An 86152-nucleotide genomic window follows, 5' to 3' on the forward strand; every position below is an offset into this window, starting at 1 on the left:
GGAAGAGAGTGGGCCGGCGGGGGGGCGCAAAGCGGGATTGACGGCGGGATTCAAAGCGGGATTCGCTCGGGGCGGGTCGCATTAAAACACCGGGCTTTGGGCCAGCCGCAAATGCGGATGGCCCAAAGCCCGGTGCGAAGCCAAAGAATCAGCTGACCCGGTTGCGATTGCGGTACAGGCTCAGTGCCAGCGGCACGAAAGCCACCACGAACGCCACCAGCGACCACGCCGGCAAAGACAGACCGAGAATCGGCGGATACGGCGTTTCGCAAAGCCCGGCAACCTTGAACACACCCGGCAGCCAACGTGCGGGCGGCAAGCTGTCGACCAGCGGCTGCAGCGCGTCGAAGCCGCAGCTGAAGCCCGGATTCGCCTGAACATACACATGCCGCGCGGCCGTCACGATGCCGGCCAGCGCCGACAGGACGGCCATCGCTTCCAGCAGACGCACGCCGCGCCAACTGTTGAAGCGCGCGCCGAGGAACGCAAAAATCGCGATCAGCAGGAAGAAGTAACGCTGGATGATGCACAGCGGACACGGGTCTTCGTGCTTGAAGTACTGCAAATACAGTGCGCCGGCCACCAGCCCGACGCAGATCAGGCCAAGCAGAACCAGCAGGGAGCGCTCGCGGCGCAGCATTACGTTGTCATTGTTCATGGATCGTGTAGCTGTCGATGGACGGAAAAAACGAGAAAGGGCGAGTGCCCGCGATTCTAGCGCGAACCCCCGCCCTGACGCTCATCGCGCCTTCGCGTGCTTGTGCGTGCGTTTGCGTGTTCCCCGTGTCAGCGGATCGCCTTGAGCACCGCTTCGGCGCCGCGCCCGATGGCCAGCAACGCATCGTCGGCGTGCGGCGCGCCTGCCAGCATCAGGCCGACCGGCGCGTCGCCGCGCAGATGGCAGGGCAGCGACAGCGCGCAGGAGTCGAGGAAATTGAAGACGCTCGGGTTGCGCAGAATCAGCGCATTGGTGCGGCCAAAGGCGTCGTCGTCGTGTTCCAGATCGGCCACACGCGGCGGCACGACCGGCACGGTCGGCGCGACGACCGCGTCGAAACGCTGCCATAGCGTACGCGCAGCTTCGTCGAGCAGCGCCTCGCGTTCGGCGAGCAGATCCAGATAGTCGGTGGCGCTGGCCGGCTGGCCCTTCAGGATGCGGACCAGCACGCGCGGATCGTATTGCTCGCGATGCTTCTCCAGCAGCGGACGGTGCCATGCATAAGCTTCGATCGGCGCAAAGCCGAAGCGGTTGATTTCGGGCAGGCGGTCGAGCGGCGCGAAACGCACTTCGGTGACGATCGCGCCGGCCGCTTCCAGATGCTTGAGCGCCGTGTCCAGCGCGGCGGCGACCGCCGGTTCGACGCCGTCCGTCACATAGTTGGTCAACACGCCGAGGCGCACGCCTTCGAGCGGCCGGGCCGCCGGGATGCGCGGCTCGAGGCCGGCCAGCATCCGGTCGACCAGCGCGCAGCACGCCACCGAGACGCCGATCGGCCCGAACGAATCGAGCGTCGGCGAAAGCGGCACGCCGCCCTGTTTCGGGATGCGCCCGGCGGTCGGCTTGAAGCCGGTCAGGCCGCACAACGCAGCCGGAATGCGAATCGAGCCGCCGGTATCCGTGCCGAGCGCGACGGCAGCCATGCCGTCCGCCACCGACACCGCCGCCCCGGACGACGAACCGCCCGCAATCCGCTCGTCGCCTTTCACGCTGCGCTGATAAGGCGACAGCGGGTGGCCGTAATGCGGGTTCAGGCCGAGGCCGGAAAACGCGAACTCGCTCATATTGGTGCGCCCGACGATCACCGCGCCGGCCCGCTTCAAACGCGCGACCGCGACCGCATCCGCGGTGGCGGCGGGCGCGTCGGCCAGCGCGACCGAACCGGCGCGCGTCACCTGGCCCTGGATATCGAACAGGTCCTTGACCGACACCGGAATCCCGGCGAGCGGCGAGAGCACCGTGCCGGCGGCGCGCAGGCGGTCGTGCGCATCGGCGGCGGCGCGGGCGCTGCCGGCATCGACGTGCATGAAGGCGACCGCGCCCTGGCCAGCCGGATCGGCGATCCGGTCGAGCGCGGTTTCGACGAGCGCGCGGCTGGTGGTGCGGCCGGCGGCGAGATCGGCGGCAAGCTGGGCAAGCGGCGGGAAGGGCGTGAATTCAGTGGCCATGATGGTGGTCCAGATCCGATTAGGGTCGATTGGGGTCGATTGGGTCGGTCAGATTCGGTTAAATCCGCTTAAATCCGGTTGAATAGGGTCGCGCGGAACGCTTCGATATGCTTTTGCACCGATTGGCGGGCGCCTTCGGCATCGCGTTCGCGCAGCAGGCGGAACAGTTCGAGATGCTCTTCATGCACATCTTCCAGATGGTGCGGCTCGGACAGCGAAATGAACCAGAAGCGCAGCGACCGTTCATGCAACCCGCGCAGAATGTCGGCCAGCACAGGGTTGCGTGAAGCCGCTGAAATCGCCAGATGAAACTCGCGGTCGATATCCATCATGCCTTCGATATCGTGCGCCGCGACGCAGACCGCCGAGCGGTCCAGCAGCGCCTGCATCGCATCGTAATCGTGCGGCTGCGCGTGGCGCGCGGCCAGCTCGACGCAGTAGCTCTCGTTGACCAGCCGCACGTCGATGATCGCCAGCACGTCGTCGAGCGAGACCGGGCGCACCATGATGCCCTTGCGCGGCATGATGGTCAGCATGCCTTCGTGCACCAGCCGGTGCAATGCCTGATGAACGGGCGTGCGGCCGATGCCGGTCAGCGCCATCAATTCCGCTTCGTTGAGCACCTCGCTCGGCCGCAGGCGCATCGTGATGATTTCGCGCTTGACGAACGCATAGGCCTGTTCGGCGAGGCTCGCGCTGGCGGTCTCGCGGGTGGGCTTCGTAGGGCGGGCAGTCTGCAAAAGCGTCATGTGAAGAGGGAGCGGGCAATGTCGTCCGCATTGTAGAGCAAGGTTTTGCGCGGACGGCGTAAGCGCGAGCGCGCGAGCGGATCACCCGCGCCGTCGTTGCATCACGGCGAGCCGCCGCGTCACGACAGATCAGGCACGGCTCGGCGTGACCGCCACCGCGTGCTGCACCATGACGCGCGGCATCATCAGCGTGACCAGTCCGCCGACGATCAGCGCCCCCGCGATCAGCACCAGCCCGAAAGTCACGCTATGCGTCGCATCCTTGACGACGCCGAGCACATACGGGCTCACGTAGCCGGCGAGGTTCGCGATCGAGTTGATCACCGCGATACCCGCGACCGCCGCCGTGCCTTGCAGGAACGTGGTGGACATCGACCAGAAGATGCCGAAGCCCGCCAGGATGCCGACATACGCGATCGACAAGCCGGTGACGGCGAGTGCAATCGAGTTCGTCACCGAGGCGCTGCCGAGCAGGCCCGCCGCGCCGATGAAGCAGCACACCGCGTAATGCCAGCGGCGCTCGCCCGTGATATCCGACGAGCGGCCGATCAGGATCATGCCGACGCCCGCCGCCAGATAAGGAATCGCGGTCACGAAGCCGTTGCTGACGAGGTTGGTGACGCCGAGGTCCTTGACGATCTGCGGCAGCCAGAACGAGAAGCCCGCGTTGCCGGTGACGAGGCAAAAGTAGATCAGCGTCAGCAGCCAGAAGCGGCCCGAGCGCAACGCAGCCGCGAGGCTATGTTCGGCGCCGGCCGCTGCCGCCGCGGTGTTTTCTCGCGAGATGCGGTTAAGGATCACGCGCTTTTCGTCAGCGGTGAGCCATGCGGCTTCGGCGGGCGTGTTGCGCAGGATGGCCAGGGCCCAGAAGCCGGCGAGGATCGACGGAATGCCTTCGATCAGGAACATCCACTGCCAGCCGCGCAAACCGTGTGCTTCGTGCAGCGCCGACATCAGAAAACCCGACAGCGGTGCGCCGATGATGCCCGCCACGGGAATCGCCGCCATGAACACGGCGACCATCCGCGCGCGCCGGTCGGACGGAAACCAGAAAGTCAGATACAGCACCACGCCCGGCACCAGCCCGGCTTCGGCGACGCCGAGGAAAAAGCGCAGCACGTAGAACATCGTTTCCGAGCGCACGAACATCATCAGACACGACAGCAGGCCCCACAGCATCGTGATGCGGGCGATGGTGGCGCGCGCGCCGAATTTCTTCAGCAGCAGATTGCTCGGCACTTCGAATACGAAATAGCCGAAGAAAAAGATCCCCGCGCCGAGTCCGTACGCCGCGTTCGACAGGCCGAGGTCGCCGGTGAACTGCAGCTTCGCGTAACCGATGTTGACGCGATCCAGGTACGACAGGACGTAGACGAGAAACAGGAACGGCATGATGCGCCAGGTGATCTTGCGCAAGGCGGCGGCTTCGAGCAACGCGTCGGAAGAGGCGTCGGCAGCGGATAGCGAAGGGGAGTTCATGAATGCCTCATTCGACGATAGGAAGCGCTCGCACGCGATACGCGTGGCGCAGCGTGCGGTTCAGGACGGGGTCGTGCAGTTCGAGTTCGAGCGCGTCGCCGTCGGCCATCCCGACGATGCCGCCTTGCACCGTCAGCGTGCCGCAGAACATCGCAGCGCCTTGCGCGAGCGGTGCGCGTTCCAGCAGATCGGCGGCCGGCAGCAGGGAAGCGACGCTGCCTTTCTGGTAGACGCGCCGCGCGCCGTTGGCGACGGCATACGCGCGCAATTCCAGCTGATCCCAGTGGCCGGACACGTCCTCGAAGCGCCATGCATCGCGCGCGACCGGTTTCGGGCAGACCTGCTTGGACACGGTGACGCCGTAGGCCTCGACTTCGCGGTCGGTGTGATCGGAGCCGACGGTGACGAGCAGCCCGGAGTTCGAGCGCACCAGCACGCACTCCGCTTCGCCGCTGGATTTCACGCCGACCACGTCGATCTGTTCGGCCTGCGTGAGCAATTCCGCGCCAAGGCGGTAGAAGCATGGCGTGGTCGAAGGGCGCTTCACGCCGAGTTCCGCCAGTTCGGCGATGTGATGCTCGATGGCGGTCTGGTCGCGCCCGGCCCAACCGGCGATGGTCAGACGATTGACTTCGACGACATCGGCGCTGCCGCCGCCGGAACGCTCCACAACATTGAAGGACACCCGCCGCATCACTCGACTCCGAAGAAAATATTCGACAAATATTATTGTGATATTTCACATGCGTCCAGCGTGTCAAAAACATTCTGGCTGGCGACTCCGGCGATCCCTTAGGTATGACCAACCCGCGGTCCTGTCGGCATTTGCGCGTTTTTGGCGCGTCGCATGCGTGCGTTACACTGCGGTTTTTAACGCATTACTTTTTGTAAGGGACGCATCCATGCATCACGGCGTTGGCTTCATTCAGGATCTGGCGGTCGTGATGGCGCTCGCCGGCGTCGTCACCGTGCTGTTCCATCGCCTGAAACAGCCGGTGGTGCTGGGCTACATCGCCGCGGGCGTGATCATCGGGCCGTACACGCCGCCGTTCCAGCTGATCCACGACGAGCAGACCATCCAGACGCTCGGGGAACTCGGCGTGGTGTTCCTGATGTTTTCGCTCGGACTCGAATTCAGTCTGCGCAAACTCTTCCAGGTCGGCGCGACGGCGATCGTCGCGGCGCTCTCGGAGATCGTGCTGATGCTGTGGATCGGCTACGAGATCGGCAGCGCGTTCGGCTGGAGTTCGATGGATTCGCTGTTTCTCGGCGCGATTCTGGCGATCTCGTCGACCACCATCATCGTCAAGGCGCTCTCGGAGCTGGGCCTGAAGCGCGAGAGCTTCGCGCAACTGGTGTTCGGGATTCTGATCGTCGAGGATATTCTCGCCATCGCAATGCTGGTGCTGCTGTCCGGCATCGCGCAGACGGGGCAGCTGAGTGCGGGTGTGGCGGTGGTCACGCTCGGCAAGCTGCTGCTGTTCATGACGGTGTCGCTGGTGGTCGGCATTCTGCTGGTGCCGCGCGCCTTGAACTACGTGGCGCGTACCAGGAGCGACGAAATGCTGCTGGTGTCGGTGCTCGGTTTCTGCTTCGGCTTCTGTCTGCTGGTGGTGAAGCTCAATTACAGCATCGCACTCGGCGCGTTTCTGATCGGCGCGATCATGGCCGAGTCGCGCCATCTGCATCGGATCGAGCATCTGATCGCGCCGCTGCGCGACGCGTTTTCCGCGATCTTCTTCGTGACGATCGGCCTGATGCTCAACCCGGCCGTGCTGGTCGACTACGCATGGCCGATCGCGGTGATTACGGTGGCGGTGATCGTCGGCAAGATCGTCTCGTGCGGGCTCGGCACTTTTCTGGCCGGCAAGGATGGCCGTACGGCGATGCGGGTCGGCATGACCGTCTCGCAGATCGGCGAGTTCTCGTTCATCATCGCGTCGCTCGGACTGACGCTGAAGGTGACGAGCGCGTTTTTGTATCCGATCGCGGTTGCCGTATCCGCATTGACCACGCTCTTCACGCCGTACCTGATTCGCGCCGCCGATCCGCTGACCCAGCGCCTCGGCCGGGCGATGCCGCGCACGATCGCCAATGTGTTCGGCATGTACGGCCAGTGGCTGCGCAGCTTGAGCACCGGGAGCGGCGAGCCGACGCTGTTCAGCATGACGCGGCGGATCATTCTGCAGATTGCCGTGAATCTCGCGCTGGTCGCGGCGATTTTTCTGATCGTCTCGTATAGCGCGCCTTACACCAGCAACTGGCTCGCGCGCTGGCTGGCCTCCGAGCCGCTGCAGCGTGTCGTGCTGTGGAGCCTCGCGCTATTCGTTTCGATGCCGTTCCTGGTGGCCGTCTATCGTAAGACCAAGTCGCTCGCGTTGCTGCTCGCCGAGGTGAGCGTGCAGCCGGCGATAGCGGGGCGCTTCACGAGCGCGATCCGCTATGCGATTTCCGATCTGGTGCCGGTGGTCTCGATGGTCGGCGTGTTTCTGCTGGTCGCGGTGCTCTCGGGCGGCATCTTGCCGCCAACCGGCTTGCTGACCGCGGTGCTGATCTGCGCTGCGCTGCTGCTGGCGCTGCTATGGCGCTGGTGCGTGAAAATCCATGCGGCGATGCAGATCGCGTTGCGCGAAACCTTCGACGAACAACCGGATCCCTAAGCGATCCCTGGGCGATCACCAGGCCAGTCGGGCTTGAACCGTGGCGCAGAACAATGTGAGCAATTGTGTGCGGGTTTGCGGGGCTTGGCCCGCTGGCGGATAATCCGGGCATATTCATTCGTTCGCGTGGAAGGCGCCTGTCTGACTGTCATGAGCGAAAACAAACCTGAAAATGCCGGCAAGCCCGGCGGTCCCGCGCCGTCATCGGCGCCAACGTCCGGCGCAACCACGGGGGCGGCGAAACCCGACATCACGCTGGGTGAGCCGGCGGTCTCTCTGCCGATCTCCCACGAAGATTCCATCCAATCCCCGATCAAGGACGTAGTGACGCCGGCTGCTTCGTCCGGGTCGGACGAGACTGCGACGAAGGCTGCCACCGCGGCCGCAACGCCGGCTTCCAGCGCATCGCGTTCGACCGCACTGCCGGCTGATTCTTCAGCAAATGCGCCCGCTGCCGAAGAGGCGGCCGTGAGGTCGTCGACCGACGGGCCGGATAGCGCGGCGGTCGTCACGCGCACCGATCCGCAAACGGCGCAGCAACGCGCCGCGGCCGAAGCGCGCAGCTCGGCCGCAGCGTCGACCGCGCGTCAGGAGGCCGCCGTCCATGAGCGCGACGCACGCGATATGCGCTATGCCGCTACGCGTCCCACAACGCTGACGAGCAGCAAGTCGATTGCCGGGCAAGTGACCGTGCCGGCGGATGAGGCGGCAGTGGCGGAAGAGACGCAAGAGGCGGCAGCCTCGTCGGCGCGCCGGACCGGCTCGCCGCCGCCGGGTTTCGGCGCCGCGCCCGACTTCACTGCGTCGAACCCGCCGCCGCCGAATGCTTTGCCGCCGTCGCCGCCGCGTTACCTGAAGCACAACGATTCGGCGTGGACCGTATTCGGCCGCATCATGGCAGCGCGCGCGCGCCAATTGTTCGATCGCGCCGGGCAGCGGATCACGCAGCGCACGCTGCGCATCGGCGTGTCGGCGCGCATTTTCCATCCTGAGCCGGGCGCGAAGGGGCTGCGCGGCAAGACGCTGCAATACCTCGAGGAATCGGTTGCGCACTGGGTGATGTCGCGTGACGTGCTGGTGTTCATGATTCCGACGGTCGGCCATCAGGGCATGCTGCATCCGAGCAACATCCGCTTGCGCGACTATGCGAAGCATCTCGACGGCCTGCTGTTGCAAGGTGGCGCGGACGTCTCGCCGCAATCGTATGCTGAAGCCGCGACCAGCCACGAGTGGCCGGGCGACCGGGTGCGCGACATGTACGAACTCGAACTGCTGCATGAATTCATCGAGTCGGGCAAGCCGGTGCTTGGCGTATGCCGCGGCTGTCAGCTGATCAACGTGGCGTTCGGCGGCACCTTGTACCAGGATATCGCCACCGAGGTGCCGACCGCCGGCGCGCACGTCAACGAAAACTACGACCAGCATCGCCACGGTATTCACTTCCCGGACGGCTCGACGCTGGCGAATATGTTCCCGGGCCGCCGCGACGCGATTGTCAATTCGATCCACCACCAGGCGGTCAAGACGCTGGGCCGCGATCTGAATATCGAGGCGGTGTCGGCGTCGGACGGCATCATCGAGGCCGTGCGCTATCGGCGCGCGCCGTTCGTGATGGGCGTGCAGTGGCACCCGGAGTTTCATCGCGCGGGTGGCGCCGAGTTACTCGATTGCACGCCGTTGCTCGATACGTTCCTGCGAGTGGCGCGCGAGACGCGCTTTTAAAGCCGCGGTTTTAGGTCCGCGTTTTTGAAGCCGATGTGCACGAGGCGCCGCCCTGTCGTTGGGCGCGGCGTCTCGTGCAGCAATTGTCCTTTCGCTTCTTTTCCGCCTATTTTTCAGACCTGTCACCGGCAAGCTTTCGATTTGCCGTTCAATCGCATCCGCTTTAACAAGATAGTCAGGTATACGATATAACGCGCACCTCGGTCTATTCATCTATCTCTATATTGCGGTTCACGATTAGCGCTGGATTGGCGCGAATCCAACACGGATTGCGAGCATCCGCAGGAGTCGGATCGTTGCGTTTTGGGCGTCTGCGAAAGCGTTTATTGCGCGATTGATGGATTCACTTGGTCAAATCATTCGCTATCGATTTATCTCGATTTAAAGTACGGACGCGCGACACTTGAATGCTTCGTTTAATGACTAATCCGGGCGATAATCCACGGCTATTTTGGATTTGCATGGAGCACGCACGTATGAAGTATCCCTTAATTGTATGGCGCACCATGCTGCTCGCAACCTCGTGTGCGCTGTTGCAGCATGGTGGCCTCGTGCTGGCAGCGTCGAATGACGAAGCCGCGCCGCTGGTCGGCACCCGACCGGCCATGAATACGCTCACGCCGCAGCCGGTCGCCGCCGCGCTGCGCAGCGCAAGCTCGGGCGTATCGGCATCGGGCGTATCGGCATCGGGCGTATCGGCGTCGGGCATACCGGCCTCGGGCACGGCGGGCGATGCGCAAGGCCATGTCGCCGAATTGATGCAGATGATTCACGACGCGAAGCTGAGTGAACTGCGTACTACTTATAACGGCAGTTATGGTGCGAGTCTGTTTTTCTATCCGCAGGAAATGACGTACTACGTCGCGCTATTTCAAGACAAACATTTCTGGCGTGTGATCAAGTCGCAAGACATGGCGCGTGCCGAAGCGGTCTACGCCGGCTTTGTCCAGCAAACCGTGCAACTCGCGGATGTCGAGATTCGCCGCGCGCAATTGCAGGCGCAGAAGGCTTTTATCGAGGGCATCATTGCGCTGTCGGAAGATCGCGCGAAGCGGCTGCAGGCCGATCTCGACGTCGCTCGTACGCAGCAGGCCAAGGTCAACGATTATCAGCGGCAAACGCAGGGGGAAGCGGCGGCGCTGCACGCAGAAAAGGAAAGGGCGCAGGCGCAGTTACGTCAGGTGCAAGGCGAAGTGACGCAGTTGCAGCGGCAGACCGAGCTGGGATTGCCGACGCAAAAGTAGGTGGGAGCGCATAAAAAATCCCGGCAATGGCATTGCCGGGATTTTTTTACGCCGCGCGCCAGTTTTATCGATCCAGCCGGTACACATAGCGCAACGCAGTAATATCCACGCCGCCCATATGATCGGGTTCGGCACCGACGAACTGCCAGCCTTGCCGTTCATAGAAGCCGATCGCCGCCGTATTGCCTTCGAGCACATATAGATATAGCTGCGTCTCGCCTTGCGCACGCGCCCAGTCTTCGGCGGCGCGCATCAGTAGTTTGCCCACGCCGATGCCCTGATGCCCCGGCAGCGTGTGCAGGTTGTCGAGCAGCACGCCCCACGCCGACTCCGGTTGCCGTTCGACGCACACGAAGCCGATCGGCTCGCCCGCGAGTTCGGCGATCAGCACGACGCGGCGCTCGCCGCCCGGTGCGCCAAGACGGGCTTCCCAGTAGGCGGCGCGCTCCCCGGTGACTTCGCCGTCAAGGAACGCGTCGGGCAACAGACCGCGGTAAGTGGCCTGCCAACTGATGCTGTGGATCGAAGCGATCAGCGCGGCGTCCGCGAGGGTCGCGGGACGCAGCGAAATAGCGTGGGCAGTGTGCATCGGGATGGCAATCAACGGAAATGTTCAACTGCAAAGTGTACCGCGCGGGCCGCACGGCGGAGTTTGTAATGAAACTGTATGTTTTACGCGACAGCTGCGGGAGCTGTAGCATTGCGTTCTGCGGGCTTCGCACGATTCGCAACGTTTACCCTGATATCGCAGTCATGCGTTTGGCCTGAAAATGCGCGCCCCCGGCGCAGCCTTTCATTCTGCCCGTGGCATCCGCTTGCCGACCGCAGTGGATCGTTTCAACTGCCTGATCGCCGCTGGTCCGTGTGGCGACGGGCTTTTCAGAGAGTGTCATGTCTACCGCGTCACCCGCCAACCCAGCTTTGTCCCGAGAATCCAAGGTCAAGACAGTTTTCCGCGTGGTCAGCGGCAACTTTCTTGAAATGTACGACTTCATGGTCTACGGCTATTACGCATCCGCGATCGCCAAGACCTACTTCCCGAGCGGCAACGAATTCGCCTCGCTGATGCTGTCGCTGTCCGTGTTCGGCGCGGGCTTCCTGATGCGGCCGCTCGGCGCGATCGTGCTCGGCGCGTACATCGACCATCACGGCCGCCGTAAGGGCCTGATCCTCACGCTCGGCCTGATGGCGCTCGGCACGCTCACGGTCGCGTCGATTCCAGGCTATGCGACGATCGGCGTGCTCGCGCCGGTGCTCGTGCTAGGCGGCCGGCTGTTGCAGGGCTTCTCCGCCGGGGTCGAACTGGGCGGCGTCTCGGTGTATCTGTCGGAGATCGCCACCAGGGGCAACAAGGGCTTCTATTGCGCGTGGCAGTCGGGCAGCCAGCAGGTCGCCGTGGTGTTCGCCGCGCTGATCGGCGTGTTGCTCAACAGGTTTTTGCCGGCCGACCAGATGACCGCCTGGGGCTGGCGCGTGCCGTTCCTGATCGGCTGCCTGATCGTGCCGTTCCTGTTCCTGATCCGCCGTTCGTTGCAGGAAACCGAGGAGTTCGCGGCGCGCAAGCATCATCCGGGCATGGGCGAGATCCTGAAGACGATGGCCGCGAACTGGGGCATCGTGCTGGGCGGCATGGGCATGGTAATCATGACCACGGTGTCGTTCTACATGATCACCGCGTACACGCCGACCTTCGGCAAGGAAGTGCTGAAGCTGTCGTCGATCGATACGCTGGTCGTCACTGTCTGTATCGGCCTGTCGAATCTGATCTGGCTGCCGCTCGCGGGCGCGCTGTCGGACCGCATCGGCCGTCGTCCGGTGCTGCTGGCGTTCACGGCCCTGACGATCGTCACCGCCTACCCTGCGCTGCAATGGCTGGTCGCGGAACCGTCGTTCGCGCGGTTGCTGGCGGTCGAATTGTGGCTGTCGTTCCTGTACGGCAGCTATAACGGCGCAATGGTGGTGGCGCTGACCGAAGTGATGCCGGTCGAAGTGCGCACCGCCGGCTTCTCGCTGGCCTACAGTCTCGCGACCACGATTGGCGGCTTCACGCCGGCCATCTCGACGCTGCTGATTCACACCACCAACAACAAGGCTGCCCCTGGCCTGTTCCTCGGCGTCGCGGCGATCTGCGGCTTGATCGCCACGCTGGTGCTGTATCGCACGCCGGAGTCGCGCAATCAGTATCGGGCAGCATAGCGTCTGCTTGCCTTGGGCGCCTTGGCAGCCGCTAGCCGCGGCGCAATTCGTCGGCCGCCGCTTCGACCACGTCGCCCCACGCGCCCGGCTGCGGCTGGCGCAACAGCGTCGCGCCCGGATACCACGGACTGCGCGTTGCGCCGACGAACCAGCGCCAATCCGCCGCGAACGGCAGCATCAGCCATAGCGGCTTTTTCAGCGCGCCGGCGAGGTGAGCGATCGACGTATCGATCGACACCACCGCGTCGAGCCGCTCGATGATCGCCGCGGTGTCCGCAAAGTCGCCGATCCGCGTATCGAATCGATGAATCGACGTGGCCCGCGGATGCGCGTCGAGCGCGGCGTGTTCGTCGTCGCTCAATGCGGGTTGCAGCACGATCCAGTCGATGCCCTCGAGTGCGAAGAGCGGATCGAGCGCGGCGAGCGGCATCGAACGGTTTTCGTTCTGCTGGATGCGTCCCGACCACGCAATGCCGATCTTGCGCTTCGCGTGGCCGCCGAGCGAGCCGCGCCATTTGCGGCGGTAAGTCGGCGGTGCGCTGAGGTAGGGCGTGCGGGCGGGAATCGTGTCGTAGGTCGTGCCGAGCGCGAGCGGCAAGCTCAGCAGCGGACATTGCAGATCCGCGGCGGGACGCGGTGCGCCCTGGGCGATCAGCGTCACGCGCCAGGCTTGCGCGGCAGGCGCAAGCAGCGCCAGCAACTGCGGTTGCACCTCGAGTACGACGCGGGCCGCGCGTTGCGCCGCCAGCGGCACGAAGCGCACGAACTGCAGCGTATCGCCGAAACCCTGTTCCGCGTGCACGAACAGCGTGCGCTCTTCGATCGGTTCGCCGTGCCAGCGCGGCAGCGTCTGCATCACGGGTTGTGCCGTGGTTTGCAGCCGCCATTCGTATTCGGGCAGTCCGCGCGCGAAGTCGCGCAGCGCAAGCCACGCAAGCGCGCGGTTCATATGCGCGGAGGCGAGCTCGGGGCGCAAGCGCAGCGCTTGATCGAACGCGCGCACAGCCGCGGCGTGCCCACCCAGCGCCTGGTGCGCGGTGCCCAGACTCAGCCACGCGAGCGCGAATTGCGGATCGAACCCGACCGCGCGCTCGAAATACGGCAGCGCCTGCGCATGGCGGCCCAATGCCGCGAGCGCGTTGCCGAGGCCGAAGATCGCGGGCGGCAGGTTCGGCTGCAAGGCGAGCGCCGCCTGGAACGAGGCGACGGCTTCCGCGTGGCGGCCGGTGGCGTCGAGCGTATTGGCAAGGTTGAAATGCGCGGCGACGAAGCGCGGCTCGGCGGCCAGCGCCGCGCGAAAGCGCGGGATCGCCTCGTCCGCGCGGCCGAGCGCGTTGAGCGACATGCCCATGTTGTTGAGCGCGCCCGCATGCCCGGGGCGCAATTCGAGCGCGCGCCGGAACGACGCGATCGCCTCCGTCTGGCGCCCGAGCGCATGCAACGCGTTGCCGAGATTGTTATGCGACGACGCGTCCTGCGGCTGCAGACGCAGCGATTTCTCGAACGCGTCGGCTGCGTCTTCGTGGCGGCCTGCCGCCGCGTAGGCGTTGCCGAGGTTGTAGTGCGCCATCGGGAAGGACGGCGCGAGCGTCAGCGCATTGCGAAATTGCTCGATCGCGTCGTCGAGTTTGCCCAGCGCCTTCAGCGCGTTGCCGAGGTTCAGTTGCAGCGCGGCGTCTTCCGGGCGCAGGTTGACCGCGCGCCGCACGAGCTCGGCGGCTTCGGCGTGCTGGCCCTGCTGATGGCGCAGCACGCCCAGCAGGTGCAACGCATCGACGTGCGCGGGATTGCCGTCGAGCGTCGCGCGATAGCCGCGCTCGGCGTCGTCGAGGCGGCCGTCACGATGCGCCGCGAAAGCGCGGTCAAAAACAGGTTGCATGACGGAGGGATGGTATTTCGGGTAAGACGAACGCCGCATTTTCCCACACTCGTCGGCGCCGCTCCGGATTTGACCTGGTGCGTCATCATTTATAACATGTGAATACCTGTTCATATATCTGTCGATGTCTCGCTTGTTATGGCTTCCATCACCCTGCCTGTCAGCTTCGCAGACCGTTCGCCGGACACCATCGCGCCGCTGGCCGATCTGTTCCGCCTGCTGGGAGACCCGACGCGCCTGCGCATCGTGCTCGCATGCGTCGACGAGCGGCGCGCGGTCGGCGCGATTGCCGAGGCGCTGGGTTTGTCGCCTTCGCTGGTGAGCCACCATCTGCGGCTGTTGCGCGCGGCGCGCATCGTGCGCGCGGAGCGGCAGGGCAAGCAGGTGTTCTACCTCGCCGCCGACCGTCACATCAGCGCGATGCTGGCCGGCATGCTCGAGCATGTGGCCGAACCGGCCGCCGAATTTCCTCAGGATGCGTCATGAAGAAAACCACCACCCCGAACCGGGCCGCCGAAGAGCGGGAGGACGAGCACGCGCCGGTGTGGTTCGACGGAGCGCTTGACGGAATCGATGGCGAAGACGCGCGAATCGACGGCGAGGCCGGCGCCGCTGACGATCATGCCGGGCATGGGCATGAGCATGAGCATGAGCATGAGCACGAGCACGAGCACGAGCACGAGCACGAGCACGAGCATGGCGCGGCTCACGCTCATTCGGCCCCCGCGCAGGGCGCGGGCGGTCACGCGGAGCCTGACCACCAGCACAGCCACGGCGACGATCACCACGCGGGCCACGCCGGGCATAACCACAGCCACAGTCACGCCGGCCACCATCACCACGCTCACGCACCGATCGAAGGTCACGGCCGTGCCTTCGCGCTCGCCGTCGCGCTGAACGTCGCGATCGTGGTGATGCAGGGCATCTACGGCGTGATCGCGCATTCCACCGCGCTGCTCGCCGACGCCGGCCACAATCTCTCCGACGTGCTCGGCCTGCTGCTCGCCTGGGGCGCCACCTGGCTCGCCAGGCGTCGCCCGTCGGCGCGTTATACGTTCGGCTACGGCAGCTCGTCGATTCTCGCGTCGCTCATCAATGCGGGGCTGCTGCTGTTCGCGTGCGGCATGATCGTCGCCGAGGCGATCGGTCGCCTGTTGAACCCGGCGCCGGTTGCGGGGCTCGCCGTGTTCGTCGTTGCGACGGTCGGCGTGGTCGTCAATGGTATTTCCGCGTGGCTCTTCATGCGCGGCCAGAAGGAAGACCTGAACATTCGCGGCGCTTTTCTGCATATGGCCGCGGACGCGGGCGTCTCGGCGGCGGTCGCGATCAGCGGTCTGGTGATTTTTTACACGAACTGGACCTGGCTCGACCCGGTGATGAGCCTGCTCGTGGTCGCGGTGGTCGTGTACGGCACCTGGGGCCTGCTGCGCGATTCGGTGCGGCTCGCGCTCGACGCCGTGCCGCCCGGCGTCGATCTGCAACGCATCCGCGACTATCTCGCCGGACAGCCGGGCGTCACCGACGTCCACGACCTGCACGTCTGGGCGTTGTCGACCACCGGAAATGCGCTCAGCGCGCATCTGGTGATGCCGGCGGGCCACCCCGGCGACGAGTCGATCGACGGCATCGTCGTCACGCTGCGCGAACGTTTTTCGATGCAGCATGCGACGCTGCAAGTCGACCTCGGCACCACCGAGCACCGCTGCGCGATGGATCATCCGCCGCACGCGCATTAACGTGCGAATCAGGCCCGCAATAGGCTCGTATAAGGCCCGCATAAGGCCCGAACAGCGCCCGCGCCGGCTCCGTGATTGACGCAGCGCACCGCCGAACGGCGACCGGGCGGCGTACACTAGAGCGCACTGCTGCCTCCGGAGTTCCGCATGGACGCTGCTCCCAACGACGCGTCACCGGTGCTGATCGTCGGCGCGGGTCCGACCGGACTCGCCGCGGCGATGAGTCTAGCGCGTGCCCACGTTCCCGTGCGTCTGATCGACAAAGCGATGCAGCCGAACCCGCACTCGCGGGCGATCGGCATCCAGGCGCGCACGCTCGAACTGCTCGAACAGCATCGGCTGATCGAGCCGTTTCTCGAACTCGGCCATCGCGCGCGCATCGTCAATCTCTTTTCAAATGGGCAGCGCCTTGCGCGGCTCGATTTCGATCCGCTGCACACGCGCTATCCGTATCTGCTGTTTCTCGATCAGGCGATCACTGAACGCCTGTTGACCGAGCATCTGGCGACGTTCGGCGTGACGATCGAACGGGGCGTCGAACTGACGGTGTTCTCGCAAGGCGTGACCGGCATTCAGGCGACGCTGCGCCGCGCCGACGGTCACACCGAGACCCTGCACCCGTCGTACATGATCGCCGCCGACGGCGCGCATAGCTCGATCCGTCACCGGCTCGGTTTGAACTTTGTGGGCAAGACTTTCGAGCAGACTTTCCTGCTCGCCGACCTGCACGCCGAAACCGATTGGCCCGAAGACGAGTTTCACATCTTCGCTTCCGGTGAAGGTCTGGTCGCATTTTTCCCGATGGGCCACGGCCGCCATCGTCTGATCGCCGATCATCCGGCGGAGCCCGCCGCCCGTGTCGCGCCCGCGACGCCCGCGGTGCTCGGCGAGCCGCCGCTGAACATCGTGCCGCCGCCTTCGCTCGACGAATGCCGGGCGCTGGTCGCGCGGCGCGTCAATGAACGGGTCACGGTGTCGGACCTGGCGTGGTCGTCGTATTTCCATCTGAACAGCCGGATGGTGGAGCGGCTGCGCGTCGGGCGTGTCTTCCTTGCCGGCGACGCCGCTCATGTGCACAGCCCGGCCGGCGCGCAAGGGATGAACACGGGCATTCAGGAAGCCTTCAATCTCGGCTGGAAGATCGCGCGGGTGCTCAACGGCGCGGCGCCGGACCGCCTGCTCGATACCTACCATCTGGAGCGGCATCCGATCGAACGTGACGTGCTGCGGCAAACCGGCTTCATCACGCAGATGGCCGAGGCCGATCACGGACCGCTGAAGCTGCTGCGCGAACGTGTGATGCCGGTGCTGGCCGCGCTCGGTCCGCTGCGCGATGCGGCGCGTTTGACGATCAGCGAATTGTCGATCCAGTATCGGCGCAGTCCGCTGACGTTCGAACGTGTACTCGACGGCGGCCCGCGCGCCGGCGAGCGCGCGCCGGACGCGCTGGTACATGTGGTGGACGGGCCGCTCGGCCGTGTGCCCGGCGTCGGCTGCATTTTCGATCTGCACGACCCGGCGTTCTTTTCGCTGTTCCTGCTGGTGCCGCCTGTTCCCGCCGACGAAACGCCGCTCGATCCGGCCGCTAGACACGAGCCGCCGCCGAACGCGGAACTGGAGCGGCTCGCCGCCGAGGTCGACAAGGTGTTGGGGGGCGCGGTGCGCATCTGGCGCGTGACGGATACGAACGGCGAGGGCGGGCCGCCGCTGGTCGAATCGTATGGCCGCACGCGGCCGTCGTTCTACCTGGTGCGGCCCGATGGTTACGTAGCCGCGCGCGGCCGCACCGGCTCGGATTTGCATGGCTTGCTGCGGCACTGCGAGGCGTGGTTCGCCGTCGGCGGGGTGGTGCCGGAGCAGGCGGCGCTTTGAGCCGGCCGCTTTGGCCGCACCGCGGCCACGGAGGCCGCCGAAACCGCTGTGCGCTTACGCGAAAGAAGCAGCAGCCGGCGTCAGCTGATCGCGATGTTTGACGAGCGCCTCTTTGACGATGCCCGACATCGCGATGCCGCTTGCATCTGGTTGGTCGAGCGTTGCCAGCAACGCGCGCCGCATGCGCGGCTCCCAGAAGCGGCGGATATGATCGGCGATGCCGGCGAGCGCTTCTTCGCGGTCCGGCATCGAGTCGAAAAAATCGCCGATCCGGTTCGCCATGTCGATCAGGTTCTGGTCATCCATGGCTTGCCTCACTTACCCGACGTTGCATTGGCCAACTCGCGCTGCTTCAGCAGATCGAGCTGCTCGGTGTTGAAGCGCGAGTAGTCCTGCTGCCACTGCGACGGTTGTTCGACCGGCATCACCTGCACCGCGGTGACCTTGTATTCCGGGCAGTTGGTGGCCCAGTCCGAGCTGTCGGTGGTGATCACGTTCGCGCCGGATTCGGGGAAGTGGAACGTCGTGTAGACGACGCCCGGCTGCATCCGCTCGGTGACCTTCGCGCGCAACACGGTTTGTCCCGCGCGCGATTCGATGCCGACCCAATCGCCCGTCCTGATGCCGCGTTCCTCCGCGTCGTGCGGATGCAGTTCCAGACGGTCTTCGTCGTGCCAGCGCGAGTTCTCGGTGCGGCGCGTCTGCGCGCCGACGTTGTATTGCGACAGAATCCGGCCGGTGGTGAGCAGCAGCGGAAACTTGCGCGTGACTTTCTCCGGCGACGCGATGAACTTCGTAATCACGAACTTGCCCTTGCCGCGTACGAAGGTGTCGATATGCATGGTCGGCGTGCCGTCGGGTGCGTTCTCGTTGCACGGCCACTGGATGCTGCCGAGCTCGTCGAGCTTCCTGTACGAAACACCGTGGAAGGTCGGCGTGAGACGCGCGATCTCGTCCATGATCTGCGACGGATGCGTGTAGTCCATTTCATAGCCGAGCGCGCGCGCGAGCATCACCGTGACTTCCCAGTCGGCGTAACCCGGCACCGGCGGCATCACCTTGCGCACGCGCGAGATGCGGCGCTCCGCGTTGGTGAAGGTGCCGTCCTTTTCGAGGAACGACGAACCCGGCAGCAGCACGTGCGCGTACTTCGCAGTTTCGTTGAGGAAAATGTCCTGCACGACGATGCATTCCATCGACGACAGCGCCGCCGACACATGATGCGTGTTCGGATCCGACTGCACGATGTCTTCGCCCTGGCAGTACAGGCCCTTGAAGGTGCCGTGCACGGCGGCATCGAACATGTTCGGAATGCGCAGGCCGGGTTCCGGTTGCAGCGTGACGTTCCAGGCCTCTTCGAACAGCGTGCGCGTGACCGTGTCGCTGATGTGGCGATAGCCCGGCAGTTCATGTGGGAACGAGCCCATGTCGCACGAACCCTGCACGTTGTTCTGGCCGCGCAGCGGGTTCACGCCCACGCCTTCGCGGCCGATGTTGCCGGTCGCCATCGCGAGGTTGGCGATGCCCATCACCATGGTCGAGCCTTGTGCGTGTTCGGTGACGCCGAGGCCGTAGTAGATCGCGGCATTGCCGCCGGTGGCGTAGATGCGGGCGGCTTCGCGCACGTCCTGGGCCGGCACGCCGGTGATTTCTTCCGTGGCCTCAGGCGCGTTCTCCGGCAGCGCGACAAAGTCGCGCCAATGCTGGAACGCGCGCGTATCGCAGCGCTCGGCGATGAACGCCTCGTTGAGCAGCCCCTCGGTGACGATCACATGCGCGAGCGCATTGACGACCGCCACGTTGGTGCCCGGACGCAGTTGCAAGTGATGCGATGCCTTCACGTGCGGCGTATCGACGATATCGATGCGGCGCGGATCGACGACGATCAGCTTCGCGCCTTCGCGTACGCGGCGCTTCAGACGCGAGCCGAACACCGGGTGGCCGTCGGTCGGATTCGCGCCGATCACCATGATGACGTCGGCTTTATCGACCGACGCGAAGGTTTGCGTGCCAGCCGATTCGCCGAGCGTCGTCTTCAGGCCGTAGCCGGTCGGCGAGTGGCACACGCGCGCGCAGGTGTCGACGTTGTTGTTGCCGAACGCGGCGCGCACGAGCTTCTGCACCAGATACGTTTCTTCGTTCGTGCAGCGCGACGAGGTAATACCGCCGATCGAATCGCGGCCGTGTTTCGCCTGGATGCGACGGAATTCCGACGCGGCGTAATTGAGCGCTTCTTCCCAGCTGACTTCGCGCCACGGATCCGTGATCTTCGCGCGGATCATCGGCCTGGTGATGCGGTCCTTGTGCGTCGCGTAACCCCACGCGAAGCGGCCCTTCACGCAGGCGTGGCCTTCGTTCGCCTGGCCGTTCTTGTGCGGCACCATCCGCACGACCTGGTTGCCCTTCATCTCGGCCTTGAACGAGCAGCCGACGCCGCAATACGCACATGTCGTAACGACCGAATGCTCGGACTGGCCAAGCATGATCACGGACTTTTCCTGCAAGGTCGCGGTCGGGCAGGCCGCGACGCACGCGCCGCACGACACGCACTCCGATTCCATGAACGGCTGGTTTTCGCTCGCCGCCACGCGCGATTCGAAACCGCGCCCGGCGATGGTCAACGCGAACGTGCCTTGCGTTTCTTCGCAGGCGCGCACGCAGCGATTGCAGACGATGCACTTCGACGGGTCGTACGTGAAGTACGGATTCGATTCGTCTTTCCTGTCCTTCAGATGATTCGAGCCGTCGAAGCCGTAGCGCACCTCGCGCAAGCCCGTCACGCCCGCCATGTCCTGCAGTTCGCAGTCGCCGTTGGCGGGACAGGTCAGACAGTCGAGCGGGTGATCGGAGATGTACAGCTCCATCACGTTGCGGCGCAGCGATTGCAGACGGTCGGTCTGCGTGCGCACTTTCATGCCGGCTTCGACCGGCGTCGTGCACGAGGCCGGATAACCGCGCTTGCCTTCGATCTCGACCAGACACAACCGGCAGGAACCGAACGGTTCGAGCGAATCGGTCGCACAGAGCTTCGGCACGTTCACGCCGGCTTCCACGGCGGCGCGCATCACCGACGTGCCGGCCGGCACCGTGACCGGCTGGCCGTCGATTTCGAGCGTGACGTCGACGTCGGCATGGCGCTCGGGCGTGCCGTAGTCGGTGTCGTCGAAGAACGAGCGGGGCGCGCGTTGTTGCGCTTGCAGGGCTTGCGATTTGCACGCGCAATTGGAGCCGCAGCCGCCCCCCAATCCCCCAAGGGGACTTCCTTCGGGGCGGGGGACTTCCTTCGGGGCGCCGGCAGGGGAGTTGAGCATGTCGGACATGTGAGGCTCCTGAATCAGGCCGCAGCCGCTTTGGGCGCGTGATCGTGCACGTGATCGTGCACGTTATCGAGACCGAAGTCTTCGGGGAAATGATCGAGCGCGGACAGCACCGGGAACGGCGTCATGCCGCCCATCGCGCATAGCGATCCGGACACCATCGTGTCGCACAGATCGCGCAGCAACTGCACTTGCCGCGTCGAGGTGTCGCCATTGCGAATCCGGCCGATCACTTCGACGCCGCGCGTCGAGCCGATCCGGCACGGCGTGCATTTGCCGCACGATTCGAGCGCGCAGAAGTGCATCGCGTACTGGGCGAGTTCGGCGAGATTCGAGGTGTCGTCATGCACGACGATGCCGCCGTGGCCGACCACCGCGCCGACCGCCGCGTAGGCCTCATAATCCATCGGAATGTCCCACTGGCTTTCCGGCAGATAGGTGCCGAGCGGGCCGCCCACTTGCACCGCACGCGCCGGCCTGCCGCTTGCCGTGCCGCCGCCGTAGTCGTACATCAGTTCGCGCAGCGTCACGCCGAACGCGAGTTCGACCAGACCGCCTTGCTTCACGTTTCCGGCGAGCTGGAACGGCAGCGTGCCGCGCGAGCGGCCCATGCCGAAGTCTTTATAGAACGCCGCGCCGCGCGCGAAGATGATCGGCACCGTCGCGAGCGTGATGACGTTGTTGATCACGGTCGGCTGGCCGAACAGGCCGACTAGCGCCGGCACCGGCGGCTTCGCCCGCACGATGCCGCGTTTGCCTTCGAGCGATTCGAGCAGCGCGGTTTCCTCGCCGCATACGTAAGCGCCCGCGCCCTCCGCGACGAACAGTTCGAAGCGATGCGCCGCCGAGCCGAGCACGCTGTCGCCGAGCCAGCCGGCGGCGCGCGCTTTGGCGATCGCGGCTTCGAGCGTCGCGATCGAATGCGGATACTCGCTGCGCACATAGATGTAGCCGACCGTCGCGCCGGTCACGACGCCCGCGATGATCATCCCTTCGATCAGCACGAACGGGTCGCTTTCCATGACGAGGCGGTCGGAGAAGGTGCCGGAGTCGCCTTCGTCCGCGTTGCAGACGATGTATTTCTGCGCCGCCCGCGCGCCGCGCACCGTACGCCACTTGATGCCGGCCGGGAACGCCGCGCCGCCGCGGCCGCGCAGGCCCGATTCGATCAATGCTTCGCAGGCGGCGTCGCCGTCGGTTTGCAGCGCGTTGCGCAAGCCTTCGAGGCCGCCGTGCGCGACGTAGTCGTCGATGGACAGCGGGTCGGTGATGCCGATACGTGCGAAGGTCAGGCGCTGCTGCTTCTTCAGGTACGGAATCTCGTCGACCACGCCGACGCGGCGCGCATGCTCGCCGCCTTCGATGAAGCCGGCATCGAACAGCGAGGTGACGTCGGTCTCTTCGACATTCGCGTAGCCGACGCGGCCCTCAGCCGTAGCGACTTCGACAAGCGGTTCGAGCCACAACAGACCGCGTGAACCGTTGCGAACCAGTTCGATTTCGATACCGCGGCGTGTGGCTTCGGCTTCGATCGCTTGCGCCAGCGCGTCGGCGCCGAGCGCCAGCGCCGCCGAATCGCAGGGAACATAGACGCGCGTCATGCCGTTACCTCCACACGTTTGTGGGCGGCGGCAAAGAGCGTGTCGAACTTGTGCGGCGTGACTTTCGCGTGCAGCGTGCCGTTGAGCATCAGCGCCGGCGAGAGTGCGCATTGGCCGAGGCAATACACCGATTCCAGTTCCACCGTCGCGTCACGCTGGTGTTCCGCATCGAAGCGGCAACCGGTGCGCGCCTCGATATGCTGCGCGAGCGCTTCGGTGCCCATGCTGCGGCACGCTTCCGCGCGGCACAGCTGCACCGTGACGGGCGCGGCGGGCTGCGTGCGGAAGTGGTGGTAGTAGGTGATGACGCCGTGGACTTCCGCGCGCGACAGGTTCATGGCGCGCGCGAGCGGCGCAACCGTGTCGGGCGGCACGTAGCCGAGTTCGTCCTGGATCGCGTGCAGTACCGCGAGCAACGACCTGCCCGGTTGGGCGTGGCGTTGCACGAGTTGATCCGGCGCGAAGGCGGGGGAATCGTCCAAGTGGGGGCTCCTCCAAAGTCATATATGCACTTGTCATTCATAATGCGTGCACTTATGCTTCGTTTATCGATATGGGATAGCCGAACAATAGGCGGGTGAAACGGCTCGTGCAATAGGAAAGAGTTAAGCATATATGGTCAGGATCGAGTGTCTGGCGCAGCTGGTTGTGAGGGGGCCGGATGGTCGCGAGGCAAGCCTGTCGGACGTGGTGCCGCTTCTCGCGCTGGTGGACGAGTCCGGCAGCATTGCGCAGGCGGCGGCGCTTAAGGGTTTGTCCTACCGGCACGCATGGGGTTTGCTGCGCAGCATCGAAGAGCGTTTGGGCGGTCCGCTGATTGCGAAGGAGCGTGGCCGCGGCTCGGTGCTGTCCGAATTGGGCCAGGCGGTGCTGCGTGCGCAGCGTCTATGCGGCGAACGGCTCGACGGCACTATGCAGGCGCTCGCCAGCGAGGTCGCGAGCGATCTGAACCGCTGGCTCGCGCCCCCCGCCGCCGATGTGCGGATTCACGCGTCGCACGGCTACGCCGTCGTTGCGCTGGTGACGGCACTGGTCGCGCACGAACTGCCGGTCGATATCAAGTACCGCGACAGCGCGGACGCGGTCAGCGCGCTGGCGCGCGGCGAATGCGATCTGGCCGGCTTCCATTTGCCGCTCGGCGAGTTTCGCGCGGCGTGCGCCGACACGTATCGGCGCTGGCTCGATCCGCAGCGTCACGTGCTGGTCCATCTGACGCGGCGCAAGCAGGGTCTGTTTCTCGGCAAGGGCAATCCGAAGAGCATCGGCGGCCTGAGCGATCTCGCGCGCGACGATATCCGCTTCGTCAATCGCCAGCCCGGTTCCGGCACGCGGATGCTGCTCGATCTCGCGCTAAGGCAAGTCGGCGTCGACCCGGATCGGGTCAACGGTTATGCGTCGACGGAACTGACGCACTCGGCGATCGCCGCGTTCGTGGCGAGCGGCATGGCGGATGTAGGTTTCGGCGTCGAGCCGGCGGCGCATCACTTCGGGCTCGACTTCATCCCGATCGTCGATGAGGACTATTACTTCGCCTGTGACCGCGCGCGGCTGGAGCGCGCGCCGCTCGCGACGGTGATCGGCCTGCTGCGCGGCGACGCGTTTCGCCACAGCGTCGAACAGCTCGAAGGCTACGATCCGCGCGACTGCGGCAAGCTGCTCGATCTCGATGTGGGACTCGGTGAGGCAGCCGCGTAAGCGACGGTAAACAGGATGATGCCGCCGGCGCTGCGTCTAGCGTTCGTTTCGGATACTCTCTAAGCTTCCGCTTCCGCCTTAACCGCGCGCTGTGCCGCGCTGACTCTATATGAACGTTCTTCTTCACGCATGTGTCGCCGCCGCGACGGCCGGTGCGCTTCTCGCTGCTGTTCCGGTTGCCTTCGCTCAGAATGCGCCCGGCGTGCCGGGTGGTATTTTGCAAGAGCAGTTCCGCCTTGCTGAGCATCCGCAAATGCCGTTTGCCGCATCGGCGCCCTCGGACAAATATCAGTCCGGTAAGAAATCAGCCATGCGCAAACAGGGCGATATGGGCGATCCGAACGGCTGCAATCTGCAGTGTCCTAAAGACCAGTGAATGCAGACTGAGTGTCTTCGTGCTCGCGCGCGGGTTCGTCGCGGGTTCGTTTGTGCAGCGCCGGCGTTCTGCCGGCGTTTTTGCCTGTGCTTTCCTTTCCGTTTGCCGGACCGGTTGCTGCTATCGGCTGGCGATCATCAGGGCTTGGCGGTGTGCCACATGTCCTTGAAGCCTTCGCCCTTCATGTCTCCTGCCTGCTTGTCGGCGCCGTAGCGATAGAGCGGATGACCTTTGTACGCCCATTGCTGTTTGCCGTCGGCGGAGGGAATCAGCGTCCAGTCGCCCGACGGCTTGTCCGACGGGCCCGCCACTGCCGCAGGCCAGTAGCTCATGCACCCGCCGGTGCAGGCGCTCACGCCGGGCGTGGTGTCTTTGTCGAAGGTATAGAGCGTCATGCCGTCCGCGGTGACGAAACGCCCATCGACGACTTTCGGCGCCTCGGCGAAAGCCGCTTGTTGCAGCGCGAGCAGTGTGAGCGCGGAGAGGCAGAAAAGAGTCTTGCGCATGATGTCGGCTCCTGATTTTGGTGTTGGTCTCGCGCGGCCCGCGGCGTGCGGGCGCGCGTGCGAATAAACGACCGAACGCGTGCATTTATTCCATTGGCGGCTCGATTCGCCGCCGAACTGCTTGCCAGCAAAAAGGCCTGCTCGATGATTCGTTGAGCGGGCCTTCTGTTTTATAGGCTGTTTCGGTGCACCGTGCTGCGCTCAGTGTGGGTTCAATGCGGGCGAGGAAAATGTTGCCGGGGTTAGTGTGCTGGCTCACCAACATGGGCCAAACTTACTCAACAAACAGCGCCATGATGCTATGCTGAACGCGTTTTTGTGGCCCGCTTTTAGGCCAGAACATCCAGGGAAACAGCGATCGGCGCGGCCGCTTTTCTTCGCATTCCGCGTTTCACGATCCGGTTCTTGTTCAGTGTTTCTCCTGGGCGTGCGATTACCAAGGGCATGACCGCCTGCCGATACGCGGGACCTGACTTGCATTGGGTCCTGAAGCGCAAATCGACGGGTTCCGTTTTTCAGACAATACCTAATTAATCCGGAGTTAGGCATGTTGAGAAAGGTAGTCGACCGCGCAAAACAGATCCGGCGCAGCGAGGGGTTCAAGCATTCCGTGGCGATGCCCAGCCGAATGTCTCTCCATGCCACGCAGCGTTTGAACAAGGGCGTGTTTGCCATCGAGATTCAGGAGAATTCCGGGTTTTTCTCCGTGATGCAGATGGTCCTGTTTATTCTGATGTATTGCGACGAAAAACATCTGACTCCGCGCATCTCGGCCCGCAGGGGAATCTACGGTGATCCCGAAGGAAAAATGGACTGGTTCTCAGCCTTCTTCGAGACCGTGCCGAAGCAGTCGGGCATAACGCCTCCGCAAAATGTGAGAACGTCGACGGTTCGCGATCTCGTTCAGTTGGGCTTTCGTCAGCGGTATGAACACCGGCTTCAACTCAAGAGTGCGAGCGAACTCTTTTTCGCGCATTATCGGCCGGCCGTGCATATCTTCGACGAGGTCAACTCGATCTGCGAAAGGCTCGGGATCGGCCCGTCGACCCTTGGCGCCCATTTCAGAGGCACGGATAAGAACCTGGAAGCCGTGCCGGTTTCCCGGGGTAACTTTTGCCGGCTGGTGGAATCGACGCTCGCGGAAAATCCGCATTTAACCAGTATTTTCGTATCGAGTGATGAGCAGGCGTTTATCGACTTTTTCGTCGCGTGGCCATTCAGCAAGCCAATCAAGGTAGCACCCGCAAAGCTACTCGCAAACGGCAGCACGCCTGTTCATTTCAGCGGCTATCCAGGACTTGAAATCGGCCGTGAAGCGCTGATTTCCAGCTTGCTGCTTTCGAATTGCGGGTTTCTCGTGAAGACGCCGTCGTATTTGTCTGCATGGTCGAAAATATTCAATCCGTCGCTTCCGGTGAGGCTCGCGTCGCCCCCGCGTCCGGATGCGTTCTGGTTCCCCGACAGCCGACTCTGGCTCGAACAGGACGAGGAGAGCAGAGCCTTGTTCGAGGGTTAGTGGTTCTCAAGCACCGCGCGTGCCGGCGGCGCAACCGCTCAGCGCTCCTTGCGTATTTGCCGACTGATCCGACTTCTCGGCGTCTTTTGCAGTTGAGGCTCAACCATACGCTCTCCCGACCTCCCGAAGCACGTCTAGTATTTCCACCCTTAACGCCGGCAGGCAGTTCAGGCTGCGTGGGCTCGAATGCGGGCACGCGTGCGTGGCGAGATCGGGGCTAAACGCCTCGACTTGAGGCCGCGCCTTCTGCGCCTTAACACTCATGAAGACGACGGTGCGCAGCTTGGGCAGCAGATCGATCAGGCGCGGAAGCGGCAGGAGACCGGCCTCAAGATCATAAGACTCAAGGTGTGTCGCCTTGTTGCGGCGAAGAGTTGTCACTTGCGGACGCTGGAGCTTATTCCAGCTCGAATTTAAATACATTGTTTGGCTCGGTGAACCGGGTAGTGAAGTGCCGCCCGGTTGCTTTGTACGTTTTCCCTGTGACCAAAAAGTACTGCACGTCTGCACCGACGGACTCGTCGGAGTTGGGTACGCGTCGATACGAGAATGCAGGGAACTGCAATGCGCCGTCCTGTCGAACCAGGCTGCGACAGGAACTGACCCACAGCGTACGAGTTACTTCACCAACTAGGACTTTTCCGGATCTCGCCGTTCATTTTCCGATCAAACAATATGGATTTTCTGGGTGGTTTATGAGTTTGCATGAATACCACCTTGGGAATTTTCTTTATTAAAGGATGGAAAATTCCGAGATTTATTTTGTATTGCTCAAATAATTCTGATTCAACTGGTTTTCAAGTGATGGTGTGGTTCGCGGTTACCCTGCAAGGGGGCGCAGAAAAGGTTGTTACGCAAGGCTTGTAGCTGTTTCTCGAGAGTGTGCTTCCCGTCTGGATTAAGGTTGGCAAGGGTTAAATGTGCAAACTTTGCAAACACCTCATCACACCGCCGGAAACCGCATTTTTAGGTCATTCCGTAATGGAAGTTTGTCGTGCTAGGATTCGCCTCGCTCGGCAGGGTATATTAATTCAGCTGGGCGAATTTATTGACTTTATTAATAGAGGTTTAAGATGCAAAAAATCGATCGCGCCACGCTCGCTAAATCCGCTGTTGCCGGCGGCTGCTGCAAAATCGTCAACGGCGAACCGCCTTGCGCGAAGCCGGCGCCGGCGCCGGTGAAACCGTGTGCAGGCGTGTAATTGACGCACCGCGGGAGACCGCCTTGAGCGGGTGGTCTCCCGCCTTCCGCATGAATATAGATTTCAGCAGACTATCGATGTGGCGGGCTTCGTTGAGAAATTTCGCCGTGCGCCAGTTTTATCGTGCAAAGGGTGCATTGATCGCGCGGCTGCCTGTAGTCGCTATCGCTCCTCTGGCCGCCGCGGCTTGGCGCGTCCAAACACTCCTTGGCTCCCGCGCTCGCTGGCGCGGCGCCGAGCGTTGTGAATTTGCCCGAAGCATCGTCGGGGGGGCTCCAATCGATACGTGCAGCGTCGCCACGACAGATTTGCGCGAACGACTGATCGATCAACGTATTTACTTTGGCAGACTCCTGCGTGGCGGCGAAGCATGGCCTGATCTGCAGGCCGTCGCGAACGAACTGGCTGCTCAGATCCGGCAATTGCAAGCCGCCAGCCCGGGGCGGCCGATCTTCGTGTCGCCGTTTCATTACGTATCGCAATACGCAAATATTTACGTGATCGACGAGTTGCGGGCGCTGCTTGGCCTCGAGTCGATCGCCGTGGTGTCGGGCGTGCCGCGCAATGTGTACGGTGAAGATCACGCACAGATTCCCGGCGTGCAGCTGCTCTACACCTACGGCGAAGACAATCGCAACGGCCTCGGCCTGCGCCTCGCGCGAGCACTCAGGCGTAGCGGCATAGCCGTGCTGTTCGCCGATGTGCCGCCGTTCGCGCTTTACCGCTTTCCGATGGAGACCGTCGACGTATCGATGTTCGGGCGTGCCGCCCGGATTCACAACGGTGTGTTTCGTCTCGGCACGCAATTCGAAGCGTTGTTGCTCCCGTTCTATCTCAGGTTCGAACGGGGGCGCTTCAGCGGCGAAATACTGGCGCCACTGCAGCTGACTCAGCCAGACGCGCCGCAGCGGCTGGCCCAATACATCGAAAATGCGCTGACCGATAACTGCCGTCACTCGCTCGTTGTGGGGCACCCTTCAATGTACGCGTTTGCGGCAAGCAAATAACGCGTATCGCTGACGTTGCGCGGTGTGCAGCGTGCAGACGATCTCAAAGAAAGTAGCGCCGGCTCGTGCCGGCAAGAACAGATTATGAAGCCCATCAATCTTCCGCAATTCAGGGATGTCTCGTCCCGCTGGATTGCCTATACGGCGTCGGCGATTGTCATTGCGGCGGTTATTTTCTCCTTCGTGCACGAGGTCGAACTCAAGCAGGACGTGCGCGCTGAAATCGTCTCGCCCTCCGACGTCAAGGTTCAGGGATTGAGCGGGCTCGTTGCGGACGTGTATGTGCATAGCACCGATCGCGTGGCGGCTGGTACGCCGCTCTTTCGTCTTGAGCGCGACCTCACGCTGACGAGCGACGGCCAACCGCGCCCGCGGTTCGACGAGCACATGCGCGATGAACAGATTCATTCCGTCGAAGCGCAATACAGCCAACGCAGGGCCGCACTGACCGTGCAACTCGACAATGCCCGGCGAACCGAGCAAAGCCGTAGCGCGGAGCTGGGTGCGATTGACGAGCAGATCGCGCAGAACCGCCACCTCGTGGACGAGTCCGGCCGCAAGCTTGCGCGACTCGAATCTGTCTCGGACTACGTCACCGCAGACCGAATCGAGCAGGCGCGGGCGGACACGCATCAGGCCAGGGTGGTGGTTGCGCAGAGCGCCGCGCGGCGCCAACAGTTGCTCGCAGAACGGGCCACCGCGAAAACCATGCAAATAGAACTCGAAGCGCAGTTGAACGAACTGGACGCACGGCAGGCGCGCGACGTACAGGACATCCGCATCCGCTTCGAGGAGAACCGTCAGAACACGACCATTTCCGCGCCGAAGGCGGGCGTCGTCACATACTCCGACCTGGTGCCGGGCCGCACGCTGACGCCGGCCGATGTCGCGCTCGTGATCACCACAAGCAAAGACGGTGGGCTGCGAGCCGCGCTGCGTATCCCGTCACGACGACGCGGCTTCGTGCATGAAGGACAGATCGTACGCCTCAAGCTCGATGCGTTTCCTTATGCCCGCTTCGGCAGCTACGAAGCCCGCATCGATTCGATTTCGCGCACCACGGTGCGCTCGACTATGTCCGCGGCAGGCGCATCCGAACCGCGTGCTCCGGACGGCGACTATATGGCGTGGGCCACCCTTAACGGCAACCAGTTCGAATTCGGGCGGCAACGTTTCGACATTCTGCCTGGCATGACTGGGACCGCGAGCATCGTCATCGAGCGCCGCACGATCGCCGAGTGGGTGCTGGCGCCGTTTTTCCGCATTCTGCGAGGCTAAGGTGCGCGTAATTTATCAAAACGAAGTGGCCGAGTGCGGTTATGCATGTCTCGCGATGGTGTTGTCGCATTTTGGCCGTGCAACCGAAGTTCGCGAGCTGCAAGCGTATCGGCCGATCTCCGCCAATGGTCTGACCTTAATGGATCTGTACGACGTTGCGGTCGACTTCGGTCTGGCTGTGCAGGCCTATCAGTTCGACGCATCCGACCTGAAGGAGATCAAGAAGGGGGCGATCCTGCACTTTGGCGGCGCCCATTTCGTCGTCTTCGAACGGCGGGGGCGCGGTTATGTGCAAGTGATCGACCCGGCGAGCGGCCGCCGCCGCGTGTCAATGGATACCTTCCTCAGCAACATCTCCGGTTACATGCTTGAATGCGCACCGACACCGGCGATGCCCAGGCTGCGCGAACGGTCCCGCGTGCCGGCGGCGCTTGCGCGTGTGCGAGCGTTGAACCCGCAATTGCGGGCGCGGATCGCGAAGGTGATGTTCGTCGCGCTGGGCAGCCAGAGCGCGATTCTCGCCATGCCCTATCTGGGCAATCTCGTGCTCGACAACGTCGTGGCCGCGGATAACCTGAATCTGCTGAACGTGCTCGTCGTGACCTTCGGCGCGATTTTTTTCATTGGTGCGTTCAGCCAGTACGTTCAGAGTTACCTGGTCGAATTGGCGCACGGACTCGTACAGATGAATGCAACCGAAGGTATGGTGTCTCACCTGTTGCGCAACCCCCTTCCTTACTTCGAAAAGCGGCACGTTGGAGACCTGTTTGCGCGCATCAAGGCACAGGATGAGATCAGCACATTCTGCACGCGCACGCTCATCTCGCTGGGCATCGATATCGCTGTCGGCATCCTGGCCCTTGCATTGATGCTCATACAGAGCCGGCTGCTGACGGGGATCGCGCTCGGGCTCTTTACGCTGTACGCATTGATTTCGCTTCTGCTTTTTTCCCGGATGCGTGACACGCATGCGCTCGTGCTCGAAGAATCGGCGCGCTGCGATGACACGCTCTTTGAGACGATACGAGCTGCTTCGCTCATCAAGCTGTCGCAAGGCGAGGTGCGGCGCACGGCCATGTTCATGGCGAAATACCGCGCTTATATCGCGGCGCTGGTGCACAGCGGCCGGCTGTCCAGCGCACGCGATGCCGTCCTCAAGCTCGTCAACTATGTGGAAATGCTGGCCATTACGTGGTTTGCCGCACGGCTCATGCTGGGCGGCGCGATCTCGGTAGGCGTGTTTTATTCCTTCCTGATTTACAAGTCGTTGTTGTCGGAGCGTTTTGCGCGCTCGATCAACGCGGCGTTCGAGTACTTCATGCTCAGTGTGCCGGTCACGCGCGTCGGCGACATCGTCGACTGCGAACCGGAACGCTATACGCCCGCGAGCGATAGCCACAAAACGGTGGAGGTTCAGACGTTCCACCAGATCGACATGCGCGATGTCACGTTCCGCTATGGCGTATCGGATCAGCCGGTGCTAACGCGCGCGAACATCACGATTCGCAAGGGCGACAAGATCGTGATTACCGGGCCGTCGGGCAGCGGCAAATCCACGCTGTTCAAGCTGCTGGCGGCCGCCGAGCCGCTTCAGGCGGGGGAGATCACGCTGAACGGCATTGCGTGGTCGAACCTCACAGTCGACGAGATTCGTCGGCACGCGGTGCACATGCGTCAGGGCGATCTCATTCTGCATGGCTCGATTGCAGAAAATGTCTCGCTGTTCGCCGGCAACGCCGACGAAGCACGCATCCACGCGCTGCTCGATGAAGTCGGGTTGCTCGCCGACGTGATGCGCTTGCCGATGCGCACGCGTACTGTCGTCAGCGACACGATTGCGAATATTTCAGCAGGTCAGCGGCAGCGTCTGTTGTTGGCGCGCGCGTTGTACCAGCAGCGGGAACTGCTGTTGCTGGACGAACCGACCTCCAACCTGGATCCGGCATCCGTGCAGCGGATTGTCGCGCTGTTGCAGCGGCTCGACCGGACTGTGGTCGTTATCACGCACGACATGTCGCTGGCGTCGGCGTTCGACACTTGCTACCGACTTGTGGATGGCGAACTGCTGCGCGAAGTGCGGCACCGTGGGGCGCATTCCGGCGTGGTGAACCATGAATAAGCAGGCGTTGTTGGCGGCGTATGTTGCTGCCATGGCAGGTTTGTGGGGGCACTCGAATGACGCTTGCGCAGTCGATCTGCTGTCAGTCGTCGAACAAGCTGTCGACCATGACTCGGACCTTGCCGCGTTGCGCGCCGCGTCGAGAGCCGCGCAGCAGGCTGTGCCGAAGGCGCGGGCGGGACTGCTGCCGCAAGTGCAGGGCGGCTGGGGGCGAGCCTATAACAGCACGGCAATCGAAGCATTGCCGCGCACCAGCTACTGGCAGAACGGCTGGATCGTCAGCCTGACGCAGCCAATCGTCGACTGGAGCCGTTGGACTGCCTACCGGCAGGCCGGCTTTGTCGAGGCGCGCGGCGTAGTCGACGTTGCGCGTGCCCAGCAAGCGTCGATTTTGCGTGCCGCGCGCGCCTACTTTGACGAACTGGCGGCGGAGGATGAGTTCGCCAGAGCGATTGACTATAACGCGGCGCTCGACGCGCATATGGACCAGCTTCGGCGCAGGCAGTCTGCCGGAGAGGCGACGGTGATCGACGTGCAGGAAACGCAGTCCGGGAGGGAGCAGGCCCAACTGCAGCTGATGGACGCGCGTAACGACTTGCAGTTGAAGCGTCTCGCCCTCGAGCAACTCACAGGGCAGCCGTTTTCCGCGCTATCGCGTCTGTCGAACACAGCGACCTTGCCGCGTCTGGACCCGGACGACGGGGAAGCGTGGGCTGACCAGGCGGAAGCACACGACTATGTTGTGCAACTTAAGCAGATCGATCGCAAGATCGCCGAGTTCGATGTCGAGAAGGCGCGAGCCGGCCATTATCCGACGGTCAATGTGACCGCGAGTCATGCGCCGGCCGGGGCTGCGGGCGGCTTTACCCGCCCGACCACAACCACGACGGCGATGCTCTCGATCACCATTCCGATTTTCGAAGGCGGCGAGACGGAAGCAAAGCTCGACGAGTCGATGGCGCTCAAGGACAAGGCGCAAAACGACCTGGTGTCGGCCACCCGTCAGGCGGGGGGAGCGGCGCGCGAGAACTGGGCGCGGTTTCGCTCGGGGGCGGCGCGGGCCGAGTCACTGGCTCGGCTGTTGCAGACATCTCGCGCGGCTATCGCGGCAACGCAAGTGGGTTACAAGGTGGGTAGCCGGGCGAGTTCCGACGTGCTGCGAGCCGTGGACGTATTCTATGCAACCCGCCGCGATCTGATCCGCGCCCGCTACGACACCCTGCTGGCACTGCTGCAACTGAAGGCGGCGGCCGCATCGCTGACGATTGACGAGGTGGCGCAGGTGAACTCGCTGTTTATGCCTGGGGATATACCGTCGGCACCGCGAGGCGTGGCTCACTGACCGCGTGGCGAAAGGGACGCCTGGCGAAGCGTTAGCTTGGCGGAGCCCGTTCTTTTCCTTTCTGCTCGCCGCGGTTGCCGTGGCAACCTGTTCCAGCTCATTGCTCTCAGCCGTCAAAAATTGCAGGCTCAGCAATGAGGCATCAGGGAACAACTCCGTGCAGGAATGGGGCTGCTGCCTCAGCGGTCGATTGGAAAAGGTGCGCAACGCGGGAAAAGAAAAACCCCGCAGACCTAACATCTACGGGGTTCTTGGGACATCCTGAGTTGGCTCAGGATCATGTGTTGGTGGAGGCGGCGTCAACCAAAATTACGGCGCTGAGCCAATACAGATGAGGGTATATCGATTAAATATTTCTAATGTACCCCCAGTAATACCCCCTCTAGACAGTGGGTATCGGGGCTTTCTCGAGCTGCCGTTCGGCAGCGATTCCAGTATGATTTATGAGGCGTTTAATCTAAAGAATTGCAAAGAACAATAGCTACCAGGGGTTACCAAATGAAATGCCCGCATTGTCCCATCACCATCCATCCTGATTTCGAAGAGTCTCATATCGGCCCCACCGGGGTAGCGAACGCGGTAATTGGGGGGCTGTACTGGTCGGCGACCCACATGACGTGTCCAGCTTGCAAGCAAGCGATCATCTCCATTGGCGCAAATAAGCCGGACGGGACAATTGGCGTCAAAAGGCACCTCGTCTTTCCTCGTTCGAGCGGAAGAAAGAAGGCAGCGCCGGAGGTTCCGCAGAACCTGGCTGAGGACTATCACGAGGCCTGCTTAGTTCTGTCAGATAGCCCGAAGGCCTCAGCCGCACTCAGCCGTCGCTGTCTTCAGGCTCTGTTGCGCGAGAACGGGTTTGCTCAAAAGGATCTCGCTCCTGCGATCGACGCCGTCTTGGCGTCAAAGCAACTTCCGACAGCAATAGCTGAAAACTTGGACGCCGTGCGAAACATCGGGAATTTTGCCGCTCACCCGATGAAGGACACCAATAGTGGTGAGGTAGTCCCTGTCGAGCCAGAGGAGGCTGAATGGAACCTCGACGTGCTCGATGAGCTTTTCGACTTTTATTACGTTCAGCCGGCGCGCGCGAGGCAAAAAAGGCAGGCGCTCGACGCAAAGTTGGTGTCGGCCGGCAAGCCACCGATGAAACAGTGACGTTGGTTTGGCGACGGTGCCAGCGTCGCCCTACGTGTCAAAGCCGGCGTGGTTCCAATTGGGGACTCCTCTACCTCATGCGGCACTGGGGCCATTGCCTCGCGACGCGTGAATTTGTCGGTCAATCCAGCCCTGCACTTCGGACTCTATCCATCCACTCGAGTAGCCAAGCTTGATAGGCGCAGGGAATTTGCGCTCCTTGACGCGCGCATAGACCACGCTACGGCTTAACCCAACCAGCCGGCATACTTCTGGGAGACGAATAATACGGCGTTGAACGTTCTCGATTGTCATCGCATTTTCCTTTCGATTGCCCGAGTCCTTTCAGGCCTTGTTGTTCTTCGGTTTTTCAAAAATCCAGCACCGCACCGCCTCCGGCCGACGTTCGAGGTGTCTTTCCATGTTGAGCCGTTCGTGTATGGTGCTGCGCACTACGCGCTGATCGACGAATTTGCGTGCGCGGCTCGATTTCAGAACCCGCTTGAGGTCTACGAGTGGGGGAATGCGGAGCTTGTGCTCCTGAGCAACCTGTTCGAAGTGGCGCAGGCTGATGGCGATCAGTTCCGAGTCATGCGAATGATTCAGCCTCGGTGCGTCGCCGGCGTCGAGATAGTCGAACGCTTCCCAAAATTCCTCAACCAGCGGATGGTCAGTGCTGATAGCGCGCTGGCGCTCCATCGCCATGCTTCCCAGCTCATCATGTGTTGCTTGCCGTTGCTCTGCGGTAAGGGGAATCACCAGCTCGAGCGCGTCGACCAGAGCGCGCATTTGCCCGTGAATCATCGCTATCCGGCCAGTCTTTATGTCAGGGCATTCGGATAGCTCGTCACGATATTGCGCGGTGCGCTCGAAAAATTGATCAAGCACTTTCGCCTCGCTTTTCGCCGCGGCGATCGCGAATCCGGACAACTGTTCCATGGGCCACTGTTCGAGCCGGCTGGCGGCCGCGCGTGTCTCGCCCGTATGCGTCGCCCGGTACATCCGAACATGAACAATTCGCTGCATGATTGCTTCGCTGGCGTCGACCTTGGCATTCTGGCTAATGACTATCGACCCGCGAAACGGTGGCTCGTCCGTCTCGTTACCCGACGTCTTTGTGCCACGGGCGCGCACGCTGCGGCCGTTGTACGCGGTTTTCAGCTCGTCCCAATCGAAGCCTTTTGCCTTGTTGCCGTCGTCGCCGCGATCGCCTTCGATCAGGACAACCGGGAGATTTCCAACCTGGGACATATTCCGTGCGCGGCCGGCCAGAGACGACTTGGACGGATCAAAGCCTTCATAGTCCAGGCGGCCTACCAGTTTCCACAGGAATTCGAGCAAGGTCGACTTGCCTGATCCCGGCTCGCCGATCAGTTCGAAAAACGGAAAGCTTTTATGCTGCACGCGAATCTGCTCGGCGAACAGCGTGCCGAACCAGAAGGCGAGCGCTACGATTCCCTTCGCTCCGAAGGCGGTCCAGAGCGAACCGAGCCAATCGGTACTGAACCCGTTCGAATCCACATTCAGGGTAAGCGACACGGAATGGTTGACGCTTTTGATACTCAACGTCCCAACGTCGAAATAGTCTTCGTCGTTCAACGCGTAGGTTTGGCCGTCTTTGATTGCGACGTTCTGAAACACATAGCACTTATGTTCGCTACTGTAGCCAATGAAGTCGATCGTTTTGACGCGTTTCAGACCGATTCCCCAATGATGGACCATCAAGTGATCGAGCTGTGCTGTCGTGCCGGTAAACACCGCGCCAGGTGCGACGGACAATAACCGCTTTTTGAATTCGGCGGCGGATGCGAGCTGCGTGCCCGTGAAGGTGTTTTTAACCACGTCGCCCTTGTCCGGGCCGTCAATGTGAAAGTAATACCAGCTTTCGTCGGTGACCTTTTTTTCCTGAAAGTAGAGCGCGGTCGGCACGCAGTTCGCGAGCGTTGTGACCGTGCTCGCCTGTTGCACCGCGTGCTCGCGCAATTCATCTTCACTGTCAAATTTCGCGGTCTTTTCAACCAGCTCGCGCGCCTTGGCGTACCGCTCCAGATCGAGCTTGAACCAGTACAGCCGCCCGTTGTGGATAAACGAAAACGCGTTGTAGCCGTCATGGTTGTACATGAGTCGGGCCTTTTCGGTCGCCGAGCTGGCGAGTAGCAAATCACCGTGGTACAGATACTCCTTCAGGTCCGTCGGCTTGAGCGCGTTGCGCTGATGCATGTCGTTCCAATCCAGCTTCGCGCGGCCGCGTTGCGGGATTTGCGCTGCGATCGCTTCCCATCCGTCTGCCCGCGAACGCTCGATTGCCTTGCGCGTTGCAGCCTGTCCGGCTTTGTCCGCATCGAAAGACCACACAAGGCGCGGCCGCTTGCCCGACCCTATGGCGGCGCGCAGGGTTTCGAGCGCCTTCGCTGGGTAGTTGGTGCAGCTCAACGCCGAGACAGCGACCACGCCATGATGTAGTAGCGCAATGGCGTCGAAGATGCCTTCAACGATCCAGATTTCGTCGTGAGCCGTCAGGTTGACCGTTGGCGGTTCCCACCAGGTGCCAGCGTAGGAGCCGCCAAAGTTGGCTTTGCGTTTGCCGAACCGTTCCGGCCGGTCGATGATGCGCTCCCAATATCCGCCGGCGGGCAGCGGGAAGCGTACCGTCGCGCTGCCGATTTTCAGTTGACCATTCCAGTAGCTATCCTGGGCATAGCAGCCACGGATACGCTCTATGTCAAAGCCGCGAGCATCGCGCAGATACGCGTCGGCGGCGGCGTTCGGGTTGGTAGGCGTCGGCTTGAAACGATCAGACCAGCTTTCGAACAGATCGCGGTAAAGGTCTTTCACATGAAACTGTTGACCGCAGTTGTTCAGACGGCCGCAGGACAGTACCCATGGTGCATCGGCGTGCGCATGCAGTTCCTTCTTGTCGCACGCCGGGCACCTGCCTTGTTGCAGCCATGGACCGACACGTTTGAAGCCGTAGTCATGGAGCAGACGCTCCGTGATGCTTTGATGCAGCGATGCTCTCACCGGGATTTCTCCGCAGCCGGATTGCCGGTAGTGGCAGGACTGAACACGACCGCTTTCAACGCATCGGCCGAATGAGGGAACGCGAGCGCAAGGCGGTCGCTGAGAGCGGCGACGAACAGGCCGAGCGTGCATTGACGTTCGAAACTGCCCGGCTTGTTGTCGAAGCGCAGGACGCTGGCCGCGTTCGCGATGGCGGACGCGAGCGCGATGTCGTGTGGCGCGGCGGTCGGGTTATGGGTCATGACGCGGTGCTCCCGTTGATGTTTTGCTCGTTCTGTTCGAGTACGCGTGCGGCTTCTTCCCGATGAGCGTGTACCGCTCCGGGGCCTGGCAGGCTTCCTTCGATCAGAGAAGTGGTGGCTTTGATTGAGTTGGACATGTCACCCTCTAACGTCGATGGCGAACACTTCAACCGGGCTCGGGCCAAAGTGCGGATGCGTAATCGTCCGCACGATGTAGCCTTTCCAATCTCGAGTGATTCGTTTCCCTGTCTCGTAGGCCGCCGGATAGCCGCGCGTGAGGATCACGTTGCGGTACTGACGGCCTTCCAAGCGTTTTCGCCAGTACGGTGTGCATAGGCGAAATTCTTCCGTCTTCGCGCCAGCCTCGATCTGGTCGAAGTACTCGCCCTTCAGCGGAAGAATCAGGTCGGGCATGAGCCTGTTCACGCGTCACCGCCTTCGGGGTGGCCCGGTGTGACCCCGGGCGGCTGTAGGCTCTTTGCAAAGCCGTCAGTCGCATCAATCATCACGCGGACTTGGGTCTTCGGGCGTCGCAGGACGGCTTTGGGGAACGTGCGGTCGACGTCGGCCGATTCCACGGCCCAGCCAAGCGAGAGAAAGCCCTCAATGAGCCGGTCGCCGCTATCCTTGAAGATGCCCGCTTCGATGAACAGAGCCCATTTCGAGCGCCCGAGCGTATCGCCGGATGCCTTGCAGTCCACGAGGCGCATGGAGTATTCGCCCACGGCGAACCGCACACCACGCTCAGACAGCACCGTCAGGTCCGGCGCGACGGCACGAATGAGCTTCTCCGCACGCTTCAACTCGGCAAGCCGGCCGGCATGGCGCTGGTGCTCGAATGCAACAATTTCGGCGTAGGTGGTGGGGTGCTTATAGGTCTTCGTACGCTTCATACGGCCTCCCGTACTGGAACGGACCAAGCGAGTGCGGCAATCAGGACGATCAGCGACGTGAAGCCGATAGCCACCGCTGTGAGCGGACCGAAACGATCGGATGTGTGGCGCAGCGTCAGCGCGGCCGTGAAGGTCAGGCCAGTGAGGGAGAACAAGAGCATCAGCAACACGCCGATGCCGAAAACGTAGAGCTTCATGGTGTGGTTCCTTGTGAGTGCGCCGGCGGTCGGCGCGGGTGGATCAGTCGTCGGTGCCGTTTGCCGCGCGCCGCTTCGCGTCAAAGGTGCGGCGCAAGCGAGCCTGTTCACGGTCCTGCATCGCGCGCGCCGCGGATGCCACGACGAGGCGCACGGCGCGGTGGCGCATCGACACGTCGAAGTCGCCGACCATGCGCAGGCGATGCCATGCCGCGCGCAGTTCGAAGTCGGTGAGGGGCGCGTGCATGGGATCAGTGCAGGACGACAGGGCTCAGGACGGGCATGCCGGCGTCGACGTCCCAATGGCAACCGAGCACGTAGCCAAGTCGGCGGGCCGTGCCGACGAATATGAATGGGTCGACATCTGCATTCCAGAGGACGTGCAAATACGCGCGGCGCTTGTCCATCGGCAACGAGGCCGGATCGAACGGCAGGATGAGCGGGGCAGAAGCGAGAGTGGCCATACAGTTCTCCTTTCTTCGGGCAAAAAAAGTCCCTCGCGCCGGATAGGCACGATGCGAGGGGAAACGGGGATCGGGTGGTGCGGCTAGACGTCTAGTTCGAGCTGTTCGATCAGTCGATCACGTACGTGCGGCGAAAGGGGCAGCTTTAACGACAGGTTCGGCATTGCGGATGGAGACAGCGTTCGCGCGAATTCCATGTTCACAACATACGTATGACCGCAACGCGGGTTGTTGCAGGTGAACGTTACTTCGCGCAACGTGAGTGACAGGTCGCGGCTCGTGCGTGCGGTCGCACGAGTCAGGCAATGGGGGCAGCGGTTCAGGATTCTCACGATACGTTCTCCCGGGGCTCAGTGCGGACCGCACTCGCCGTAACCCTGCCTGGCACATTCGCAATGCACCCCGACTTCGCCGAGTGTTGCGACGGCGTCGAGGTACTTTCGCGTCACCAGCACGAAGCCGACGGACGCAACGAGGGTGTCGATCTTGTCGATGACAATTCCCTGACCGCCGCTCAGGAAGCGGCTGACCTGTGAGTCATCCCAGCCGATCGCGCGTTGTACGTCGTGGCGCTGCGGACCGTTCAGCGCCGAGCGGAGTGCCGGTTCGATGCGGGCGAGTGTTCTCATGGCTCAACGGCCCGCACGGAGTTTTGCGTGCTGTTGCGCGGACGTGCGTTTAGCCTTCTCGCCGTAAGGTCCAACGCCTTCGAGAAAAATCTCGCGCATCACGTACGACACGGAGTCGCCGGTGTGCTTCGAAAGATTTTCGAGAGTCAACCTTTCGTCAGGCATGAGCCGGCAGAAGACTGGCTTGCTGGCCAGTACGCCGCGCGGCTGGCGGCGCAAGGCTTTGGGCTTATTCATGGCGGGTATACTTCCCTCTATAGACTTGCGTTACGGTAAGGCAAGTGTAATGCGCACAAACGTGCGCTGTCAATATTATTGAGTACAAATGGACGCATTGGGGAAACGCCTTAAGGAAGAGCGGCTCCGGTTAGGGCTGAGTCAGGACGAGTTTGCTACGGTAGGCGGACTGGCGCGCCGCACTCAAACGCATTACGAGTCCGGCACCAGATCGCCTGACACGGCGTATCTACACGCGTTGGCAGGGATCGGCGTTGATATCGTGTACGTGTTGACCGGAGACCGCGCCGTGGCTTTGGTAAGCGAAGACGAGAGCAACATTCTTGGCGGCTACCGGCAATTAAGCGAAGCGGGTAAAGGCTTCTTTCAGCGGATGCTAGCCAGCTACGTCAACGATGGGTCGTTTACCGCTGATGGTCAGCCGGCGCCGCCAGAGCGACGCGTTAAGCGGCTGTCGGAGAACCGGCTCGCCGCTGTTGATGCGCGCACGGCAGAAAACATCAGGAAGGCGACGGAGGTCGTCGAGCAGGCGCGCGCCCGACGCGCGGCCGCAAAGAAAGATCAAAGCTGATTCAACTCATTCCTGCCCGTCGCTCGACTAGCGGACCCGATCCAGTGTCTCGACAAGTCGCGCAGCGTCCGCAAGCAGACGTTTCGCCTGCATCAATGGATCGGGTTCCTCTACTGCTGTAACGCCATCGTCAGCGGCGTTCAGCAATCTAGTGAGGCCTTCTTCAATCTCAATCGTGAGTGCGAACAGTGCCTGGCCCTTTGGGGTCAGCCGTACTGTTCCGCCTGCCTGTGCACGTTCAATGAGTCTGAAACCGAGGAATCCTTCTAATTCTGCAATTCGTTTTGACACGGCAGGGCGTTTTATGCCTAGTGCATCGGCCGCGTCTGAGAAGGTTGGATATCGGACGAATCCTAAAAAGTCGCGCAGCAGATTCCAATTTAATCCGCTTCGTTTGCTAGAAGTGCCCATTGGGAAAGCCTTCCTGATAGCACATTGGCAAACGCCGACCGTCAATAAAATACTCAGACTTATCCTAAAGTCACGACAAATATTCTGACTGGTAACTCTTTGGTAACGCGCATGGTTACCGGTGGGTTACGTTTTCAAATTAAGCGAACTCTGACTTAATAGCTTCAGATCGCCCTGCAGGGCGCCCACCGGGCAGATCGGTGTGTGCGAGCCGGCTGGCATGGCTAACCGAAGAAGGAGAAATGATGGTTGTTAAAAATCCGCAGGGAACCAATAAGGACTCCGGCAAAAAATATCTCGAAAGTACTGCCGCATGCTGCCGTTGTGGCATGGGTGGCGCGCGGGTAAGCAGTGAAGGCAACCGTGGCGCCGAAGAGGGATTGCAACTTGCGCTGACCGACGCACTGGAGTGTGTTGAGGAGGCGCTGGAATCTACGCTAGAACTCCTCAAGCGACTATCGGTAATCCACGAGAGGGTAAGTGAGCATAACTAGTGAAAACGCAATCTCGGTAGCGAGACTATATTGGTCTGATTAATAGGTGATTCTGGCTATACTCTTCCTTTCTGTTTAGAAAGGAAGAGGAGATTCATGAAAGGTGTGTTTGTCGTACTCATGTCGTTTGTGGTGTTCGTTTGTGTATGGGGATTGGTCTATAAAAGCCTGACGAAAAACTGGAAAAACAAGTTTTTTTGTCACTTGCTCGGCGGAGCAGTGGCTTTCGTTACCTGGCTGGTCTTAATCGTTATTGCGATGCCCCAAGAGCATCCGCCTCAAACCAAGGATTCGGTGTCCGCACCGTCGGCAGAGGAGACAGTCGGAAGCAATCGGAAATCCGAAGCCCGCGCACGCGACGCCTCGCAGGCACTCGTGGGCGACTTGCCAAAGGAGTTCACCGGTCAGCCCTCTGATGAGACCAAATGGCCCTCAGTGGCAGCAATCAGGATTGCGGCATCTGACGATGAGAAGAAATTTCTCGCAGATCGGACTTGCCTTGATGAATCTTCGTGCTACGGCCCAATGCGATTCAAGCGCTACATTCTGAAAAGGTATCCAGATATCGCACACGTAAAGTTCGAGCCGGATGCAAGCGAAGCGGAGGACGAGGACACATTGGCAGAACGTCGCCAGCTGTTCGTGCAAAGTCTGTATTTTGCGAAGCAGGTCCAGTTAGCAAACGGCCAGTCGCTGTTCGATTTTTTGCGCAATTGCAGCAAGCGCGTATCGTGGCTGAATGCAGCGGAAGAAACCGACGACTCCAAGACCCACGCGTCGTATTTCGACCTGCGGTATTTCCCCGTCTTGCGAAGTCGCCAGACCGGACGCGAAGTCGAAATGAACATGCTGTTCGATCGTCGTGGCAACCAGTTGATCGCTACGAGTCCGTTTTTCTCGTCGAACGCGCTGAAAGAGCCAGATTTTCTCGCGCGGCACGAGCTGGAATGCTGGCCGAAGCAGTAGGGCGCTATTTTGAGTCTTTGCGGAAGTGCGAGCGATGCCGGTCGGTCGTCGGGTCGTCTCGCATTTCCATGTCGAGCGAGGTCGAGAATCCGCCATCGGCGTTGATCGCGTGCGTCGCCTTCTTTACAAGCCACGGCGTTTCATCGATCTCCAGTTTGAAGCCTGACACGGTCACAGGCATTTCGGGGAATGCCTCCGGACGCGCAAGCGCCAGCTCATAAGCAAACGTCGCCTGGCTGCGCTGCGTGCGGTCATATTCGGCTTGCGCGGCCGCGCGTGCCTCGGATTCGGTCGCGTAGTCTTCCGGCAGCACCTTCACGTTTTTATTGTTCTCCCCGCCAATCACAACAGACTTGCGCTTGCCCTTCGAATTGGAGTGATAGTGCGCGCGCACGGCCGAGTAACTTTCGCGCTGCGAGACATGGTAACGATGCCGGTCGCCGCTCGCACGCGTAATGTCGAGCACGCCCAACGCCTTGCCGCTCACCGTCTTGCCGGTGCCGATCGGCATGAACAGCAGGCGCAAATCCTTCACGTTCATAACGGCGTCGTAACGCTTCGCGAGGCGCGTGAGAAACGACATATCGCTTTCGTGGGTCTGGTCGATGTGGTCGATCAGGATTTTCGCGAGCGCGTCGCCAATCGCCGGCTTGAGAGAGTGGCGACTTGCGATCGCGCGCACGATCGCGCCGATCGTCTGGCCGTGCCAGCTCTTTTCCCGGCGCTCATGCATTTCGTTTGTCATCGAAGCCGATCGCGCGCGCACGGTGATGCTATCGGGCGTGCCGCTGTGCTCGGCTTCGTTGACGGTGAATGTTCCCTTGTCGACGAGTTGTTTACCGACCCATCCGATCGCCACCTTGATTTCGGCGCCGCGTTTCGGGATAGCAAGGTCGCCTCTCGAATCATCGAGCACGAGGTCGAGCATGTCGGCTTCATCGCCGCGTGACTCCGACAGCGACAGGGATATCAGGCGGGGAGCGATCAGGCGGGACAGGTCGCGGCCGTCGAGCGTAATGCGGTAATCGGCCTGCGGCTCGACGCGATCGACCGGGTCGGCCGTGCGTGCCGTGGCGTTGTTCTGCGCAGCAAACATTATTCGGCCGCCTTCTGGTTTTTCTGTTTCGCCATTGAAAGCATGTCGTCATCCACGCGTTTAAGCGTGAGCGAAAATTCGATTTTTCGCGGGATGCCTTCCGGCGTGTGATACGTCTGCGTTTCGTTCAGGCCGTCAATAATCCAGGCGCCGTACACATTGCCGAGGCCGTCGACGAGCACATAGGCGTCGCCGGCGTCGCCCATTGTCGCCAGCTCCTTGATCGACGCGATCGAGCCGATCGATTCAGGCGCGACGGTTCCGGTAAGCGTGATCGTGTCATCGCCGGCGCCGGTGTACTGGCTTGAATCGCGGGCGCCTACGCGCGAGCTGGTGCGGTGCTTCCAGTTGCGCTGGCGTTGCAGTTCCTTATAGGGCGCGGTGGCCAGACTGAAAACGAACTGGTCAAGGGACATCATCATGGCTTCTTTCTCCGTTCATCAGTCAGACAGGCGCGAGGCGGTGCGGGCCTGCTGCGAGCGCTGCGCGCGCTCCAGCTCGACGCGAACCATCCGGCCGATGGCCGCCTCGTCGGTGCCCGGTGGCGGGTAAATATTGATGGTGATGGGGCCGAACGCCGGCGCCGGCATGCCGGCTGCGTTTCCGGCCGCTGGCGACGCTCCGAGGGGCGGCCGGGTGTCAATGGGTACGGTCGGCCGCACGATCGGCACGGCGGCCGCCTGGGCGAGTGCAGCGCCGTTGGCAAGCACCGGCATGCCGAACGAGGTCGCCGCAACGGTCGCGAGGCCGATCGCCGCTTTCGCTACCCGCCCCCGTTCGCCTTCCATTCCGATCGCCGCGCCTTGGCCGATGAATCCGCCCAGCTCGCCGAATACGCGGCTTGGGCTATGGATGCCGAGCTTTTCCTTGAACCAACCAACCGTCGAGTCGGCGACGCCTGTAATTGCGTCCTTGACCGCGCCTAGCCCGCTGGTGATGCCGCTCACGAGTCCCGAAAGGATGTTCGCGCCGAACTCCAAAAACTTCGCCGGCAGCTCAAACCCGAACCATGACAGCACGCCGGCGAACGCCTGATAGAACAGGCCGAGCGGGGACCAGTTGAGAATCAGTGCAGCAATTCCAAGCAGGCCGCCGTCGACCGCGGTTCGCATGTCGTCGGTCAGGGAGCTGGCAACGTTCCGAGCGGCATCCTTTGCCATCTCAAAGCCACGCATGACGCCGTCGCCGATGCTCGCGGCTTTCCCCTTGATCCAGTCGATTGAGGCAGTCCATTTTGACGCAATCCAGTCGCTGGCGACGCCAGCGGCCGCCGAAATGGCCACCCACAGTTTCGCGAACTTCGGGCCGAGCGTGTCCCAGTGTTGCCAGATATAGACCGCGCCGATCGCGAGCAGGCTGATTACCGCGATCAGCGGGTTAGCCATCGCAAGACGGCCGAGCAACATGAAGGCTTGCGCGACGAGCCGGAAACTACCGACTACCGTACCGCGCAGCAGAGACGCGAGGCCGCCGAACACGCGCGCCAGAAAGCCGCCCTTCATGCCTAGCGTGGTCATGCTGAATTTAAGGACCGCCATCGGGCCGAGAATGCCCGCGAGTACGATCGTCATCGTCCCCAATACCGCCAGCGCGCCAGCGAGAACCGCAAGCGTGGTAATGATCGCGGTGGCCGCCGTGCTGTGCGCCTTCATAAAGCCGTTGATCGTGTCGAGCGCGGCCGAGGTCTTTTGAAGTGCCGCGTTATAGAGCGGCGAGATTTTTTCGCCGATCTCGAGCTTGAGGTCGCGCAGTTTGGCGAGCGCTGCGATTTCGCGGCCGTGCGTCAGTTGCTGGCCTTTCGCGTTCGCTTCGTCGATGCCATCGGCGCCAGCGTTCAACCGCTCGTTTTTGTGGATTTGATCCTTCTGCATGTACATGGTCGTGAACAGATTCGCCGCCGTCCGATTCGTGAAAATCGTGGCGATCATGTCCTTAACCTTGTCCGGGTCCGTGATGCCCTTGGCGGCCAGCTTCGGCAAAAGAACCTTTTCCATCCATTCGAGCGGCGAGGCTTTGAGCATGTCGCCGCCGGCGAGCGCGCCGGGTTTGATTTGCTTGATCATGCCGATCTTGTTGTATTCGACCTTGTTCTTATCGAGCAGATCGAGCGCCATCATTTGCTTGGCCGCTTTCACGGTCGTCTTACCCTGATAGACGTTGCTGTAAGCGGACATAAGCCCGGTGCCGACGGCATGGCCGCCCATTTCCTGAATAAGCGGCTCCATCTGGTAATAGAACGCGTCCTTGCGCATCTGTTTGGCCGCGACGCCGCCCGTCTGGATGAAGTTACGCCACTCGTCGCCGCCCACGCGGCCGCCGGTCGCCGTCAGCACCTTCTGCACCATGTTCGCTTCGTCCTTGAACGTGGCTTCGTCCTTGGTGCCGCCGCGCAGCTCGATCACCTTCAGCATGTTCATGAACTTTTCTTCGTTCGCGTGCGCGTCCTCCGCGCCGAACATCGCTTCGTTGGCGAACTTCATTTTTGACAGCGTCGGCATCACCATCTGCGCATGATGTTCGTCCGCGAAAATCGTCAGCGCGTCGCGCATCATCGTGACGTTGTCGGTTGTGCTGGTGCCATAGACTTTCATCGCGCGGGCGTACTTCGCCGCGTCTTCGGACGCGTGATCGCCGAGACCCAGCGCCCGGATACGCATCACTTCGATTTCGTATTTCTTCGACTCGTCGAGCGATTCGCGCATATCGCCAAGCATGTGCATGCCGGTCGAGCGCGCCGCATAGCCGCCGACCGCCATGCCGGCCGCCACGCCCTGCATGGCCTGCATGCTTTTGCGGGCCGCCGCCAGCTTGCGCTCACGTTGGCTGATTGCGTCGAGCTTGCCCATTTGCTCATTCATCGTCGCCGTGGTGGCCGCGATGTTCGTGCGCAGCTCGCGTTCATGCTGCGCCAGATTGCGCGTCTCGACGCCGGCGCTGGCGAGCCGTCCGCGCATCTCCTGTAAGCCGGCGGTCTGTTTCTTCTGTTCGGCGCCAAGCTGCGAAGCGGCCTGCCTGGCCTTCGCCAGATCGGCCGTCATCTGTTGCGAGGGCGGGCCGAATGCGCGCAGCGAGTCGGCCATCGTCTTGACGCGTTTGCGGGCGGCTTCGAGCCTGGTCGAGGTCTCGGTGAGGCCGGCGTGCATTTCGCGAAACGCGGCGACGCTCTTTTGCGTCTTGCCCATTTCAGCCAGCTCGCGCCGCGTTTCCTTGAGCGAGCTGGCAAGCCCCCTGTTTCCGGCCAGCAGGTTTTTCAGGGGCTTCGTCATGTTGTCGACCATGTCGAACATGACGCGCAGTTTCAGGGCGTTATCCATCGTTATTCGTTCCGCTACGTTGCCGGGCCCGCTCGCGCCATTCCATCAGCTCGGTCAGGCTAAAGGCGTCCATCGTGGCCGGTGTCCATCCGAACACCGTCGCGATATCGGCCATCGGGTCTTCTACGCGTTCAGGGATTCCAGTTTCGATTTCATGGCCTTCGGCATCAAAAAACCGGCAAAGATACCTCCCAATTGCACGAGGTCGGCCGGGTCGATTTTGGCGACGTCCATTTCGGTGAGCGTCGGCGTGCTGATACGCGGCAGCACCTTTTGCAGCGCCGCCACGTCGAGATTGACGAGGTCCGACAGCGACGTGCCGCGCAGCTCGCCGGAATCCGGCTTGCGCAGCGTGATTTCGGTAATGGTTTGCTTGCCGCGCACGAGCGGCGTGTCGAGCGTGTGCGTGTTCGGGTCTTTGACCTTTGCGCCGGCGCCGGCTTCGACGCCGTGGTTGTGGCCGGGGTCGGCAACGCCGAGGCTGTGAGAGTGACCGGGGTCGGTGATGCCGTGGGTGTGGTCGCCGCCGGTGGCGGTGATGGAGTGCGTGTGCGAAGCGGTGTCTTGCGTGTTCATCGTTTATCCGTGCGAGTGATTGCGGTTTGTGTGGCCTGCCCGATCGAGGGGCAGGCCTGCGAGGGTTACAGGCCGATTGCGTTGCGCAGCTGTTGCAGCAGATCCACGCCGTTGATTTTCTCCACCATGTTGACGAAGTCCATTTCAATGAGGTCTTCGCCGTTCATGGACAGCTTGTAATAGCTCGCCACGGTCGTGACCTTGAAATCGGTGTCCTCCTTCGACTTGGCGGTGCCGGAGTCGATTTCCTTGTGCCTGCCCTTGACGACGATTTCGATCGAGTCGTAAGTCGTCTTGTCTTCGGACTGGTAGCCGCCGGCGAAGCGCAGCAATACGCCATCGTGTTTCGTGATGCCGTACTGTTTGATGACTTCCGGCATGAAGCCGCCGCATGTCCATTCCATCTGAATGGCTTCCTGCCCGAAGTCGATCTGAATCGGGCCGCTCATGCCGCCGCCCATGTATTCCTCCATCTTGCGCGAGAGCTTCGGCAGCGTGATTTCTTTCGTCTGGCCGACGAAATTCGCCCCGTTCTGGAACAGGTTGAACCCTTTAAGTTTGCGTGGCATGCCCATTTGTTATGGCTCCTGGTTAGGCCGTGGCTTACGCGGTGACCCGCGAGGCGAAATCGGCGAGATATCGGTCGGTGATGCGTTGGCGAAGCATCAGGTTTTCGAGCGGTGGAACCGGGCAATAGTCGTAATCGATATACGACTTGCCCGATTTGAGAACGTCGGTCGTGTTCGGCTCCGGGTCGAACCACGACGAACCGTCGATCAGATAACCCTGCGATTTCCACTCGCGGAATTTGCCATTGATGCTTTCGATAATGTCGCGGGCCAGCGACGGATTAAGCGGGCCGTCGACGACAGGCATCTGCGCTTCGGCCATCGTGTCGGCCAGCACCTGTGCGGTGCGCGTGTAGTTCTCGAATGCGAACAGCGGATCGTCGGAACAGGTGCGCGAACCCCAGAAACGAAAGCCGTTGCGGTTGACAAGGGTCGTCACGTCCTGTTCGTTCAGATAGCCAGCGTCGGTGGCCGGGTCCTGCAGATCCCAGGAAACCGGCGTGCTGATACCGGTCACGCCGTCGACTGCGACGTTGGAGAGCGTCTTGTGCCAGCCAATTTCTTCGTCGATGCGCGCACGCAAGCCAATGGCGTAGGCCGTGGCCGGTACTTCGACCGTGGCGTTGGCGTTGTCGTCCCATGCCAGAAAATTCGGCCAGATCACCATGACTTCGCGGCCGCTGAATTGCTTGCGGTAGGCGGTCGCTTCTTCCTTCGTCTTGGCGCCGGCGGCGTAGATGTAGGCGAACCCCTTCAGGGCTTTGGCGGTGGCCGCCAGCTCGGTTCCTACAGCCTGCGTATCGAGCAGTGGAGCGCCGATAATGCGCGGTTTGACGCCGAGCGTCGCCTGCGCGGTCCTCAGTGCCTTAAGGCCCGTATACTTGCCTTCGGCCGTGACCTTGCCGATCACGTTCGAGGTCGTCTCGGCTGCATCCTTGCCTTCTGCGACGCGCACGACGACCGTGATCGGCTTCGTCTGCTTGCCGATCGCATTCAGCGTCTTGTAAAGCGTGCCTTTGGTGCCAGCCTTGCCAAGTGCCGAAACGACATTTGTCAGCAGCACGGGCGTATTGAGCGGGAACGTCTTTGCGTCCGCGTCGTCGGCCGTGCAAACGATGCCGACGATCGCCGTCGAGATTGCGCGAATCGGGCGCGTGCCCTGGTTGAATTCTTCGACGCGTACGCCGTGGTGATAGTCCTGCGCCATGTTGTACAGCTCCTATAGTGAGAGAAAGCGGGAGTCGTCCCGGTGTGGTGTTCCGGCCGGGTGAACTGGCACTAAGCCGGGGGTTGCTCTTGCGCCGCTGTGTCGTCGGCCGGCGTGCTGGTTGAGGGCGCATCGGCTTCGGGCGCTTCGGGTTCCGGTGCCGGCGGCACGTAAGGCGCCGGCGTGTCGGGCCATTCGACCGAATCGGGGAATGTGTCGCTTTCGATCGCGCGAACAAGCGCCATCTGATACGCCGCCCACGCCTTGAAGTAATAGATTTCTTCGTCGTTCAGCAGATCGGCCGCCATCGCGTCGGCCTTGCCGGCGTTCTCACTGCGCGCCTTCGACATGCGCAGCTCGAATTCGGCCATCATCGCGGCGCGCTTTTCCTGCGCGATCAGCTCGAGCGCGACAGCCCATTCGCCGTTAATCCACGTATGCCGATCGGACAGCCGGGGCTTATCGGTCAGGTTCAGCTCGGCCGGCGTCTTGCCGGGGGCGGTGATCTCGGTCGGCTCGCCGGTGTCCTGGCGATACAGCATCCGGCCGCGATAGTCAGGCAGCAGCACCCATGCTCCATCGCGGTAAAACGGCCATGAAAGCGGCGTGCGCTCGGGCAGCGTGTCGGACGTGCTGAATGCAGGAACAAGCCAGCGCCCGTCGTTGCGCGGGTCGGCGTCAGCCAGGCAGCTATTCAGATAAGCGCCGGTCGTCGTATCGAATTGGTGAATCAGCATGGTTCGTTCTCTCTAAGTCAGTAAGCGCGGATCATCGCCAGCAAGGCGACAGTGCGAACGCGGGTTTCAGATCCGCCGTCAGCGTTGACGGTGATTGCGTGGCTGTGGGCACCGGCGCCGCTCATGCCGATGTTGTGTCCGTGGTTGCCATCGCCGTTGATGCCGATGCCGGTGCCGGATGGGTAAGTCGGAACCTGTGCGGGCCGCTGGCCCTGGTCGCCCCGGATCAGGACGGCCGAGTCGCGAATGGGGCCAGAGAATCCGGGGTCCTGGCCGTAGGTTTGGTGCGTGTGCCCAGGGTCGGATACCCCGTGACCGTGCCAGCCCTGCGCATCAGTCCAGGCGCCGTGGATGTGGTCGCCAACAGCGCCGGCCGAGGCGCCGTGTGCGTGCCAGCGGTTCTGGCTGTCCTGCCATGAACCGATACCGCGCGAGCCGTCGACGCCGCGTCCGTCATCCCAGCAGCGCAGATGCTCGCCGCGCAGCTCGGGAATGCGGAATGTGGTTGCGCCGTCGCCGCTCGAAAAACAGCCCCAGTTACCGCCGCTCCATGCCGACTCAGCTACGAGCGCACCGCTCGCCTGTGCATAGGCCCACAACACCGGATAGTCGGCGCGGTTCAGCACGGCGCCGTTAGCCTTGAGAAAGCCGGCGCGTGCGGACGTGCGCGGCTCCATGACGATTTGCCCGATCGCGGCCATCGCGATCTTTGACGTAACCCATTCGGTCGTCGCGAGTCGCGTCGACACCTCGCCGGCGGGCGGCGTTGGTCCGGTCACTGGTTGATCGAATACCGTAACGGACGGTGTGAATCGAACAGTTGTGACGCCGTTGCACGTAACCGCGAACGTGCCATCGTTGATGTGATAGAAGCCGGTATCGGCATCGTTAATGAACGTCAGCGACGGATAAGCGGCGCTACCCTCACTCAACCAAAGACGCTTGCCCGTTGCGAACGTCACGTCGTTATTGAGCGTTCCGCCTTTATTCGCATCGAGCGGCGTAAGGTTGCCGGCGTGCCACACCGCGCTGCCGCCGACACACAGATTCCTTAGCGTGAAGTCGAAAAAAAACCATCCTTTTGTCGGCGAATACCATCCGGCCTTGTTGGCGTTGGCGAAAAAGTAGCCGTCACTCGGGCCTAGATAAATCTGCCCTTCGTTGGTTGCCCGGTTGACATCCATGTTTCCGTCGATCCTGGCCGAGCCATTAACCTGCACCGCGTTCGTGCCGTCATCAATCGTTGTGTTGAACAGAAACCGGCCGCCTCGTGACAGCATGGCCTTGCGAACGCCGAGGATCGAAAAATTGATGCCTACATCGCCAGCGGTCGGCGCCGTGTTGTCCGCGTCCGTGGTGGAGTTCAGATTCAACATCTTGGCGTTGTTGACCGTAGAGTAAGAGTCAACAAAGTTGCCGTTGCTCTTCGCGTCAAAGGCAACGGATTGCGAATTCACGCCATAGCGAGAGGAAGTCAGACCATAGCTTTGTACAGGGCCGGTGAAAACAGCGCCAGTCAGCGCCGCATAGCGGGCCGCCGCGGTCTTCGGCGTAACGGCGCGCGTGTCGTCGGCGCCGGCGTTGACTTCGTCTTGCGTCGCCAGCTCGACGACGCCTTGCCGCTCGGTCGTCGCCGGCGGATTCGTGAAATTGGCATTGCCGAAAACGAGCTGCGCCGCGTCGATCGTGGTGAATTGCAGATCAGCCGAGAGCAGCAGCATTGCCGCCGGCGCCTTCTCCATGATTGGACCGTCTTCGGACTTCTGGCAATAGACCCCCGCAAGCACTCCGTTCTCGAGGTACAGGCCGAAACCGTACAGCTTGTATTGATCGGCGGTGTCGTCCCTCAGCGTGACGTGAATCGTATCGAACGCGATATTGTCGCCGCCGAATGTGGTGATGCGCTTCAGCTCGTTCGGCAGCTTTTTAAGCGTGCGATCGGTCGAATCGAACCAGCCCGTACTCAGGCCGATTTCGACGATCTTGTGTGCGTTGGTGCCGGTGTTGCCCGGTGCGACGAGCGCGGCGCGGCCAGCATCGGTGATGCAAATAAGGGCTCCGGCCATGTTCATTTATCCGTGAGTGAAAGGCGGCGATACAGGGCCGGCCGAACGGCCGCTGCAACGCGCTGTGTGCCCTGTATCGAAAAGCCCTGCGTGAAGGTGTAGTGAGCGCGTACCGGCTTGGTGCGATCGATCTCGGCGAGGATGTCGGCGACATAGGCGGCCGTTGCCGGTACGCCATCCCGGCCGCTTACGGTCATCACAATGTCGAACGTGCCAGGCACACCGGGCGGGGTCATCTCAAACCATTCGCGCAGCGCGATATTTGCGCCGAACGTCGCGACGACTTCACGCACCGCCGCAGCGGTGCCGTTCTTGCGGGCGATCGGGATCGCCGCCTTGACGCGGGCGCGCTTGACTTGCTCGGGCCAGTAGTCTTTCCATGCGTCGACGCCCATGTGCCACGCGAGCCACGGCAGCGAGGCGAGCGGTATCGCGTCCGGGTTCATCAGATCGCGTAGCGGCGTTTTAATGTCGCTGATACGAGCGTTGACGGTAGCAATGTTGCGTTCATGCACCGTCGAATTCGGGGGCAGCAGGCTACTCATTGCTGTAAACGCCTCCGTCGCGCAGATCAATCGACGTGCAATAAGGCGCTTCGGTCTTCGACGCCGGAATATCGGCCAGTGGGCTTCGCAGAATCACCTTCTGCACGCCAGCCGACCGCGCTGCGGCATAGATACCATCGAGCGTGATTGCCATGCCGAGCTTGTGCATTGCGGTGGTGTATGCAGCCATGCGTTTGCGGGCTTCGGCAAGCGCTACAGAGCGATCAGGCCCGGCAAAGAAAACCAGATCGGCACTCACTGCATAGCGTTTAATCGTTGCACTACACCCCGTCACCTTGTCGGTGAGCGGCCGCTTGTCATCCGCCTTCAGATTGGCCAGGACAATATCAATGAGATCCTGGGGCGCAGTGCCGTCACCCTCACGCGATAGAACAGTAATCAGCACTTCGCAAGGTGCGGGGCTGGTCGCCGAGGCATCCAGCACCCGGCCATCGGCATTTCGCGCGTGCGATACATAGGCGCCTTCCGGACCCGCGACAGAAAAGCTTTGCGGCGCGAGCTGCACTCGGGCGCGCAAGTCTGTATCGCTTTCCAACACCGCTTCTACGCCGTTCGCCGTGTCGGCCGGCGTCAGCACAAGCCGCTTGATTTCGAAAAACGCCGCGAGCTGGTCGAGGTCGCCGTCCTTCGCATAGGCGAGCATCACCGCGCGTGCGGCGTCGTTGACCCGCTGGCGCAACACGACTTCGCGATAGACGTTTTCTTGCAGAAGGATCATCATCGGCTCCGATTCAAGGTCGAGCGATGCGGCAACATCGGCTTGCGCGTCGGCGGGATACAGGGAAATGAGCCGCGCCTTGCGGGCGGCCAGCAGCGTTTCAAAGTCGATCGTTTCGACGATATCCGGCGACGGCAGTTGCGACAGGTCGATAGGGGTCACGCTCACGTCGCACCCCCACTGCTAACCGCCACGCTGGTTGATACTGCGTCGCCGGTGTCAGTCGTCGTGCCTTCGATATCGATCACCTGCATGCCGGCGCCGGTGTCCGTGGTGTCAGTCGAGAGCTGCACGCGGGTCAGCGTCAGGCGCGGTTCCCAGCGCATGAGTGCGGTCGCGATCGCGGCATACAGGCGCACGCGCGTTTCGCCATTGTTCGGCGCGTCGATCAGGTCGGGCAGCTCCGACCCGAACGGCCGGCGCTTCACGCGCGAGGCGATAGAGGTCGTCAGAATCTTGGCGATCGATTGGTAAAGGTGAGCCAGCCCGGAAATGGCGCGGCCGGTTTTAGCGTCCATGCCTCTCATTTCATCGGCTCGTTGGTTGGGGCGTATTCGCCGTTCGTCGGGTGTTTATGCTTCGACGTGCTCACGCCGGCCGCAATCACGTCCTGCGTGAACTCGGCGCCGCCTTCGATTTTCATCACTGCACCGCCGCGTTCGCCGCCCTTGCCGGTCATCCCCGATTCAAAGGCAAACGCACCTTTAACCAGCATCGAGCCGGTAACGGTCGTATCGGTGACGTCGATCGTCATCGTGTCGGCCTTTACCGTGGCGTCTTTGGTCTGCACCGTGACCGAACCGGGCGCGACGATCAGCACGGTCGCGCCGTCAGGCAACGTGGCCGCCAGCGAGTGCTTTGCGTGGTCGTATTCAACGATCGCGCCATCGGGATATGCGCGGATGTGCGTGTCGGGGCTATTGCTCGGCGCCGGCGCCGCGTCGGAATTGAGGCCGCAGAGAACGAAGCCTTGGGCGGGGTCGCCCATCGGGCAGAACAGCACAACCTGTTCGCCTTTGGTCGGTGGGTTCCATTCGCGGGTCGCGCCGGCGCGCACCGACAGAAACGGCAGCCAGTTTGTTTGCAGGCCTTCGCCGTCCGGATCGGTCGGGTCGCCGACAGACACGCGGCATGTCGGCGGATTGCTGGCGTGATTAACGTCCATGATCGCGCCCTTGCGGATCATGTTGATAATCAGTCGTCGGATTTCGTTAGCGTCCATGCCGGCCATCTTGCCGACCGCACGCGCGCAACGCGAGCAGCGCCGCATGTGTTCGCGCTGGGTACAGTACGCGAGTCGCAAGAAGGCCGCGCGTATGCCTGGACAAGCCAGGCGAAGCTGGAATCCTCCGCAGAAGGCGAAGCGCCCGTGACGCTCCGCCTCGCTTCATGTCAGATGCGATTTCAACCGCGCGAGGCTGTACCCGATACCGGTCGAATCCGGCGAAAGCGTTTCACTCGTCGACACCGCCTGCCTCTACAGTTGATTCAATGGGGGGCATCGGAACAGCGTCGCCGGGTTGGTAGACCGTGTACATCGTGCCATCGCAGACGACTGCAACGGCGTCAGGCGGGATTGACGCGGCCGGGCTCAGAACGCCGTCTGTGTTTGCTACTGCAGGGATGGTTTTCATGGGTTCAGAATCTCCACGGTGTAGCCTTCAAGGGTCACGGTGTCCGCTACGTTCGCTAGCTCTACCGTAAATGTCAGTAGCTGGTCTTTGGCCGTGTCGACCGACAGGGTACAAATCTCCCCGGTGGACGTGGCCAGGCCCGCTGACCACATGCTCTCTGACACCTGAGCGTTATACGAATTTCGATTTCGAATGCTCTTTACGAACGTCAGTGATAGCTGTGTGCTGGCAAGGAGCTTGAAATAAACCTCGCCACCAAAACGCCCCCTAATAGTTTTGACATTGCTGTTGTTCGTGTAGGACCACAGTGCAGTAATGCGCAATGCCCCGTTCTTCCCGAGCGCGCCGGCCGGAACAGTGACTGCAGCCAGCACAGTTTCAGCGGTCGTCCCCGTAACGCTCGCGGGAACCGCCGACTGCGCGAGAATGATCGGCGCGCGGTTGCCCTGAGGATAGCCGCAAAGCGCAAGTAGCCTCTTGAACTCGCCGAGGATCATTGTTTCACCCACATGCTTTCAGCGGTGAGAATTGATCCGGCATACGTGTATGTTTTGAGACGCACGAGGCCCGTAACAGGCTCGGTTGCGGTGTCGATAATCAATGCGCCCCGGTCATCGTAGGTGTATTTATGCGCGCACGATGCCGGGTCGAACGGCATAGCGGCACTGTCCAGCACGACCGTACTCACGTCGGCCGCGCCGCACATGCCTGTTTGCGCACCGCCGGTGCCTTTCCGTCTGTCGAAAATCCAGCTCATTTGAGTAAATCTCCTGCCTTGTGATAAATCGGTGAACTGCCGCGCGTAGGTCATTGCCGGCGCAGGGCATCGGCCAAAGGCATTACCGCGCGCCGGCCATGTTGGCGATTGCACGCGCGCGATGCGACTGCGGGCCTATGTATCTGCGCCGGCTACAAAAAGCCCTTAAAAATAGGGCTATTTCATGATGTGCTTAAGCAATACGTCGCGTATTAACTCGCGATCGTGGGCAGTGAAGCCGAGCAGCGATCGGGCGGGGTATTGGTATTCGACGCCCTTCGGTGAGACGCGATCGCGTAACCCGAACTGGTGGACGCGGGCCACGCGTGAGACCCGGCCGGCGAAGCCAACAGCGAGGCTCAGCGCATCGGATTCGACTTTGAGATAGCGAGCCGTGCGCAGCTTCGCGAACATCGCGGCGCGTTTGATGCGCCCTTTCTTTTCGCGCAGCTTGCCACCCTTCCCTAATCGCGGCTTACGTGCAGCGAACGGGCTTTCGTCGGGGTTGCGCTGTGTGGCGATGCGCGTTTGCTGGCTGCGCCGCAGCTCGCGGGCTACGTCACGGGTAACAGCGCGCCGGCCGGCCGGCGCGAGCTGCGCGAGCAGCCCGCCCGCCCACTTGTCGAGCGCCTGTAAATCGTTGTCCATCATCCAAGCCAGTGATCGGCAGCGTCGTCGACGTGCCTGATAGTGCGCTTGCCGCTCGCATCGATCGATACAACGACGCTTTCAGTGAGCTGCATCTTTATCGACAGATCGACCGTTTGATTGTTGAGAACATCGGCTTCGAAAGTAATACCGGATTCGCGTTGATCGACATTCGTGACAAGGTCCGGCTGATTGGCTCGCGCCCATTCGACGATAGCGATAAAGACGTGATCGGCTTCGCCGGCGAAGTCCAGCACCAGTGCATGCGCGGTGTACCGATACTCGAATGACGGCGTTTGTGTGCCGGTCGCGGCGATATGGCCGGCGTCGATGAAAACGGTAAGGCGATCGGGGTCGGTCGCGAGCGAAGGAATTGCAGCGACGAGCGCCGCGCGTAGGCTGGCCGGTTTAATCATGGGTGGCCGCCGGCGCCGGCTTTCGGTTCTGACAGTCGAACACCATATCGATCTTGGCCGCGCAAGCCGCCCAGGCGGCTTTGACCATGTGCAGCGCGTCGTCGAGGGCGCCGTTAGTGGTCGGTGCCGTCGCCGGCAACGTGCAACGCGTCACCGCCTGGCACTCTTGCAAGATAATCGGCGGCGCCGGTGAGAGCGGGGCTTGCGTGCATGCGGACAACGTCAGCAGGCAAAGCACCAGCAGCCCACGCGCGGAAGTCTGCGCTTTCATTGTTGTATCTCCTGATTTCGTCGCGAATGCCGGCGAGCTTGGCGTCGATGCCGTTGCGATCGGCATCGAGCTTGCGCTGTTGGGCCGCCTTGTCGGCCGCATCGTCTTGCAGACGCCTGATTGTTTCGTCGCGGGTGGCCAGATCATCTTTCGCGCGTTTGGCGACGTCCTGTGCGCCGGCCAGCTCGGCGCGCAGCGCGCGAACGTACAGCACGCCGGCGGCGATCACTAGCAACGCGACGACGCCGGCGACGCACTTCGCGGCGAACGCGTTCATGCCGCCGCCTTGTCGGGGCCGGCGTACTTGAGATACGCCTGTGCGAGCTTCGCGTCGTACAGGTTGCGGGCGTAATCCGCGCCGTTGTAGCCCTTGGCGAACGCCGCCCACTTCTTACCCTTTAGCGCCGAAAGCAAGGCCGTATCGGCCGCAACAAAGCGCACGAACGCGTCGAGCTGGTCGCCTTCGCTCTTCTCCATGCGGGCAACGAAATCATCGATACTCGAGTAACCGAGGCGTTGCCAGTGATAGCCCATCACCTGAAACGCGCCCCAGCTCGCCGACTCATACGCGGCGCCGGCGTCGATCAGCTCGGCGGACGCAAGGCGCGTGTACTCGGCCGCTTTGCCGAGGTAGCCGCCGGCGGTCTGCGAAACGATGTTCGGATATCTCGCCGCGAGCGGCGCCGGATCGATGCCGCGCGCCTGTAGCTGTTTCCAGAATTTGTGGCGTTCAAACAGGATCGCCGGCCGGCCGTCGAGCAGAAAGCCAGATCCACTTGACTCCACCTCATTGACGGCGCGCACGCATGCGAGCGGCACGCCGAGCGTGTCGGCCGCCGCGACGAGGTCGGACAGCGACAGGTGTTTAGGGTCGCGCCGGCCGGTCGCGAGCGCGGCCAGAGTCTTCGGGCCTGCGATGCCGTCATCGATAAGGCCGGTTTTCTTCTGTAGCGCCATCACCGCGGCTTCGGTCGCGGCGTCGTACAGGTGCGTGACTTCGAGCGGATAGCCGGCGCGGATAAGGCGGCGTTGCAATAGGCCAACATCGTCGCCGTGGTCGCCGAAACGGTGCGTTTTCATGGTTCATTGCTCCAGAGCAGGCGCGCGACGTTGCCGCGCACGCCAAACACAAACAGGGCCAGCAGTACCGCCGAGCCAGCTTCGAAAATGCCGACAGACTTCGCGTGTAGTGCCAGCTCGATCGCCGAGCCGCCCATAACGACGACCAGCGCCCATGCGATCCATGACACATTGCGACGGTGGCGGGCACCTCGCCGGCGGTAGGTCAGCACGCGCACGATGGCGGCGACATAGGCGGTGAGTGCGATAACTGCGATCGGAGTGAACACGGCTTACCCTCCGTTCTTGAACAGCTTGAACAGGTCGAGCGTCTTGACGCGCTCGATCAGTTGCAGCGTGACAGTAATCACGAGCGCAGCAGCAAAAAAAGCAGCCACGCCGGTTGACTTGATCGGCGTCACGTTGACGATTTCGGGCGCGGCCAGATAGCCCATCACCAGCGAAATCAGCATGTACGCGACGCGCTTTAATGCGCCGATATCTTTCGACGTGACGACGACGAGCGCGGCGCCTGTAAAGGCGCCAATCAGCGCGTTGCCGTCGATACCCGGCGCGAGGCTCGCGAGGCCGATCGCGGCCGATAGTGCGAGGGTGGTGGTGCTCGGTTCGGCCATGTCGGCTCCTGGCTCAGTGTGGATCAATCAGTCAAACAGTTGGAGTAAGGGCGTCGTCGTGTTGACGCTCGCCAGATCAGGAAGGAAAACGGGCGTGCCGATCGGCAGAAAGACGCCGTAGTCAGCCAGGCCGGCATTCGCTTCGAGCACCGCCTCAACGGTGCCATCAGTGCGGCCGTAGTGGCGCCAGCAAAGGGAATCGACGGTGTCGTTCTGTTGTGCAATAACGCGCATCAGGCGATTTCCTTGCCGTGTTTGTCGAATGTCTGAAGAACACGACTCCTAAGGCGCATGGTTCGCGCGTAGGCGTCGAGGAACAGTTGCGCGTTTTCCCAGCTCGTTGCGCTATCGATTTCGCGCCAGCCGTACCACGTTCGGCACTCGATTCGGAATGGTTCGGGCTGGCGGCCGTTTGGGATGACGGGCCGGCCGGGGCGCGGCGCCGGCGGGCGCACGTAAGGCGAAGGAACGAATCGAATACGGTATCTGGCTTTCATCAAATCAGCTCGATCGTTGAGCGCGGCAAGCCGCGCATGTCGCTCAGTGCCCAGCGAACGTTACGGCGCGCATCGCAGATGGTCGTTTCGAGGTCTTCGGCCTTCTGGCCGCCCGATTTCGTCGAATCGAAATCGCGATACCGCTCGGTGAGGTCCGCGTGTGCGTAGTTGAAAACGGCGCGGCGATAGCGCGCGAGCTGCACGCTTTCGCCGCCGATGTTAGGCGCCGGTACGGCGGCCAGATCGGCATAGCCGGCCGCGACGTGGCCGGCTTGCCATGTGCCCAGCTCCGCATTAACGCTGGCGATCGCATCGATCGTGGCATCGCGCAAGCGCTCATGCGTCGCGGTGCCGTCGAGCCGCATCGAGGCGCGCAAGGCGTTCATGTCGATGTCGGGGAACCAGCCATCGTTTTTGACGATCGCGGCATTGGCCGGCGAGCCAGGTGTCTGGGGCGTGGTCGGTTCGGCGGTCGCGAGAAAGCTACTCATGGGACATGGCTCAGAAAATGATGGCGGTGGGCCGGCGTCGGATCGCGTTTCCGTCAGGTGTTGCGATCGTCAGCCGGCGCCGCCATGCCGGGGGGGCTCTTTACGTGCGGCCGGCTTTGGTGCCGGCCGCATTGCTCGGTTCGGTCTCGAGCCGAGCAATGTCCTGTTTCACGCCGGCGCGTTCGTCGAGCTGCAACGCGCGGCGTAGGTGATCGAGGGCCGCAGTCTTGTCGGACTCCTGTAGCGCTTTGCCAAGCGCCTTATGCAGCTTGGCCCGCACCTGGTCGTGCATGTCGGCCGACTCGGTCAGCATCATCACTTCGGCGAGCTGGCCGGCGTCGAACGTGTCGCCGAGCTTGAACGCCGCCAGTGCCGCCTGTGCGAATTCTTCGGCGATCGCGGTCGCAAGCGGCCGGTCGTACTGGTCGGGCAGCGTCATACGGTGCGCGAGGGCATACCGGGCGATATCGAGCGCGCCGGAGAAATCGCCCGCGTCGACGCGCCAGATCATCACGGTCGTAAGAACATCGTCTTGCGCGCCCCGCCCGCCGCTCAGTGCGCCCGCGACATAGTCGACGTACTCGGGCAGCAGCTCGGCGCGCTTCACGTCGATCTTGCGTTCGATCGATTGGATCGCTTTCAGGCGCCGGCGATCGGTCGCCAGCTTCGCAAGCATCAGCTCGTATGCGCTCGCGCCGGCGAGGGATTCGCCAGGCGCGGCCGAGGCCGCCGCCAGTTCTGCCGTGACGCGTTCGTAATGGCGTTGGGCGGGGCTTTTCATCATGCAGCCTTCGCCATGAATTCGATGTTTTCGGCCATCGCGCCACAGCCGAAATCTTCGACGACATACGCGTCGTTACTCGACTCATAGTTTTCGATGCGATCGCGTTTCGAGTTGTCGACGATGTTGCGCCGGCGGCCACCGTCCTGCGTGTAAATCGACAGGTTGTCGAAACGCGTAATGAGGAGCGCGTTGGCAGGGAAGAAAGGCACGCTAACCGCTGGCAGGTTGCCAATCCGCTTCTGACTGATGATCACGTCAGCCGCGAGGGTTTCGGTCGGCGGCTGCGTCGTGTTGACGATCGGGAAATATTTGTCATGCAGCAAGCCACGGCCGCAGAAAACGAACAGCGCCGTATCGTCCTGGTGCCACGGGTCGATCATGTTCGAAACAATGTCGAAAACCAGTGCGTCGAGATTTTCGTAATCGCCGCCGACACCGAGCTTCACCTTGCCGGCCGTCTTGCCTTCGTGCAGCACGCGGGCCGCCGCCTGGTCGCGGTATTTCTGGAGCCAGCCTTTGTTGACGTCCTGCAACAGCGGGTTTTTCGTACGGTTGGACGTTGCCGCGCGCGAAGTGCCATTGAAGCCGATCGCGATGCGGTCGAGCGCTTGGCGCTTGATGATTGCGTCGCGCAAGCGGGCCTGAAAATCGGCGAACTTCGCCCACGCGTCGAGCTTTGCATACGTGATGTGCGAATCGAAATTCGTCTGCGTGCAGACATAGCCGGTTTCGTCGAGGTCGCTAACGTCAGTCGTTTCGCGATCCTGTTTCGTGGTGTCGGTTGTGCCGGCGATCGGCGAGCCGATGCCGAGGCCGAGCTTTGCGCCCTGTTGTTCGGTCACGCCGATCATGTTGACGCGTTTCAGAAAATCGCTCGATTCCTGAATGCGGGTTTCGAGCTTCTGTTGCACGCTCGGCGCAACAGCGAACTTCACGGCGGCACTTTCGACGCCGCTCAGTTTGGCGATTGCTTCAACGTAGGCGTTAAAGGCAATCCGGGTTTCATTGCGCATCTAAAAATTCTCCGGGAACGTGAGGGGGGACGAATGCGGGCTAGCAGTCGGTGACAACAGCAGCGGGGGCGCCGGTCGCTGGCGGCCGCGGCTGCGTGGTGCTGGTCGTCGAAAGCTGCGTGTGGAGTTCGTCGAATGCCTTGCGGTCGGCGTCGCGCTGGTCGCTCAGTTCCGCGACGGTCTTCGTCAGGGCGGCGACAGTGTCGGCTTGCTCTTTGCCGTGCGTGGCGAGCGCTTCGACGGCTTGGGTCACGTCAGAGAATCGCGAATCGTCGGCCGCCTCTTTCCTCTTCACGCCGGTCAGCAGTTCTTTAACGCGGGACAGCAGCGCCGGGATTGCCGCCGGTTGCTGCGCTTCTTCAAACTCGATCACGGTTTCCTCGGCGGCCGTGAATAGGTTCATCGGCGATACCTTGCGGCCGGTGAATGGCGAGGCCTTCGGGTTTTGAGCTGCGAAAGAAAGAATCTCCGTGCCGAGGCTTGCCGGGCTATCCGTCACGGCCAGGCCGATCAAATACGCCTGTTTGGTGTCGGCGAAAGATGCGTCGATTTCGCACGAGGTATAAATTTTCTGGCTTGCCTTCGTCATCGCGACGAGTTCAGGCGTGGGGGCGATTTGCGCATAGAGGCCGAGCTTTCCGGAGAATTCGCCGTCGAGTTCGCGCACTTCGACCGCGAGCACGTCGCCGTATGCTTTGAACGGGCCATCGGGATAGATACCTCGATAGTGTTCGAGATTCACACGGGCGCCGTATTTGGTGGAGCTGTAGTTCGCGGCAATCTGTTCGAGCCATGCGCGCTCGATCGTGCGGCCGTCCGTGGTCGCACCTTCGACGGCGATGCGGAACATTTTCGATTTCGCGAGCTTCGTCGCATCGGCCGAGGCGGTCGAGCCGATCGCCATAGCGCCCAGGCCAGCAGCCGCGCCCAGGTCGACGCCGTGAGACGCGAGCGTGCCGAGTACATCGGCATGTTTGAGAACGGTGCTCATGGCGAGCGTTGCCGCGTGTGCATCCATCGAGAAAGCAAACGCGATCGCCACGACGACGAACGACATAAGCGACAGCTTGCGGGTGTGCATTTTTAGGTCTCCAACAGGGGCCGGGGGAGTGGTTAAGCGTGAGTCCATATCTTGCGGTTGAGCACGCCGCAGCTCAACGCTTTGCGTTTGTTTTCGCTTTGGATACAAACGCTTACGCGTGATTGCGCGCGCGCGGCGCGGGAAACTTGGGGCCATGCTAGAAACTGCCGACATCGCCCCCGTTCTCGAATCGAATGCCGATCCACGCCGCATTGCGCGCGCGCTCTACTGGCAGGGTTGGCGCGTTACGTCTATCGCGCGTCACCTGGAAATCAAGCGTGCAACGGTCGAGGCATGGAAGCAGCGCGACGAATGGGATAAGGCGACGCCGATCGAGCGCATCGAGTCGTCGTTAGAAACGCGCCTTGCAGTGCTGATTGCCAAACCAGAAAAAGACGGCCGCGACTTCAAAGAGGTCGATTTGCTCATGCGGCAGGTCGAGCGCATGGCGCGTGTCCACAAGTACGGCGAGACAGGCAGGGAGAGCGATCTAAACCCCGCCATCGAGGCGCGCAACACGGCGCCACGCAAGGCTAAGGCAGTACGCAACGAATTCAGCGACGAGCAGCGCGATAGGATCGTCGAGGCCTTCCGCGATTCGCTGTTCGATTATCAAAAGGTCTGGTATCGCCAGCGCGATCAGCGCACGCGCAATATCCTGAAATCGCGGCAGATCGGCGCGACGTGGTATTTCGCCCGTGAGGCATTGGTTGACGCCGTCGAGACGGGCCGAAATCAGATTTTTCTATCGGCCAGCAAGGCACAAGCGCATGTGTTCCGGCAGTACATGTGCCAGTTTGCGCGTGAGGCCGCAGACGTTGATTTGTCCGGTGAGCCGATCCTTTTGCCGAACGAGGCAATGCTTTACTTTCTCGGCACGAACGCCCGCACCGCGCAGAGTTATCACGGCAATTTCTATTTCGATGAGTATTTTTGGGTCGGTGGCTTTCGCAAGCTAAACAAGGTTGCATCGGGTATGGCGATGCATAGCAAGTGGAGAAAAACCTATACCTCCACGCCATCGAGCATGCAGCATGAGGCCTATTCCTTCTGGACTGGCGATCATTTCAACCGGGGCCGCGCCAAGGCCGACCATCTGCACCTTGACGTAACACACAAGGCACTTGCACGCGGCCGGCTTTGTGAGGATCGGCAATGGCGCCAGATCGTGACGGTCGAAGATGCCGTGGCCGCCGGTTGCAATCTGTTCGACCTTGACGAGCTGCGGCTTGAATACAGCCCCGAGGAATATCTAAACCTGTTGATGTGTCACTTCATTGATGACACTGCATCGATTTTCCCGCTCGCCGACTTACAGCGCTGCATGGTGGATTCGTGGGAGCTATGGGAAGACTTTAAGCCACTGGCGCCCCGGCCGTTCGGGCACAGGCCTGTATGGGTCGGGTACGACCCCGCGTTATCCGGCGATTCGGCCGGCTTGATCGTGGTGGCGCCTCCGGTGGTGCCGGGTGGCAAGTTTCGCGTGCTGCACAAGGAGCAATGGCGCGGCATGGACTTCGAAGCCCAGGCCGACGCAATCAGGCGCATCACACGTGATTTCAACGTGGAATACATGGCGATCGATACGACCGGCATCGGCCAGGGCGTGTACCAGCTCGTTCGCCAGTTCTACCCGAACGCGGTTGCGCTCAACTACTCGCCAGAGGTTAAGGGCCGGCTCGTACTCAAAGGCTTGTCGGTGATCGGTAAGGGCCGACTCGAATTCGATGCCGGGTGGACCGATCTCGCGCAATCCTTCATGGCTATCCGAAAGACCATGACTGCGAGCGGAAAGCAAGTCACCTATGAGGCGAGCCGCAGCGAGGAAACCGGACACGCGGACCTTGCATGGGCTTGCCTGCACGCGCTCGGCAATGAACCGCTAGAGGGCGTTACCGCCAACAACACAGGCTTTATGGAGTTCTCAAATTGAGCAAGCGCAGATACAACAAAACGCACGCCGCAGCGCCGGCGCCGGCCGCAGCACCGCCAGCGCGGGCCGAGGCCTTCACGTTTGGCGACCCGATGCCGGTTATGGATCGGGCCGAGATTCTGGATTACGTCGAGAGCTGGTCGGCCGGCGATTGGTTTGAGCCGCCGGTGTCGTTTGCCGGCCTGGCGAAGTCGTTTCGCGCCGGCGTTCATCACAGCTCGGCGATTTACTTCAAGCGCAATGTGCTGTCATCCACGTTTATCCCTCACAAGTTGCTCGCACGCGAGGAGTTCGACAAGTGGGCGCTTGATTTCATGGTGTTCGGCAATGGCTACCTTGAGAAGCAAAAGAGCCGCCTTGGTGGGACGCTCGCGCTGAAACGCGCACCGTCGAAATACCTGCGCCGCGCGACCGATTTGCAGCGCTTCTTTCAGGTCAACGGCATACAGGAAGGGCACGAATTCGCGGGCGATACCATCCATCACTTGATGGAACCGGATATCAATCAGGAAGTGTATGGCCTGCCCGAATATCTCGGCGCGCTGCACGCGGCATGGTTGAACGAGTCAGCGACGCTGTTTCGTCGTCGCTACTATGAGAACGGATCGCATGCCGGGTTCATCCTGTACATGACGGATGCAGCTCAGAGACAGGAGGACGTCGACGCGTTGCGCGAGGCGTTGAAAAACAGCAAGGGGCCGGGTAACTTCCGCAACCTGTTCATGTACGCGCCGCAGGGGAAAAAGGAAGGGATTCAGCTAATCCCGGTGTCCGAGGTCACGGCGAAAGATGAGTTCTTCAACATCAAGAATGTGACGCGCGACGACTTGCTCGCCGCGCATCGTGTCCCGCCGCAGCTTATCGGCGTGGTGCCGAGCAATACGGGCGGATTTGGCGCCGCAGATACAGCGGCCGAAGTATTCGGCGCCAACGAAATCGAACCGCTTCAGCGCCGTTTTACGCAGCTCAATGAGTGGATCGGCGACGAGGTCGTGCGCTTCAATCCCTACACCATCAAGCGGGCCGCCCAGTGATGGCCCGCCGGGCACGTTTTCCGGGCCTGTAGCGGGCCGGCACTGGCTCGACAGGGCGCCCGGGCGACGCCGCGCAGCCGCTGGCCGTATGGGTCGATAGCGGTCACGGTTGCCGTTGAATCGCAGTCCCCCTCCCCGCCTGCCCGCCGCTTGGGTGGCCGCTTTTGATGCAGTCGCCGGCATCCGGCCGAGCCGCGCCGCTGCGAGGGCACGCGGGCGATTTTGGGGCCGAAAGAGTGATGCGTTTTGCTGCACGCAACGACGGTTTCGTGCTCGGCTTCGAACGCGTGCCGTCCAGCTCTCGCCCGCGCGTTCGGCATGCCCACGGCGGGGCTGATTTCGAAATCGACGAAGAAAAAACATAACAACGTAACGTAGCCCGAAAATCGGCCGGAAACCCGCGCGGGTATTGGGTTCGGGGCGTTACAAAAAAACGTAACATCATGCAACGTAGAACGTAACGCTGCACACAACCAATTGATTTTAAAGGAATGTGGGTTTTTTCGATGTTACGTTTTTTCTATGTAATCTCGTTACGGTCTTGTTACCCTGTTGTTACGTTAATGTTACGTTTTTTTGGAAGCCTCAAATCCTTATGGGACAGGGCGCTTCGGGGTTTTGGGCCACGATGTTACGTTTTTTTCGGAGCAACGTGACTTTAAGAGGGCGGGGCTAGTTTCAGGCCATTTGGGGGCATCGAGCGTGGTCGAAGTCGCCGATCGGCGGCCGGCGCCGCCAACACTCTGGCAGGGCTGCCGGTGACCAAATTGGCAGATATCTGCTGAGGCAGATATCTGCATAGCTAAATAAATTCGCAAGAGAAACACATGGCAGATTTCTATTCACTCGCACTTCCGGTCAGTAGCCATAGTTTTCTTGACGGGCCATCCCCAATTCGACTCGATCCCAGCTCGCCGAAGCGGCTTCGCGAAGCGGTCGAGAAGCTTGCTTATTATTTCAAGCGTGAAATGCAGTTCGACCACGTGCAGTTTGAGGCTTCGGAAACGCCCACGTCGCTAGGCTTCGTGCCGTACGAGGCATATCTCTTCTTCGAACCGGCGTACGACCGTATAACTGAAGACCAGCCGGTGCCCAAACGTATCTTTGGGGCATGCTGTTTTCGTTTGCGTGAATGGTCGGATCACGAACCGACGTGGTCGCTCGATTGGGCCTGGATGCACCCCTTCTTTCGTCGGAGAGGGCATCTAAGGACGGCCTGGCAGATGTTTGAGCAGCGGTACGGGGAGGGACTTCATCTCGCGGCGCCTCTGTCACTTGAGATGAAAGCATTCCTTGATGCTACAAAATCGCTAGACACCCCATAAACATAAATCCGTAAGCTGATCAGAAATAGGGGGTTGGCTGTCCCGCCGCCCGCTGTGCAGTGAAATGAGCGGAGGCGATCGCTTGCTCAGGGTTTTGAATCGAAGAGTCGTAAGCTGATTTGAGCAAGTGATGCAGGTAGTTTGACCGGACCACGTGCGTCTGAATTGCGTTGCGTGTTTCGAATAGCGGTAGTCCGAAGCCAATGGCGCGAAACGTCGCCTTGTATCGGATTGTCCGCGTCTGCTTCGCGTAATCTAGGCTTGAATCAGTCAACATGCCGTAGTTGACCGAATTGATGAGTTCGAGCACGCGAGGTTCGTTGATGGCTGTCTGCTGCATCGGAACGATATGCGCATACATGCGGACGAGCGCGACGTCCTCATGTGCAAAGAGGATCAGCGTCCAAGAGCCTTGCCCTTGTCCGAACGCTAGGCTGGTTACCTCCACATGTTGACCCACGTTTTGCGGGTCCGAGAACGGAGGCGTGGCAAACTGCAAACCTTCCGAACTGAGGATCCATCGGACCAGTGCGGAGTTTGTGAGCTGATTCATTTTAGTGTGTGGTGATGGTTGGCGCCTCGTACGGAGACGATGGGATGCTAGTCCACCGGGCGATCCGATCAACATCATTGTGGTTGCCGGACATTGCTGACTTCAGCAGGTCAGGGCTGTTTGCTACGTCCCTGGCCGAAGGTGACACGAGCAGAACAGTAAATGCCTGCGAGTTAATAAACACATGGTACTCGTTGTGGGGTGCCGCTTGGATAGCGGCAGCTTCAGCATCTCGCTCCGATGTTAGTACCCGAAGCGCCGGCTCCCCGAAGAAGTCGACTAGTCTTAACAACTTGTCCATGGCTTGGCTTTGGAGAACCTCGCCAGATTCATACTTGTTAAAAGCTTTCGGACCACCGCCTAAGATTCGTCCTGCGTCTTTTTGCGTCAATTGAAGCTTGTCGCGGATCCGTGCAATGTCCTCGGCGTGGAGAAGTCCCAATTCCTCGCGAACCGCATCGCGCTTCGAAGCGTATGCTTGCCTGAGCGCTGATTCGTTGTGCTGTTCTTGCGCGGAAGTGAACCACTTCTCTCCACAGTTGGAACATTTGGATATTTTCAGTCCTTCGATGTCTAGTGTCAGACCGCGGAACTCCTGCGTGTCGCTGTAGGTGATCTCGGACGCAGCTAGCCCTCCGCATCGCGGGCATGACTCACGTGAATCCGTGCGGCGTAATCTACGCGTGTTCATTTCATTCCAGAAAAGTGAAGCGTTACAAGTCCGGCGAATTCGCCGTTCTCGTCACAGACAAGTGCAAGTTTAAGGGAGAAGGATATGCAGTCCTTGTTCGGCCTGGCTCGCCTGCAGTGATCTTCCTCGTCCCAATGAATCTCATACTGGTCCGCGTCAACATACTCAATGCCGGGGAGATTATGAACAGCACAACTGGGTACAGTTTTCTGCCAATCGTCAGTAGTAAGAGAACAAAGCAACTCTTTCAGTTCGTCGTCACCCCAGTCCAGCTTTTCCAGTGTCTTCCATGCGTGGCCGGGCCACTGCCTTCCGTCACGCTCGTTCAGAAAGTCCCACTGGTCTGCAAGAGTCAATTGTTGCAATAGGGCCAGATCATGGAGGGGCTGTGCCATTTTACTATCTTGTCACCATTATGGTGACTCCGGTGAAAGTTTCAAGACTCAGCCGCCGTTCGGCAGCGAAACATTTTTAAGAGAATTCTTAATTGGCGCGGTTGTTGCCTTGGTTGCTCAGAGGCCGGCGTAGCTTTGAGCTAGGTTCGTCGTGCGACCATCGCTACAAATAATGAAAGTACTGCTGTATCAAAGGGGGACGCGTCCGCAGTCAGCGTGACCTTGAACCTTCCCCAATCGTAAATGATACGAGGGATCAGGGGTAGTGATTGGGGCGCTAGTTCTTTGAGGGATTTTCGCGTGCTACAGATTTGCTATAGCAGCAAGCGGAGGTCTTATCTGGCGGGCCTTGCGCTTGTCATTCCACCCCCTGAACTACGGGGTAGCTCGCAGGATATCAAGGTAATCCGCCCATCGCTGCATAAGATCGCGGCGCTCGGCTAGCCATTGCGTCCGGTTGTAGGCCCTGCCCAGACTGTCGCGAACCTCGTGCGCGAGTTGCATTTCGACGATTTCCGCTGGCACATTCAGAACCTCAACAGCCAAAGTGCGTGCCGTCGCGCGCCACCCGTGCGGCACCGCGGTATCGGCGTCGATACCCATACGTTTGAACGCGGCACTAAGCGCCATGTCACTCATAGGCCGTCTATTGCCGCGTGCGCTCGGAAACACGTACTGTCCCCGGCCGGTGAGTAATTTGATGTCACTCAAGATATCGACCGCCTGCGTGGAAAGCGGGACTAGGTGAGAGACGCCGTTCACCTTGCCATCCTTTCTGCGTTTCATCCGGGCTGGCGGGATTGTCCACATTCCGCTGTCGAGGTCGAACTCTGCCCATTCAGCGTGACGTAGCTCGCCGGGTCGCTGGAAGACCAATGGCGCCAGCTTCAGAGCTGCCGCGACCACGGCCGTGCCGGTGTAGCTATAGCTCGCCCGAAGCAGACCGCCGAGCTGGGAGGGCACCGTCACCGCCGCGTGGTGTTTGGTCGACGCCGGCGGGATCGCTCCGCGTAGATCGGCGGCCACGTCCCTCTGCGCTCGGCCTGTCGCGATCGCATATCGCATGACCTGTCCAACCAGGGACCGGACCCGGTGTGCCGTTTCGATCGTACCTTTGCGTTCTATGCGTTGCAGGGCGTCGAGAATTTCCGGCGGCTCGATCGTTGCGATCGGCTTTCCGCCGACGTGGGGAAACATGTGCATCTCAAGCCGACGAAGGTTACGCGCAGCGTGCGATTCCGAAAGGTCCGCAGAGAATTTCTGGTGCCATTCACGGGCGACAGCTTCGAACGAGTTCGCGGCATTGGTTGCCTGTGAACGTTTCTCGGCCTTTCTCGCTTCTCCCGGGTCGACGCCGTTGGACAACTGTTTCTTCGCTGCTTCGCGCTTCTCCCTGGCTTCCTTGAGGCTGACTGATGGGTACACGCCCAGCGCGAGAAGCTTTTCCTTTCCGCCGTACCTGTATTTGAGGCGCCAGTAACGCGAGCCGTTAGACCGGATCTCTAAATACATGCCGGCGCCGTCGGCGAGTCTGTACGTTGATTCGCGCGGCGCGCTTCTACGGATTTCGGCGTCTGAGAGTGGCATTGCCCGTCAATTCCCGTCTTTGGCAGTGTTGGGGGTACATAGGTTTGGGGGTATCCGATGTACCTCCAAAAGTACCCCCGAATACCCCCGGATTACGCCGGACGATTATAGACGAGTCAGGAAAAGAAAAACCCCGCAGACCTAACATCTACGGGGTTCCTGGGACATCCTGAGTTGGCTCAGGATCATGTGTTGGTGGAGGCGGCGGGAATCGAACCCGCGTCCAGAAGCACTCTACGACCAGTTCTACATGTTTAGTTCTGTCATTTGATTTAACCGTAGTGACGCGGACGAACACGCTGCACTACGGCGATTCACTAGATTTTCGACCCGGATGTCGTGACGCCACCAAGGCTTAACTGACGTATATGACCTCTGGCGGTATTGCTACCGGTCTTGCGACACTAGCCCGTCAGTGAACTAGGCAGAGGACGGCGGCCCTTAGGCTGCCAGTGCGAACGTATCGTCGTTTGCAGTTACGTTTTTCCCATTGATTAACGAGGTGACGGGTCCTCGACATGCCCTAGCCGCTTCGCAACCCCTGTCGAAACCAGGTCGCCCCCGCGGTTCGTTGCCCAAACTTCTGGGCCGAAATAGATTTTACAATAGTTTGACGGCTGCGTCTTTGCTGATTACCTGACCGAATGCGCGTTGCGTTGCAGCGGCGACGCGCCAGACGAGGCTCAGCCGATTTCGCGCAGCAGCTTCTGCAATTCAGCCGGCGATTTCACAACGTGCTGCGCGTGCCATTGCGTCGGCGGGATATCATTGCCACAGTAGCCGTACGCGGCCGCCACCGTCTTCATGCCGGCCGCGAAACCCGCTTGCACATCGCGCAGGTCGTCGCCGACGTAGACAATACGTTCCGGCGCCAGATCCAGTTCGCGGGCGGCGTATAGCAATGGCGCCGGATGCGGCTTCGAATGCGGTGTCGTATCGCCGCTGACCACGCAGCCCGCGCGCGCATCGAGGTCGAGTTGCGCCACCAGCGGGTCGGTCAGCCGCGCCACCTTGTTGGTCACGATGCCCCAGCGCACACCGCGTGCGTCGAGTTCGTCGAGTAATTCGGGGATTCCGGGAAACAGGGTGGTCTCGATGCATAAGTCCGCTTCGTAATTGGCGAGGAACTCCTCGCGCATCGACGTGAACTCATGGTTGTCAGGGCCGATGCCGAAGGCGCCGCCGATCAGTCCGCGCGCACCCGCGGACGCGAGCGGGCGCAGGTCTTCGAGCGGCACCATGTCGAGGCCGCGGTCGTGGCGCATTTTGTTGACGGCGGCGGCGAGATCGGGCGCGGTGTCGGCCAGGGTGCCGTCAAGGTCGAACAGCACAGCCTCACAAAGACTGAGCGCGGTGTCGTCGTCTACGCGTTGGGGCAGGGGCGTGGGATCGCTCATTGATTGGACAGAGGTCGGGGCGGATCAGGCGTCGCGACGGCAGGCGAGCATGTAGTTCACGCTCGTATCGTCGGACAGCGCGAAATGCTTGCTGAGCGGGTTGTACACGATACCTTTGATGTCGGCCGTGCGCAGGTCCGCGACGCGCACGAAGCTCGCCAATTCCGACGGACGGATGAAGCGCGCGTAGTCGTGGGTGCCTTTAGGCAGCATCCGCGCGATGTATTCGGCACCGATCACGGCGAACAGGTACGACTTCACGTTGCGGTTCAGCGTAGAGAAAAACACCCAGCCACCGGGTTTCACCAACGTCTTGCAGGCAGCGACGATGGCGGCCGGTTCAGGCACGTGCTCGAGCATTTCCATGCAGGTTACGACGTCGTACGTGCCGGGTTCGCGGGCGGCGAGTGCTTCCGCCGCGATTTCTTCGTAATTAACAGTTACACCGCTTTCAAGGCTGTGAAGATCCGCCACGCCGAGCGCCTGGCTCGACAGGTCGATTCCCTTCACATGCGCGCCCAGTCCCGCCATTGACTCCGACAGAATGCCGCCGCCGCAGCCGATATCCAGAACACGTTTGCCGGCCAGATGCGCGTGTGCGTCGATCCAGGCAAGGCGGATCGGATTGAGTTCATGCAGCGGCTTGAATTCGGCGTTGGGGTCCCACCAGCGATGCGCGAGATCGCTAAATTTCTGCAGTTCGTGGGGATCAGCGTTGGTCATGGGGAAGCTGCCTCGATGAGAGCGGTGAGTGGGCGCTCGAGGATAAACCCTGAGTATATAGGCCGGCGGACGGGGCCGCAAAATGCCGCGCTGCGCAGCCGGTTAGCGCGTCTGATTCCATTGCGCTGCGCTTTTCGCCGAGTGAAGCAAGCTCGGCTCGTGCAGCGCAAAGAACAGCGGCATAAAAAAAGCCCCGCCGAAGCGGGGCTTTGATACTTCGGTAATTTGTAGCTTACTGCTTCGAAGTACCGACAACTTCGACTTCCACGCGACGATCCGGTGCGAGGCAGGCAACGAGTTGCTTGTGGTTCTTCTGGTTGCAGCCGGTCGTGACCGGGTTGCGCTTGCCCTTGCCTTCCGTGTAGATACGGTTGGCTTCGATGCCCTTGCTCACCAGGTACGACTTCACAGCTTGAGCACGGCGCAGCGACAGACGGTCGTTGTACTTGTCCGAACCGATGCGGTCCGTGTAACCCGTTGCAACGATAACTTCCAGGTTCAGGCCTTGGACCTTCGACGCGAGATCGTTCAGCTTTTCCTTGCCAGCCGGCTTCAGGATAGCCTTGTCGAAGTCGAACAGGGCGTCAGCTTGATACGTGATCTTTTGGCTCGTGATAGCAGCCGGTGCAGGTGCGACCGGAGCCGGCGGCGTCGGAGCCTGGGCAACCAGGGCGCCATCGCACTTAGCGTTGGCCGTTGCCGGCGTCCAGAATGCATCGCGCCAGCAAAGCTCGTTCGTGCCGTTCATCCACACGTATTCGCCGGTACCATTCACCCAGTTGTCGTTCGTAGCTTGTCGCGACGCCGGCACCGATTGCGCCATGGCGGATGCAGCCATAACTGCGGTAGCTGCAATGAACGCGAGCTTTGAAAGTTTATTCATATTTCTCCTCTCGAAATTGAGATTACCGCAGGTTTACTGCGAGCCTGTTGACGAAGACAAGTCATACATTGCTCGAAGTATAACATTGGTGCGGAACAAAAAACGGGCTGTGTAGACTTCGAGCAGTGTCTAACTCTTTGTGCGTTGGCATTTTGCCATATCGTTCCCTTCCAACGATAAAAAAATCTGCCCCCGATCAAATCGCCTTCCAATTGTGGTGCATGCGCAACAGAAGCAATCCCCGGAAGGCACCGCCAGTCATGGCTGAGCGGCGGATTGCCCTATGCACAAATCGAGCCTGCCCGGTTCGATAGCGGGGCGCGCAGGTGCCTTTCGTGCGCGCCTGCTAATAGGTATACGTACCCTCGTCGGGGGCGGATGTGCGGCATGTTAGAATCGCGTGATGCGTTGCGCCCGCAATGGCCTGCAATGCTTACGCGAAGGCGCGGTTTCCCGTCGCCTTGGCACGTAAAAGATACGGATAATGGATCAATTCGCCAAAGAGACTCTGCCAATCTCCCTAGAGGAGGAAATGCGCCGTTCGTATCTCGATTACGCGATGAGCGTGATTGTGGGGCGTGCGCTTCCTGATGTTCGCGATGGCCTGAAGCCGGTGCACCGGCGCGTGCTGTACGCGATGCACGAACTGAACAACGACTGGAACCGGGCTTACAAGAAGTCGGCGCGTATTGTCGGCGACGTCATCGGTAAATATCACCCGCACGGCGACACGGCTGTCTATGACACGATTGTCCGGATGGCGCAGTATTTCTCGCTGCGCTACATGCTGGTGGACGGTCAGGGCAACTTCGGCTCGGTCGACGGCGACAACGCCGCGGCCATGCGGTACACCGAAATCCGCATGGCGAAGATCGGCCACGAACTGCTGGCCGATATCGACAAGGAAACGGTCGACTTCACGCCGAACTACGACGGCAGCGAAAACGAGCCGGCCATTCTGCCGGCGCGCATTCCCAATCTGCTGATCAATGGCTCGTCCGGTATTGCGGTCGGCATGGCGACCAATATCCCACCGCACAATCTCAATGAGGTTGTCGACGCGTGTCAGCATCTGCTGAAAAACCCGGAAGCAACGATCGACGAATTGATCGAGATCGTCCCGGCGCCCGACTTCCCGACCGCCGGCATCATCTACGGCGTGGCCGGCGTGCGCGACGGCTATCGCACCGGCCGTGGCCGCGTGGTGATGCGCGCGCTCACGCATTTCGAGGAAATCGACCGCGGCCAGCGCATGGCGATCATCGTCGACGAACTGCCGTATCAGGTAAACAAACGCTCGCTTCTGGAGCGTATCGCCGAGCTGGTCAACGAGAAGAAGCTCGAAGGCATCTCCGATATCCGCGACGAATCCGACAAGAGCGGCATGCGCGTCGTGATCGAGCTGAAGCGCGGCGAAGTGCCCGAGGTCATCCTCAACAATCTATATAAGGCAACCCAGCTTCAGGACACGTTCGGCATGAACATGGTCGCGCTCGTCGACGGCCAGCCGAAACTGCTGAACCTGAAGGAGATGCTGACCTGCTTCCTGTCGCATCGCCGGGAAGTGCTGACGCGGCGCACTGTATACGAACTGCGCAAGGCGCGTGAACGCGGCCATGTGCTCGAAGGTCTGGCGGTCGCGCTCGCGAACATCGACGAGTTCATCGCGATCATCAAGGCCGCGCCGACTCCGCCGATCGCCAAGCAGGAATTGATGGCGCGTCCGTGGGATTCGTCGCTGGTGCGAGAAATGTTGTCGCGTGCCGAGACGGAAAACGCGTCGGCCGGCGGTCGTGAGGCGTATCGCCCTGACGGATTGAATCCGGCGTTCGGCATGCAATCCGACGGCCTCTACCGCTTGTCCGACACCCAGGCTCAGGAAATCCTGCAGATGCGTCTGCAGCGCCTGACCGGTCTGGAGCAGGACAAGATCATCGGCGAGTACCGCGAAGTGATGGCGCAGATCGCCGACCTGCTGGACATCCTGGCTCGCCCGGAGCGCATTACGGCGATCATCGTCGACGAACTCACGTCGATCAAGGCCGAATTCGGCGACGCGCGCCGCTCGAAGATCGAGTTGAACGCGACCGAACTGAACACTGAAGACCTGATCACGCCGCAAGAAATGGTCGTGACCATGTCGCATGCCGGTTACGTGAAATCGCAGCCGTTATCCGAATATCGCGCGCAAAAGCGCGGCGGTCGCGGCAAACAGGCGACTTCCATGAAGGAAGACGACTGGATCGACACGCTCTTCATCGCGAACACGCACGATCACATTCTGTGCTTCTCAAACCGCGGCCGCGTGTATTGGGTCAAGGTTTATGAAGTGCCGCAAGGTTCGCGGAACTCTCGCGGCCGGCCGATCGTCAATATGTTCCCGTTGCAGGAAGGCGAGAAGATCACGGTCGTGCTGCCGGTCAAGGAATTCTCGGCCGACAAGTTCGTCTTCATGGCAACCGCGTTAGGAACCGTAAAGAAGACGCCGCTGGAAGCCTTCAGCCGGCCGCTGCGCAAGGGTATTATTGCGGTCGGTCTGGATGACGGCGACTACTTGATCGGCGCTGCCATCACCGACGGCGAGCACGACGTGATGCTGTTCTCGGATTCGGGCAAGGCGGTGCGTTTCGACGAGAACGACGTGCGTCCGATGGGCCGTGAGGCGCGTGGTGTGCGCGGCATGCAGCTCGAAGACGGTCAGAACGTGATCGCGCTGCTGGTGGCCGGCGACGAGCAGCAGTCGGTGCTCACCGCAACCGAAAACGGCTTCGGCAAGCGCACCCCGATCATCGAGTACACCCGTCACGGGCGTGGTACGAAGGGGATGATCGCGATCCAGACATCGGAGCGTAACGGCAAAGTGGTCGCCGCCACGCTGGTGGATCCGGAAGCGCAGATCATGCTGATTACCAATACGGGCGTGCTGATTCGCACGCGCGTGTCGGAAATTCGAGAAATGGGGCGTGCAACCCAAGGTGTTACACTCATCAGCCTTGACGAAGGGACCAAGCTTTCAGGTCTGCAACAGGTTGCTGAGGCGGAAGCGGATGTGGATGCGGAAGGTGACGCCGAAGGTCCCGCTGAAGGCGACAGCAGTGGTGAAGGCGGTGGTGCGGCCTGATCCGCGTCGGCGGTTCTCAGTCTCAGTTATTGGGTGAAAGCTGTGTAGGGAGAATGGTGTATCGGGCCGATACGCACCTCGCGCAGCTGGCATTTCAAGTTAATTTCTCTTAGGGAGTAATGATGCAAAAACGATTCAAACAACTGATGTTGCTGGCTGCTATCGTGCCGACCTTTGCTATGGCTCAAGCGCTTCAAAGCCAGGCTCCGGCGGCTCCGGCTGCTGCCGCAGCACCGGTTGATCCGGCCAAGCAGGCTGCTATCAAGGACCTGCTGGACGCAATCGACGCACAGAAGCTCGTCGGCGCCATCGGCAACAGCGCGCAAATGCAAGCCAAGCAACTGGTTCCGGCCATCCTGTCGGACGCCCTGAGCGAAAACAAGACGCTGACGGACAAGCAGAAACAGGCTTCCGTCCCGGCGCTGCAAAAGAATGCAGTGCCGAAGCTGGTTGACGGTGCGGGTCAGGTGTTCGCAACGGACGGTTTCCGTCAAGACGCCATGCAAGCTCAGTACGACGCTTACGCGAAGTACTACAGCACGTCGGAAATCAAGGATCTGACCACGTTCTACAAGAGCCCGACTGGCCGCAAGTTCATCCAGGTCCAGGACCAGGTTGGCCGCGACGTCGTGAACGGCTTGATGCAGAAGTACATGCCGCAATCGATCAAGGCAACGCGCGACCAGGCCGACAAGGAAGTCGCATCGGTCAAGCCGGGTAAGTAAGCTTAGGTCGAAAGGCTGCGCTGACGTCGCGCCAGCCGCCGGTCGGTACGCTTTACGGCGTCCGGGTTTGGCGGGTTGGCGGCGACAATGCGATAATGGCCGTTTGCGCACACGCGCGGACGGCCATTTTCTTTTTGGGCGCGAAATCGCCGTCAAACTTGCGTCGTCAAATTCGCGTTGCCAGCTTTGCGACGTTGGGCTTCGCGGTTGGCAACTTCACAGATTTATACGCGATTTACGTTTTTCGCGCCTGCTTCCGGGGACCCTACGATGCGCGTCTTTAATTTCTCCGCCGGCCCTGCGGCCATGCCAGAAGAAGTGCTGCGCCAGGCGGCCGACGAGATGCTCGATTGGCAAGGCAGCGGCATGAGCGTGATGGAAATGAGCCATCGCGGTAAAGAGTTCATGTCGATCCACGAGGAAGCGCTCGTCGATTTGCGCGAGTTGCTCGCGGTGCCGGCCAGCCACCGCATCCTGTTCCTGCAAGGCGGTGGTCTGGGCGAAAACGCGATCGTCCCGATGAATCTGCTCGGCGCGAAAGCGCGCGCGGACTTCGTCGTGACGGGTTCGTGGTCGCAGAAATCGTTCAAGGAAGCGCAAAAGTACGGCACCGTGCATCTGGCGGCGAGCGGCCAGACGGCGGACGGCTTCACGCGCGCGCCGGCACGCTCCGAATGGCAACTGTCGGACGATCCGGCTTACGTGCATCTGTGTACCAACGAGACGATCCACGGCGTCGAGACTTTCGAAATCCCCGATATGGGCGATATTCCGCTGGTCGCGGACGTGTCGTCGCACATCCTGTCTCGCCCGATGGACATCGCCAAATACGGCGTGCTGTACGGCGGCGCGCAGAAGAACATCGGCATGGCGGGCGTGACGGTCGTGATCGTGCGCGAAGACATGCTGGATCGCGCGCAAGCGATCTGCCCGTCGGCGTTCGAGTGGAAAACCGTCGCCGAGAACAATTCGATGTACAACACGCCGCCCACCTACGCGATCTACATCGCCGGGCTGGTGTTCAAGTGGTTGAAGAGGCAGGGCGGCCTTGCCGCGATGGAAGCGCGCAACCTCGAAAAGTCGAAGCTGTTGTACGACGCGATCGACTCGAGCAGCTTCTATCTGAACAAGGTCGAACGTGGCTCGCGCTCGCGGATGAACGTACCGTTTTTCCTCGCCGACGAATCGCGCAATGAAGATTTCCTGGCCGGCGCGAAAGCGCGGGGAATGGTGCAGCTAAAGGGCCACAAGTCCGTCGGCGGCATGCGGGCATCGCTTTATAACGCCGTCCCGCTCGAAGGCGTCAAAGCGCTTGTCGAATACATGAAGGAATTCGAACAGCGCAGCGCCTGACTGTGTCAGGCATTCAGGCGCGCGCATCCTTTCCCGCAAGTTACCCGGCAGGGCCGTTTTCACGCATGGACGACGAACTCAATACCCGACTCAAACCGCTCCGCGAACGCATCGACGCGCTCGATGCGCAGTTGATCGCGCTGCTCAATCAACGGGCGGCGGTCGCGCTCGAAGTGGGCGAGGTCAAGAAGCATTTCAACGCGCCGGTGTTCCGCCCCGAGCGCGAACAGCAGGTGATCGCGCGCTTGCAGGACATGAGCGAAGGGCCGCTCGCGAGCGAACATATCAGCGCGATCTGGCGCGAGATCATGGCCGCGAGCCGCGCACTGGAAAAGACTATCAAGGCTGCGTATCTCGGCCCGGTCGGCACCTATACCGAACAGGCGATGCACGAGTACTTCGGTCAGTCGATCGAAGGCCTGCCATGCCCGTCGATCGACGAAGTATTTCGCTCGGTCGAGGCGGGCGCCGCTGAATTTGGCGTCGTGCCGGTCGAGAATTCGACCGAAGGCGCGGTGTCGCGCACGCTCGATCTGCTGCTGCAAACGCAGCTCACGATCGGCGGCGAACTGGCTTTGCCGATTCACCACAACCTGTTGACGCTGAACGGCGGCCTCACCGGCGTGACGCGCGTGTGTGCGCATGCGCAGGCGCTCGCCCAATGCCAGCGCTGGCTTTCCATGAACGCGCCGCATCTGGAACGCCAGGCGGTGTCGAGCAACGCGGAGGCGGCACGGATGGCGGCGGACGATCCGACGGTCGCCGCGATCGCCGGCGATCGCGCCGCGACGCACTACGGTTTGCAGGTCGCCTACGCGCTGATCCAGGACGATCCGCACAACCGCACCCGCTTCGTGATGATCGGCAAGGAGCGCACCGGCGCAAGCGGACACGACCAGACGTCGCTGATCGTTTCAGTGGCGAACGAACCCGGCGCGGTATTCAAGCTGCTCGAGCCGCTTGCGCGCCACAGCGTATCGATGACCCGTTTCGAATCGCGTCCGGCGCGCGTCGGCACGTGGGAGTACTACTTCTACATCGACGTCGAAGGTCATCGCGACGATCCGGCGGTTGCCGCCGCGCTCGCCGAACTCGGCCAGAAGGCCGCGTTCCTGAAGATACTCGGCTCGTATCCGCGCGCCCGCTAATGCCTTGCCGATGGCATTCGAGTGCGTCGGCTGCACATTCATTGACTAATAGTCGTTCGGAGATTTCATGACAACGTCCTTCGGCCCTTCCTATGTGCGCGCGATTGCGCCCTATATCGCCGGCAAACCGATTTCGGAAGTGGCCCGCGAGTTCGGCCTCGACGAAGCGACCATCGTGAAGCTGGCGTCGAATGAAAATCCGCTCGGCATGCCGCAGTCGGCGCAGCGCGCCATGGCGCAAGCCGCCAGCGAACTCGGCCGCTATCCGGACGCCAATGCGTTCGAGCTGAAGGCAGCGTTGAGCGCGCGCTACGGCGTGCCGTCCGAGTGGGTCACGCTCGGCAACGGCAGCAACGACATCCTCGAAATTGCGGCGCACGCGTTTGTAGAGAAGGACCAGTCGATCGTCTATTCGCAGTATTCGTTCGCTGTGTACGCACTGGCCACGCAAGGCGTCGGGGCGCGCGCGATCGTTGTGCCGGCCCTCAGGTACGGTCACGATCTCGACGCAATGCTCGCTGCGATCACCGGCGACACGCGCCTCGTTTTCGTCGCGAACCCGAACAACCCGACCGGCACGTTCATCGAAGGCGCGAAGCTCGAAGCGTTTCTGGACAAAGTGCCGCGTAACGTGGTCGTCGTGCTTGACGAGGCGTACACCGAATATCTGCCGGAAGAAAAGCGCTACGACTCGATCGCGTGGGTGCGCCGTTATCCGAATCTGCTGGTGTCGCGCACGTTCTCGAAGGCGTTTGGTCTGGCCGGCTTGCGCGTTGGTTTCGCGATCGCGCAGCCCGAGTTGACCGATCTGCTTAACCGTCTGCGTCAGCCGTTCAACGTCAACACGCTGGCGCAAGCCGCGGCGATCGCGGCGCTAAACGACAAGGCGTTTCTGGAAAAGAGCGCGGCGTTGAACGCGCAGGGCTATCGCCGTCTGACCGAGGCGTTCGACAAGCTCGGTCTCGAGTATGTGCCGTCGGACGGCAACTTCGTGCTGTTGCGCGTCGGCAACGACGACGCAGCCGGCAGCCGCGTGAACCTCGAATTGTTGAAGCAGGGTGTGATTGTGCGTCCGGTCGGCAATTACGGTTTGCCGCAATGGCTGCGTATCACGATCGGCCTGCCGGAAGAAAACGAAGCGTTCCTCGCGGCGCTTGAAAAAACGCTCGCCACCGCGTAAGCGGTAGTTCTTGACCCGCGCGCTTCACTACCTGAAAGGCGCGCTTTTTCTGTGACCGATGTGGCCGCGTTCTCTTTTAACAAACTGGTGATTTTCGGTGTCGGCCTGATCGGCGGATCGCTTGCGCGCGCATTGCGCGAGCGGGGCGAAGCCGAAGGCGTGCGCACGGTAATCGGTGTCGGACGTTCGTCCGCGTCGACGGCGCGCGCTCTGGAGCTGGGCGTGATCGACGGAACCGCGGCGCTGAATGACGCCGCCGCGTTGCGCGAAGCATTGTCCGGCGCGGACTTCGTGATGCTTGCCGCGCCCGTCGCGCAGACTCAGCCTCTGCTCGAACGCATCGCGCCGTTTCTCGACCCTGACACGATCGTCACCGATGCCGGCAGCACCAAGTCCGACGTGGTGGCAGCCGCCCGAGCGGCGCTCGGTGCGCGCATCGGCCAGTTTGTGCCGGGGCATCCGATCGCCGGACGCGAGTCGAGCGGTGTGGATGCCGCCTTGCCCGATCTGTATGTGAACCGCAACGTTGTGCTGTGCGCGCTGCCGGAGAATCCGGCCGAAGCCGTCGCGCGTGTCGCCGCCATGTGGCGCGCCACCGGCGCCGCCGTTCACGAGATGACGCCGGAGCAGCATGACCGCGTGTTCGCGTCGGTCAGCCATCTGCCGCACGTGCTGTCGTTCGCGCTGGTCGAGCAGATTCTCAATTCGCCCGACGCCGCGCTGAAATTCGCCTTTGCTGCCGGCGGTTTCCGCGACTTCACGCGCATTGCCGCGTCGAGTCCGGAAATGTGGCGCGACGTGTGCGTCGCGAATCGCGTCGCGTTGCTCGACGAGCTCGATGCCTACACGGCGGTGCTCGCGCGCTTGCGCACGGCGATCGAGGCCGCCGACGGCGCCGCGCTCGAAGCCGTGTTCGCGCGCTCGCGGGTCGCGCGCACCGAATGGCAGGACCAGCGAGGCGCAGCGGTTGCGCCCAGCGACGCATCGAAATAACCGGAAACTGGACTCAATCATGGAATTTCTCGATCTCGGACCGTTTTCCCGCGCGTCCGGCACGGTTCGTCTGCCAGGCTCGAAGAGCATTTCGAACCGGGTGCTGCTGCTTGCAGCGCTCGCCGAAGGCGAAACGACCATCACGAACCTGCTCGATTCGGACGACACGCGCGTCATGCTCGACGCGCTCGAAAAGCTCGGTGTGCGTCTGAAGCGCGACGGCGACACCTGCGTCGTCACCGGCACGCGCGGCGCGTTTACCGCTCGCACCGCCGATCTGTTCCTCGGCAATGCGGGCACGGCGGTGCGTCCGCTCACGGCGGCGCTCGCGGTCAATGGCGGCGACTATCGCATTCACGGCGTGCCGCGCATGCACGAGCGGCCGATCGGCGATCTGGTCGACGGTTTGCGGCAGATCGGCGCGAGGATCGACTACGAAGCGAATGAAGGTTATCCGCCGCTGCGGATTCGCCCGGGGCAGATTTCCGCCGACGCGCCGATCCGCGTGCGCGGCGACGTGTCGAGCCAGTTCCTCACGTCGCTGCTGATGACACTGCCGCTGTTGCGCACCGAAAGCGGTGTCACGACCGTGCAGGTTGACGGCGAACTGATCTCGAAGCCGTACATCGAGATCACGATCAAGCTGATGGCGCGCTTCGGCATCAAGGTCGAACGCCACGGCTGGCACCAGTTCGTCGTGCCGGCGGGACAGCGCTATCAGTCGCCGGGCACGATCATGGTGGAAGGCGATGCGTCGTCGGCGTCGTACTTTCTCGCGGCGGGTGCGCTCGGCGGCGGACCGCTGCGGGTGGAGGGCGTCGGCCGGGCCAGCATTCAGGGCGATGTCGGCTTTGCCGATGCGTTGATCAGGATGGGCGCGAACCTGCAGATGGGCGACGACTGGATCGAAGTGCGCGGCGTCGGCCACGACCACGGCAAGCTCGAGCCGATCGACATGGACTTCAACCTGATTCCCGACGCGGCGATGACGATCGCCGTCGCCGCGCTGTTCGCCGACGGCACCACCACGCTGCGCAACATCGCCAGCTGGCGAGTGAAGGAAACCGACCGGATCGCGGCGATGGCGACCGAACTGCGCAAGGTCGGCGCCAAAGTGGAGGAGGGCGAGGATTACCTCGTCGTCACGCCGCCGGAAAAACTGATCCCGAACGCCTCGATCGACACCTACGACGATCACCGCATGGCGATGTGCTTCTCGCTGGTGAGCCTCGGCGGCGTGCCGATCCGGATCAACGATCCGAAGTGCGTCGGCAAGACGTTCCCTGACTATTTCGAGCGCTTCACCGCGCTCGCCCAACCCTGATTCGACCCCAAATCGACTGACGTGCGACTTTTTCGATGAAACCGACCCGTCCCTTTCACCAGACGCCCATCATTACGATCGACGGCCCAAGTGCCTCCGGCAAGGGTACGGTGGCCGCGCTGGTTGCCGCGAGCCTCGGCTTTCACTTGCTGGATAGCGGCGCGCTGTACCGGCTCGCCGCGCTAGCGAGCATGCGCTACAACATTGCGCCGGACGATGCCGAGGCGCTTGCAAAACTGATCGACGACCTGCACATCACGTTTCGCGAGGGCCTGGCGCAGCTCGACGGCGTCGATGTATCCGCCGAGATTCGCGCGGAGGAAGTCGGCAGCCGGGCCTCGGCGATCGCCGTGCACGCCCCCGTGCGCGCCGCGCTGGTGGCGCGTCAGCGGGCTTTTCGCAAGGAGCCGGGGCTGGTCGCCGACGGCCGCGACATGGGCACGGTGATCTTCCAGGATGCCGTGCTGAAGGTGTTCTTGACCGCCAGCGTGGAGGCTCGCGCCGCACGCCGGCATAAGCAATTGATCCAAAAAGGATTTTCTGCTAATATAGATGACTTGCTCCGGGATTTGCGTGAGCGCGACGAGCGTGACAGTCAGCGCGCAGCCGCACCGCTCAAGCCCGCAGCGGATGCAAAGCTGCTTGATACCTCGGCATTGTCGGTCGACCAGGCGGTCGAACAGGTGGTGCAATGGTATGAAGCTTTAGTTTCGCGTGCCTGATGAATGTACGAGTTGCGCATCAACATCGGGCGCGGTAGAAGTGGTGTTGTCAGTAGGTGCTCCGCGATTGTCGTGGAGCGTGTATTAACCCTTTAACCCCGCGTGGCATTCGCACTCTTGGCCGATGCTGACCGTCCGGCCAGCCGGGCACCGCGAGAACCATGCAAATTTTGATTTTTATGTCCGACCTGCAAACCTCTACCCCGAATACCGAATCTTTTGCGGCTCTGTTCGAAGAGTCGCTGACCAAGCAAGACATGCGCGCCGGCGAAGTGATCTCCGCCGAAGTCGTGCGTGTTGACCACAACTTCGTGGTCGTCAACGCTGGTCTCAAGTCCGAAGCCTACATCCCGCTCGAAGAGTTCCTGAACGACGCGGGCGAGGTAGAAGTGCAGGCGGGCGACTTCGTTTCCGTCGCGATCGACGCGCTGGAAAACGGCTATGGCGACACGATCCTGTCGCGCGACAAGGCGAAGCGTCTGGCTTCGTGGCTGTCGCTGGAAAAAGCTCTCGACAACAACGAACTCGTGACCGGCACGATCACGGGCAAGGTCAAGGGCGGCATGACCGTCATGGTCAACGGCATCCGCGCATTCCTGCCGGGCTCGCTGGTTGATACGCGTCCGGTCAAGGACACGACCCCGTACGAAGGCAAGACGCTGGAATTCCGCGTCATCAAGCTCGACCGCAAGCGCAACAACGTCGTGCTGTCGCGCCGTGCCGTGATCGAAGCGACCCAGGGCGAAGAGCGCGCAAAGCTGCTCGAAACGCTGAAGGAAGGCGCGATCGTGGAAGGCGTGGTCAAGAACATCACCGACTACGGCGCGTTCGTGGACCTCGGCGGTATCGACGGCCTGCTGCACATCACGGATATCGCATGGCGTCGTGTGCGTCACCCGAGCGAAGTGCTGTCGGTTGGCCAGGAAGTCACCGCGAAGATCCTCAAGTTCGATCAAGAGAAGAACCGCGTTTCGCTGGGTATCAAGCAACTGGGCGACGATCCGTGGGAAGGCATCTCGCGCCGTTACCCGTCGGGCACGCGCCTGTTCGGTAAGGTCACCAACATCACCGACTACGGCGCATTCGTCGAAGTGGAATCGGGCATCGAAGGCCTCGTCCACGTGTCGGAAATGGACTGGACGAACAAGAACGTTGCACCGTCGAAGGTTGTTCAGCTGGGCGACGAAGTCGAAGTCATGGTTCTCGAAATCGACGAAGACCGCCGCCGTATCAGCCTCGGCATGAAGCAATGCAAGCCGAACCCGTGGGACGACTTCAGCCGCAACTTCAAGAAGGGCGACAAGCTGCAAGGCGCAATCAAGTCGATCACCGACTTCGGCGTCTTCATCGGTCTGCCGGGCGGCATCGACGGTCTGGTTCACCTGTCGGACCTGTCGTGGAGCGAAACGGGCGAAGAAGCTGTTCGCAAGTACAAGAAGGGCGACGAAGTGGAAGCGATCGTTCTCGGCATCGACGTCGAGAAGGAACGTATTTCGCTGGGTATCAAGCAGCTCGAAGGCGACCCGTTCAGCAACTTCGTTGCAATGAACGACAAGGGTTCGATCGTCGACGGCGTGATCAAGTCGGTGGACGCGAAGGGTGCAGTGGTTCAGCTGTCGGCTGAAGTCGAAGGCTATCTGCGCGCTTCGGAAATCGCACAAGACCGCGTGGAAGATGCTCGCAACGTGCTGAAGGAAGGCGACAAGGTCAACGCGATGATCATCAACATCGATCGCAAGTCGCGCGGCATCAACCTGTCGATCAAGGCCAAGGACTCGGCCGAACAGCAGGAAGCCATCCGCGGCCTCGCGTCGGACAACAGCTCGGCTGCAACCGGCACGACGAACCTCGGCGCGCTGCTGAAGGCCAAGCTCGACGGCCAGAACCAGTAATTGGGAAGCGCCCCCAAACAACCTGTCGCTTCGCGTCAGGCCCCCCGAGAGGGACAATCCTCCAATCCCCCAAGGGGACTTCCTTCGGGGCGGGGGACTTCCTGCGGGGCGGAAAAC

At 61.7% G+C, this 86152-nt stretch carries 91 protein-coding genes and 1 other RNA gene; 31 read left to right on the forward strand and 61 right to left on the reverse strand.

Annotation, left to right across the window (positions count from 1 at the left end):
• Nucleotides 1-148: 148 nt before the first annotated feature.
• The 5 genes from AC3WLT_RS21500 to AC3WLT_RS21520 form a co-directional block, all read right to left on the reverse strand.
• The gene (locus tag AC3WLT_RS21500) at nucleotides 149-658 is read right to left on the reverse strand and encodes a disulfide bond formation protein B (protein ID WP_492593707.1); all 510 of its coding nucleotides are present in this window, start codon (nucleotides 656-658) and stop codon (nucleotides 149-151) included.
• Between the two features lie 128 nt (nucleotides 659-786).
• Nucleotides 787-2166 carry an amidase gene (locus AC3WLT_RS21505; RefSeq protein ID WP_492593708.1) on the reverse strand — a complete coding sequence of 460 codons (1380 nt, stop codon included), beginning with the start codon at nucleotides 2164-2166 and terminating at the stop codon, nucleotides 787-789.
• 68 nt (nucleotides 2167-2234) lie between these two features.
• Nucleotides 2235-2915: a GntR family transcriptional regulator gene (locus AC3WLT_RS21510; protein ID WP_492593709.1), complete on the reverse strand. Its 681-nt coding sequence runs from the start codon at nucleotides 2913-2915 to the stop codon at nucleotides 2235-2237.
• A 129-nt stretch (nucleotides 2916-3044) separates the two neighbouring features.
• Nucleotides 3045-4394 (reverse strand): MFS transporter, encoded by a 1350-nt coding sequence (locus tag AC3WLT_RS21515; protein WP_492593710.1) that lies wholly within the window; start codon nucleotides 4392-4394, stop codon nucleotides 3045-3047.
• 7 nt (nucleotides 4395-4401) lie between these two features.
• Nucleotides 4402-5088 (reverse strand): DUF2848 domain-containing protein, encoded by a 687-nt coding sequence (locus AC3WLT_RS21520; RefSeq protein ID WP_492593711.1) that lies wholly within the window; start codon nucleotides 5086-5088, stop codon nucleotides 4402-4404.
• A gap of 208 nt (nucleotides 5089-5296) precedes the next feature.
• Here AC3WLT_RS21520 and AC3WLT_RS21525 point away from each other — a divergent pair, with 208 nt between their 5' ends.
• From AC3WLT_RS21525 to AC3WLT_RS21535, 3 genes are all read left to right on the forward strand, one after another.
• Complete coding sequence (locus AC3WLT_RS21525; RefSeq protein WP_492593712.1) at nucleotides 5297-7054, forward strand: cation:proton antiporter; 1758 nt, start codon at nucleotides 5297-5299, stop codon at nucleotides 7052-7054.
• Nucleotides 7055-7204: 150 nt separating this feature from the next.
• Complete coding sequence (locus AC3WLT_RS21530) at nucleotides 7205-8776, forward strand: gamma-glutamyl-gamma-aminobutyrate hydrolase family protein (RefSeq protein WP_492593713.1); 1572 nt, start codon at nucleotides 7205-7207, stop codon at nucleotides 8774-8776.
• 476 nt (nucleotides 8777-9252) lie between these two features.
• On the forward strand, nucleotides 9253-10020 hold the full coding sequence (locus tag AC3WLT_RS21535) for a DUF2968 domain-containing protein (protein WP_492593714.1): 768 nt from the start codon (nucleotides 9253-9255) through the stop codon (nucleotides 10018-10020).
• 64 nt (nucleotides 10021-10084) lie between these two features.
• Here the strand turns inward: AC3WLT_RS21535 and AC3WLT_RS21540 are convergent, their stop codons facing one another.
• A complete protein-coding gene (locus AC3WLT_RS21540; RefSeq protein ID WP_492593715.1) occupies nucleotides 10085-10609 on the reverse strand; it encodes a GNAT family N-acetyltransferase in 525 nt (174 codons plus the stop codon).
• Between the two features lie 302 nt (nucleotides 10610-10911).
• On the opposite strand from AC3WLT_RS21540, the gene AC3WLT_RS21545 reads away from it, so the two are divergent.
• The gene (locus AC3WLT_RS21545) at nucleotides 10912-12216 is read left to right on the forward strand and encodes an MFS transporter (RefSeq protein ID WP_492593716.1); all 1305 of its coding nucleotides are present in this window, start codon (nucleotides 10912-10914) and stop codon (nucleotides 12214-12216) included.
• A gap of 31 nt (nucleotides 12217-12247) precedes the next feature.
• On the opposite strand, the gene AC3WLT_RS21550 is transcribed toward AC3WLT_RS21545, so the two are convergent.
• On the reverse strand, nucleotides 12248-14095 hold the full coding sequence (locus tag AC3WLT_RS21550) for a tetratricopeptide repeat protein (protein WP_492593717.1): 1848 nt from the start codon (nucleotides 14093-14095) through the stop codon (nucleotides 12248-12250).
• Nucleotides 14096-14233: 138 nt separating this feature from the next.
• Here AC3WLT_RS21550 and AC3WLT_RS21555 point away from each other — a divergent pair, with 138 nt between their 5' ends.
• The 3 genes from AC3WLT_RS21555 to AC3WLT_RS21565 all read left to right on the forward strand — a co-directional run bounded on the left by AC3WLT_RS21555 (nucleotide 14234) and on the right by AC3WLT_RS21565 (nucleotide 17703).
• The gene (locus AC3WLT_RS21555) at nucleotides 14234-14581 is read left to right on the forward strand and encodes an ArsR/SmtB family transcription factor (RefSeq protein WP_492593718.1); all 348 of its coding nucleotides are present in this window, start codon (nucleotides 14234-14236) and stop codon (nucleotides 14579-14581) included.
• Nucleotides 14578-15831: a cation diffusion facilitator family transporter gene (locus AC3WLT_RS21560; RefSeq protein ID WP_492593719.1), complete on the forward strand. Its 1254-nt coding sequence runs from the start codon at nucleotides 14578-14580 to the stop codon at nucleotides 15829-15831. Before AC3WLT_RS21555 ends, AC3WLT_RS21560 begins: the two co-directional genes overlap by 4 nt.
• Nucleotides 15832-15978: 147 nt before the next feature.
• On the forward strand, nucleotides 15979-17703 hold the full coding sequence (locus AC3WLT_RS21565; RefSeq protein ID WP_492593720.1) for an FAD-dependent monooxygenase: 1725 nt from the start codon (nucleotides 15979-15981) through the stop codon (nucleotides 17701-17703).
• Between the two features lie 54 nt (nucleotides 17704-17757).
• On the opposite strand, the gene AC3WLT_RS21570 is transcribed toward AC3WLT_RS21565, so the two are convergent.
• Genes AC3WLT_RS21570 through AC3WLT_RS21585 form a run of 4 tightly spaced genes read right to left on the reverse strand, consistent with a single transcriptional unit; the run spans nucleotide 17758 to nucleotide 23103 of the window.
• The gene (locus AC3WLT_RS21570) at nucleotides 17758-18009 is read right to left on the reverse strand and encodes a formate dehydrogenase subunit delta (protein WP_492593721.1); all 252 of its coding nucleotides are present in this window, start codon (nucleotides 18007-18009) and stop codon (nucleotides 17758-17760) included.
• 8 nt (nucleotides 18010-18017) lie between these two features.
• Complete coding sequence (fdhF, locus tag AC3WLT_RS21575; protein ID WP_492593722.1) at nucleotides 18018-21023, reverse strand: formate dehydrogenase subunit alpha; 3006 nt, start codon at nucleotides 21021-21023, stop codon at nucleotides 18018-18020.
• Between the two features lie 14 nt (nucleotides 21024-21037).
• Nucleotides 21038-22621: a formate dehydrogenase beta subunit gene (locus AC3WLT_RS21580; protein ID WP_492593723.1), complete on the reverse strand. Its 1584-nt coding sequence runs from the start codon at nucleotides 22619-22621 to the stop codon at nucleotides 21038-21040.
• A complete protein-coding gene (locus AC3WLT_RS21585; protein WP_492593724.1) occupies nucleotides 22618-23103 on the reverse strand; it encodes an NAD(P)H-dependent oxidoreductase subunit E in 486 nt (161 codons plus the stop codon). The genes AC3WLT_RS21580 and AC3WLT_RS21585 overlap by 4 nt, the downstream gene beginning before the upstream one ends.
• Nucleotides 23104-23236: 133 nt before the next feature.
• Here AC3WLT_RS21585 and AC3WLT_RS21590 point away from each other — a divergent pair, with 133 nt between their 5' ends.
• Both AC3WLT_RS21590 and AC3WLT_RS21595 read left to right on the forward strand, forming a co-directional pair.
• The gene (locus tag AC3WLT_RS21590) at nucleotides 23237-24316 is read left to right on the forward strand and encodes a substrate-binding domain-containing protein (RefSeq protein ID WP_492593725.1); all 1080 of its coding nucleotides are present in this window, start codon (nucleotides 23237-23239) and stop codon (nucleotides 24314-24316) included.
• 109 nt (nucleotides 24317-24425) lie between these two features.
• Nucleotides 24426-24692, forward strand: coding sequence for a hypothetical protein (locus AC3WLT_RS21595; RefSeq protein ID WP_492593726.1), 267 nt, complete (start codon nucleotides 24426-24428; stop codon nucleotides 24690-24692).
• Between the two features lie 137 nt (nucleotides 24693-24829).
• Here AC3WLT_RS21595 and AC3WLT_RS21600 read toward each other — a convergent pair whose 3' ends face one another.
• Nucleotides 24830-25198 carry a COG4315 family predicted lipoprotein gene (locus tag AC3WLT_RS21600; RefSeq protein ID WP_492593727.1) on the reverse strand — a complete coding sequence of 123 codons (369 nt, stop codon included), beginning with the start codon at nucleotides 25196-25198 and terminating at the stop codon, nucleotides 24830-24832.
• Between the two features lie 547 nt (nucleotides 25199-25745).
• Between AC3WLT_RS21600 and AC3WLT_RS21605 the strand changes: the two genes are divergently transcribed.
• Nucleotides 25746-26714: an O-fucosyltransferase family protein gene (locus tag AC3WLT_RS21605; protein WP_492593728.1), complete on the forward strand. Its 969-nt coding sequence runs from the start codon at nucleotides 25746-25748 to the stop codon at nucleotides 26712-26714.
• 99 nt (nucleotides 26715-26813) lie between these two features.
• On the opposite strand, the gene AC3WLT_RS21610 is transcribed toward AC3WLT_RS21605, so the two are convergent.
• A complete protein-coding gene (locus AC3WLT_RS21610) occupies nucleotides 26814-27137 on the reverse strand; it encodes a uracil-DNA glycosylase family protein (RefSeq protein ID WP_492593729.1) in 324 nt (107 codons plus the stop codon).
• A 282-nt stretch (nucleotides 27138-27419) separates the two neighbouring features.
• Between AC3WLT_RS21610 and AC3WLT_RS21615 the strand changes: the two genes are divergently transcribed.
• From AC3WLT_RS21615 to AC3WLT_RS21640, 6 genes are all read left to right on the forward strand, one after another.
• Nucleotides 27420-27581, forward strand: a complete 162-nt coding sequence (locus tag AC3WLT_RS21615; protein WP_492593730.1) for a hypothetical protein — start codon at nucleotides 27420-27422, stop codon at nucleotides 27579-27581.
• A gap of 643 nt (nucleotides 27582-28224) precedes the next feature.
• Complete coding sequence (locus AC3WLT_RS21620) at nucleotides 28225-28923, forward strand: hypothetical protein (protein ID WP_492593731.1); 699 nt, start codon at nucleotides 28225-28227, stop codon at nucleotides 28921-28923.
• A gap of 84 nt (nucleotides 28924-29007) precedes the next feature.
• Nucleotides 29008-30201 (forward strand): HlyD family secretion protein, encoded by a 1194-nt coding sequence (locus AC3WLT_RS21625; protein WP_492593732.1) that lies wholly within the window; start codon nucleotides 29008-29010, stop codon nucleotides 30199-30201.
• Nucleotide 30202: 1 nt separating this feature from the next.
• Nucleotides 30203-32320: a peptidase domain-containing ABC transporter gene (locus AC3WLT_RS21630; RefSeq protein ID WP_492593733.1), complete on the forward strand. Its 2118-nt coding sequence runs from the start codon at nucleotides 30203-30205 to the stop codon at nucleotides 32318-32320.
• Complete coding sequence (locus tag AC3WLT_RS21635) at nucleotides 32313-33662, forward strand: TolC family outer membrane protein (RefSeq protein WP_492593734.1); 1350 nt, start codon at nucleotides 32313-32315, stop codon at nucleotides 33660-33662. The genes AC3WLT_RS21630 and AC3WLT_RS21635 overlap by 8 nt, the downstream gene beginning before the upstream one ends.
• A gap of 498 nt (nucleotides 33663-34160) precedes the next feature.
• Nucleotides 34161-34817, forward strand: a complete 657-nt coding sequence (locus AC3WLT_RS21640; RefSeq protein ID WP_492593735.1) for a DUF4145 domain-containing protein — start codon at nucleotides 34161-34163, stop codon at nucleotides 34815-34817.
• A 75-nt stretch (nucleotides 34818-34892) separates the two neighbouring features.
• Here AC3WLT_RS21640 and AC3WLT_RS21645 read toward each other — a convergent pair whose 3' ends face one another.
• The 11 genes from AC3WLT_RS21645 to AC3WLT_RS21695 form a co-directional block, all read right to left on the reverse strand.
• Entirely contained in the window at nucleotides 34893-35111 is a 219-nt protein-coding gene (locus AC3WLT_RS21645; protein WP_492593736.1) for a helix-turn-helix transcriptional regulator, read from the reverse strand.
• A 30-nt stretch (nucleotides 35112-35141) separates the two neighbouring features.
• Nucleotides 35142-37631: a toprim domain-containing protein gene (locus tag AC3WLT_RS21650; RefSeq protein WP_492593737.1), complete on the reverse strand. Its 2490-nt coding sequence runs from the start codon at nucleotides 37629-37631 to the stop codon at nucleotides 35142-35144.
• Nucleotides 37632-37813: 182 nt separating this feature from the next.
• Entirely contained in the window at nucleotides 37814-38059 is a 246-nt protein-coding gene (locus tag AC3WLT_RS21655) for a hypothetical protein (RefSeq protein WP_492593738.1), read from the reverse strand.
• A gap of 138 nt (nucleotides 38060-38197) precedes the next feature.
• On the reverse strand, nucleotides 38198-38473 hold the full coding sequence (locus tag AC3WLT_RS21660; protein ID WP_492593739.1) for an ASCH domain-containing protein: 276 nt from the start codon (nucleotides 38471-38473) through the stop codon (nucleotides 38198-38200).
• Between the two features lie 8 nt (nucleotides 38474-38481).
• Nucleotides 38482-38952, reverse strand: coding sequence for an ACP synthase (locus AC3WLT_RS21665; protein ID WP_492593740.1), 471 nt, complete (start codon nucleotides 38950-38952; stop codon nucleotides 38482-38484).
• Complete coding sequence (locus AC3WLT_RS21670) at nucleotides 38949-39149, reverse strand: hypothetical protein (RefSeq protein ID WP_492593741.1); 201 nt, start codon at nucleotides 39147-39149, stop codon at nucleotides 38949-38951. Before AC3WLT_RS21670 ends, AC3WLT_RS21665 begins: the two co-directional genes overlap by 4 nt.
• 43 nt (nucleotides 39150-39192) lie before the next feature.
• Nucleotides 39193-39396 carry a hypothetical protein gene (locus AC3WLT_RS21675; RefSeq protein ID WP_492593742.1) on the reverse strand — a complete coding sequence of 68 codons (204 nt, stop codon included), beginning with the start codon at nucleotides 39394-39396 and terminating at the stop codon, nucleotides 39193-39195.
• 4 nt (nucleotides 39397-39400) lie between these two features.
• Entirely contained in the window at nucleotides 39401-39613 is a 213-nt protein-coding gene (locus AC3WLT_RS21680) for a hypothetical protein (RefSeq protein ID WP_492593743.1), read from the reverse strand.
• A gap of 83 nt (nucleotides 39614-39696) precedes the next feature.
• Nucleotides 39697-39945, reverse strand: coding sequence for an Ogr/Delta-like zinc finger protein (locus tag AC3WLT_RS21685; protein WP_492593744.1), 249 nt, complete (start codon nucleotides 39943-39945; stop codon nucleotides 39697-39699).
• Nucleotides 39946-39963: 18 nt separating this feature from the next.
• A complete protein-coding gene (locus tag AC3WLT_RS21690) occupies nucleotides 39964-40242 on the reverse strand; it encodes a DNA-binding protein (RefSeq protein WP_492593745.1) in 279 nt (92 codons plus the stop codon).
• A gap of 3 nt (nucleotides 40243-40245) precedes the next feature.
• On the reverse strand, nucleotides 40246-40479 hold the full coding sequence (locus tag AC3WLT_RS21695) for a hypothetical protein (protein WP_492593746.1): 234 nt from the start codon (nucleotides 40477-40479) through the stop codon (nucleotides 40246-40248).
• A gap of 88 nt (nucleotides 40480-40567) precedes the next feature.
• Between AC3WLT_RS21695 and AC3WLT_RS21700 the strand changes: the two genes are divergently transcribed.
• Nucleotides 40568-41050 (forward strand): helix-turn-helix domain-containing protein, encoded by a 483-nt coding sequence (locus tag AC3WLT_RS21700; RefSeq protein ID WP_492593747.1) that lies wholly within the window; start codon nucleotides 40568-40570, stop codon nucleotides 41048-41050.
• A gap of 27 nt (nucleotides 41051-41077) precedes the next feature.
• Here the strand turns inward: AC3WLT_RS21700 and AC3WLT_RS21705 are convergent, their stop codons facing one another.
• Entirely contained in the window at nucleotides 41078-41461 is a 384-nt protein-coding gene (locus AC3WLT_RS21705; RefSeq protein WP_492593748.1) for a LysR family transcriptional regulator, read from the reverse strand.
• Nucleotides 41462-41703: 242 nt separating this feature from the next.
• On the opposite strand from AC3WLT_RS21705, the gene AC3WLT_RS21710 reads away from it, so the two are divergent.
• Together AC3WLT_RS21710 and AC3WLT_RS21715 are read left to right on the forward strand one after the other, a co-directional pair.
• Nucleotides 41704-41955 (forward strand): hypothetical protein, encoded by a 252-nt coding sequence (locus AC3WLT_RS21710; protein ID WP_492593749.1) that lies wholly within the window; start codon nucleotides 41704-41706, stop codon nucleotides 41953-41955.
• A 96-nt stretch (nucleotides 41956-42051) separates the two neighbouring features.
• Nucleotides 42052-42921 carry a hypothetical protein gene (locus tag AC3WLT_RS21715; RefSeq protein ID WP_492593750.1) on the forward strand — a complete coding sequence of 290 codons (870 nt, stop codon included), beginning with the start codon at nucleotides 42052-42054 and terminating at the stop codon, nucleotides 42919-42921.
• 4 nt (nucleotides 42922-42925) lie between these two features.
• Here the strand turns inward: AC3WLT_RS21715 and AC3WLT_RS21720 are convergent, their stop codons facing one another.
• From AC3WLT_RS21720 to AC3WLT_RS21855, 28 genes are all read right to left on the reverse strand, one after another.
• Nucleotides 42926-44017 carry a phage late control D family protein gene (locus AC3WLT_RS21720; protein WP_492593751.1) on the reverse strand — a complete coding sequence of 364 codons (1092 nt, stop codon included), beginning with the start codon at nucleotides 44015-44017 and terminating at the stop codon, nucleotides 42926-42928.
• Complete coding sequence (locus AC3WLT_RS21725; protein ID WP_492593752.1) at nucleotides 44017-44439, reverse strand: phage tail protein; 423 nt, start codon at nucleotides 44437-44439, stop codon at nucleotides 44017-44019. The genes AC3WLT_RS21720 and AC3WLT_RS21725 overlap by 1 nt, the downstream gene beginning before the upstream one ends.
• Before the next feature lie 18 nt (nucleotides 44440-44457).
• Nucleotides 44458-47331 (reverse strand): phage tail tape measure protein, encoded by a 2874-nt coding sequence (locus AC3WLT_RS21730; RefSeq protein ID WP_492593753.1) that lies wholly within the window; start codon nucleotides 47329-47331, stop codon nucleotides 44458-44460.
• On the reverse strand, nucleotides 47324-47446 hold the full coding sequence (locus AC3WLT_RS21735; protein WP_492593754.1) for a GpE family phage tail protein: 123 nt from the start codon (nucleotides 47444-47446) through the stop codon (nucleotides 47324-47326). Before AC3WLT_RS21735 ends, AC3WLT_RS21730 begins: the two co-directional genes overlap by 8 nt.
• A gap of 8 nt (nucleotides 47447-47454) precedes the next feature.
• Entirely contained in the window at nucleotides 47455-47907 is a 453-nt protein-coding gene (locus tag AC3WLT_RS21740) for a phage tail assembly protein (protein ID WP_492593755.1), read from the reverse strand.
• Between the two features lie 65 nt (nucleotides 47908-47972).
• A complete protein-coding gene (locus AC3WLT_RS21745) occupies nucleotides 47973-48482 on the reverse strand; it encodes a phage major tail tube protein (protein ID WP_492593756.1) in 510 nt (169 codons plus the stop codon).
• Between the two features lie 28 nt (nucleotides 48483-48510).
• Nucleotides 48511-49683, reverse strand: coding sequence for a phage tail sheath protein (locus AC3WLT_RS21750; protein ID WP_492593757.1), 1173 nt, complete (start codon nucleotides 49681-49683; stop codon nucleotides 48511-48513).
• A 71-nt stretch (nucleotides 49684-49754) separates the two neighbouring features.
• On the reverse strand, nucleotides 49755-50420 hold the full coding sequence (locus tag AC3WLT_RS21755; RefSeq protein ID WP_492593758.1) for a tail fiber assembly protein: 666 nt from the start codon (nucleotides 50418-50420) through the stop codon (nucleotides 49755-49757).
• A gap of 17 nt (nucleotides 50421-50437) precedes the next feature.
• The gene (locus AC3WLT_RS21760; protein WP_492593759.1) at nucleotides 50438-52486 is read right to left on the reverse strand and encodes a phage tail protein; all 2049 of its coding nucleotides are present in this window, start codon (nucleotides 52484-52486) and stop codon (nucleotides 50438-50440) included.
• 2 nt (nucleotides 52487-52488) lie between these two features.
• Nucleotides 52489-53031 (reverse strand): phage tail protein I, encoded by a 543-nt coding sequence (locus tag AC3WLT_RS21765; RefSeq protein WP_492593760.1) that lies wholly within the window; start codon nucleotides 53029-53031, stop codon nucleotides 52489-52491.
• Entirely contained in the window at nucleotides 53024-53938 is a 915-nt protein-coding gene (locus AC3WLT_RS21770; protein ID WP_492593761.1) for a baseplate J/gp47 family protein, read from the reverse strand. Before AC3WLT_RS21770 ends, AC3WLT_RS21765 begins: the two co-directional genes overlap by 8 nt.
• On the reverse strand, nucleotides 53935-54297 hold the full coding sequence (locus AC3WLT_RS21775; protein WP_492593762.1) for a GPW/gp25 family protein: 363 nt from the start codon (nucleotides 54295-54297) through the stop codon (nucleotides 53935-53937). Before AC3WLT_RS21775 ends, AC3WLT_RS21770 begins: the two co-directional genes overlap by 4 nt.
• Nucleotides 54294-54992, reverse strand: coding sequence for a phage baseplate assembly protein V (locus tag AC3WLT_RS21780; RefSeq protein WP_492593763.1), 699 nt, complete (start codon nucleotides 54990-54992; stop codon nucleotides 54294-54296). The genes AC3WLT_RS21775 and AC3WLT_RS21780 overlap by 4 nt, the downstream gene beginning before the upstream one ends.
• Before the next feature lie 232 nt (nucleotides 54993-55224).
• Entirely contained in the window at nucleotides 55225-55404 is a 180-nt protein-coding gene (locus AC3WLT_RS21785; protein ID WP_492593764.1) for a hypothetical protein, read from the reverse strand.
• Nucleotides 55401-55901 carry a hypothetical protein gene (locus AC3WLT_RS21790; RefSeq protein WP_492593765.1) on the reverse strand — a complete coding sequence of 167 codons (501 nt, stop codon included), beginning with the start codon at nucleotides 55899-55901 and terminating at the stop codon, nucleotides 55401-55403. The genes AC3WLT_RS21785 and AC3WLT_RS21790 overlap by 4 nt, the downstream gene beginning before the upstream one ends.
• Nucleotides 55898-56161: a hypothetical protein gene (locus AC3WLT_RS21795; RefSeq protein ID WP_492593766.1), complete on the reverse strand. Its 264-nt coding sequence runs from the start codon at nucleotides 56159-56161 to the stop codon at nucleotides 55898-55900. Before AC3WLT_RS21795 ends, AC3WLT_RS21790 begins: the two co-directional genes overlap by 4 nt.
• A gap of 177 nt (nucleotides 56162-56338) precedes the next feature.
• Entirely contained in the window at nucleotides 56339-56809 is a 471-nt protein-coding gene (locus tag AC3WLT_RS21800) for a phage virion morphogenesis protein (protein WP_492593767.1), read from the reverse strand.
• Nucleotides 56809-57225 carry a phage tail protein gene (locus tag AC3WLT_RS21805; protein WP_492593768.1) on the reverse strand — a complete coding sequence of 139 codons (417 nt, stop codon included), beginning with the start codon at nucleotides 57223-57225 and terminating at the stop codon, nucleotides 56809-56811. Before AC3WLT_RS21805 ends, AC3WLT_RS21800 begins: the two co-directional genes overlap by 1 nt.
• Nucleotides 57218-57445 (reverse strand): Rz1-like lysis system protein LysC, encoded by a 228-nt coding sequence (lysC, locus tag AC3WLT_RS21810; protein ID WP_492593769.1) that lies wholly within the window; start codon nucleotides 57443-57445, stop codon nucleotides 57218-57220. The genes AC3WLT_RS21805 and lysC overlap by 8 nt, the downstream gene beginning before the upstream one ends.
• Nucleotides 57339-57773 carry an Rz-like lysis system protein LysB gene (lysB, locus tag AC3WLT_RS21815; protein WP_492593770.1) on the reverse strand — a complete coding sequence of 145 codons (435 nt, stop codon included), beginning with the start codon at nucleotides 57771-57773 and terminating at the stop codon, nucleotides 57339-57341. Before lysB ends, lysC begins: the two co-directional genes overlap by 107 nt.
• On the reverse strand, nucleotides 57770-58576 hold the full coding sequence (locus AC3WLT_RS21820) for an N-acetylmuramidase domain-containing protein (RefSeq protein ID WP_492593771.1): 807 nt from the start codon (nucleotides 58574-58576) through the stop codon (nucleotides 57770-57772). Before AC3WLT_RS21820 ends, lysB begins: the two co-directional genes overlap by 4 nt.
• Nucleotides 58573-58845 carry a phage holin family protein gene (locus AC3WLT_RS21825; protein ID WP_492593772.1) on the reverse strand — a complete coding sequence of 91 codons (273 nt, stop codon included), beginning with the start codon at nucleotides 58843-58845 and terminating at the stop codon, nucleotides 58573-58575. The genes AC3WLT_RS21820 and AC3WLT_RS21825 overlap by 4 nt, the downstream gene beginning before the upstream one ends.
• Nucleotides 58846-58848: 3 nt before the next feature.
• Nucleotides 58849-59190 (reverse strand): putative holin, encoded by a 342-nt coding sequence (locus AC3WLT_RS21830; protein ID WP_492593773.1) that lies wholly within the window; start codon nucleotides 59188-59190, stop codon nucleotides 58849-58851.
• A gap of 27 nt (nucleotides 59191-59217) precedes the next feature.
• Nucleotides 59218-59424, reverse strand: coding sequence for a tail protein X (locus tag AC3WLT_RS21835; protein ID WP_492593774.1), 207 nt, complete (start codon nucleotides 59422-59424; stop codon nucleotides 59218-59220).
• A gap of 262 nt (nucleotides 59425-59686) precedes the next feature.
• The gene (locus tag AC3WLT_RS21840; RefSeq protein ID WP_492593775.1) at nucleotides 59687-60178 is read right to left on the reverse strand and encodes a head completion/stabilization protein; all 492 of its coding nucleotides are present in this window, start codon (nucleotides 60176-60178) and stop codon (nucleotides 59687-59689) included.
• 100 nt (nucleotides 60179-60278) lie between these two features.
• Nucleotides 60279-60959, reverse strand: a complete 681-nt coding sequence (gene gpM / locus AC3WLT_RS21845) for a phage terminase small subunit (RefSeq protein WP_492593797.1) — start codon at nucleotides 60957-60959, stop codon at nucleotides 60279-60281.
• Nucleotides 60959-61975, reverse strand: a complete 1017-nt coding sequence (locus AC3WLT_RS21850) for a phage major capsid protein, P2 family (RefSeq protein ID WP_492593776.1) — start codon at nucleotides 61973-61975, stop codon at nucleotides 60959-60961. Before AC3WLT_RS21850 ends, gpM begins: the two co-directional genes overlap by 1 nt.
• Nucleotides 61976-62015: 40 nt before the next feature.
• Complete coding sequence (locus AC3WLT_RS21855) at nucleotides 62016-63056, reverse strand: GPO family capsid scaffolding protein (protein ID WP_492593777.1); 1041 nt, start codon at nucleotides 63054-63056, stop codon at nucleotides 62016-62018.
• A gap of 154 nt (nucleotides 63057-63210) precedes the next feature.
• Between AC3WLT_RS21855 and AC3WLT_RS21860 the strand changes: the two genes are divergently transcribed.
• The 3 genes from AC3WLT_RS21860 to AC3WLT_RS21870 all read left to right on the forward strand — a co-directional run bounded on the left by AC3WLT_RS21860 (nucleotide 63211) and on the right by AC3WLT_RS21870 (nucleotide 67348).
• Nucleotides 63211-64989, forward strand: coding sequence for a terminase ATPase subunit family protein (locus AC3WLT_RS21860; protein ID WP_492593778.1), 1779 nt, complete (start codon nucleotides 63211-63213; stop codon nucleotides 64987-64989).
• On the forward strand, nucleotides 64986-66023 hold the full coding sequence (locus tag AC3WLT_RS21865; protein WP_492593779.1) for a phage portal protein: 1038 nt from the start codon (nucleotides 64986-64988) through the stop codon (nucleotides 66021-66023). The genes AC3WLT_RS21860 and AC3WLT_RS21865 overlap by 4 nt, the downstream gene beginning before the upstream one ends.
• A gap of 827 nt (nucleotides 66024-66850) precedes the next feature.
• Nucleotides 66851-67348 carry a hypothetical protein gene (locus tag AC3WLT_RS21870; RefSeq protein ID WP_492593780.1) on the forward strand — a complete coding sequence of 166 codons (498 nt, stop codon included), beginning with the start codon at nucleotides 66851-66853 and terminating at the stop codon, nucleotides 67346-67348.
• A gap of 19 nt (nucleotides 67349-67367) precedes the next feature.
• On the opposite strand, the gene AC3WLT_RS21875 is transcribed toward AC3WLT_RS21870, so the two are convergent.
• The 8 genes from AC3WLT_RS21875 to ompA form a co-directional block, all read right to left on the reverse strand.
• Complete coding sequence (locus AC3WLT_RS21875) at nucleotides 67368-67901, reverse strand: hypothetical protein (protein ID WP_492593781.1); 534 nt, start codon at nucleotides 67899-67901, stop codon at nucleotides 67368-67370.
• A 1-nt stretch (nucleotide 67902) separates the two neighbouring features.
• Nucleotides 67903-68592, reverse strand: coding sequence for a type II toxin-antitoxin system MqsA family antitoxin (locus tag AC3WLT_RS21880; protein ID WP_492593782.1), 690 nt, complete (start codon nucleotides 68590-68592; stop codon nucleotides 67903-67905).
• Complete coding sequence (locus AC3WLT_RS21885; protein WP_492593783.1) at nucleotides 68589-68987, reverse strand: hypothetical protein; 399 nt, start codon at nucleotides 68985-68987, stop codon at nucleotides 68589-68591. Before AC3WLT_RS21885 ends, AC3WLT_RS21880 begins: the two co-directional genes overlap by 4 nt.
• Before the next feature lie 375 nt (nucleotides 68988-69362).
• Entirely contained in the window at nucleotides 69363-70574 is a 1212-nt protein-coding gene (locus tag AC3WLT_RS21890) for a tyrosine-type recombinase/integrase (RefSeq protein ID WP_492593784.1), read from the reverse strand.
• Between the two features lie 193 nt (nucleotides 70575-70767).
• Nucleotides 70768-71137, reverse strand: a transfer-messenger RNA (tmRNA) gene (ssrA, locus tag AC3WLT_RS21895).
• Nucleotides 71138-71257: 120 nt separating this feature from the next.
• Nucleotides 71258-71971 (reverse strand): HAD family hydrolase, encoded by a 714-nt coding sequence (locus tag AC3WLT_RS21900; RefSeq protein ID WP_492593785.1) that lies wholly within the window; start codon nucleotides 71969-71971, stop codon nucleotides 71258-71260.
• A gap of 24 nt (nucleotides 71972-71995) precedes the next feature.
• On the reverse strand, nucleotides 71996-72694 hold the full coding sequence (gene ubiG / locus AC3WLT_RS21905; RefSeq protein WP_492593786.1) for a bifunctional 2-polyprenyl-6-hydroxyphenol methylase/3-demethylubiquinol 3-O-methyltransferase UbiG: 699 nt from the start codon (nucleotides 72692-72694) through the stop codon (nucleotides 71996-71998).
• Nucleotides 72695-72926: 232 nt separating this feature from the next.
• Nucleotides 72927-73577 (reverse strand): outer membrane protein OmpA, encoded by a 651-nt coding sequence (ompA, locus tag AC3WLT_RS21910; RefSeq protein ID WP_492593787.1) that lies wholly within the window; start codon nucleotides 73575-73577, stop codon nucleotides 72927-72929.
• A gap of 484 nt (nucleotides 73578-74061) precedes the next feature.
• Between ompA and gyrA the strand changes: the two genes are divergently transcribed.
• From gyrA to rpsA, 9 genes are all read left to right on the forward strand, one after another.
• Entirely contained in the window at nucleotides 74062-76698 is a 2637-nt protein-coding gene (gene gyrA, locus AC3WLT_RS21915) for a DNA gyrase subunit A (protein WP_492593788.1), read from the forward strand.
• 122 nt (nucleotides 76699-76820) lie between these two features.
• On the forward strand, nucleotides 76821-77423 hold the full coding sequence (locus AC3WLT_RS21920; RefSeq protein WP_492593789.1) for a DUF2059 domain-containing protein: 603 nt from the start codon (nucleotides 76821-76823) through the stop codon (nucleotides 77421-77423).
• Between the two features lie 270 nt (nucleotides 77424-77693).
• Nucleotides 77694-78776: a 3-phosphoserine/phosphohydroxythreonine transaminase gene (gene serC / locus AC3WLT_RS21925; RefSeq protein ID WP_492593790.1), complete on the forward strand. Its 1083-nt coding sequence runs from the start codon at nucleotides 77694-77696 to the stop codon at nucleotides 78774-78776.
• 65 nt (nucleotides 78777-78841) lie between these two features.
• Complete coding sequence (pheA, locus tag AC3WLT_RS21930) at nucleotides 78842-79924, forward strand: prephenate dehydratase (RefSeq protein ID WP_492593791.1); 1083 nt, start codon at nucleotides 78842-78844, stop codon at nucleotides 79922-79924.
• Nucleotides 79925-79991: 67 nt separating this feature from the next.
• A complete protein-coding gene (gene hisC / locus AC3WLT_RS21935) occupies nucleotides 79992-81104 on the forward strand; it encodes a histidinol-phosphate transaminase (protein WP_492593792.1) in 1113 nt (370 codons plus the stop codon).
• 51 nt (nucleotides 81105-81155) lie between these two features.
• On the forward strand, nucleotides 81156-82097 hold the full coding sequence (locus AC3WLT_RS21940; protein ID WP_492593793.1) for a prephenate dehydrogenase: 942 nt from the start codon (nucleotides 81156-81158) through the stop codon (nucleotides 82095-82097).
• Between the two features lie 19 nt (nucleotides 82098-82116).
• A complete protein-coding gene (gene aroA / locus AC3WLT_RS21945) occupies nucleotides 82117-83421 on the forward strand; it encodes a 3-phosphoshikimate 1-carboxyvinyltransferase (RefSeq protein WP_492593794.1) in 1305 nt (434 codons plus the stop codon).
• A 35-nt stretch (nucleotides 83422-83456) separates the two neighbouring features.
• Nucleotides 83457-84143 (forward strand): (d)CMP kinase, encoded by a 687-nt coding sequence (cmk, locus tag AC3WLT_RS21950; protein WP_492593795.1) that lies wholly within the window; start codon nucleotides 83457-83459, stop codon nucleotides 84141-84143.
• Between the two features lie 161 nt (nucleotides 84144-84304).
• Nucleotides 84305-86035, forward strand: a complete 1731-nt coding sequence (gene rpsA, locus AC3WLT_RS21955; protein ID WP_492593796.1) for a 30S ribosomal protein S1 — start codon at nucleotides 84305-84307, stop codon at nucleotides 86033-86035.
• The last annotated feature ends 117 nt before the right edge of the window (nucleotides 86036-86152 follow it).

The sequence above is a fragment of the Paraburkholderia sp. FW306-2-2C-D06C genome, assembly GCF_058781505.1.

Bases quoted from the DNA above. Each gene is read 5' to 3' on its own strand.
- AC3WLT_RS21500 (WP_492593707.1), bottom strand. From the start codon at position 658: ATGAACAATGACAACGTAATGCTGCGCCGCGAGCGCTCCCTGCTGGTT.
- AC3WLT_RS21505 (WP_492593708.1), bottom strand. From the start codon at position 2,166: ATGGCCACTGAATTCACGCCCTTCCCGCCGCTTGCCCAGCTTGCCGCC.
- AC3WLT_RS21510 (WP_492593709.1), bottom strand. From the start codon at position 2,915: ATGACGCTTTTGCAGACTGCCCGCCCTACGAAGCCCACCCGCGAGACC.
- AC3WLT_RS21515 (WP_492593710.1), bottom strand. From the start codon at position 4,394: ATGAACTCCCCTTCGCTATCCGCTGCCGACGCCTCTTCCGACGCGTTG.
- AC3WLT_RS21520 (WP_492593711.1), bottom strand. From the start codon at position 5,088: ATGCGGCGGGTGTCCTTCAATGTTGTGGAGCGTTCCGGCGGCGGCAGC.
- AC3WLT_RS21525 (WP_492593712.1), top strand. From the start codon at position 5,297: ATGCATCACGGCGTTGGCTTCATTCAGGATCTGGCGGTCGTGATGGCG.
- AC3WLT_RS21530 (WP_492593713.1), top strand. From the start codon at position 7,205: ATGAGCGAAAACAAACCTGAAAATGCCGGCAAGCCCGGCGGTCCCGCG.
- AC3WLT_RS21535 (WP_492593714.1), top strand. From the start codon at position 9,253: ATGAAGTATCCCTTAATTGTATGGCGCACCATGCTGCTCGCAACCTCG.
- AC3WLT_RS21540 (WP_492593715.1), bottom strand. From the start codon at position 10,609: ATGCACACTGCCCACGCTATTTCGCTGCGTCCCGCGACCCTCGCGGAC.
- AC3WLT_RS21545 (WP_492593716.1), top strand. From the start codon at position 10,912: ATGTCTACCGCGTCACCCGCCAACCCAGCTTTGTCCCGAGAATCCAAG.
- AC3WLT_RS21550 (WP_492593717.1), bottom strand. From the start codon at position 14,095: ATGCAACCTGTTTTTGACCGCGCTTTCGCGGCGCATCGTGACGGCCGC.
- AC3WLT_RS21555 (WP_492593718.1), top strand. From the start codon at position 14,234: ATGGCTTCCATCACCCTGCCTGTCAGCTTCGCAGACCGTTCGCCGGAC.
- AC3WLT_RS21560 (WP_492593719.1), top strand. From the start codon at position 14,578: ATGAAGAAAACCACCACCCCGAACCGGGCCGCCGAAGAGCGGGAGGAC.
- AC3WLT_RS21565 (WP_492593720.1), top strand. From the start codon at position 15,979: ATGGACGCTGCTCCCAACGACGCGTCACCGGTGCTGATCGTCGGCGCG.
- AC3WLT_RS21570 (WP_492593721.1), bottom strand. From the start codon at position 18,009: ATGGATGACCAGAACCTGATCGACATGGCGAACCGGATCGGCGATTTT.
- fdhF (WP_492593722.1), bottom strand. From the start codon at position 21,023: ATGTCCGACATGCTCAACTCCCCTGCCGGCGCCCCGAAGGAAGTCCCC.
- AC3WLT_RS21580 (WP_492593723.1), bottom strand. From the start codon at position 22,621: ATGACGCGCGTCTATGTTCCCTGCGATTCGGCGGCGCTGGCGCTCGGC.
- AC3WLT_RS21590 (WP_492593725.1), top strand. From the start codon at position 23,237: ATGGTCAGGATCGAGTGTCTGGCGCAGCTGGTTGTGAGGGGGCCGGAT.
- AC3WLT_RS21595 (WP_492593726.1), top strand. From the start codon at position 24,426: ATGAACGTTCTTCTTCACGCATGTGTCGCCGCCGCGACGGCCGGTGCG.
- AC3WLT_RS21600 (WP_492593727.1), bottom strand. From the start codon at position 25,198: ATGCGCAAGACTCTTTTCTGCCTCTCCGCGCTCACACTGCTCGCGCTG.
- AC3WLT_RS21605 (WP_492593728.1), top strand. From the start codon at position 25,746: ATGTTGAGAAAGGTAGTCGACCGCGCAAAACAGATCCGGCGCAGCGAG.
- AC3WLT_RS21610 (WP_492593729.1), bottom strand. From the start codon at position 27,137: ATGTATTTAAATTCGAGCTGGAATAAGCTCCAGCGTCCGCAAGTGACA.
- AC3WLT_RS21615 (WP_492593730.1), top strand. From the start codon at position 27,420: ATGAATACCACCTTGGGAATTTTCTTTATTAAAGGATGGAAAATTCCG.
- AC3WLT_RS21625 (WP_492593732.1), top strand. From the start codon at position 29,008: ATGAAGCCCATCAATCTTCCGCAATTCAGGGATGTCTCGTCCCGCTGG.
- AC3WLT_RS21635 (WP_492593734.1), top strand. From the start codon at position 32,313: ATGAATAAGCAGGCGTTGTTGGCGGCGTATGTTGCTGCCATGGCAGGT.
- AC3WLT_RS21640 (WP_492593735.1), top strand. From the start codon at position 34,161: ATGAAATGCCCGCATTGTCCCATCACCATCCATCCTGATTTCGAAGAG.
- AC3WLT_RS21645 (WP_492593736.1), bottom strand. From the start codon at position 35,111: ATGACAATCGAGAACGTTCAACGCCGTATTATTCGTCTCCCAGAAGTA.
- AC3WLT_RS21655 (WP_492593738.1), bottom strand. From the start codon at position 38,059: ATGACCCATAACCCGACCGCCGCGCCACACGACATCGCGCTCGCGTCC.
- AC3WLT_RS21660 (WP_492593739.1), bottom strand. From the start codon at position 38,473: ATGCCCGACCTGATTCTTCCGCTGAAGGGCGAGTACTTCGACCAGATC.
- AC3WLT_RS21665 (WP_492593740.1), bottom strand. From the start codon at position 38,952: ATGAAGCGTACGAAGACCTATAAGCACCCCACCACCTACGCCGAAATT.
- AC3WLT_RS21670 (WP_492593741.1), bottom strand. From the start codon at position 39,149: ATGAAGCTCTACGTTTTCGGCATCGGCGTGTTGCTGATGCTCTTGTTC.
- AC3WLT_RS21675 (WP_492593742.1), bottom strand. From the start codon at position 39,396: ATGCACGCGCCCCTCACCGACTTCGAACTGCGCGCGGCATGGCATCGC.
- AC3WLT_RS21680 (WP_492593743.1), bottom strand. From the start codon at position 39,613: ATGGCCACTCTCGCTTCTGCCCCGCTCATCCTGCCGTTCGATCCGGCC.
- AC3WLT_RS21690 (WP_492593745.1), bottom strand. From the start codon at position 40,242: ATGAGAACACTCGCCCGCATCGAACCGGCACTCCGCTCGGCGCTGAAC.
- AC3WLT_RS21695 (WP_492593746.1), bottom strand. From the start codon at position 40,479: ATGAATAAGCCCAAAGCCTTGCGCCGCCAGCCGCGCGGCGTACTGGCC.
- AC3WLT_RS21700 (WP_492593747.1), top strand. From the start codon at position 40,568: ATGGACGCATTGGGGAAACGCCTTAAGGAAGAGCGGCTCCGGTTAGGG.
- AC3WLT_RS21705 (WP_492593748.1), bottom strand. From the start codon at position 41,461: ATGGGCACTTCTAGCAAACGAAGCGGATTAAATTGGAATCTGCTGCGC.
- AC3WLT_RS21710 (WP_492593749.1), top strand. From the start codon at position 41,704: ATGATGGTTGTTAAAAATCCGCAGGGAACCAATAAGGACTCCGGCAAA.
- AC3WLT_RS21715 (WP_492593750.1), top strand. From the start codon at position 42,052: ATGAAAGGTGTGTTTGTCGTACTCATGTCGTTTGTGGTGTTCGTTTGT.
- AC3WLT_RS21720 (WP_492593751.1), bottom strand. From the start codon at position 44,017: ATGTTTGCTGCGCAGAACAACGCCACGGCACGCACGGCCGACCCGGTC.
- AC3WLT_RS21725 (WP_492593752.1), bottom strand. From the start codon at position 44,439: ATGATGATGTCCCTTGACCAGTTCGTTTTCAGTCTGGCCACCGCGCCC.
- AC3WLT_RS21730 (WP_492593753.1), bottom strand. From the start codon at position 47,331: ATGGATAACGCCCTGAAACTGCGCGTCATGTTCGACATGGTCGACAAC.
- AC3WLT_RS21735 (WP_492593754.1), bottom strand. From the start codon at position 47,446: ATGGCCGATATCGCGACGGTGTTCGGATGGACACCGGCCACGATGGAC.
- AC3WLT_RS21740 (WP_492593755.1), bottom strand. From the start codon at position 47,907: ATGAACACGCAAGACACCGCTTCGCACACGCACTCCATCACCGCCACC.
- AC3WLT_RS21745 (WP_492593756.1), bottom strand. From the start codon at position 48,482: ATGGGCATGCCACGCAAACTTAAAGGGTTCAACCTGTTCCAGAACGGG.
- AC3WLT_RS21750 (WP_492593757.1), bottom strand. From the start codon at position 49,683: ATGGCGCAGGACTATCACCACGGCGTACGCGTCGAAGAATTCAACCAG.
- AC3WLT_RS21755 (WP_492593758.1), bottom strand. From the start codon at position 50,420: ATGCTGATTCACCAATTCGATACGACGACCGGCGCTTATCTGAATAGC.
- AC3WLT_RS21760 (WP_492593759.1), bottom strand. From the start codon at position 52,486: ATGGCCGGAGCCCTTATTTGCATCACCGATGCTGGCCGCGCCGCGCTC.
- AC3WLT_RS21765 (WP_492593760.1), bottom strand. From the start codon at position 53,031: ATGAGTAGCCTGCTGCCCCCGAATTCGACGGTGCATGAACGCAACATT.
- AC3WLT_RS21775 (WP_492593762.1), bottom strand. From the start codon at position 54,297: ATGAGAGGCATGGACGCTAAAACCGGCCGCGCCATTTCCGGGCTGGCT.
- AC3WLT_RS21780 (WP_492593763.1), bottom strand. From the start codon at position 54,992: ATGGACGCTAACGAAATCCGACGACTGATTATCAACATGATCCGCAAG.
- AC3WLT_RS21785 (WP_492593764.1), bottom strand. From the start codon at position 55,404: ATGAAAACCATCCCTGCAGTAGCAAACACAGACGGCGTTCTGAGCCCG.
- AC3WLT_RS21790 (WP_492593765.1), bottom strand. From the start codon at position 55,901: ATGATCCTCGGCGAGTTCAAGAGGCTACTTGCGCTTTGCGGCTATCCT.
- AC3WLT_RS21795 (WP_492593766.1), bottom strand. From the start codon at position 56,161: ATGAGCTGGATTTTCGACAGACGGAAAGGCACCGGCGGTGCGCAAACA.
- AC3WLT_RS21800 (WP_492593767.1), bottom strand. From the start codon at position 56,809: ATGGACAACGATTTACAGGCGCTCGACAAGTGGGCGGGCGGGCTGCTC.
- AC3WLT_RS21805 (WP_492593768.1), bottom strand. From the start codon at position 57,225: ATGATTAAACCGGCCAGCCTACGCGCGGCGCTCGTCGCTGCAATTCCT.
- lysB (WP_492593770.1), bottom strand. From the start codon at position 57,773: ATGAACGCGTTCGCCGCGAAGTGCGTCGCCGGCGTCGTCGCGTTGCTA.
- AC3WLT_RS21820 (WP_492593771.1), bottom strand. From the start codon at position 58,576: ATGAAAACGCACCGTTTCGGCGACCACGGCGACGATGTTGGCCTATTG.
- AC3WLT_RS21830 (WP_492593773.1), bottom strand. From the start codon at position 59,190: ATGGCCGAACCGAGCACCACCACCCTCGCACTATCGGCCGCGATCGGC.
- AC3WLT_RS21835 (WP_492593774.1), bottom strand. From the start codon at position 59,424: ATGCGCGTTATTGCACAACAGAACGACACCGTCGATTCCCTTTGCTGG.
- AC3WLT_RS21840 (WP_492593775.1), bottom strand. From the start codon at position 60,178: ATGAGTAGCTTTCTCGCGACCGCCGAACCGACCACGCCCCAGACACCT.
- gpM (WP_492593797.1), bottom strand. From the start codon at position 60,959: ATGAAAAGCCCCGCCCAACGCCATTACGAACGCGTCACGGCAGAACTG.
- AC3WLT_RS21850 (WP_492593776.1), bottom strand. From the start codon at position 61,975: ATGCGCAATGAAACCCGGATTGCCTTTAACGCCTACGTTGAAGCAATC.
- AC3WLT_RS21855 (WP_492593777.1), bottom strand. From the start codon at position 63,056: ATGCACACCCGCAAGCTGTCGCTTATGTCGTTCGTCGTCGTGGCGATC.
- AC3WLT_RS21860 (WP_492593778.1), top strand. From the start codon at position 63,211: ATGCTAGAAACTGCCGACATCGCCCCCGTTCTCGAATCGAATGCCGAT.
- AC3WLT_RS21870 (WP_492593780.1), top strand. From the start codon at position 66,851: ATGGCAGATTTCTATTCACTCGCACTTCCGGTCAGTAGCCATAGTTTT.
- AC3WLT_RS21875 (WP_492593781.1), bottom strand. From the start codon at position 67,901: ATGAATCAGCTCACAAACTCCGCACTGGTCCGATGGATCCTCAGTTCG.
- AC3WLT_RS21880 (WP_492593782.1), bottom strand. From the start codon at position 68,592: ATGAACACGCGTAGATTACGCCGCACGGATTCACGTGAGTCATGCCCG.
- AC3WLT_RS21885 (WP_492593783.1), bottom strand. From the start codon at position 68,987: ATGGCACAGCCCCTCCATGATCTGGCCCTATTGCAACAATTGACTCTT.
- AC3WLT_RS21890 (WP_492593784.1), bottom strand. From the start codon at position 70,574: ATGCCACTCTCAGACGCCGAAATCCGTAGAAGCGCGCCGCGCGAATCA.
- AC3WLT_RS21900 (WP_492593785.1), bottom strand. From the start codon at position 71,971: ATGAGCGATCCCACGCCCCTGCCCCAACGCGTAGACGACGACACCGCG.
- ubiG (WP_492593786.1), bottom strand. From the start codon at position 72,694: ATGACCAACGCTGATCCCCACGAACTGCAGAAATTTAGCGATCTCGCG.
- ompA (WP_492593787.1), bottom strand. From the start codon at position 73,577: ATGAATAAACTTTCAAAGCTCGCGTTCATTGCAGCTACCGCAGTTATG.
- gyrA (WP_492593788.1), top strand. From the start codon at position 74,062: ATGGATCAATTCGCCAAAGAGACTCTGCCAATCTCCCTAGAGGAGGAA.
- AC3WLT_RS21920 (WP_492593789.1), top strand. From the start codon at position 76,821: ATGCAAAAACGATTCAAACAACTGATGTTGCTGGCTGCTATCGTGCCG.
- serC (WP_492593790.1), top strand. From the start codon at position 77,694: ATGCGCGTCTTTAATTTCTCCGCCGGCCCTGCGGCCATGCCAGAAGAA.
- pheA (WP_492593791.1), top strand. From the start codon at position 78,842: ATGGACGACGAACTCAATACCCGACTCAAACCGCTCCGCGAACGCATC.
- hisC (WP_492593792.1), top strand. From the start codon at position 79,992: ATGACAACGTCCTTCGGCCCTTCCTATGTGCGCGCGATTGCGCCCTAT.
- aroA (WP_492593794.1), top strand. From the start codon at position 82,117: ATGGAATTTCTCGATCTCGGACCGTTTTCCCGCGCGTCCGGCACGGTT.
- cmk (WP_492593795.1), top strand. From the start codon at position 83,457: ATGAAACCGACCCGTCCCTTTCACCAGACGCCCATCATTACGATCGAC.
- rpsA (WP_492593796.1), top strand. From the start codon at position 84,305: ATGCAAATTTTGATTTTTATGTCCGACCTGCAAACCTCTACCCCGAAT.